The organism is Micromonospora sp. NPDC047740 (genome assembly GCF_043204735.1).
GTDB lineage: Bacteria > Actinomycetota > Actinomycetes > Mycobacteriales > Micromonosporaceae > Micromonospora.
The window spans coordinates 1-115,343 of record NZ_JBIDCT010000018.1 but is presented as its reverse complement, the minus strand read 5'-3'; the positions used below and the strand labels follow the sequence as shown (position 1 = coordinate 115,343).

Here is a 115,343-nt window from a genome sequence, read left to right as displayed (position 1 = left end):
GCGTGGCGAAGACCCCGCCGAGGAAGACGGTGAACAGCAGGGCGTTGCCGATCATGCCGATCGGCCAGGCCCATACCAGCCGGCGCAGCCCGAGCAGCGCCGAGGCGAGGCCGAAGACGTTGCCGACGATCTCCCGGACCAGCACCGGCGAACCGGCGACCTGGAGCTGCGCGTCGAGCAGCCAGCCGAGCGGGCCCATCAGCGGTCACCGCCCGGGCCGGGCGCGCCACCGGCGAGCAGCCGCTCGACGTACTTGGCCAGCACGTCCACCTCGAGGTTCACCGGGTCGCCGGGCCGCTTGGCGCCGAGCGTGGTGAGTTTGAGGGTGGTGGGGATCAGCCCGACCGCAAACCAGTCGTCACCGACGTCGGCGACGGTCAGCGAGACGCCGTCGACGGTGATCGAGCCCTTCTCCACCACGTACCGGGAGAGCGCGGCGGGGAGCCGGAAACGGACCGTCTCCCACTGGGCGGCCGGCTCCCGGGAGACGATCTCGCCCACCCCGTCGACGTGCCCCTGCACCAGGTGCCCGCCGAGCCGGCTGCCGAGCGCGGCGGCCCGCTCCAGGTTGACCGGGTCGCCCGGGCGCAACGCGCCGAGCGCGGTGCGTCGCAGGGTCTCCCCCATCACGTCGGCGGTGAAGACGCCGCCGTCGACGTCGACCACGGTCAGACAGACCCCGTTGACGGCGATGGAGTCGCCGTGCCGGGCGTCCGAGGTGACCAGCGGGCCACGGATGGCGACCAGCGCGGAGTCGCCTCCGGTCTCGGTGGTCCGGACCACCTCACCCAGCTCCTCGACGATGCCGGTGAACATTCAGCCCTCCCTCTTCCGGGGCAGCGCGGTAATCCGCAGGTCGGGGCCGACCTGCGTAACGTCGGTGATCTCCAGATCGATGGCGTCGGCGATGGTCGTCACGCCCGCGTCGAGCAGCGCGGTCGGGCCGGCGCCGAGCAGCTTCGGCGCGACGTACCCGACGACCTTGTCGACCAGGCCGGCGGCGAGGAACGCGCCGGCCAGCCGTGGACCGCCCTCCAGCAGGGCGGCCCGCACGCCGCGGTGGTGCAGCTCGGCGAGCAGCGCCGGCAGGTCGACCCGGCCGTCCGGGCCGGCCCCGACCTCCGCGGCGGTGGCGATCCAGGTCCGGGCGGCGCCGTCGCGGACCCGGGCGTCGGCCGGGGTACGCCCGGAGCTGTCCACCACCACGCGCAGCGGCTGCCGGATGGCGAGGGTGCCGTCGCGCAGGTTGCGGGCGGTGAGCCGGGGGTCGTCGGCGAGCACGGTGCCCACTCCGGCGATCACCGCGTCGACGGTGCCGCGCAGCGCGTGCACGTCGATCCGGGCCGCCTCCGAGGTGATCCACATGCTGGTGCCGTCGGCCGCCGCCGAGCGCCCGTCCAACGTGGCCGCGTACTTCCAGATCAGGTACGGCCAGCCGCGGCGCATCGAGGTGAGCCAGGCGACGTTGCCGTCCTCGGCCTCCTCGGCGCGTACCCCCGTCTCGACCTGGATCCCGGCGGCGCGCAGGGTGGCCGCGCCGCCGGAGGCGACCGGGTTGGGGTCCGGGACGGCGACCACCACCCGGGCGACCCCGGCGGCGATGAGCGCGTGGCTGCAGGGGCCGGTGCGGCCGGTGTGGTCGCAGGGTTCCAGGGTGACCACGGCGGTGCCGCCGCGGGCCCGCGTGCCGGCCTGGGCGAGGGCGACGATCTCGGCGTGCGGGCCGCCCGCGTACGCGTGGAATCCCTCGCCGACGATCTCACCGGCCGAGTCGAGGAGCACGCAGCCGACCACCGGGTTGGGGCTGGTGGTGCCGAGACCGCGGGCGGCCAGCACGATCGCACGACGCATCGCCTCGTCGACGGAGACGCTCGCCATCGCCTGCCCCTGCCCTCTCGCTCGCCGGTCGCGCGGGCGGGGCTGGGAGTCGGCACGGATGCCGCGGACACGCGGCGGCGGAGATCCGGGGACGGCAGCGCCGACCCCGAGAAGCCCACGCGGCGGCTGAGGGTGTCAGCGGCCGGCAGGGGCCTCCCCGTCCCGCGCGCTGTCTCCCATCCGGACTGTCTGGGGGCGGACGAGCCGCGCCCCAACCGTCGGCCCCGGATTCTCACCAGGTCCACCGGGCGGCAGAGCCGTCCGGGTCGCGGGCTTACCACGGTCGGACCGTGGATCACCGCCGGTTCGGAATTTCACCGAGCCCCGCCAGCGCGTGGTGGGTACATCGGAAGTCTTACACGCCGGGTGGGGGGCCGCGCCACATAGGCGAGGTACCTCACAGGGAAGACCGCACGATCACGTAACGCCGCGCCTGCGGTCGACCGCGACGTACGACCCGGGTTGGCTCTTGGCGACCGTCTTCATCTCGGAGGCGACGGCGATCGCCTCCAGGGGGTTGGTGAAGCGCTTCCCGGGATCGGAGAGGGAGACCCCGATGGAGAGGGTGACCAGGGCGGCCCGGCGGATGTTGCCCCGCCGGTCCTTCAGCTCGACGAAGCCGCGCTCCCGGTCGATCGGGTCGTAGAGGGCGTCGGCGGCCTTCTCGAAGTCCTCCACCGCCCGGAAGGTCAGCGGGCGGACCTGCTCGGGGGTGCAGACGATGACGAAGTCGTCACCGCCGACGTGGCCGAGGAAGGCCGGCGGCAGGCCGATCGACACCACCGCCCGATGCAGGCTGCGGGCCAGCGCCGAGATGAACTCGTCGCCGCGGACGAAGCCGTACCGGTCGTTGACGCTCTTGAACCGGTCGATGTCGATGTACCCGACGGCGTAGTCGGCGCCGTTGCGCACCCGGTCGCTGATCTCCCGCCGGATCCGGCTGTTGCCGGGCAGCCCGGTCAGCGGGGAGACCTCGCGGAACTCCTTGTTGCGACGCAGCGTGGAGCTCACCCGGGCGACCAGCTCGGCGGTGTCGAAGGGTTTGACCAGGTAGTCGTCGGCGCCCGCGCTGAGGCCGTTGACCTTGTCGGAGGTCATCCCCTTGGCGGTCAGCATGATCACCGGGAGGGCCGAGGTCATCGGGTCGGCGCGTAGTCGCCGGGTCAGCTCCAGGCCGTCGATCCGGGGCATCATGAGATCCACCACGGCCAGGTCCGGCCGCTGCTGCTCGATAACGTCCAGGGCCTCCTGGCCGTCACTGGCGTGCAGCACCTCGAAACCGTGCAGGCGCAGGTTGAACTCGACGAAACGGGCAATGTCCTCGTCGTCGTCGACGACCAGGATGACGTCGGGTCGCTCGCCGGCCGGGTCCACGTCAGGCCCCGTGGGCCGCGCGTTCCGCCAGGGCGCGCAGGCGGCGTACCGCCTCCGCGGGATCGTCGGCGCCGTAGACCGCGGTGCCCGCGACGAAGGCGTCGGCACCCGCCGCGGCGGCCTGCTCGATGGTGTCGGCGGCGATCCCGCCGTCAACCTCGATCCGCAGCTCCAGGTGGCCGCTGTCGACGTGCTCCCGGGCGGTACGCACCTTGTCGAGCAGTTGCGGGATGAACCGCTGGCCGCCGAAGCCGGCCTTGATCGTCATGATCAGCAACGTGTCGAAGCTGGGCAGCAGCTCCAGGTACGGCTCGATCGGGGTGTCCCGGTCGATGGCCAGCCCCGCCTTCGCGCCGGCCGAGCGGAGGTCCTTGGCCAGCGCCACCGGGTCGTCGCACGCCTCGGCGTGGAAGGTGACGTTGTACGCGCCGGCGTCGGCGTACCCGGGGGCCCAGCGACGCGGGTCCTCGATCATCAGGTGCACGTCGAAGGGCAGCTGGGTCACCGCGCGCAGGCTCTGCACCACCGGCAACCCGATGGTCAGGTTCGGCACGAAGTGGTTGTCCATCACGTCCACGTGCAACCAGTCGGCGGCGTGCTCGACGGCGCGGACCTCGTCGGCGAGGCGGGCGAAATCGGCGGCCAGGATGCTGGGCGCGACGATCGGCGGCGGTACGGTCACCGGGCCAGTGTACGAACGCGGTCACCCGCCGTCCGCAGCGCGGCACCGACGGAGACTCGCTGTGATCCAGACGTGACCCCCGGTGCGGCACCAACCCGTCGAATGCGGGAACTCGGCACGAAAGGCCGTCCGCCACCGGCCGAACGACCGGAAGCCGGCGACACTCCAACAGGGACGGTCACGACAGTCGGTGCCGGAGGGACTCCCCGTAATCTGAGCGCCGGTGCCGTATGCTGCACCGCCGTGGCAGTCGACCGTTCCGGGGGTCGCGGCGCGGCGCGCGCCGAGCCGGAAACGGTCGAAGCAGGCGGTCGGCGACGGGGAGGTCGGTGCGCGATGCGGCGATGGGGGACGGCGCTAGCCGTCGGCATGACGGTGGCACTGGCGCTCGCCGGATGCGGCGCGCCGGCGGGGGTGGACCGGGACCTGACCGACGACTGGCCCGTCGTTCCGGCGGCCAAGGCCTTCCTGCCGGAGGCCGGGGTCTGCCATCCCACGATCCAGGACATCGGCTACCTCAGCGGCTACAACCCGGTCGACTGCGCCGCGTCGCACCGCAGCGAGACGCTGCACGTGGGCACGCTGTCCGGCCCGGACGCCGACCGGGGAGCACCCCCGCGCGCCGGGTCCACGGGGATGCGGACCGCGCACGCGGAGTGTGACGGGCGGGTCAGCAAGGCGGTCGGGGCCGACTGGCGGTCGGGACGGCTGCAACTCTCCGTCGTCTTCCCGTCGCCGGCGGCCTGGGCCGGTGGGGCCCGCTGGTTCCGCTGCGACCTCTCCGAGGTGGCCAGCCTGGACGACCGCAGCGTGACCGCCCGCTCCGCCAGCCTGCGCGGCGCCCTGGCGCCGGGATCCCCGCTGACCCTTGGCTGCTACAACCCGAAGCTCAAGAAGGACGACATCGAGCAGATGCAGCCGGTCGCTTGCACGGCCAAGCACCACGCCGAGTTCGTCGGGGTCTACCAGTTCCCCGACATCACGTACGCCGAGTTCAAGCGCACCTCGCTGCGGGCACACAAGGCGTGCCAGGGGCTGATCGCGAAGTACGTCAAGGTGCCGAACAACAGCGACATGCAGTACCGGTCCGGCACGATCATCTACCACCCCTTCGAGGAGGAGTGGACGAACGGCGACCGGGGCGTGCAGTGCTTCCTCTGGGTGTCGGAGCGCACGCTGACGAAATCGCTGAAGGGCGCCGGCAGCAAGGCCCTGCCGGTCCGGTGAGCCGCGCGGGGGCGGGGCCGACCCCGGTCGGTCCCGCCCCGTCGACCGGTCAGCCGACCTGCAGCGTCACGTCGTCCACGACGAAGCTGGTCTGCAGGGAGGCGTCCTCCACGCCGGTCCACTTCAGCGTCACCGTCTGCCCGGCGTACCCGGCCAGGTTGAAGGTCCGCTGCTGGTAGCCGCCGGCGGCGTTCAGGTTCGAGTACGTCGCCAACGTGGTCGTGCCGACCTGCACGGTCAGCTTGTCGTACGCCGTGGTCGTGGTGGTCTCGGCGGTGTCGATGTGCAGCCAGAAGGCCAGCGTGTAGCTGGCGCAGCCGGTCGGGAGGGTCACCGACTGCGAGAGCGTGTCGGTGTGGCTGGTGCCGTACCCGTCCAGCCACGCCTTGTACGACCCGGTGCGGGCCGGCTGGCTCGACGAGCTGGTGATCACGCCCGAGCTGGCGGTCCACGGGGTGGTGCCCGATTCGAAGCTGCTGTTGCCGATGAGCTGCCCGCCGGCGCAGCCGCCCGTGCCGGTCACGGTGAGGGTGTAGCTGGTGCTGTGGGTGACCGAGCCGGTGCCGGTCACCGTGATGGTCCAGGTGCCGGTGGCGGCGGTCGACGAGGCGGAGACGGTCATCGTGGCCGAGCCGCCCGAGGTGACCGAGGACGGGCTGAACGAGACGGTCACCCCGCTCGGCGCGCCGGTGGCGGAGAGGCTGACCGTCTGGGCGCTCCCGCTGGTGGTGGCGGTGCTGACGGTCGCGGTGGTGGTACCGCCCCGGGCCACGCTGCCCGAGGTCGGGCTCACCGCGACGGAGAAGTCGTTGGTCGGGGTGCCGCCTACCGCGAGCTGCCAGATCGCGTACGCGATCCCGTCCGCGGCGCGGTTGAGGATGGTCGCGTTGATGTTGCTCGTGGTGTCGCAGGAGCGGTGGTAGCAGCCGTCGTACGCCGCCCCCGCGGTGCCGCCCCACTTGCTGGCCTGCGCCGCGGTCTTGGTGTAGCTGGCGCCCGCCGCGTAGCCGGAGGTGGGGATGCCGGCGTTGGCGAACGAGTAGTCGTCGGACCGGCCCTGTCCTTCGGTGTTCTCCTCCGGCTGGAGATTGAGCGAGTCCCAGTACGCCTTCAGCGGGGCGGCCGTGGTGGAGGTGACCCGGTTGATGAAGTAGCCGCCGTTGGGCGAGGCGACCATATCGAAGTTGTAGTAGCCCTTGATGTAGCCCCGCTGGGTGGTGGTCAGCTGGTTGACGTAGTGCTTCGAGCCCTGAAGGCCCTGCTCCTCGCCGTTCCACCAGGCGAACCGGACCCGCTTGGTCATGGTCGGGTTCTGCGCGGCGAGCACCAGCGCGTTCTCCAGCAGGGTCGCCGAGCCGGAGCCGTTGTCGTTGATCCCCGGGCCGGCGGAGACGCCGTCCAGGTGGGCGCCGAACATGACCACCTGGTCGGCGGGGCCCTGCGGCCACTCGGCGATCAGGTTGCTGCCGGGGTAGGTGCAGGTGGTGCAGGTCTGCTCGGTGACGGTGTAGCCGGCGGCCTGGAGCTTGCCCTTCACGTAGGCGACCGAGGCGGTGTAGCCGGCCGAGCCCGCCCGCCGGTTGCCCCCGCTGCTGGTGGCGATGGTGTTGAACTGGGTGAGGTGGGCCTGCACGTTGGTCACCGAGATGTCCGGCGCCGCGAGGGCGAGGGCCGGCGCGGCGGCCACCGGCGCAGCGGCCACCGGCGCGGGGACGGCAGAGGCGGGGGCACCGGCCAGGGTCGCCGTCACGGCGGCGAAGAGGGCGAGCGTGAGGCCCGCGGTCGGGGTGCGGTGTCTCATGTGGACTCCTCGTGGGGTCGGCGGGGCGGGGTGGGCGCGACGCGTGGGCTCCGGCGCGGCCCTCGGTGTCGACGGACCGGCGATCGGAACAGTTACATGCGTCGATCGAATAGTCAACGGGGTGTCACATCCCGCATGCCCACTCCCCCAGCCGAGATGCCCCACCCCGCGCGTGTGTGCGCCCGCGCCGACGGACGACAACCGCAGTCCGCCTTTGGAGCTGACATCACAAACGACTCACCGGCCAGGCCCCTTCCCGGGCACACCACCTGACGAACCGGCTGAGCCGTTGACGACATCAACTCCCAAAGCCCGTCAAGGACTGCCGCCCGGCACGGCCAGATGGCTTCGCCGTGCGTACGACCTTGATGGCGCAGATGACTCACGTCAGCCGCCAGCCCGCGTCACACCGCCCTGGATCGTTCACGCCACCAAGTTCGTAGCGCGCAAAAGAGACACGCGACCCGCCGGGCCGCGGAGGCCCGGCGGGTGGCAGGCACGGGGCAAAAGGCCGGTCAGGGTCTGCTCCAGGCGGCACCGGACGTGGCTGCTCAGCCCCGCCGCAGCACCGCCAGGAACATCGCGTCGGTGCCGTGCCGCTGCGGCCACAGCTGCACGGTCGGCCCGTCCCCGAGCCCCGGCATACCCGCTGGCAGCAGCGGCCGGGCGTCGACGAAGTCGACCGGGAACCCCGCCCGGCGGGACGCCTCGGTCACCGTCACGTGCGTCTCCACGATGTGCGGCGAGCAGGTCACGTACGCGACCAGCCCGCCCGGACGGACCGCGCGCAGCGCCGCGGTGAGCAGTTCCCGCTGCAGGCGGGCCAGCGGCGGCAGATCGGACGGCTGCCGGCGCCAGCGGGACTCGGGCCGCCGGCGCAGCGAACCGAGCCCGGTGCACGGGGCGTCGACCAGCACCCGGTCGAAGTGGTCCTCGGGCAGCTTCGGATCCGAGCCGACCGTACGCCCGTCGGTGTTCAGCACGTTCACCGGCAGGCCCCGGGTGGCCTGCGCGACCAGCCGCGCCCGGTGCTCGGCCACCTCGACCGCGGTGAGCCGGGCGCCGCGCTGCGCGGCGAGGGCGCCGAGCAGGCCGGCCTTGCCGCCGGGCCCGGCGCACAGGTCCAGCCAGCGACCGTCCGGGCCGTCCAGCGGCGCGACCGCCAGGGCGTTCGCCACCAGCTGGGAGCCCTCGTCCTGGACGTGGGCGCGTCCCTCGGCCACCGCCGGCAGCTCCCCCGGCGCCCCGCCGGGCAGATAGACGGCGTACGGCGAGAAGGCACCCGGCGCCCCGCCGACCTCGTCGGCCAGCTCGATCGGGTCGACCAGGCCGGGCCGGGCGCACAAATGCACCGGGGGGCGCTCGTTGTCCTCGATGAGCAGCCGCCTCGTCTCACCCAGGTCACCGCCGAGCGCCTCGGCGAAGGCCCGGACGATCCACTGCGGATGGCTGTACGCCAGTGCCAGGTGCCCGATCGGGTCGGTCTGCTCCGACGGGGCGAGCTTCGCCACCCAGCCGTCGAGGTCGCGGGTGGCCACCTCTCGGAGCACCGCGTTGGCGAAGCCGGTGGCGCCCGGGCCGACCGCCCGGACCAGGTCCACGGTCGAGGAGACCGCCGCGTGCGCCGGGACCCGGGTGTGCAGCAGCTGGTATGCCCCGAGCCGCAGCGCGTCCCGCACCGGCGGGTCGATCCGCTGCACGTCCCGGCCGGCGGCGTCGGTGATGATCGCGTCCAGGGTGCCGGTGTGCCGCAGCGTGCCGTAGGTCAACTCGGTGGCGAAGGCGGCGTCCCGTCCGGCCATCCCCTCGTCGCGCAGCATGGCCGGCAGCACCAGGTTGGCGTACGCGTCGTCCCGGTGCACCGCCGCGATCGCCTGGTACGCCACGTGCCGCGGCAGGTCGACGGTCGGCCGGCCGGGCCGGCGGCCGGCGCCGAAGCGCCCCTCGCGAGGCGACCGCTCCCCCGGCCGGGCCGGGCGCTCGGCCCGCTCCCCGCCGACGGGCCGGCGGCCCTCTCGGGAGCGCTCGGGACCGGCGTACCGTCCCGCGCCGCGCCCACCGCCGGAGCGGCCGGCGTCGTCGGACGCGTACCGCGGACCGCGCTCGCCACCACCGGAGCGCTCGCCGTCGCGGGGCCGTCCCGCGCGGTCACCGGCGGGCGGCCGGGCCGACCCGCCGCGCGGCCCGCCGGCGGAGAAGCGCTCGTCCCGGGGCTCGGCCGGCCCCGTCACGCGAACTCCTCGCCGGCGACGACCCGGGCGCCGCGCGCCCAGTCGCTCGCCGACATGGCCTTCTTGCCGGCCGCCCGCACCTCATCGAGCCGCACCGGGACGGTGGCCGTGCCGGCCAGCACGTGGGACTTCTCGACCAGCAGTTCGCCGGGCTTCAGCTCCGGGCCACCGGCCACCGGGGTGACCGGGCCGAGCTTCACCCGGTCGCCGCGGAAGGTCGTCCACGGGCCGGGGGCCGGCGTGCACGCGCGGATCCGCCGGTCCACGGCGAACGCCGGGTCGGTCCAGCGGACCCGGGCGTCCTCGACGGTCAGCTTCGGCGCGAGGGACACCCCGTCGGCGGGCTGCGGCTCGGCCCGGGCGGTCCCGTCCTCGAGCGCGTCGAGGACGGCCACCAGCAGACCCGCGCCCGCGTGGGCGAGCCGCTCCAGCAGATCCCCGGAGGTGTCGGTGGGGCGGATCTCGTCGGTGAGCGTGCCGTACACCGGGCCGGTGTCCAGCCCCGCCTCCAACTGGAAGACGCTGGCGCCGGTCACCTCGTCGCCGTGCAGCACCGCGTGCTGCACGGGAGCCGCGCCCCGCCAGGCGGGGAGCAGCGAGAAGTGCAGGTTGATCCAGCCGTGCCGGGGGATCTCCAGCGCCACCGGCGGCACCAGCGCGCCGTACGCGACCACCGGCACGCAGTCCGGGGCCAGCTCGCGGAGCCGGTCCAGGAACTCGGGCTCGCGCGGCTTCGCCGGGGTGAGCACCTCGACGCCGTGCGCGTCGGCCCAGGCGCCGACCGGCGAGCGGACCAGGCCGCGGCCACGGCCGGCGGGCGCGTCGGGACGGGTCACCACGGCCAGCAGCTCGTGACGGGACGCGGCGACGGCGTCCAGGGCGGGGACGGCGACGGCCGGCGTGCCGGCGAAGATCAGACGCACCCGGTCACCGCCCCAGCCCGAACGGGTTGCCGGCGGCGTGCGGGCTGAGCTTGACGGTCGGCGGGGCACCCGCGTCGTACCACTCGGCCTGGCGGATCGCCTTCATGGCCGCCTTCCGGCCGGCCGGGTCGAGGCGGTCGACGAAGAGCACCCCGTCGAGGTGGTCGGTCTCGTGCTGCACGCACCGGGCCATCAGGCCGGTGCCGACGATCTGCAGCGGATCCCCGTAGCCGTTGAAGCCCTTGGCGATGACGTTCTGCCGGCGCTTGGTGTCGAAGTAGAGCCCGGGGATGGACAGGCAGCCCTCCGGGCCGTCCTGCTCCTCCTCGTCGGGGAACTCCAGCACCGGGTTCACCAGGTGCCCGAGGACGTCGTCGACGTCGAAGGTGAACACCCGCAGGCCCACCCCGAGCTGCGGCGCGGCCAGGCCGGCACCGTTCTGCTCGCGCATCGTGTCGGTCAGGTCGGCGATCAGCTTGCGCAGCTCGGCGTCGAAGTCGACGACCCGGTCGGCCGGCGTGCGCAGCACCGGATCCCCGAACAGACGGATGGGCTGAACGGTCACGCGGAGTGGCTCCTTGTCTGAAACGAGTGGTGCCGTACCAGTCTACGGAGTCATCCCTGCGGCCCCCGCCGGCGTACCGCGATCGGCGCCCGGCGGCCCGTCACCCTCGGTGACGGGCAGGGTGGCGTAGCCACGCAGGTGAGCCGGACCCGGCGCCCGGGCGGCCCGGCCAGGACGCCGCCCCCTGCTCAGGCGCCGGCGCCCGGCTCCCCGGCCAGCACCGCGTCCCCGCCGAGCAGGGCGTGCTCGGGCAGCGGCAGCGCGATCCCGTGGGCGGCCGCCCAGTCGTGGATCAGGCTGGGGTTGACCTGGGCGGCGAAGTAGTCGACCGCGCTCATCCCGCCGACGACCGGCTCGTCGACCTCGGCGACCAGCTTGGCGGGCACCAGCGGAAAGCCGTTCTGCAGGGCGGCGCTGAGCCGGCGGTGTCCGTCGACCACGAAGAAGTACTCCCCGGTGTAGCCGATGGTGAGCGGCTCCAGGGCCTCGTCGCCGGCCTCGGCCACGTCACCGACGAACTCGGAGTCCCAGAGGCCCCGCAGCGTGGCGATGTCCTCGGTCGGGTAGACCCGGGCCGGGTCCAGCAGCAGCAACGGCTGGCCCTCACGCAGCACGTCCTCGCCGAGCCGCCCCTCGAACACGTCGATGACGTGCTGGATCACCTGCTCCGGGGTGGCCCGGGTGGTGTCGCAGATCAGGTCGTAGTTACGCAGCCGCGCCTTGTCGACGCCGTACCGGACCAGGAACCGGCCGCGCTCGCTCTCGCTGCGCTCCCGGAGCTTGGCCCGGGCCTCCTCCAGCGAGGTGTAGCTCTCGGCCGGGCCGGACGGGCGGGCCAGCACCCGCCGGGCCGCCTCGGTCGGCTCGGTGATCATGTGCACCTTGAGCGCGTCGGTGAAGAAGTGCCAGGCCAGCCGGGAGTCCATCACCAGGCGCTCGCCGGAGGCGGCGATGTCCCGCTGGAGCTGGTCGACGTACCCGTCGACGGCCTGGTCCAGCTCGGCGTGCAGGTTGAGCTGGAGGGCGGTCATCTGCCGCTCCTGGGCCATCTGCCGGTAGAGGTCACCGACGCTGACCCGGCGCAGCCCCAGCCGCTTGGCGATCTCGACGGAGACGGTGCTCTTGCCGCTGCCGAGGTCACCGTTGAAGACGATCGATTGACGGACGGTCACGACTGGTCCACCCCTGCTCACCGGCTGATTGACATCATCGATTTGGCGTCGCCCCCGACAACCCCAGCTCGGCGCGCCTGACGCCGCGCCACGACCTGGCGCCGTCGTCACCGCGCTCTCGCCTGCGTCGCACCCCCGGGCATGACGGGCGATGCTATCACGCAGTCTCTACCCATTTGCCGGACGAGGTGTGCGGCACGCCTCTGCGGACCTGCCGAAACACCCGAAGATTCCCGGAAAGCGTGGCCATCCGACGCCGGACGGCCACGCTGCCCGGGCGTACCTCGGTCTGCCCCTCGTGGCGAGCGGCGCGGCCGGCGGAGCGCGGGGCGGTGGGAGGCGGGGTGATCAGAAGAGGCTCAGCGGGTCGACCTGGAGGCGGACCGGGTCGGCGGCCTTACGGGCGCTGCGTTGTCCGGCCGCCTCGTGCAGCGCCTCGGCGAGCGCGGCCGCCCGGGCCCGGGGCACCCGGACCAGCATCCGCTCCCGCCCCTCGTCGGCGGGGACCGGACCGAGCACCTCCGCGCCGTCCGGCAGCCGGGCCCCGGCGAGCAGGTCCGCCACCGCGTCCGCCACACCGGTGACGCTGGCCATCCGTACCGCCGGGGGGAAACCCAGCTCACGGCGCTCGGCCAGTTCCCGGACGGCGAACCAGGCCGCGTCCCAGCGCAGCAGGGCCTGCACCGGGGCGAGGGCGCCGTCGGCGACCACCACCACCCGGCCACCCGTCACGCCCGGGCGGGCCAGCGCGGCCGCGGCCAGCCAGCGGCGCAGCGCCTCCTCGCCGGCCCGCAGGTCGGCCCGGGTGAGCAGCGCCCACGAGTCGAGCAGCAGCACCGCCCCGTAGCCACCCTCGGCGACCGGCTCCGCGCCCGGCGTGGCGACCACCAGGCCCGCCCCGCCCGGCACCGTGCTCAGCACCTCCTCCCGCCCGGAGGTGCGGACCGGCACCCCCGGGAAGGCGCGCCCCAACTCCTCGGCGGTCCGCCGGGCGCCGGTGACCGCGGCGCGCAGCCGCCGTCCACCGCACTCCGGGCAGGCGTACGCGGCGGCGACCCGGCCGCACCAGCGGCAGGCGGGCACCCGGTCGGCGGCCGGCAACGCGAGCGGCCCGGCGCAGTGCGGGCAGCGGGCCGGCGTCCGGCAGTCGGCACAGGCGACCGAGGGCAGGTAGCCCCGGCGGGGCACCTGGACCAGCACCGGCAGGTCGGCGCGGAGCGCGTCCCGGGCGGTGGTCCAGGCCAGGCTGGGCAGCCGGGCGGAGGCCGCGCCGGGGTCCCGGGCCAGCTGCGGGTCGTCCCCGGTCGGCGCGATCGCCGGCACCCGGGCCCGTACGGTCGCCCGGTCGGCGACCACCTCACGGGCCCAGCCGGTCTCCACCAGCAGCTGGGCCTCCGCGGTGCGCGCGTACCCGCCGACCAGTGCCGCCGCCGCGTCGAGCTGGGCCCGGGTGAGCAGCACCTCCCGGGCGTGCGGGTACGGCGCCCGGGGCTCGGCGTGCAGGTCGTCGCCGTCGTCCCAGATCGCCACGAGGCCGAGCCGCCCGGCCGGGGCGAACATCGCCGCCCGGGTGCCGATCACCACGGGCACGTCGCCCCGCAGGGCGGCGAGGAAGGCACGGTAGCGCCGGGCCGGGCCGAGCGCGGCGGAGAGGCAGACGTGCCGGCCCGGCCCGAGGGTGCCGGTCAGGGCGGCGTCGAGGCGGTCCAGGTCCCGGGCGTCGGCCACCACGACCAGCGCGCCCCGGCCACCGGCCACGGTGGCGGCGACCGCGTCCGCGTACCGGGCCGCCCAGTCCTCCCCGGGCAGCGCGGACCAGACCGCGCGCGGCGCCCGCCCGTCGGTGAGCGCCCGCAGGAAGGCCGGCCCGGCCGGGTAGTCCCGCCACCCGCGCGGGTCCACGCTGGTCCGGTCGCCGCCGGCCGGCGCGGACGGTCGGGCGACCGCCTGCGGCGACGGCCCGGCGACCATCTCGGCGGCCGACGGGTCGGCCCCGGCGGTGGCGCCTTCCCCGCCCGGACCGTCGGCGTCGCCGGTCGTCGCCGCGGCGGCCGAGTTGTCGGCGCCGCCGGTCGTCGCCGCTGCGGCCGAGTTGTCGGCGCCGCCGGTCGTCGCAGCCGCGGCGGCCGGGTGTCCGGCGTCGCCGGGCGGCGCGGCTGCGGTGACGTCCTTCTCGACCCGGGCGTGCCGGGGCGGCACGGCGAGCCGGAGCACGTCGGCGAGGCTGCCGGCGTACCGGTCGGCGACCGCGCGGGCCAGCCGGGCGACCTCCGGCGCCAGCACCGGCACCGGCGAGACCACCTTCTCCAGGTACGCCAGCCGGGGGTGGTCGGACTCCGCCACCCGGTCCAGCAGCCAGCCGTCGACGAGCTGGCCGGCGAAGCGCACCTTCACCCGCACCCCGGGCCGCGCCTGGGCGTCCAGCTCGGCGGGGACCAGGTAGTCGAACGGCCGGTCGAGGTGGGCCAGGGGCAGGTCCACGCAGACGCGAGCGACCGGCGACCCGTCGGCGGGTCGCCGGTCGCTGCGCCTGGTCGCGGTCAGGCTCCCGCAGCCGACTTGAGGTCGGCGGCCCGGTCGGTGCTCTCCCAGGTCAGGTCCGGCAGCTCCCGGCCGAAGTGGCCGTACGCGGCGGTCTGCTGGTAGATCGGGCGGAGCAGGTTGAGGTCCCGGATGATCGCGGCCGGGCGCAGGTCGAACACCTCGGCGACGGCCTTCTCGATCGAGGCGACCGGCACGGTCTCGGTGCCGAAGGTCTCGATGAAGAGGCTGACCGGGTGGGCCTTGCCGATCGCGTACGCGACCTGCGCCTCGCAGCGCTCGGCGAGGCCGGCGGCGACCACGTTCTTGGCCACCCAGCGCATCGCGTACGCGGCCGAGCGGTCCACCTTGGACGGGTCCTTGCCGGAGAAGGCGCCGCCACCGTGCCGGGCGTAGCCGCCGTACGTGTCGACAATGATCTTGCGGCCGGTGAGGCCGGCATCACCCATCGGGCCGCCGATCTCGAAGCGTCCGGTCGGGTTGACCAGCAGCCGGTAGCCGTCGATGTCGAGACCGAGGCCCTCCAGCTCGGGAGTGATCACGTGGTCCCGGATGTCCGGGGTGAGCAGCGAGTCGAGCGAGATGTCGGCCGCGTGCTGGCTGGAGACCACGACGGTGTCGAGCCGGACCGGGCGCAGCCCGTCGTACTCGATGGTCACCTGGGTCTTGCCGTCCGGCCGCAGGTACGGGATGGTGCCGTCCTTGCGCACGGCGGCGAGGCGGCGGGCCAGCCGGTGGGCGAGCGCGATCGGCAGCGGCATCAGCTCGGGCGTCTCCGAGCAGGCGAAGCCGAACATCATGCCCTGGTCGCCGGCGCCCTGCGCGTCGAGCGCGCTCTCCGACGAGCCGGTACGCAGCTCGAACGCGTTGTCCACGCCCTGCGCGATGTCCGGCGACTGGGCGCCGATGGAGACGCTGACACCGCAGGAGGCGCCGTCGAAGCCCTTCTTCGACGAGTCGTACCCGATCTCCAGGATGGTGTCCCGGACGATGGTCGGGATGTCCGCGTACGCCTTGGTGGTCACCTCACCGGCGACGTGGACCTGGCCCGTGGTGATCAGGGTCTCGACCGCGACCCGGCTGTGCGGGTCCTGGGCGAGCAGCGCGTCGAGGATGCCGTCACTGATCTGGTCGGCGATCTTGTCCGGGTGGCCTTCCGTGACCGATTCGGACGTGAAGAGACGTGTCACGGCACTCCTAAGCATGTGAAAACTCTTTGAAAAGGTCGCTCGGCGGCAGTTTAGTCACCTGTCTCCCAGGGTGACCCCTGGAATGCGCGGTGACCAACCGTCAGGATTGCTCAATCAGCCGGGCGACCACGAGGTCCCAGACCGCGTCGGCCAGGTCCTCCTTGGGCTGCTCGGGCAGTCGGTGCACCGCACCGTCCGCCCCGATCACCGTGGCGGCGTTGGTCTCGGCGCCGAAGACCTTGTCCACGCCCACCTCGTTGATGACGATCAGGTCGGCCCGCTTACGGGCGAGCTTGGCCCGGCCGTTCGCCTCGGCGTCGCCGGTCTCGGCGGCGAAGACGACCAGCACCTGCTCCGGCCGGCGGCGCCGGCCCAGCTCCGCCGCGATGTCGGGGTTGGTGACCAGCTCGATGGTGGGGGCGCTGCCGTCGTCCGCCTTCTTGATCTTTCCGGGCGCGTAGGCCGCCGGCCGGAAGTCGGCGGGGGCGGCGGCCATCACCACGGCGTCCGCGTCCGCGGCCGCCTCGAGGGTCGCCTTGCGCAGCTCCTCGGTGGTGCCGACCCGGACCAGGTCCACGCCGGCCGGCTCGGCGAGCGTGACGTTGGCGGAGACCAGGGTGACCCGGGCGCCCCGGGCGACGGCGGCGCGGGCGAACGCGTAGCCCTGCTTGCCGGAGGAGCGGTTGCCGAGGAAGCGGACCGGGTCGAGCGGCTCGCGGGTGCCGCCGGCGGTGACCACCACGTGCCGGCCGGCGAGGTCGGCCGGGGCGGCGACGCCCCGGGCGAGCGCCCGCCGGGCGACCGCGAAGATCTCCGCCGGGTCGGGCAGCCGGCCCTTGCCGGTGTCCTTGCCGGTCAGCCGGCCGACCGCCGGCTCGATCACCCGCACGCCCCGCGACCGCAGGGTCGCCACGTTGGCGACGGTGGCCGGGTGCTCCCACATCTCGGTGTGCATGGCCGGGGCGAGCACCACCGGGCAACGGGCGGTCAGCAGGGTGTTGGTGAGCAGGTCGTCGGCGAGCCCGTGGGCGGCCTTGGCGAGCAGGTCGGCGGTGGCGGGAGCCACCACGACCAGATCGGCGTGCTGACCGAGGCGCACGTGCGGCACCTCGTGCACGTCCGACCAGACGTCGTCGGCGACCGGCTGGCCGGAGAGCGCGGCCCAGGTCGGCGCCCCGACGAACCGGAGCGCCGACGCGGTCGGCACGACGCGGACCCGGTGACCCGACTCGGTGAAGAGCCGGAGCAGCTCACACGCCTTGTAGGCGGCGATGCCGCCGCCGACCCCGAGGACGATCTCGGCGGACATCGACGCGGGCGGGTGCTACGGCTGGTCGGTCGGCTCGGCGGTGAGCAGACCCGCGTTGATCTCGCGCATGGCGATGGAGAGCGGCTTCTCCTGGGGGGTGGTCTCCACGAGCGGGCCGACGTACTCCAGCAGGCCCTCACCGAGCTGGCTGTAGTAGGCGTTGACCTGGCGCGCGCGCTTGGCGGCGAAGATCACCAGCGCGTACTTCGAGGTCGTCTTCTCGAGGAGCTCGTCGATCGGCGGGTTGGTGATGCCCTCGGGGTTGGTGGCGATGGATCCCACGAATAAACCTCTGCGTCTTGATGCACCGCCCGGAGGCGGTGGCCTCTCAACCGCTCGGGCGCGGTTGGGCCGGAGCCAGGAAGGAAGAACCGAGCAAGCCTACCAGCTCGTCCGCCGCACGCTCGGTCCGGTCGTGCGCCACGGCGTGTGTGAGGGCGGCGGCCACGGCCGGGTCCGGCCGGTGTCCGGGCGGGGCGAGGAGCACCAGCTGCGGGCCCGGCACGGCGGCCCGGACGGCGAGCGCACCGGGCAGGTCCAGCGGGAGCAGCACCGGCCGGCCCTCGGCGAGCCGGGACCGGACGCCCTCCCGCGGCACGCCCCGCCGGTACGGCCCGATCCGGCTCCACTCCAGCAGCTCGTCCGCGGCGATCATCCGGTCGAAACGGGCGGGGTCGAGGAAGAGCCGGTCGACGCCGTCCACCTCACCGGGGCACGGGGGTCGGGTGGTGGCGACCACCGGCACCCACACCAACGGAAAGCGCGCCCGGACCTGCTCGACGACACTGCACCGCCCGGCCCCCGAAGGTCCGGTCAGGACAGTGAGCCGAGCCGCCGGGCGCGCCTCGTCATCCGTGCTCACCGCTTGTTTCTACACGCCTACGGCGTTCAGTTGGCGGCGAACTCTCCAAGCAGAGCCTTGCGCTGCTGCTCGCCGAGGCCGCGCAGGCGACGGCTGTCGGCGATCTTGAGCTTCTCCATGATCTGGGTGGCCCGGATCTTGCCGATGCCCGGCATCGCCTGGAGGACGGCCGACACCTTCAGCTTGCCGACGACGTCGTCAGCCTCGGCCTGCTCGAGGACGGTGGCGAGGCTGGTCTTGCCCTGCTTGAGGTCCTCCTTCAGCTTCGCACGGGCCTTGCGGATCTCCGCGGCCTTCTCCAGCGCGGCAGCGCGCTGCTCGGGGGTCAGTGACGGGAGCGGCACCAGTTCTCCTCAGGTCCCTAGCGCGACGGGCGGAGCGCACCGTCGCTTCTGTGAAACGTGGTGTCGCTGGCAACCAAAGGGGTCCGTGGTTCCCAGCGCGGGGAAAACTAGCGGGCAACGGAGTTTTCGGCAACGTGGGCGCGCGAAGATCAACGTAAAGTGACCGAGCCGTCAGTCAGTCATGAGGTGGCGAGGGTCCTCCGGCACTCCGCCAGCACCCGCTCGGCGGCGGCCCGCAGGGCGGCCACCTCGGGCCCGGCGTGCAGCACCTCGCGGGAGTACGACGGCAGCACCGACGGCAGGCTGGACCCGAACACGGTGCGCAGGTCGGCCGCCGTGGCACCTTGCGCGCCGAGCCCCGGGGCGAGTAGCGGACCGTGTACGGCGGAGAGGTCGTGACCGGTGTCCCCGATGGTCGCGCCGACCACCAGACCGAGGCTACCGAGCGGCTCGGCACCCCGGTTGAGCTGGGAAATCTCGTCGATCACGGTCTGCGCCACGGTCCGCCCGTCGGCCGCGACGGCCCGCTGCACGGCGGCGCCCTCGGGATTCGAGGTGAGCGCCAGGACGAAGACGCCGCCACCGTGCGCGGCGGCCAGCTCGAACATCGGCGCGAGTGACCCCACCCCCAGGTACGGGCTCGCCGTGACCGCATCGACATACATCGGGCTGGATGGATCGAGGTACGCCGCGGCGTACGCGCTGACCGTGGAACCGATGTCGCCGCGCTTGACGTCGAGGAGAACGAGCGCGCCCGCCTCCCGCAACTGTCGGATAGTTGACTCAAGAACGGCGATCCCGCGGGACCCGAAACGCTCGAAGAAGGCCGACTGCGGCTTAACCACCGCGACCCGGTCACCGATCGCCTCCACCACCGTCCGGCTGAACCGGTCGAGGCCCGCGACGTCGTCAGACAGCCCCCAGCGGGCCAGCAGCCCGGGGTGCGGGTCGATACCCACGCAGAGCGGTCCCCGCTCCGCCACGGCCCGGTACAGGCGGGCGCCGAAGGTCTCCATCGCGTCTCTCCCTCTCCGTCGCGCGGCGTCGCGCCGCGGCGTACGTCGGTGTCACCCTGTCGCCGCCCGTCCCCGGGTCGGCCGTCCGTGCTGTGCGCCGCCGCGGGCCGTCCACGCGTCCCGTCGAGGGCCGCCGCCGAGGTGTGCGACGCGTGTCCCCGGCGGGCCGCCGGGGGCGGCCAGCGGGCCGGCTCAGCCCGCCTTGACCGCCGCCTCGATGCCGGCCACGATCCGCGCCACGTCCGCGTCGTCGGTGACGTACGGCGGCATGGTGTAGACGAGGTCCCGGAACGGCCGCAGCCACACGCCCTGCGCCACCGCGGCGGCGGTCGCCCGGGGAATGTCCACCTCGTGGTCGAGCTGGACCACGCCGATCGCGCCGAGCACCCGGACGTCGGCCACGCCGGGGGCGTCGCGCAGCGGCGCCAGGCCGGCCCGCAGCCCGGCGGAGATCCTCGCCACCTGCCCGGCCCAGTCCCCGGCCGCCAGCAGGCCCAGGGAGGCGTTGGCGACCGCGCAGGCGAGCGGGTTGCCCATGAAGGTCGGACCGTGCGCCAGCACCCCGTCGGCCGAGATGCCGTGGGCCACCTCGGGGGTGCAGAGCGCGGCGGCCAGGGTGAGGTAGCCGCCGGTGAGCGCCTTGCCGACGCAGAGCACGTCCGGAGCGACCCCGGCGTGCTCGGCGGCGAACATCGCCCCGGTCCGGCCGAAGCCGGTGGCGATCTCGTCGAAGACCAGCAGGATGCCGTGCGCCCGGGTCACCTCGCGCAGCACCCGCAGGTAGTGCGGGTGGTGGAACCGCATCCCGCCGGCCCCCTGCACCACCGGCTCCACGATCACCGCGGCCAGCTCGTCGGCGTGCCGTTCCACCGCGTCCACCAGGGCCGCCTCGTACGCCGGGTCGGGCGGGGTGTCGAAGCCGTCCGGCGGCACCGGCGCGAAGACCTGCCGGGGCAGCACGTCCCCCCAGAGGTGGTGCATGCCGCCCTCCGGGTCGCAGACACTCATCGGGTGGAACGTGTCGCCGTGATAGCCGCCCCGCCAGGTGCCCAGCCGGCGGCGCTGCGGCCGCCCGGTGGCCCGCTGCCACTGGAGGCACATCTTCACCGCCACCTCCACGCTGACCGAGCCGGAATCGGCCAGGAAGACGTGCTCCAGGCCGTCCGGGGCCAGCTCGACCAGGGTCCGCGCGAGGCGCACCGCGGGCTCGTGGGTGAGGCCGCCGAACATCACGTGGCTCATCCGGCCGAGCTGGTCGGTGACGGCCGCGTCCAGCACCGGGTGCCGGTAGCCGTGGATCGCCGCCCACCAGGACGACATCCCGTCCACCAGCTCCGGGCCGTCGGCCAGCCGCAGCCGTACGCCCCGGGCGCTCTCCACCACGTAGGGCGGGCTGGCCGGCGGCAGCGCCGCATACGGGTGCCAGACGTGCCGGCGGTCGGTGGCGAGGATCTCCTCGGGCGTCATCAGGCTCTCCTTCGTCTCCTCGCGGCCGGGCCGCGCGTCGGGCCCGGCGCAGCTTCCCCGCCCGGCCCTCGCCTCACCGGTGGCCGGCCGGCACCGTCGCCGGCGCGGCTGCCCGGGCGACCGACCGGACCAGGGCCGGGCCCCGGTAGATGAAACCGGTGTAGAGCTGGACCAGGCTCGCGCCGGCGTCGAACATCCGGGTCGCGTCGTCCGGGTCGAGGATGCCGCCGACCCCGACCACCGGCAGCCGGCCGCCGGTCTCCCGGTGCACGAAGGCGACCACCTCGCGGGCCCGCGCGGCCAGTGGCCGGCCGGACAGGCCGCCGGTCTCCGCACCCCGCGTCCGGTCGGCCGGGGCGAGCCCGTCGCGGGCCAGGGTGGTGTTGGTGGCGATCACCCCGGCCGCGCCCCGGTCGAGACAGACCGCCAGCAACTCGGCGATGGCCGGCTCGGTCAGGTCGGGGGCGATCTTCACCAGCACCGGCTTCTCCCCCACCAGCGCCGCCAGCAGCGCGTCCAGGTGGGACCGGTCCTGCAGGGACCGCAGGCCGGGGGTGTTCGGCGAGGACACGTTGACCGCGAAGTAGTCGCCGTGCTCCCGCAGCGCCCGGTAGGACGCCAGGTAGTCCTCGACCGCCTCGCCCAGCGGGGTCACCTTGGACTTACCGAGCGAGATCCCCAGGGGTACGCCGATCGGGCGCGGCAGCGCCGCCAGCCGGGCCGCGAGGGCCTCCGCGCCGGCGTTGTTGAAGCCCATCCGGTTGACCACGGCCTCGCTGTCCCGCAGCCGGAACAGCCGGGGCCGGGGGTTGCCCGGCTGGGCGTGCGCGGTGACCGTGCCGACCTCGACGAAGCCGAAGCCGAGCGCCGGCCAGGCCGGCAACGCGACCCCGTTCTTGTCCATACCGGCCGCCAGCCCGACCGGGTTCGGGAAGTCCACCCCGAACACGGTGCGCGGCGCGGACCGGAGGTAGCGGGCGCGCAGCGCCGCCAGCACGGCCGGCCGCCGCGACACCGAGGCCAGCCGGTCCAACGTCCACTCGTGCGCCCGCTCGGCGTCCCCGCCCCCGATCCGAAACAACTGCGGCCGCACCACCCGCTCGAAGATCACCCCGCGCCTCCCCGGCCCCGGGCCCCGTCGATCATGAGGTTGACGGCGATGTCGATCTCCTCGACCGCCGCCAACCTCATGATCACCGCGAGGGTGCCGGCGGTCACTGGGCGGCTCGCAGGGTGGCGTGGAGGTCCTGCAGGGGGCGGACGCGCATGTCGCCCCGGATGCGGGCCTCGATGCCCATGACTGCGGCGGCGGCGCCGGGGACCGTGGTGATGCAGGGGATGTCCGCGGTCACCGCGGCGCTGCGGATCTCGTACCCGTCGGAGCGGGCGCTCGCGCCCGAGCCCTGCGGGGTGTTCACCACCAGAGCCACGTCGCCGCCGAGGATCAGCGACACCGCGTCCTCGCCCGCACCGGCCTCGAAATGCTTGCGGATCTGCTCGCAGGCGATCCCGTGCCGGCGCAGCACCTCGGCGGTGCCGGTGGTGGCGACGATCTCGAAGCCCAGGTCGGCCAGGCGCTTGATCGGGAAGACCATCCCGCGCTTGTCCCGGTTCGCCACCGAGACGAAGATCTTGCCGGCGGTCGGCAGCGACCCGTACGCGGCGGACTGCGACTTGGCGAAGGCGTGCCCGAAGTTGGTGTCGATGCCCATCACCTCGCCGGTGGACTTCATCTCCGGGCCGAGCAGCACGTCGATCCCCTTGCCGGCCGGCGTACGGAACCGCTTGAACGGCAGCACCGCCTCCTTGACCGCGATCGGGGCGTCGGCCGGCATGGTGCCGCCGTCCCCAGTCGGCGGGAGCATCCCCTCGGCGCGCAGCTCGGCGATGGTGGCGCCGAGCGCGATCCGGGCCGCCGCCTTGGCCAGCGGCACCGCGGTCGCCTTGGAGACGAACGGGACCGTCCGGGACGCCCGCGGGTTCGCCTCCAGCACGTAGAGCATGTCGCCCTGCAGGGCGTACTGGACGTTCAGCAGGCCGCGCACGCCGACCCCGCGGGCGATCGCCTCGGTGTAGCGGCGTACCTGGGCCAGGTGCGAGCCGGCCAGGGTGATCGGCGGCAGCGCGCAGGACGAGTCGCCGGAGTGGATGCCGGCCTCCTCGATGTGCTCCATCACGCCGCCCAGGTAGACCTCGCCGTCGGCGTCGCAGAGCGCGTCCACGTCGATCTCGATGGCGTCGTCGAGGAAGCGGTCCACCAGCACCGGGTGGTCGGGCGAGATGTCGGTGGCTCGGCCGATGTAGTCGCGCAGGGTGGCGTCGTCGTAGACGATCTCCATGCCCCGCCCGCCGAGCACGTACGACGGGCGGACCAGCACCGGATAGCCGATCTCGTCGGCGATCGCCTTCGCCTCGTCGTAGGAGGTGGCCGTGCCGTGCGCCGGAGCGCGCAGCCCGGCCCGGGCCAGCACCGCGCCGAACGCGCCCCGCTCCTCGGCCAGGTGGATCGACTCCGGCGAGGTGCCGACCACCGGGACCCCGGCGTTCTTGAGCCGCCGGGCCAGGCCGAGCGGGGTCTGCCCGCCGAGCTGCACGATCACGCCGACCACGCCCGGGCCGCCGGCCGCCCGGCCGGAGGAGTCCTCGGCGTGCCAGACCTCCAGGACGTCCTCGAAGGTCAGCGGCTCGAAGTAGAGCCGGTCGGCGGTGTCGTAGTCGGTGGAGACGGTCTCCGGGTTGCAGTTGACCATCACGGTCTCGTAGCCGGCGCCTTCGACGCCGGAACCGAAACCGGCGCCTTCGACGCCGGAACCGGACGCAGCGGCTGAGCCGATGGGCGCGCTGCGCAGCGCCTGGACGGCGTGCACGCACGAGTAGTCGAACTCGATGCCCTGCCCGATCCGGTTCGGCCCGGAGCCCAGGATGATCACCTTGGGCCGGTCCGAGGGCGCGACCTCGGTCTCCTGGTCGTACGTCGAGTAGTGGTAGGGCGTGGTCGCCTCGAACTCGGCGGCGCAGGTGTCGACCGTCTTGTAGACCGGGCGTACCCCCAGCCGGTGGCGCAGGGCCCGGACGCCGTCCTCGCCGGCCAGCTCGGGGCGGAGCGCGGCGAGCTGCCGGTCGGACAGCCCGGCCCGCTTGGCCCGGCGCAGCAGGTCGGCGTCGAGCACCGGGGTGTCGACGATCTCGGCGCGCAGCTCGACCAGCGCCGCGATCTGGTCCAGGAACCAGGGGTCCATCCCGCCGGACGCCTCGGCGACCTCCGCGATCGAGGCGCCGAGCCGCAGCGCCCGCTCCACCGTGTAGAGCCGGCCGTCGTGCGGCATGCGCAGCGCGGCGAGGGTGTTCTCCTTCGTCGCGTCGGCCGGGTCCGGCCGGGTCCAGAACCCGCCGGCCTTGGTCTCCATCGAGCGCATCGCCTTGTTCAGCGCCTCGGTGAAGTTGCGGCCGAGGCTCATCGCCTCGCCGACCGACTTCATGGTGGTGGTCAGCTCCTGGTCCGCGCCGGGGAACTTCTCGAACGCGAACCGGGGGATCTTCACCACCACGTAGTCCAGCGTCGGCTCGAACGCCGCCGGGGTCTTCAGGGTGATGTCGTTGGGGATCTCGTCCAGGGTGTAGCCGATGGCCAGCTTCGCCGCGATCTTGGCGATCGGGAAGCCGGTGGCCTTCGAGGCCAGCGCCGAGGAGCGGGACACCCGGGGATTCATCTCGATCACGACAATCCGGCCGTCGGCCGGGTTCACCGCGAACTGGATGTTGCAGCCGCCGGTGTCCACCCCGACCTCGCGCAGCACCGCGATGCCGAGGTCGCGCAGCCGCTGGTACTCCCGGTCGGTCAGGGTCATCGCCGGGGCCACGGTGACGCTGTCGCCGGTGTGCACACCCATCGGGTCGAGGTTCTCGATCGAGCAGACCACCACCACGTTGTCGTGGCGGTCGCGCATCAGCTCAAGCTCGTACTCCTTCCAGCCGAGCACGCTCTCCTCGATGAGCACCTCGTGCACCGGGCTGGCGGCCAGGCCGGCCCCGGCGATCCGCCGCAGGTCCTCGTCGTTGTGGGCCATGCCGGAGCCGAGGCCGCCCATGGTGAACGACGGCCGGATCACCACCGGCAGGCCCAGCTCGGCGACGGTCTCCTCGACCTCGGCCATCGAGTGGCAGACCCGGGAACGGGGCACCAGCGAGGACGGGTCGTCGAGGCCGATCCGGACGCCGGCCTTGGCGACGATGTCCTTGAACAACTGCCGGTCCTCACCGCGCCGGATCGCCTCGATGTCGGCGCCGATCAGCTCGACGCCGTACTTCTCCAGGATCCCGGCCTCGTGCAGGGCGACCGCGGTGTTCAGCGCGGTCTGGCCGCCCAGGGTGGGCAGCAGCGCGTCGGGACGCTCCTTGGCGATGACCAGCTCGACGAACTCCGGGGTGATCGGCTCGACGTACGTGGCGTCGGCGAACTCGGGGTCCGTCATGATCGTCGCCGGATTGGAGTTGACCAGGCTGACCCGGATCCCCTCGCTGCGCAGCACCCGGCAGGCCTGGGTGCCGGAGTAGTCGAACTCGCAGGCCTGCCCGATCACGATCGGCCCGGAGCCGATCACCAGGACGTGCTTGAGGTCGGTCCGCTTAGGCATTCTTTCCGCCTTCACTGTGATTCAGGTCGAGGCCGCGGCCCTCGCTCTGCTTCCGGTCGAGGGCGACACCGCCCTCGATCAGCTCGGCGAAGCGGTCGAAGAGGTAGTCCGCGTCGTGCGGGCCGGCCGCCGCCTCCGGGTGGTACTGGACGGTGAAGGCGGGCACATCCTTGGCCCGCAGCCCCTCGACCACGTTGTCATTGAGGCAGACGTGCGACACCTGGACGCCGCCGAACGCGGTGTCGATCACCTGGTCGGGGACCACCGCCCCGGCCTGCGCACCGGGCACCTCCACGGCGAAGCCGTGGTTGTGGCTGGTCACCTCGACCTTGCCGGTGGCCCGGTCGAGCACCGGCTGGTTGATGCCGCGGTGCCCGTAGCCCAGCTTGTAGGTGCCGAAGCCGAGTGCCCGACCCAGGATCTGGCTGCCGAAGCAGATGCCGAAGAGCGGGATCCGCCGGGTCAGCACCTCCCGGGCCAGGGCCACCGGACCGTCGGCGGTGGCCGGATCGCCCGGGCCCGGGGAGAAGAACACCGCGTCCGCCCCGGTGGCGAGCAGGTCCTCGATGCTGGCGGTGGCGGGCAGCACGTGGGTGGTCACTCCGCGCGCCGCCAGCCGGCGGGGCACGTTGCGCTTGATGCCCAGGTCCAGCGCCGCGACGGTGAACCGGTGCGGGCCCTGCGCCTCGACCACGTACGGCTCGGCGGTGGTCACCTCGGCGGAGAGGTCCGCGCCGACCATCTGCGGCGACCGGCGTACCCGGTCGAGGAGGGCGGCCGGGTCGTCGTCGACGCTGGAGATGCCCACCCGCATGGCGCCCCGCTCGCGCAGGTGCCGGGTGAGCGCCCGGGTGTCCACCCCGCTGATGCCGACCACGCCCTCGGCGGCGAGCCGGTCCTCCAAGCCGCCGGTGGCCCGCCAGTTGGAGCCGATCCGGGCCGGGTCCCGCACCACGTACCCGGCGACCCAGATCCGGCCGGACTCGTCGTCCTCGTCGTTGACGCCGGTGTTACCGATGTGCGGCGCGGTCTGCACCACCACCTGCCGGTGGTACGAGGGGTCGGTCAGGGTCTCCTGATAGCCGGTCATGCCGGTGTTGAAGACCGCCTCACCGAAGGTCTCCCCGACGCTGCCGTACGCCTCGCCGTGGAAGGTGCGCCCGTCCTCGAGGACGAGGATCGCGGGCCTGCGCTTGGTCACTGTGCCGGCCTTTCGTTCGCGACTGCGGGACTCCGCTTCGCTGCATTCCTCGCGCTCACTTGACTGCCTTTCCGTCCAGGACCGTCGGCTCGCCGCGCAGGAAGGTCGCCACGATGCGACCTGGCAGCGTCATGCGGGCGTACGGGGTGTTGCGACTGCGACTGGCCAGCTCCGCCGGTTCGATGACGCGGCGGACGGCCGGGTCGACCAGGGTCAGGTTGGCCGGCACGCCGGGGGCCGGGTCGAGGCCGTGCCCGTCCAGCCCGGCGATCCGGGCCGGGGCGCGGGACATCCGCTCGGCGATCAGGTCCCACTGCGGGCCGACCACGTCGAGGGCGATCGACAGCGCCGTCTCCAGGCCGAGCATGCCCGGCCGGGCGTACGCCCACTCGCACTCCTTGTCCTCCACCGCGTGCGGGGCGTGGTCGGTGGCGATGATGTCGATCACGCCCTCGGCCAGCGCGGCCCGCAGCGCGGCGACGTCGGCCGCGGTCCGCAGCGGCGGGTTGACCTTGTAGACCGGGTCGTAGGGAGCCACCGGGCTCCAGTTGTTCGCGAGTGCGGGGCTCGCCAGCTCACTCCGCCCGCTCACGACCTCGTCGGTGAGCAGCAGGTGGTGCGGGGTCACCTCGGCGGTCACCTTCACCCCGCGCGCCTTGGCGTGCCGCAGCACCTCCACGCTGCCGGCCGTGGAGACGTGGCAGACGTGCAGCCGGCTGCCGACGTGCTCGGCCAGCAGCACGTCCCGGGCGATGATCGCCTCCTCGGCGACCGCCGGCCAGCCGGTCAGCCCGAGCCGGGTGGAGACCTCGCCCTCGTGCATCTGCGCGCCCTCGGTGAGCCGCGGCTCCTCGGCGTGCTGGGCGATCACCCCGTCGAACGCCTTAACGTACTCCAGGGCCCGGCGCATCAGCTTCGGGTCGGCGACGCAGTGCCCGTCGTCGGAGAAGATCCGCACCCGGGCCGCCGAGTCGGCCATCGCGCCCAGCTCGGCCAGGCGCTCGCCGGCCAGGCCGACGGTGACCGCGCCGATCGGCTGCACGTCGACCAGCCCGGCCTCCCGGCCGAGCCGCCAGACCTGCTCGACCACGCCGGCCGTGTCGGCGACCGGCGAGGTGTTGGCCATCGCGCAGACCGCGGTGTAGCCGCCGAGGGCCGCGGCCCGGGAGCCGGACTCGACGGTCTCGGCGTCCTCCCGGCCGGGCTCGCGCAGGTGGGTGTGCAGGTCGACCAGGCCGGGCAGGGCGACCAGGCCGGTGGCGTCGACCACCGTGGCGTCCGGCGCGGTCAGCCCCGCGCCGGTCTCCGCCACAACGCCGTCGCGGATCAGCAGGTCGGTCGGCGCGCCGCCGACCACACTCACGTTCCGGATCAGGTACGCGGTCACCGGTTGTTCCCTCCGAGCAGCAGGTAGAGGACGGCCATCCGCACGGAGACCCCGTTGGCGACCTGTTCGACGATGGTGGAGCGGGGTGAGTCGGCGACCTCGGGCGTGATCTCCATGCCCCGGTTCATCGGGCCGGGGTGCATGACGATCGCGTGCTCGGGCAGCCGGCGCAGGCGCGGCCCGTCGAGCCCGTAACGGCGGGCGTACTCGCGGGCCGAGGGGAAGTAGGAGTCGTTCATCCGCTCCCGCTGCACCCGCAGCATCATCACCACGTCCACACCGGGTAGAACGGCGTCGAGGTCGTAGGAGACGTCGGTGCCCGGCGCGAGTGCCGGCGAGATGTCGACCGGGATGAGGGTGGGCGGGCCGACCAGGGTGACCTTGGCACCGAGGGTGGAGAGCAGCAGCACGTTGGAGCGGGCCACCCGGGAGTGCAGCACGTCGCCGACGATCGCCACGTGCAGGCCGGCGAGCCGGCCCAGCCGGGCGCGCATCGTGTACGCGTCGAGCAGCGCCTGGGTGGGGTGCTCGTGGGTGCCGTCGCCGGCGTTGACCACCGACCCGTCCACCCAGTTCGCCAGCCGGTGCGGGGCGCCGGAGGCCGGGTGCCGGACGACCACCGCGTCGGCCCCCATGGCCTGCAGGGTGAGGGCGGTGTCCTTCAGGCTCTCGCCCTTGGTGACGCTGGAACCCTTCGCGGAAAAGTTGATCACATCGGCGCTGAGCCGCTTGGCGGCCGCCTCGAACGAGATCCGGGTCCGGGTGGAGTCCTCGTAGAAGAGGTTCACCACGGTCCGGCCGCGCAGCGCGGGCAGCTTCTTGACCTCGCGACCGGCGACGGTGGCCATCTCGGCCGCGGTGTCCAGGATCTGGGTGGCGGTGGCCGCGTCCAGGTCGCCGCCGGAGAGCAGGTGCCTGATCATGACGGGCTACCCCCGTAGAGCTTGACCTCGTCGGCGCCGTCGGTCTCGGCGAGGGTGACCTTGACGCTCTCGGCGAGCGCGGTCGGGATGTTCTTGCCGACGTAGTCGGCCCGGATCGGCAACTGCCGGTGGCCGCGGTCGACCAGGACGGCGAGCTGCACGGAGGCCGGGCGGCCGACGTCGCTCAGCGCGTCGAGGGCGGCCCGCACGGTACGGCCGGAGAAGAGCACGTCGTCGACGAGGATCACCCGCCTGCCGTCGATCCCGCCCGCGGGCAGGTCGGTCGGGCCGACCGCGCGGGTGGCATGCCGGCGCAGGTCGTCGCGGTAGAGCGTGATGTCGAGCACGCCGACCGGGACGGTCACGTCCTCGAAGGTGCTGATCCGGGCGGCGAGGCGCCTCGCCAGCGGGACGCCGCGGGTGGGAATGCCCAGCAGCACGGTCTCGGCGGCGCCCTGGGTCTTCTCCAGGATCTGGTGGGCGATGCGGTCGACCACCCGCGACACGTCGGCGGCGGTGAGGATGACCTTCACCGAGGGTTGTCGTGGCGGCGACGTACGGGCAGCCGGTGGGTAGGCCACGGCGGACCTCCTTCCCCGCCTCACGGGACGGGTCGTTAAAGGATGTCTGGTCTTCCGGCGGGCCGCAGGCGGCCCGGACCGGGGCTTCACGCCACGTTACCAGCGGTCACCGGGCCGACCGTCGGCGGTACTGACCCCCGGGTCAGGCCGGCGAAACCGGGACAAGTCCCCCGCCTGCCCCAACGGTAACGTCACGAGCACTTGACCCGGTGTCCCAATCCCCGTACCGTCACGCTCCGTAGCGATAGCTGGGAGAACCCCGAGCAGCACTGGGAGTGTCCGAATGCCCTCTGAATACGCCAAGTCGCTGGGCGCCCGCCTGCGCTCCATCCGCCAGCAGCAGGGCCTGTCCCTGCAGGGGGTGGAGGAGAAGTCGAACGGGCGGTGGAAGGCTGTGGTGGTCGGCTCGTACGAGCGTGGCGACCGGGCCGTCACCGTGTCCCGCCTGGCGGAGCTGGCCGACTTCTACCGCGTTCCCGTCTCGGAGCTGCTGCCCGACGGCAGCGGGGTGCGCCACGAACCCACCAGCAAGATCGTCCTGGACCTGGAGCGGCTCTACGACGAGGCCTCCGAGGACCTCGCGTACGTCGCCCGGTACGCCCGCGCCATCCAGCAGCAGCGCGGCGACTACAACGGCCGGGTGCTCTCCATCCGCGCCGACGACCTGCGGGCCCTCGCGATCGTCTACGACGCCTCGCCGTCGGGTCTGATCGAGCGGCTCACCGAGCACGGCGTGCTGGTCGCCGACCCGCGCGCGTTCTTCGCGTCCTGACCCGCTGTCGCCACGACGAGGGCCCGTGCCGGACGGCACGGGCCCTTCGTCGTTCGTGGTGACGCCGCCGGTCAGCGGGTGGCGTACTCGGCGATCCGGCCGAGGATGCCGTTGAGGAAGCGCGGCGAGTCGTCGGTCGACATCTGCCGGGCCAGCTCGACGGCCTCGCTGATCGCCACCGCGTCGTCGATCTCGTCGACGTAGAGCAGCTCGTAGACCGCGATCCGGGCCAGGTTACGGTCGACCACCGGCATCCGGTCGAGCGTCCAGCCCTCGGCGTAGCTGGCGATCAGCTCGTCGATCCGGTCGAGGTGCGCCGCGACGCCCTCGACCAGGCCCACCGCGTAGCCCAGGTGCTCGGGGCGCGGCTTCTCGATCCGCTCGAGGTACCCGGCCAGCACCTCGACCGGCGGGCGGTCCCGCAGGTCGGCCTCGAAGAGCACGTCCAGCGCCCGCTTGCGCGCCTTGCGGCGCGCCGGCATCTGCTGCTTGGGAGCCTCGGCCATCAGGCGCGGCCGAGGTAACGGCCGTCGCGGGTGTCGACCTTGATCTTCTCGCCGGTGGTGATGAAGAGCGGCACCTGGACGGTCGCGCCGGTCTCGACGGTGGCCGGCTTGTTGCCGCCGGTCGACCGGTCGCCCTGCAGACCCGGCTCGGTGTAGGTGACCTCGAGCACGACCGAGGTCGGCAGCTCGATGTACAGCGGCACACCCTCGTGGGTGGCGACGGTCGCCTCGGCCTCGGGGAGGAGGTAGTTGGCGGCCTCGCCGACGGTGCCGCCGGGGACGCTGATCTGGTCGAACGTCTCCAGGTCCATGAAGACGTAGTCCTCGCCGTCGGCGTACAGGTACTGCATGTTGCGCTTGTCGACGGTCGCGGTGTCGACCTTGGTGCCCGCGTTGAAGGTCTTGTCGACCACCTTGCCGGACAGCACGTTCTTCAGCGTGGTACGCACGAACGCACCGCCCTTACCGGGCTTGACGTGCTGGAACTCGACGACGGCCCACAGCTCGCCGTCGAGGTTGAGTACCAGGCCGTTCTTGAGGTCGTTGGTGGTGGCCATTTCCTGCCTTGATCATCAATTGGCGGACAGACCCAAGAAGTCTACAAGCTGTGTCGAACCGGGTCCGCCGCGCTGCGCGCGGGGCCGGCCGGGTGCCCGCCGGGCGAGCGGCCGAACGTGCCGGACATCACCCAGAGCGACAGTCATGGCCACCGGAGGCACCGACCGCACCCGCCTTTGCTCTGCAGCCATCGGCGCAACACGCACGCTCCGTGACGAAGCCGGGCGACGATCCGGGCGGGGGCGGAGCCGGTCGTTGCAGCTCAACCGGGTGATGCGTGGATGGCTGCAGAGCAAAGGGCAGTGACCACCCCACGCCGGGGCGGCAGACCCGGCAACGGAACGTGACGAAGATGACGAACACGGAGAGCCACAGCCGGCGGCACGGGCGCGGGCCGATCGTGCTCGGGGCGGGCGGACCGCGCGGAGGGTGCGCCGGCGCGGGCGGCAGGGGGCGAGCCGCCGGGACGGGTCAGGCGTCGCCGGCCAGCCGGGCGGCCAGGTGGCGCAGGGCGAGCCGGTAGCCGTCCACGCCCAGGCCGCAGATCACCCCGGTCGCCACCGCGGAGACCACCGAGTGGTGCCGGAACTCCTCGCGGGCGTGGATGTTGGAGATGTGCACCTCGACCAGGGGGCCGCGGAGCATGGCGCAGGCATCCCGGACCGCGATGGAGTAGTGCGACCAGGCGGCCGGGTTGAGCACCACCGCTGCCCCCTCGTCGGCCGCCGCGTGCAGCCAACCCAGCAGCTCGTGCTCGGCGTCGGTCTGCCGGACGACCACGTCCAGCCCCAGCTCCCGGCCGGTGTCCACGCACAGGGTCACCAGGTCGGCGTAGCTGGTGACGCCGTACACGTCGACCTGGCGGGTGCCGAGCCGCCCCAGGTTAGGCCCGTTGAGCACGTACACCCTCATGAGCTGATCTCCCGGTAGGCGTCGTGCAGCAGCTCGTCGTCCGGGCCCTCCAGGATCGCCGGGCGGGCCGGCCCGTCCAGCACCACGAAGCGCAGCGTGTTCCCGCGGGCCTTCTTGTCCACCCGCATGGTGGCCAGCAGGCGCTGCCAGGCGTCGGCCCGGTAGGTGGTGGGCAGACCGAGCAGGCCCAGCACCGCGCGGTGCCGCTCGGCGGTGGCCGGGTCCAGCCGGCCGGCGAGCCGGGCCAGGGTGGCCGCGTAGACCAGGCCCACCGCAACGGCGTGACCGTGCCGCCAGCGGTAGCCCTCGACCTTCTCGATCGCGTGGGCCAGGGTGTGCCCGTAGTTGAGCACCTCGCGTACCCCGGACTCGCGCAGGTCCCCGGAGACCACGTCGGCCTTGACCCGAATCGCCCGTTCGATCAGCTCACGGGCCACCGATCCGGCCGGGTCGACGGCGGCTGCCGGGTCCCGCTCGACCAGGTCGAGGATCACCGGGTCGGCGATGAAACCACACTTGACCACCTCGGCCATCCCGGCGGCCACGTCGACCGGGGGCAGGGTGTCCAGGGTCGCCAGATCGCAGATCACCCCGGCGGGCGGATGGAAGGCGCCGACCAGATTCTTGCCGACCGCGGTGTTGATCCCGGTCTTGCCGCCCACCGCGGCGTCGACCATGCCCAGCAGCGAGGTCGCCACGGGCACCCAGCGCACCCCGCGCAGCCAGCAGGCCGCCACGAAACCGGCCAGGTCGGTGACGGCGCCGCCGCCCACCCCCACCACGGCGTCGGTACGGGTGAAGCCGGCCTCGCCGAGCCGGTCCCAGCAGGCGGCGGCCACGTCGATGTGCTTGCCCGCCTCGGCGTCCGGCACCTCGATCAGCAGCGGCGCGACACCGGCCGCCCGCACCTGTTCGGCGATCCCCTCGGCCAGGCCCTTCAACGCCGGCGCGTGCAGGAAGGCCACCCGTTCCGCGCCGGGCAGCAGCCGCGGCGGCGGGGTGAGCAGGTCACGACCCACGAGCACCTCGTACGGCCGCTCGCCGCCGACCGGGATCCGCGTCACCTCGTCGGTCATCGCGCCGCCCGCCCGTCGGCCGTGAGCAGGGCGGCGAGTTCGACGGCGAGCTCCTCCGGGGTACGCCCGTCGGTGACCACGGTGGCAGTCGCCACCTCCGCGTAAAGCGGCCGACGCTGCTCCATCAGGTGTTTCAGTGTGGCCCGGGGGTTGAGCGCCAGCAGTGGCCGGCCGGCGCCCAGGCCGACCCGCTTCACCGCGTCGGGCAGCTCCACCGACAGGTGCACGACGGTGTGCCCGATCAGCGCGGCGCGGTTCTCCTCGGCGAGGACCGCGCCCCCGCCGAGGGCGAGCACCCCGGGGTGCGAGGCCAGCGCCGCCGCCACCGCCGCCCGTTCGAGGGTACGGAAGTGGTCCTCCCCCTCGTCGACGAAGATCTCCGGGATCGGCTTTCCGGCGAGCTGCTCGATGTCGGTGTCGGTGTCCCGGAACGCCACGCCGAGCGCGGCGGCGAGCGCCAGCCCCACCGTGGTCTTGCCGGACCCGGGCGCCCCGACCAGCACGCAGACCGGCCGGATCACCGGATCACCAGGGCGTCGAGGTAGCCGGCCAGGTTGCGGCGCATCTCGGCGACCGAGTCGCCGCCGAACTTCTCCACCGCGGCCTCGGCGAGCACCAGGGCCACCATCGCCTCGGCCACCACCGCCGCGGCCGGCACCGCGCAGACGTCGGAGCGCTGGTTGATCGCGGTGGCCGGCTCCCCGGTGGCGACGTCGACCGTGGACAGGGCCCGGTTCAGCGAGGAGATCGGCTTCATCGCGGCCTTCACCCGCAGCGGTTCACCGGTGGTGATGCCGCCCTCCAGGCCGCCGGCCCGGTCGGTCACCCGGCGTACCCCGGCGGCCGTGGGCAGGATCTCGTCGTGCGCCTCCGAGCCGCGCGAGCGGGCCTGCTGCCAGCCGTCGCCGATCTCCACGCCCTTGATGGCCTGGATGGACATCAGCGCGGTGGCCAGCCGGGCGTCGAGCTTCCGGTCCCACTGCACGTGGCTGCCCAGGCCCGGCGGCACCCCGTACGCGAGCACCTCGACCACGCCGCCCAGGGTGTCGGCGTCCTTCTTCGCGGCGTCGACCTCGGCGACCATCCGGGCGCTGGCCTCCGGATCGAGGCAGCGCAGCGGGTCGGCGTCGATCCGCGCGGCATCCTCCGGGGTCGGACGCAGGCCGGGCTTCACAGCGACCGGGCCGAGCTCCACCACGTGGGAGACGATCTCCACGCCGAGCGCCTGCTTCACCAGAGCCTTGGCGACCGTGCCCACGGCGACCCGGGCGGCGGTCTCCCGGGCGCTGGCCCGCTCCAGGATCGGCCGGGCGTCGACGTGGCCGTACTTCTGCATCCCGGCCAGGTCGGCGTGGCCCGGGCGGGGACGGGTGAGCGGGGCGTTGCGGGCCTGCCCGGCCAGCTCCACCGGGTCGACCGGGTCGGCGGCCATCACGGTGCGCCATTTCGGCCACTCCGAGTTGCCGACCCGGATCGCCACCGGGCTACCCAGCGTCACGCCGTGCCGCAGGCCGCCGATGATCTCGACCTCGTCCTGCTCGAACGACATCCGCGCGCCCCGGCCATAGCCGAGCCGGCGGCGGGCCAGCTCACCGGAGATCTCCGCGGTGGTCAGCTCGACGCCGGCGGGCACCCCGTCCAGCATCGCGACGAGGGCGGGTCCGTGCGATTCACCTGCAGTCAGCCAGCGCAACACAGCGGTCAGTCTGTCACGCCCGGTGTCCGCCCCGATGCTCCGCCCACCGCGTCCCGCCCTGCGGACGGGCTGAGCACCCGGGGCTGAACCTGGTCGGACCCCGCGCAGCTCGTGGTTTCCAGTTAGCCGGCCAGCGGACGTCGGCGCACCGCTCTAGGTACGGCCGCCAGGAGAAGTCCGAGAACGACGGCGATCCCGCCGAGATACGCCAGCGGCCGCAGCCCGAAGAAGGTATAACCGAGCCAACCGGGGGTCGGACCTGTCGGGTCGAGGTAGGCCGTGAGGATCGCTGCCCCGCTGAGCAGCGTCGCGGGGAGCACCGCCAGGAGGCCACCGCCGCACAGCAATGCGACAACCTTCCGCCGGCCGGGGTGCAACCGGTGCGCCCGCTGAAATACGTAGGCGGCCAGCAGCCAGCCGGCCGGTCCACCGACAACGAGTCCGACACCGGTCAGCGAAAGAGCGTCGGCGGGCGTCGTACGAGTGAGGGCGACCTGCAGCCCGTAATGAGACTCGTCCAGGTCCCCCTCGGAAAAGATCTCGACCAACCAGCCTTCCTTGATGGCCGCTACCTCCGGGCAGCATCCGCTCAGGTCGCTGCTCCGCAGTTTCCAGCCGGCCTCCTGCATACGACGGCCAGCCGCCTCAACCATGTCCCGCCGAGGCTGGTCGTCCGAATACGTGAACTGGAAGAAGACCTTTCCTGCCCGATATTCGTCCGTCCCTCCCAACAAATAGAACCAGCGCGGATCGAGATACTCCGGATTCTGATCGAAGGTGAAGTCCCACCGTTGCGGCTCTACCGGCGCTCCTGGCGGTAGTGCCCGGCCGACCAGTTGACGCACTTCGACGTCTCGGGGCAAGGGTGGGGCGCTGCGCCAGCCAAGAAAGTTGCCGAAAGCTCCCAACGCCACCGCGGCGGTCACGGCCGCACTCACGGCGAGGGTGACGCCGAGAGCCCCCCAGACACGGAAGCGGTATTGAATAGCTCCTAGAAGAAGGCTCGGAGCCTTCATCGTCTGTGGCATTGGTTCTCCTTGTCTGGTTCCCGCATGGCCACGACAGATGTAGCCATGAACGACACATTGCCCTGCCCGGAGAGGGCCGCAGCGTGCTCGCTGCGGCCCTCTCCGCCGGCATCGCCGGAGCGGTCAACTGCCGGTCAGGACCACCACACGCTCACCGTGAGCCGTTCCCAGCCGTAGATGGGGCGCCACCATCCGTACAGCCGGACTGCGTCGGTGTCCTTCCAGTAGCGACGAGAGGAGTTCCACGGGTAGAGCCACTGCAGCGGAGTCCTCGAGCAGAGCTTGTACGCCCCACAGCGGTCACGTGCGATCCGCACCTTCGCCGGACCGAGGTTGTAGACCGCGCCGCAGAACCAGGTGCAGTCGGTGGACCCCTCACCGCTGGCGTCGTAGCAGGTCAGCGGATCGGCAGAGCAGTACTCGTAAATGTTGGCGCTGCCCTGATAGACGGGATCGACCTGGAGGAAGCGACCCGTCGCGGGGTTGTAGAGCCGTACACCCATCAGGATCAGACCTGCCGGCGTATCGCTGGCGCGGAGCTCGGAGCCCAACCACCCGTATCTCCGCGCACCTGCGTCAGCACTGTTGCGAGGCAGCCCGTACTCGGTCTGTTCGCTCGTGAAGGACAGCCCGGACCCGCTGCCCGACATCCCGGCGACCACGTCACCATGCAGGTTCAGCAGGGTCCACGTGGTGCCACTGGCGCTGCTGACGGTACCGGCCACACCGGTCAGGCTGATGACCGGACGGGACACGTTTGTGCCACCCTCGTCGGTCCAGGCCGGATTGTCGCCGTCTCCGCTGTAGTGATGCTTCTTCGTCTCACCGGAGGCGGTGTCGGTCCATGACCGGAGCCTGGTCGCCATGACGTCCAGGTCGTAGCTTGCCGTACGGGTGCCCTGGGTGATCGTTCTCACCATGTCGTTGACGTGGTACGTGAGCTGTGCGGCGCCTCCGGCTACCGCAGAGTCCCCGGCCGGCTGGCTGAGGACCCGCCCGAGAGCGTCGTACGTGTAGCCAGCGCCATCAGTCCGGGCAGCGCTGTCGTACGTCCACGAGCGCGTCGTGGTCGCAGTCGCGGTTTGACAGGCACCGCTCGCGTCCGGGCCGTACTCTACAAGGCCGGTCCGGTTGGTTCCCTCGTCAAGGTCGTACGCACGAACGACGCACCGACCACCGGCCGTGTCGCTGACCTTGACCAGTCGGCCGGCCCCGTCGTACGTGTTGGCCTGCGCGGAAAGGGTCCCGGCCCGCTTGAGCCAGTCACCGTGAGCGCCGCGCTGCACGCTCTCGGTGTAGAGGGTGCAGGTGGTCTGACCACACCCGGGCAGCGTGTAGGTGATGCTGCTGGGATCTCCGGTCTCATTGATCACGTAGTCGACCACGACCCCGTTCGGCCAGCTCTGGCTGACGACCTTGCCGTCGGCGTCGTACGCGGCGTTGAAGGTGCCGGCCTGGCTGTCCACAACCGTCCCCGGCAGCCCTCGGCGCTCGCTACCGACGTCGTATGTATAGGTCCGGGTGGCCTTGCCGTCGTCGACCGTCGCCGGCCTGCTGGCGATGTCGTACGTATTCACCGTGGTGTTGCCGTCTGCGTCAGTGTAGGAGGTGGCGCGACCCAGCGAATCGAAACCACGGGCGACCTCTGCCGTCACCGCTCCCGAGCCGTTGATCGACTGAGTGCGCAGAAGATGGCCGGTGGCAACGTCGTACACGCTGCGACGCTTCTCCACGGGCTCACCGAGGCCGGACGCCGAGACCGTCTCCTCGTACCGGCGACCGGCTGAGTCGTAAGTCGCCTCCCGGCTCCTGACCTGGCCCGACGAGGTCTTCTCGATCGTCAACCGGACCTGGCCGTACATGTCGTACGTGGTTTCCGTGGCGGGAATCTCCTGGCCGGACTCGGGCTGGCCACCGACCTGAACCCGGCAGACCAGGCCTGCCCACTCGGGTCGCCCACCACACCCTGGGTAGGTGCCGTTGGCCGCCGAGGTGTAGTAGATCGTCAACCGGGTGGCCGGGGTGGTCTCGACACTGCCGCCAGCCGCCGTGGTGTTGCTCGTCACCCGCCCGGCGGCGTCGTAGCCGGTCCGGGTCGTGAGATCGAGTCCACCCGGGTCGACCGTGATCTTCGTCGGCTCCCGCAGCGTCCAGTCGTACTGGGTAGTGGTGGTACGGGTGTCGGCGTCAGCGGTGGTGCCTGCGTTCACGTAGCTGATCGAGACCCGCTCCGTGGTCGGCAGGTTGAACGGCCCGCCGGTTGCCGGGGCCCCCTCGTCGTAGATCCAGCGGGTGTGCGTCCGGCCCCGGATGACTACGCCGCTAGTCAGCACGGCCTCATGCTCAGGCCCGAAGCTCTCCAGCAACTCATGGCCATCCGTGGCGTACACCTTGGTCGTGGCCAGCCCGGCCGCGAGTGACGCTTCGGCTGCCGCGTCATCGCTCCCGGACTGGTCGAGTGCCCGCTTTCGGTTTCCCGGCGTCAGCTCACGAACGACGTTGCCGAACGCGTCGTACCAGGTGGCGGCGAGTGCGCCGCCGGGTACTGCGGTGTTGACCGCACGAGCATTGGCATCCAGGTAGGTGACCGTGGCCCGCTCGTAGGACGCGGGCAGGATACCGGCCGCCTGATCGCCGGTCGGCACCTGCGTCACCGGAAAGACCGCCGTGGCATCCGTCGGCGGCTCGTCCTGCCCCCAGCGCCTGGTCTGCGTAGCGGAGAGGTCATATGGAGCGCCGCTGCCGGAGGTGGGAACCCGGTAGACGACGGTCTGTACGGCGGTCCCCGCCGTCAGGGCCGTACGGGTCACTGCGGACAGCCGCCCCTTGCCTGGGTCGGTGGGCAACGTCGTGTACGAGAATTGCCACGGCTGCAGGCCAGGAGGGGTCATCGACACGATGACTCCAGCGGTGTCGTAGGAGTACACCGTCCGGACCGAACGCACACCGTTGTCGTCGGTGTAGTCCAGGCGAGGATCCCACACAGCTCTCAGCCGCCCGGTGTTGTCGTAGGAGTAGCGGGCCACGACGACGCTCCGCATGGCAGGCGTGACGAGGTCCGGGTCCCAGGCGGTGTACGACACCTCGTCGAGTCGCCCTGTGTAGCTGCCCCAGGTCCCGTCGGCGACGCCGGTCGCGGTCGTCGAGGTAGCGTAGGAGAAGGTCAAGGCCCGGCAACCGCGCACCAACGTCGTGCAGGACACCCCCGCCGCCACCGGCGCCAGCATTCTGGTCGGCCGCATGACGTCGGACGACCCGAGCGTCACCTTCTGCCAGGAGTAGGTCGACGTGTTCTCGGACCCAGGCGAGCTCACCGAGGTCGGGGTGTAGACGCCGGCAGGGTCGGTCGACGTACGGGTGAAGCTGGTCGCCTGGCCATCACTGTCGGTCAAGACGAAGGTGTCGCTGGTCGCCTGGTATGTCAACTTCTGCGACTCCGCGCCAACCTGCGACTGATAGTCCACCCCGGTGCTGTCGGCCTTCGTAAAGCCGAGCACCGACCCGTCAGGCAACTTCACCTGTACGAGGCTGCCGTAAGTCGTGAGCTCGTTGTAGGACCCCGTCGACTCCGTCGCGGCGAAACCCGATACCCAGCCCGATCCGAACAGCGGATCCACGGCGTCGGGCTGCCGGCTGTTGAAGGCCCGGGACAGGGACAACCCCGACACTGCCACATCGGACTGGTTCAGCTGCAGATTGCCGGTGATGAGGTTGACCGAGCCGGGACCGATGTCCGCGCTCTCGGCGCTGGCGCGGTTGCGGTCGAACGTGATCCGGATGGGCGGCTCGCCCACATTGTCGAACTGACCCCGGAACTCCAGCGGGCCATCCCGCGGAATGCCCTGGGCATCTGCGGCGGCGAGGGTGGCCTCCACGTTCCAGATGACCTTTGGGATGGCGCCGTTCGATGCCTTGAGCGGCCATCCGGCCACCGTGCCACTACCGTCCGCGTAGGCCACATCTGCCTTCGGCAGGACGGTCCAGGTGTCGGCACCGGCCCGGCGCCATTGGTAGCGCACGCCGGTGATGGTCGACGAGATCACCGAGGTGATCTCGACCTTGGCGGCGGTGACGTCACCGACCTCCGGCGACGTCACCGCCGCCGAACCCACCTTGAACGGGTACCCGCGCACGTTGGACAGGTTGCCCGCCGAGTCCCGGCTGCGGACGTAGATGGTGTGGAAGCCGGCGGTGGGCGGGGTCAGCGTCACCGACGCCTGCGCCCCGAGGCTGGGGGCGTTGACCACCTTGTCCGGCGGGTTGACGTCCATCGCGTACACGTAGGCGGCCACATCACTGGCGCCGTTGGGGTCGAAAGTGAACACACCGGGGACTCCGGCGTCGCCGCCCCACTCGTTCTTCGGGTAGGTGGTGGAGCTGGTCCACGGCGGGCTGGCGTGCGTGGTGTCCACGGAGAACTCGCAGAACGACGACCAGGTGCCGTCGACCGCGCCGTCGTTGCCGCGCACCCGCCACTTGTAGGAGGAGCCGTTGGCCAACACGCCGGACGGGATCGTGGCGCTCAACGTGGAACCGGAAGCCGCGGTGCCGGTGACCGTGCTGCCGAGCTTGGTGGAGCCGGTCAAGCTCCACCACTCGAACTCCGCCTTGACCGGCGACGCCTCACCGTCGGAGATCACAGCCCGCAGCTGTGGGGTCAAGCTGTTGATCTGCGGACGGCCGCTGCCGGTCGCGCAAGCCGACTCAGGCACCGTCGAACGCGTGCCGACGGTCGGGTACGAGTTGTAGCTCACCACCGCGTACGGCACCTGAGAGCTGTCGACCGCGTTGCGGGAACGGAACTGCTTGAAACTGTTGCCGGTCGTCTCGTCCGTGCCCCGCACACCCATATACGCGGTGGACTGCCCGGCCGTGGCGGCCCGCTGGAAGAAGCTGGTGCCACTGATGCTCACCCAGCCGTCGTCGCAAGCCGACGAGTAGCCCTTGGTCTGAGTCGAGGTCGCCTCCTTCTGGATCCAGGCCGGCTGCGTGCCCCACCGGGTCGCCGAGGAAGCCTGGCCAGTGGTCCAGATCTCCCAGGAGTTCGCGGTGCAGGTGTTCGACCAGAAGTTCCAGAAATAGACCGTCGCCGACGTGACCTGCTTACCGGCCAGCGCGGAGGTAGGCCAGTGCACGAAGGCGCGTGCCTTGACGCTCGGCGAGCCGGCCAGCAGGCCCAGCTGCAGGTCATTCATCCCGCTGCGGTCGACCGCGTCACCCTCCTTCACGTACGTGTCGAAGGACGTGTATAGCGGGTTGATCTGCGGATCGATGGTCACCGGGTACTGGGTGGCGGGATCCTTCAGCCACTTCAGGTCCGGGGTGAGCCGCATGGTCAGGCCGCCGCCGGCAGCCTTGGCGTTCTTGGCGGGCCGCTCGGCCCGGGTGGGGATGACCGCCCGACGGGTCGGCTCCTCGGAGCCCGGCGCCCGCTGCGCGTCCCACATCTCCGGTGCCGGGATGCCCGCGATCGGCCTGCCCTTGGCGTTCGTGAGAATGAGCCCACCGGTGGGGTCCTGGGTGAAGGAGGAAAGCCCCTTGCCGGTGACCGGCAGCGCCAGCGACGGGATCCGGTCGACGGCCGATCGGTCCTTGACCGTCAGGTATTCGGAGAAGCCGGTCCGGGTGGCCTCGACGACCAGGTCGATGCCCGGCACGACGTTCCGGTAGGTGGCCCGGTTCTCCTCGAGGGCCGGCGCCGGCAGGGCGCCCGGCCAGCCGAGGGCGAGCCGCCCGTCACCCTTGCCGACCGCCGCCAACTCCCCGGCGGCCGACCGGGCTCCCGAGATCCACAGGTCGAGTGGGTGCGCGGCAGCGCGCACCGAGCCGTCGGCTTCCGGCCGAAGGGTGAGGTCGATAGGCACCCAGCGGTTGTCCCGCCGCACTCGCACCGGACCGGCGTGGACAGTCGCCTCGACCTGCCCGTCGGGATGGGCGATGTACTCGGTCGAATCACTGGTCATGCCCGTGATCCGGACCCGCTTGCCGGTCATCCGGGCGGTGATCAGGGCGGCGATCTCGTCCGGCCGCTCCAGCACCTGATCCGGTACCGTCTGCGGTGCCGCCTGCGCCTTCTGCGCCGGAATCTCGTTGGCGACGGTCACCGCCAATACCGCCGCCATCCCAGCGGTGAGCAGTCTGCCCCACCGGGCGGTCGTCAGCCTCGCACAGCCGATGATCGAGCCGGCTGTTCGTACCCGTGCAGGAGCCATTAATGGCCCTCCCCCGTGTCGTTGGACCAAAACGAGGCACAGGCTACGATGCGACGAGATCGAAGGTCAACGATAACTCTGGGTTGCCGAAATGGGCCTCCGCCCGGAAGAGAATCCGCAGCCTGTAACACCACCTTCGGCGGAGCGGCTACCCACCGTCACAGCCGGACCGACCACTGGAGACGCTCCACAAAGGACCGGAGGACGGGAGATGATCGACTTGCCCTTTCCACTCAAGGTCCCCAGTGGAAGGCCATGCCAAGCCGGTCGGCGAGGGCCGCGTTGTACGGCGCGTAGTACCGGGTCAGTTCGTCGCGCACCGCGGCGTCCATGGCGCTGCTGCGCCGGTCGTTGAACACCTCGTACCGGTCGAGCTGGTACGGCGGCAGCCCGAGGAAGTCCAGCACCCGCGCGTACGCGGCGGCCGGCTCCCGGTAGAACGTCTCGCTGGGCAGGATGAGCAACTGCTCCCGGTCGAACCGGTCCAGCCACGGCTCCAGGTGCTCCAGGTACCGGCCCCGGGCCCGATAGCTGTACCAGTCGTAGGCGTTGCTGACGTACGTCGGGTCGGCGATCAGCTTCTCCCGCTCCCCCGCCGTGCGCTCCTCCTCGGCCGCGAGGGCCGCGGCGAAGCCGAGCGGCTCCACGCCCTCGGTGCGCCGCTCCTTCCAGTGCGAGTACGCCCGCTCCACCGGGTCACGCAGGAGCACGATGAGCTTCACCGCCGGGATCAGCTCGGCCACCCGGGCCGGAGCGAGGGGGTGGAACATGTACAGCGGCGCGGCCTCCCCCACCCGGGTCGGCCCGCCGTGCCGGCGTTCCAGGGCCCGTCGCTGCCGCTCGGTCGGGAAGTGCGAGCGGTACCAGGCCTCGCCCCGGGAGTAGGTGTCCTCGAAGTAGTGCGAGGTCTTGGTGTTCCAGGCCGGGAAGAGGCGCGGCACCAGGGGGTGCTCCAGCAGGTACCGCCAGAGCGACGTCGTCCCGCCGCGCTTGGTGCCGATGACCAGGAAGTCCGGCAGCGGCCTCCGGTCGCTGGTCCGTTCCCCGTAGCGCACCAGCGAGCTGCGCACCCCGCTCAGCACCGGGGCGGGCACCAGCGTCTTCACCCGGTCCCGCAGCGTCGTCATCCTGTCCTCCTCGTCATCGGGGTGGCCGCCCCAACAGGGTGGGCACGGTGGTGCGCATCCGCCGGCGTACCTTGGGGTGCAGCAGCAGCGCGACCGCGAGCAGCGCCACCACCCCGAGGGTGAGGAACAGGCCGGCCACGCCCCGACCGGCGACCGCCGCCCCCGTCCCGGCCACGACGGCGGTGCCCGGCGCGGCGACGACCGCCGCGCGCAGCACCTCCCGCGTGATCAGCGGCTCACCGACGACCCGGCGGGCGGCCGCCGTGGCGATCACGTTCTCCACCACGATGCCGGCCGTCCAGGCCGCCGCCGCGCCAAGCGCACCGTGGGGCGGAATCAGCACCAGGGCCAGCCCGACGTTGAACACCAGGCCGGCTGCAGCGGCGAGCAGGTGCCGCCGGCTGCTGCCGCTCATCAGCAGCAGGGTCTGCACGATGCCGGTGCCGGAGTTGACCATCATGGCGCCCGCGAGGACCGCCATGGCGGACGCGCCGGCGGTGAACTCCGCGCCGAACAGCCACAGGAAACCCGGGGCGAATATCGCCAGCAGCAGGTACCCCGGCCAGGACAGCGCGATGATCCAGCTGGTGATCCGCCGGTAGACCAGGACCGCCTCGACCCGGCGGCCCTGCCCGAGCAACCGGGACAGCTGCGGCGCGACGGCCACCCGCAGGCCCTGCATGACGAGCAGCCCGGCGAGGGCGTACCGGCCGACCGCGCCGATCACGCCGGCCTCGGCCTGGTCGGCGAGGGCGGCGGTGAGCAGCACGGTGAGCCACATGCTGCTGGCGTCGATGGCCGCCGACGCAGCCCGGGGCAGGGCGAATCCCCAGAGCGTGCGCCAGTCCTCGCCGACCGGGCGCAGCGCAGCACCGGCAGCGAGGCCGAGCGGGCGGACCAGCAGCGCCGCGCCGACCAGCCCGGCCAGCAGCACCGGGGCGAGCCAGCCGGCGAAGACGGCGGTCACCCCCGCCCCGGCGGCGACCGCGGCGAGCACCAGCGCGGGACGGGCGGCGGGCAGCAGGACGTACTGCACGGCGACCAGGGCCGCGACCGGGCGGACCGCGCGGACGGCGGCGAGCAGCAGGGTCATCGCCACCACGAACGGCAGGCCGGCGAAGGCCAGCCGGAGCAACTCCTCGCCCCCGGTCGTGCCGGGATCGAAGAACACCGGCGCGAGCAGCCCGGACAGGGCGACGCCGGCCGCCGCCACACCGACGGTGAACAGCAGCGCCGGCGACAGCGCGACCGGCAACAGGCGGGCCGCGTCGCCGGTTCGGCCCGCCGTGCGCCGGGGCAGGGCCCAGACCAGCGCCGTGTCCGCGCCCGCACAGCAGAGCGCACCCAGGACGGTGACGATGCCGATCGCGGTGAACATCGCACCGGAGCCGGCGGGTCCGAGTCCGCGGACGATCACCACGGTCAGCACGAAACCGAGCAGGCCGTTGACGGCGGCCCCGGCCAGTCCGACCATCCCGCTGCGCGTGCCGCGGCGGACCTCCCGCTCGCCGACGGTCGCGGGCGCGCCCGGCACGGCCGTCGTACCGGTCACGGCGTCCCTCCCTGCCGTGGCGCCTCGGGCGCCGGACGATCCGCGACGGTGGTGGGCGGTGGCGAAACGACCGGGTCGGCCGGCGCCCGGGGCTCTGGCACGACCGGCGCCGGCGCGTGTTCGGCCACCGGGTCGGGCGCGCCGGTTGCCGGGCCGGGCACCGAGGCGGCGGTACGCAGCGGCACGGTGGCCACCCCGGCCCGTGCGGACGGCTTCCGCCGGCCTGGCACCGCCGCCCGGCCGAAGCCCCTGGTCCGCCACGACCGCAACGGCACCGGGCGGGACATGGCGGACGGGCCGAGCGCGGCCCGGTTGACCGGCCCGGCGACCGCGGCCAGCCCGGCGCCGACGGCGAAGAAGATCACAGACAGGTTCGGGTCGATGTACGCGTACACCGGAATGACCACCAGGGCGATTACCGGGACCGTGCTCAGCCAGAAGCCGGCCGGCGACACCGCAGCGGCCAGCCGCCGGGCGGCCAGCAGCAGCCAGGACAGGAAGACGAACAGCGCCGGGATGCCGTGGCTGTAGAGGATCTGCCAGATCAGCCCCTGGGTGCCGAGTGGCTCCTCGGCCAGCGTGGTGTCGACGCTCTTCGGCGCGCCGTAGCCGAGCAGCGGCGAACGCTCGACCGCCTGCCAGGTACGCAGGTACAGGTCCATCCGGTCGACGTTGGTGTCGGTGGTGCTGACCCGTGCGTTGATCATGTCCTGGACCGGGACCACGAGGCTGACGATCCAGACCAGCAACACCAGCCCGGCGATGGAGAGGATGAGGCGGGCGTTGCCCCGGAGCAGCGCACGCAGGGCGAGGTAGAGCAGGCCGGCGCCGAGGCCGAGGAACATGCCGCGGTTGAGCGTCAGGAACGCCGGCACCACCGACAGCGGCAGCGAGAGCCAGAGCGCCCGCCGGAACCGGCCGGTGCGCACCGAGGTCAGGTACGCCAGCACGCACGGCACCAGCAGGGCGTACGCGGTGCCCCAGTTGTTCGTGTACGGGTACGGCGCGGCCGTGCGGTAGATCGGTGCCCGGGAGACCGGGTTGAACTCGTTGAGCCGCACGTGGGTCAGCGCCTGGATGTACCGCTGCCCGCTGACGGCGTGCGGCAGCGCCAGCTCCACCGGGGTGGTCAGCGCGAAGGTGGGGGCCAGCACGGCCAGCCAGCCCAGCGCCACGATGCCGAGCCAGTACCAGCCCAGCGGGCGCAGCACCCGCTCCCAGGCGGCGCCCTCCCGCACCAGGGTGTGCACGTACACGCCGACGATCAGGGCGGTCACCAGGAAGCCGAAGCGCAGCCCGAAGGTGAGGTAGGCGGTGGCCCGGTCCAGCCGGCTGGCGCTGAGCAGCACCAGGGCGAGGAACAGCAGCCAGCAGGCGGTGCCGGCGGGCAGCGGGACGCGACCGCGCGCGACGAGCAGGGCGAGCAGCACCACGCCGAGCACCGACCAGCCGAGATAGAACGCGCCGAGCGCCCACCACAGCGGCATCAGGGCGAACATCAGGGTCAGCGGCCAGACCGGCAGCGGCGCGGCAGGCATAAGCCGCGACCCGGACGCGCCGCCGCCCGCCGGTCGCGAGGCGCTCACCGGCGGGAGGGTCCCGGCCGCCCGGTCAGACACCCCGTCCCGTCCGCTGGGCCAGCCGGAGGACCCGCTCGCCGGACAGCAGGCCGAGCACCACGGGGACGGTCACCAGGACTCGCTTCTCGCGCGGGTTGAGCCGGAGCACCCGGCCCAACTCCCGGACCGCCTCCCGGCGGCACCGCCCGGAGGCGAGGGCGAAGGCGATCTGCCCGTGCAGCCGGGCCAGCCCGGTCCGGCTGCGGGCCAGTTCGGGGTGCTTGTCGATGAGGTATCGGGTCGCCTCGACGATCATCGCCCAGCGGCCGAAGAAGAACGAACCCCCATGCCAGTCCACCACCACCAGGACCTCAGGCACGATGACCACCGGACCGTGCGCGGCGATCCGCAACAGCCACTCGTAGTCCTCGCCGTAGCCGCCGGGCAGGTCCTCGTCGACCGGGCCGACGGCGTCCCAGGTGGAGCGCGGCAGCAGGATGGTGCTGGAGTGCACCTCCATGATCCGGTCCTCGACGAAGTCGGACAGGGTCACCTCGGTGGCGTCGAGCCGCCGTTCCTTGGCGATGCCCGGGCCGTCCAGCCGGATGCCGCAGCTGATCGCGGCGGCGTCCGGCCGGACGGCCAGCAGCTCCGCCTGGCGGCGCAGCTTGCCCGGCAGCCAGTGGTCGTCGTCGTCGCAGAAGGCCAGCAGGTCGTGGGCCGCCTCCTCCGCGCCGGTGTTGCGGCCACCCGGCAGGCCCCGCGAGTGGGTGTTGTTGACGTAGCGAAGTGCCCGGCCGCCCGGCACCGGCAGGTCCAGCGGGCGGATGTCGGTGTGGTCGTAGACGACCAGGCATTCCACCGGCCCGGGATAGTCCTGTTCGAGCACCGCACGGACGGCTCGCTCCAACAGCCCCGGGCGGTCCCGGGTGGCCACCACCACGGTCACCGGCGGGTACACCCCGCCCGCCCGGACGGCCGGCTGGTCGTGGTCAGTCACGCCCATCTCCCGTCAGTACGAATCCGAACGGCTCCACGCCCACCGCACGCAGCCGCTCGACCAGGCGGACCAGCTCGGCGATGCGGGTCCGGTCCCGGGCCGCCACCACCACCGCGCGGCCCTCCCGGGCGGCCCGCACGCCCCGCTCGTCGTGCAGCGCGGGCGGTGCGTCGAGCACCGTGAGGCCGTCCCCGGGCAGGGCGTGCAACTCGACCAGCCGGACCGTGCCGGAGCCGATCCGCAGCTCCTGCCCGTCGTTCCGGCTGCCCGCGCCGGCCGCCGCGGGCCGGCTGGCGGGGATGGCCTGGGTCTTCTCCTCGTTGGTGGCGGACCTGTACACCCCGCTGTTCGGCCCGTCCGCGGTCGGGTAGGGGCGCGGCTTCCGCACGGCGGGGATGACGGCCGTGTCGTCGGGTCCGGCGGTGCCGCCGGCAGCCGCCGCCGGTGCGGTCGCCGGCTGCCGCTGCCGGATGACGCGCGCCGGCTCCACCGGCGGATTGCGGCGCTGTGCGTCCAGCATCAACGGCCGGATCCGGTCCAGGCTCTCCGGCGTGACGCCGAGCTGCACCTCGTGTCCGGCGCCGGCGAGCGTGGCGGCCAGCCCACCGGTCACCTGCTCGCGTCCGTCGTTCGCCGACGAGGACAGCAGCACCAGCGGGCCGCGGTGCGGGCCGTCCACCCAGCGGGCCAGCGCGAGCGCGAGGTACCGCAGGTCCGACTCGTCGGGCTGCCCGCCGCGGTTGCGGCGGACCGTGCCCAGCAGCGGCGCACCGATCGCCGCCACCGCCTCGGCCGTGGTGCGCAGCCGTCGGTCCAGGGATTCCCGCGCGAAGGCCACCAGCGCGCCGAGCAGCAAGCCGCCGAGCAGGCCCGCGACGAGGATCACCGGCGCGGCGTCCCGGCTGGACGGGATCGGCTCGCGGGCCGCGCTCGTGATCGACCCGGGGCTGAGGTCCGCAGAGGCGATCTTGGACCGCTGCTCGGCGAGCGTGGCGAGCTGGTCGTTCAGCGCCCGCAGCTGGTCCAGCAGGGCGCTGGTGCGCGGCGACGGGCTGTCCGCGGCCTGGCTCGGCAGGGATCGCTGCGTGGTGGTGCGCTGCGCCGTGACCACCGCGATCGTGTCGTCGTACGACTTCAGCACCGCCGCGCGCTGGTTCTCGTAGATGCCCCGGCGCAGGTCCAGGTACGCCTGGCCCGCCCCATTGGCACCCTGGACCGCCTCCCGCTCGCTGTGCGCGGCGTAGTTGAAGCGCATCACCTGGCCGCCGACCGGGGTCTCCACCTCCAGCGCATCGGCCACCTCCTTGGTGTCCCGGCCGGTGATGGCGGCGACCTTGTCGATGACGTCGTTGCTGGTCGCGATGCCGCTCTCGGCCGTCATGTTCACCGCGCGATCGGCGCCACCGGAGGGCACCGAGAACGGGTCGGTGACCACCGGGCGGATCACCACGGCCGTCGTCGCGGTGTACGTCGCCGGCAGCACGAACAGGTAGAGCAGCACGGCCAGCTGCACCGCCGCCGCCACGCCGAGCATGGTCCGCCACCGCCGGAGCGGAACCCGGGCCAGCTCGACGAGGCCGACCGGGTTCTGTCGGGCGGGAGCGACGTCGGTCACGTCCATCAGTCAGGTCCTTGCGCGATGAGGAATGGGTAACCGCCTCGGGCCGGAGCGGGACCACCCGGGTGACCGTCTCATTGTCACCGGCCGGGTGCCGGTTGCGGCAGTGCGGCCCGAGCCGCCCCGGGCGGTCCGCCATCCCACGAGGGTGGCGGGACCGCCCGGTCGGATCGGACCGTCAGGAGGTGGCGAAAAAGAGCGTCCTGCTCGACCAGTTCACGCCGCCGCCCGCCGCCGCGAGCTGGACCGAGGCGGCGCCGTCGACGGCCGTCCCGTCGAACGGCACCGCGCGCAGCGAGCCGTCCTGATTGCCGTAGACGAGCTTGCCGCTGACCCAGGCCAGGCCGCGCACCCCACCCCAGGACAGGCCGGTGCTGGGCAGGGTGAACTCGGTGCAGCCGACGATGTAGCCGTCCGGCTCCAGATACCGGTAGAACAGCCGGTTCGTACCGGACTTGGTGTAGTACATCCGGCCGTCGAGATAGAACGCCCCGGTCATCGCCGCCGCGTTGAACCAGTCGTTGTATCCGCTGCTCACCCAAGGCGCGCCCACCGCACCGCCCGAGAAGATCGACACCTCGAGGTAGCTGCCGCTCGGCGCGCTCGCATCGGTCTTCGACCAGTAGACCTTGTTGCCGATCGAGAAGGACGCGCCGGCAGCGGTGAGGTTCGGCTGGCTGGCGCTGACCGGGGTGCCGAGCGTGGTGCCGTCGAACGGGACCTTGGTCGCCTGCCCGTTGGCGGAGGAGACGTAGAGGAAGCCCGACGCGGCGGACGGGGCGTTGACCGCCGCCACCGTACGCCCGCCGGCCAGCGGGAACAGGCCCATCCGGCCGTGGTACTCGTTGCCGACGCCGTCGGAGTCGAAGCCGGCGTACAGGCCGGTGCTGCCGCGCCACAGCTCCCACATGATCGGGCCCCAGGTGGTGGTGCCCGCCGGGGCGCCCGAGCGGCCCGGGTTCCAGACCAGCGGCATGCCGTTGATCGGGTCCAGCGCGCCCAGGCCGAACCGGTTGATCGCGCCGGCACCGGCCGAGTCGTTGCCGTTGGCGTTGTTCAGCCAGCGGAAGTGCCCGCCCACGTAGACCACGTTGTCGGTGACCTCGACCGAGGTCACCGAGTCGGTGCCGGTGTAGTTGACCCAGGTGGCGTCGATGCCGGCGCCCCGATCCACGGTCTCGAACCGGGCGATCGCGTCGCAGTACGCCCCGTCGCCCCGTCCGCCGTCGGCGATGATGACGAAGTACGTGCCGTCGTCGGAGAAGTCGACGTCCCGGGCGTAGAACGGGAACGACCAGTCGTAGCAGGGCGCCACGTACCGCTGGGTGCTCCAGTTCGCCACGGCCGGGGTGCCGGCCAGGTCGACCACCACGACCTGGTTACGGGCCTGCCCGTTGACCTGGGTGAAGTTGCCGACCGCCACCAGGGTCCGGCCGTCCGGCGACACCGCCAGGCCCCAGACCAGCTCGCTGCTGGCCCGGGCCACGCTGGCGTCGATCTGGAAGGTCGGGTCGATCGCGCCGGTGGTGGCGTCCAGTCGGGCGAGCAGCGAGTGCTGGGTGCCGTTGACCCAGTGGAACGCGCCGGCGATGTAGAGCTTGGTGCCGACCACAATGGTGCGCCGGACGAGACCGCCGTCGCTGCGCCCGGCCCAGCTGGCCACGGTCGCGCCGCTGGTCGGGTCCAGCTCGACCAGGTTCTTGCGGCTGACCCCGTTCACGTTCACGAAGGCGCCGCCGACGATGAGCTTGCCGTCGGGGCTGACCGCCAGGGCGTGCACGGCGCCGTCCAGCACCGGGTTGAAGCCGGTCTTCAGCGCGCCCGTGGTGCGGTCGTACGCGAAGAGGTAGTTGCGGGTGGTCCATGCGCCGCCCGCCGCCTTCACGGAGGTGAACGATCCGCCGACGTACACGGTGGTGCCGATCTCGGCGAACGCCTTGGTGTCGCCGTTCTGGGCGTGCGGGGTTTCGTCCGCCGGATTCGCCGACGTGAGCGTGCTGGTGACCGGCGTGAGGCCCGCCGCGCGGGCTGGCGCGGCGAGCAGCCCGACGGCGAGCACCGGCGCGGCGAGCACGGCGAGCCACCGCCACACCGGTCGAGACGTTCTGTGAAGCACTGGCGCCCCCAATGAGGTAGTGAGAACACGACTAGCTTGCTGGAAACGGACATTCGGCACCATCAACCGACCGGTCCGCCCGGTCACCGGCTCGGTCCGGTTCCGACGTACGAGTCGCGTCCCGGATCTCCGGTGTGGACGTGGCTCGGTTGTCGACCGGCGGAGGCGGACACGAGGTGGTCCGGCCAAAGTGGCCTCACGCCGGGTCCGTCCACTGAAACGGCGCGACGGCACCGCTCGCCTCGACCGTCCACGATGCCGCCTCCGTCAGGTCCTCGAACGTCACGGCGTCGGCTTCCCGGGCCAGGACCAGGCCGCGGCGGTCCAGATCCCAGGCCAGCTCGACCTGATGGTCGTCGACGTGCTCGTCGTGGCAGCGCCGGCGCGGCACGTAGACGGCCCGGCGGCCGGCCCGCATCGCGGCCAGCGCCGAGCCCACCCCAGCGTGGGTCACCACCACGTCGGCCTCCCGCATCGCCTGCTGCATCTCCGCGTACGGGACCTGCGGGCGCGCACCGGCCGGCAGCTGGGGGATCCGGGTGGACCCGACCTGCCACAGCACCTCCACCTCCGGCGGCAGCACCTCGACCAGTCGGGCCAGTAGCCGGGGGAAGCCGAAGTGCTGGTGAGTGCCGAGGGCGACGACCACCCGGGACACCGGCCGCGGGGTGGCGAGGCGACTGGTGCGGTAGCCGTCGAAGACGGTGCCGCCGTACCGCCACCGCTCGTCCGCCCAGCCCGGGTACTGGGTGTAGAGCCGGGTGCGGGGCACCCAGGCGACCAACTGGCCGGTGAGCGAGGGGCCTTCCGTGCGGGTCGCGCTCTCGATGTAGTGGCAGGCGAGCCCGCGCCGGCTGGCGGGCACGAAGAAGGACATGGCCACGCTGGCGCCGGTGCTGACCACCCGGGTGAACCGGCCGCCGCGCAGCACCCGTCGGGCGGCCAGCAGGTTGCGCGCCGCTCCCATGGCGTCCCGGGTGGTCGCGGGCGGGATGTGGATGACCTCCTGATCCTCCAGGAGGGAACGGCTCTGCGGCGAGTCGAAGGTCGCCCAGACGCAGTCCTCCCGCAGGCCCAGCCTCGGCCGCAGGTCGTACAGCTCGGCGAGATGCCCACCGGTGGAGGCGACGAGAAGGGTGGTCACGTCTTGCCCAACTTCCGTTCGAAGGGTCGCGGCAGGGCGGTTCCGGGCCACCGCGGGAGGAGGTCACGGGCGGCCCGGGCTCGGGTCAGGTGCCGATCGTGACGTCGTGGCGCGGGGCCGGGGCGGTGGACCGCTCCGGGGACCGGAACCGCCCTTCCGCCACCAGGACGGCGAGCACCATCACGCCGGTGAGCAGAGAGCCGAAGATCCAGCCGCCGACGACGTCCGTGAGCCAGTGCTTCTCGGCGTAGACGCGGGTGTAGCCCTCCACGGTGACCAGCATCGCCAGCGCGGTGGCCAGGGTGACGCGGACCCGGCGGGGCATCCGCCAGGTGAGCGCGGCCAGCACCAGGATCGTGCCGAAGGTCATCAGCACCCGCGCGCAACCGCCGGACGGATAGGTGCCCAGGTCGGTCGGCGGGTGGCCCCGGTCGACCACCAGCTTGAGGATCTCCTGGGTGTACTGCTCCACGACGAACTGCAGCGGCAGCGCGACAAGCGGGATCCACCAGCGCCGACGCCGCCAGGCGACGGCGAGGACGAGGGCGGCGACCACGGTGACCCACTTGAGCGGGTACCGGTCACCGATCGCGGTGACGAACGAGTTGACCTCGGCCCACCCGTCGACCCGCCGCGCGTGCACGTACTCGAACACCGGATGGTCGACGTGGGGTTCGAGCCGGGACAGGGCCTCGCCCAGCGGCCAGCAGACGGCGACGACCGCGGCCGAGCCGGCGAGCAGCACGACCACGGCGGCGCCGAGCCGGCCGAAGGCGGCGGTGAGACCGGCGACGGCGACGCGCAGCCGCCCGGCCGCCCGGCTTCCCGCCACGGCCGGGGCCCAGCGGCTGGCCAGCCACGGAACGAGGATCGCCGGCACGAGTACGGCAAGCACCCCGCAGACGTAGATCAGGATCACCGGCGGTCACCGCCGTCGGGCCGCCGGGCGGGCGAATCGGCGCCCGTCCCGGGCCGCGCGACGCGTGCCCGCCGCCGCACGCCCTCTGCCATGCCAGCCACCGGCCGGACCTCCCCGTGCCCACGGCCCAGGGGCGCCCCACGCCACCCGGGCCGGATCGAACCCGCCACCAAGTGACACGTGGTGATCGAGTGCTGACACCCTAGTGGAGCTTCCTCGCCGGCGGTAGCGAGGGCGACGGCTCTGTGGTGTTTTTTCCCGTATTCCAGTCGCCTCCCCGACAACGGGCACCGACCGGCTCAGTCTCGCGGCAGCCCCAACCGGTCGGCGAGCAGGTGCAGCAGGGTGGGGTGCAGTTTGCTGCTCCAGCCGCCGCCCCCGGCGGCGAGTTCCGCGGTGCGCAGCCACAACTCGACGAGGTAGACGTCGGCGACCAGGCGACGGCGCGCCGGGTCGAGACCAAAGACGGCGCCGTACCGTTCCAGCACCGCTGTCATCTCGCCCGCCGCCTCGGCGACCGGCCGGCCACGCAGCGACAGTGCACTCTGGAACGCCTGGTGGGCGAGGTCGAAGCCGACCGGCCGCCCGGTGCCGCTGTTCTCCCAGTCCCAGGCGAAGAGGCGGCCCCGGTGGGTGCCGAGGTTCCAGGGCACCCAGTCGCCGTGCCAGTGGCCGAACTCCAATGTGGTCGTCCCGTCCCGGTCGGCGAGGGCCGCCAGCGCCGGGACGACCGGCCCGCCGGCGCGTCCGGCACGTGCGGTGAGGTCGGCCAGGAACGGCGAGTCGGCCAGCGGCCGGGGCGCGGCCGGCGGGCCGCCGCGCCGGGCGACCGCGAGCATCGCGGCCACCTCCGGCCGTTCCGGGCGGGCCAGCCGGCGCACGCCGGCGGGCATCGGCTCGACCAGGGTCACCGCCAGGTCACCCCAGGCGAGCTCCCGCAGCAGCCGGGGCACCTCGGGAAACTCACCCGCGCCCCGCGGCAACTCCCGCAGCGCGTCGGCCTCCGCGCGGACCATCGCCCGGGTCGCCTCGTTCCAGCCGACCTTCGCGTACGCCCGCGCGGCGCCCCGGCCGTCGAAGAGCTGCAGCGTCGGCTTGTGGTGCGGATCGGGTGGGCGGATGCCGATCGCGGCGTGCAGGGGGCGGCCCTCGATCCGGGCGAGGTACGCGGTGAGCAGCAGCTCGGCGGGATCGGCGGTGGCCGGGACGGCGACGGTCAGCACCGGCATCCGAGCCAGCTGGGTGGCCCCGAGACCGGCCAGCACGCCGACGGCGAACCGGTTGACGCGGACCCGGGGCGGCCGCAGCGCGTTGTACGCCAGCGTCGACGCCGCCCCGACCCGGCGGGACGGCAACGGCAGCAGGAACTTGGCCCGCTCCATCGAGGGCACCACGGCGTACCGGGCGACGACCCGGTGTCCCGGGGGCGGCACCGCGGAGCCGGGGCCGACCCCGAGCCACAGCCGCGCCTCCCCGAAGATCGCCCGGCTCACCCAGCCGAGGCCGTCCTGGCGGATCCGTGGGTCCTCCACCACGTCATGTCCTCCCCTGTGCCAGCCCTGCGCCCCGGCACGCTGGCGGTCACGATATTGGCGACGGGCAACGGTCCGGCCGACGGGCGGGGCGGCCGGTGTTGACGGTCAGCGCTGCCAGACGCGCACGTAGTCGACCCGGAAGTCGGCCGGAAAACGGGTGGCCGCGTCGGGACGGCCCAGCCAGCCCCCGACCTGGAAGTTCAGCCGCAGGTTGAACGGCTTGTCGAAGGCCTCGTCGAACCACGGCGTGGTGCCGCGGTCCCGCTGCCAGACCTGCCGGCCGTCGATGTACCAGCGGATCACCCCGGGCTCCCACTCGGTGGTGTAGGTGTGGAAGCCATCGCCCGGGTGCCCGCTCGGGAACTCCCAGCGCTGGTCCTGCTTGACCGGGGTGTAGTCGTAGAAGATGGCCTGGGTGGCGGCCCGGTGGTACGCCGCACCGCCGGGCAGCTCGACCACGTCGATCTCACCCTTGCCGCCGTCGTCCGGCCGCAGCCAGAACGCCGGCCACAGCCCCTGCGAGTCGCTCGGCCCGTTCGGGGACTCGGCGCGCACCTCGAAGCGTCCGTAGCGGAACGAGGCCTTGCCGATGGTGTCCAGGTAGCTCTCGGTGTACTGCCGGAGCTGCGAGCCGCACGCCGTGGTCTTCCGCTGCGCCCGGAGGGTCAGCACGCCGCCCGAGACGATCACGTTCTCCGCGTCGTCGACGTTGCAGCCGAGGTCGATGTCGCGCGCCTCGCCGTTCCGGACGTTCCACCTGGCCCGGTCGACCGTCGAACCGTCGAACTCGTCCGACCAGACCAGCCGCCAGCCCGGTACGTCCGTAACGTGGCGGTCAGCCGAGGCCGGCGCGGACGGACGGGCCGCCGGCATCACCTCGGCGGCGACCCGGGGCAGCGCCAGGGCGACGAGGCCAGCGACCAGGGCGGCACCGAGGACGCCGAGCACCACGGGTCGGCGGGATCCGCGGACGGCCGGACGGTCGTGCTGGGGCGGGTGCCCGGTCACAAGCACTCCCTGGTTCGGCGAAGGGTTGCCGCAGCAGCGTATCGACCTGTCGCACTCCGGTCGTGCCGGTCGGGCGCCCGGCCGGAATCAGACGCGTGCCGCAGCCAGCGCCGCACGCATCGCGTCTACCGGCGCTTCGACGCCGGTGAACTGCACGAACTGGTCGACCGCCTGGGCCAGCAACAGGTCCAGCCCGGAGACCACCCGGCAGCCGGCGGCGAGCGCGGCCGTGGCGAGCGGGGTGGGCCAGGGATCGTAGAGCGCGTCGAAGAAGACGGACCCCGGCCGCCAGTCGAAGTGCCCGGCGAGCGGGTCGGCCACCCCCTTCGGCACGGTCGAGATCACCAGATCGGCGCGGGCGTGCGCCGGGGCGCCGTCCCAGTCGGCGCCGGCCAGGGGCACCCCGACCGCGCGGGCCACCGGGCGCAACTCGTCGATCGCCTCCGGCCGGCGGGCCACCACGGTCACGTCGGCCGCGCCGATCCGGGCCGCCGCCGCGATCGCCGCCCGGGCGGTGCCGCCCGCGCCGAGCACGGTCACCGTGGCGCCGGCCGCGCAGCCGGCCGTGGTCAGCACGTCGACCATGCCGGTGACGTCGGTGTTGTCCGCGTACCAGGTGCCGTCGGGGCGGCGTACCAGGGTGTTGGCGGCACCCACGGCGGCGGCGACCGGAGAGGCTTCGTCGGCCACCGCGAGCGCCGCCTCCTTGCCCGGCATGGTCACCGACAGCCCGGCCCACTCCGGGCCCAGGCCCGCGACCAGGCCGGCCAGCTCGTCGGCCGCGCACTCGATCCGGGTGTACGACCACCCGGTCAGCCCGGCCGCCGCGTACCCGGCCTCGTGGATCACCGGGGAGAGCGAATGGGCGATCGGCTTACCGACGACGGCTGCCCTCAAAATCGGCAGTTCTCCCCGGTCAGCACCTTGTTCTGGCACATCGTCTTCTTGAGCTGCACATATTCAGCGTCGTTGGAGCCGTAGCCCATCGTGCCCTCTTTGTCGACGGTCATGAAGTAGATCCAGTCACCCGGCGGCGGGTCCAGCGCGCCCTTGAGCGCCTCCTCGCCGGGGTTGCCGATCGGAGTGATCGTGAGGCCGTCCACGCCGTGGGTGCGGTACGGGTTCTTCGGGTCGTTGATCTCCGACCGCTTGAGGATGTCGGAGTCCTTCGGGTCCTTGCCCTGCAGCCGCAGCCAGTAGTTGATCGCGCTGTCGATTTCCAGGCAGTGGCAGTGGTACTTGTCGGTGTAGACCCGGTTGTAGATCACCCGGGCCACCTTCGGCAGGTCCTTGTTGTGCACCGACTCGGCCTGGGCGATCGAGGCGGTGATCAGCGCCTCGTACGGGGAGATCTGCCGCTCCTTCTGCACCCGATCGACGAAGTCGAGCTTTTGGGTGACGGTGAGGAACTGCTCCACCATCATCGACAGGATCTGCTCGGCGGTGGCCTTCGGCGGGATCTCGTAGGTGGACGGGTAGAGGAAGCCCTCGATGCTCTTCGTACCCTTCTTGCCGTCGCCGCGCTTGAACCAGAAGTCCGGCACGCCCAGCTTGGCCGGGTCCGCCGCGGCCTTCTTGAACTCGGCGACCGGGATCTTGGTCTGCTTCGAGAGCAGGTCGTAGATTGCCAGGCTGATCATGCCCTCGGGGATGGTCACCCCGTTGACCACCCGGCTCTTCGGGTCGAGCAGCAGGGTGACCACGTCGGCGGCCTTCATCTGCTTGCGGACCTTGTAGCTGCCGACCTGGATGTTCTTGCTGCGCGAGTTCGCCTCGGCGGCCTCGATGAACGCCTTGGTGCTCTTCACGACCCCGGCGTCGTAGAGGGTGTTGCCGATGTCGGTGAGCGTGTCGCCGGCCTTGACCTGCACCAGCACCTCGCCGGAGCCCGGGCCGTCGTAGTCGGGGGTGACGAGGTAGCTGCGGATCCGGTCGAAACCGACGTAGGCGCCGCCGCCGATGCCGCCCAGCAGCACGAGCGCCATCAGGAGGGCGAAGACCGTCTTGCCCCGGCCGCCGCGCGAGCCGCCGTTGCGCTTCCGTACCGCGCTGCGCCGGTGCCGGCCCTTCTCCCCCCTCTCCTGCTCGTCGAACACCACGTCAAGGTCGTCGATCATTGCGTCCGCCTCCGCTGTGCGTCCAGCCAGCTCTGCAGAATCTCCACCGCGGCGGCCTGATCGACCACCGCCCGTTGGCGCTTTCCCCGGACGCCCCGTTCGGCCAGCCTACGACTCGCGACCACGGTCGACATCCTCTCGTCCGTCAGCGTCACCGGAATCGGCCCCATTACATCAGCCAAACGGGCAGCGTACGCCGATACGTTCAGCGCCGCCGGGCCATGCTTTCCGGCGAGGTTGACCGGCAGCCCGACGACGATCTCGACCGCCTCGTGCTCCGCGGCGAGCCGGACCAGCTCGGCCATGTCGGTCGGTACCGCGTCCGGCGCCGCGGTCAGGTCACGGGCGAGGGTGACCAGCGGGGTGGCCAGGATGCCGTGCGGATCCGACCGGGCCACCCCCACCCGGACCTGCCCGACATCCACCCCAAGTCGAACCCCCCGGGTCGGTTCAGCCATCTACCGGACACCTTCCCGCCGGTACGGGTCAGGGCGGACCGTTCGGTCCGCCCTGACCTCGATCGATGCGACCATCACGCCTCGGCGATCGCCTTCTCCACCGTCTGGAGCAGGTTCGGCGCCTCCGCGGCGGGCAGGCCACCGCCCTGGGCCAGCTCGTCGCTGCCGCCGCCCCGACCGGAGAAGGCCGCCTTCACCAGGTCCTTCGCGCTCAGGCCCCGAGCCCGGGCGGCCTGGTTGACTGCCACCACCAGGGACGCCTTGCCGTTCGCCCGGGCGGCCACGGCGACCACCGCCGGCCGGGCCGGGTCGATCCGGCCCCGGACCTCCTGGGCCAGGGTCCGCACGTCGTTGGCCGCCGCGCCCTCGGGCGCCTCGGTCCCGACGTACGCGACGCCCCGCACGTCCCGGGCCTGTGCGGCCAGTGCCGCCGCCCCGCCCAGCACCAGCTGGGCGCGGAGCTTCTCCAGCTCCTTCTCCGCGTCGCGGAGCTGCGTGACGGTCTGTTCCACCCGGTCGGCGACCTGGTCGCCCGGGACCCGGAACAGCTCGGCCAGCCGGGAGACCAGCAGGTGCTCGCGAGCCAGGAAGCCGAACGCGTCCATGCCCACCAGGGCCTCGATCCGGCGCACACCGGAACCGACCGACGCCTCGGAGAGGATCTTGACCAGGCCGAGCTGGGCCGAGCGGGCCACGTGGGTGCCGCCGCACAGTTCCCGGGCGTAGTCGCCCACCTCGACGACCCGGACCCGCTCGCCGTACTTCTCGCCGAACAGCGCCATCGCGCCGATCCGGCGCGCCTCCTCCTGGGTGGTGATGAAGGCGTGCACCTCCAGGTCGGCCAGGAGCACCTCGTTGACCTGCTGCTCGACGTCGTGCAGCACGCTCGGCGCCACCCCGGTCGGGGTGTTGAAGTCGAACCGCAGCCGGCCCGGCGCGTTCAGCGAACCCGCCTGGGTGGCCGACTCGCCGAGGAAGTTACGCATGGTCTGGTGCACCAGGTGGGTGGCCGTGTGCGAGCGGGAGATCGCCCGCCGGCGGGACACGTCGATCTCGGCGTACCCGGTCTCCCCGGCGCGCACCTCGCCGCGGACCACCTTGGCCCGGTGCACGATCAACCCCGGCACCGGCTGCTGCACGTCGAAGACCTCGAGCTGGCCGCCGCCGACCGTGATGAGACCCTGGTCGGGCTGCTGGCCGCCGCCCTCGGCGTAGAACGGGGTGGTGTCGAGCACCAGCTCGACGGTGTCCCCCTCGACCGCCGCCGCCACCTCGGCACCGCCGGCGAGCACGGCTCGTACCCGGGACTCCCGGTTCAGCTCGGTGTAGCCGGTGAACTCCACCGGGCCACCACCGTCGAGCACCGACCGGTACGCCGACACGTCGGTGTGGCCGGTCTTTCGCGCCTGCGCGTCCGCCTTGGCCCGGTTGCGCTGGTCGGCCATCAGCCGGCGGAAGCCGTCCGCGTCGACCTGCAGGCCCTGCTCGGCCGCGATCTCCAGGGTCAGGTCGATCGGGAAGCCGTACGTGTCGTGCAGCTGGAACGCCTTGTCACCGGAGATCGAGGTCTGCCCGGCGGACTTGGTGTCCGCGATCGCGGTGTCCAGGATCGTGGTGCCGGCGCGCAGCGTGGCGAGGAAGGCGTCCTCCTCCGCGTACGCGTACTGGGAGATCCGGCCGAACTCCGCGGTCAGCTCCGGGTACGACGGGGCCATGCAGTCCCGGGCCACCGGCAGCAGCTCCGGCAGCGCCCGGTCCTGGTAGCCGAGGAGGCGGACGGCGCGGATGGCGCGGCGCATGATCCGCCGCAGCACGTAGCCGCGCCCCTCGTTGGACGGGGTCACCCCGTCGCCGATCAGCATCAGCGCGGTGCGCACGTGGTCGGCGATCACCCGCAGCCGGACGTCGTCCGGGTGCGACTCGCTGGCCGCGTGGCCGGAGCGGGCGCCGTACCGCTTGCCGGTCAGCTCGGCGGCCTTGTCCAGGATCGGCTTGACCTCGTCGATCTCGTAGAGGTTGTCCACGCCCTGGAGAATGGACGACATCCGCTCCAGGCCCATGCCGGTGTCGATGTTCTTCGCCGGCAGGTCGCCCAGGATCGGGAAGTCCTCCTTGCCGACGCCGGGACCCCGCTCGAACTGCATGAAGACGAGGTTCCAGAACTCCAGGTAGCGGTCCTCGTCGACCTCCGGGCCGCCCTCCCGCCCGTAGGCGGGGCCCCGGTCGTAGTAGAGCTCCGAGCAGGGGCCGCACGGGCCGGGGATGCCCATCGACCAGAAGTTGTCCGCCTTGCCGCGCCGCACGATCCGCTCGACCGGCACGCCGGTCCGCCGCCAGATCTCGTACGCCTCGTCGTCGTCCAGGTAGACCGTGGCCCAGATCCGCTCGGGGTCGAGCCCGAAGCCGCCCTGGTCGACCGGCTTGGTGGCCAGGTCCCAGGCGAACGGGATCGCCCCCTCCTTGAAGTAGTCACCGAACGAGAAGTTGCCGTTCATCTGGAAGAACGTGCCGTGCCGGCTGGTCTTGCCGACCTCGTCGATGTCCGGCGTACGGATGCACTTCTGGACGCTGACCGCGCGGGAGTACGGCGGGGTCTGCTGGCCCAGGAAGTAGGGGACGAACTGCACCATGCCGGCGTTGACGAACAGCAGGTTCGGGTCGCTGATGGCGGGCAGCGGAGCGGACGGCACCACGGCATGGCCGTTCGCCTCGAAGTGGGCGAGGTACCGCCGCTTGATCTCCGCCGTCTTCATCGCTGGTGCTCCTCCGGGAAAATCTCTCGGTCGCCGATCCGCGGGTCCTCCCGCAACTCGGCGAACTGGTCGTCGTACACCTCGCCGCGGGCGAAGGCCTCGTGGATCTCCTGCTCGCGCTCGGCCATCCCGATCCGGACGTCCTCGACGAAGCCGCGGACCGACTCGACGAGGCTGCCGGCGGATTCGGACAGGCCGCTGGCGATGCCGGCCGGCGTGTACGCCTGCGCGGTGCGGGTCGCCTTGCGGACCACCAGCACCCCCACGGCCAGCCCGATGCCGAGCCAGAACAACCGCTTCATGTCACAGCCCTCCCGCTCGCCGGGTCACCGGTTGGCGCGCTTCTCAGCGCGGCGCCGCTGCTTGATGATGTCCCGGGCCTCCCGCTCGTTCTCCGCGTGCCGGCGGGCGGCCGCGGCCCGGCGCACGCCGTAGCCGAAGGCGGCCACCTTGACCAGCGGGTTCGCGGCGGCGGCGGAGACCACGGCGGCGAGGTTCGCCACGTTGGCGGTGACGTTCTGCGCGTGGCTGGTCATGGTGTCCACCTTGGCGAGCTGGAGGTTGACCCCGTCGAGGGAGGTCTGCACCTGCTCGAGGGCGGTGTTGACGTTCTTCACCGTGGTGTTGACGTCACCGAGCAGCGGTGCGGAACGGTCGTTGAGGTCGTTGATCATCCGGGTGGCGGCGTCCACGGTGTGCCGCAGCCGCAGGATGGGCAGCGTCAGGATCAACACGAGCATCGCGAATGCGATTGCCGCGACCAGCGCCGCGACCTCCATAGGTTCCACGCCTGTCCTCCTCGACCAGGGTCCCGGGGCCCGACGCCCCGAGACGCGCGACCGTCCTGTCCACTCCGCCTCGGCCCGGCCCGTCATGACCGACCGCACCGCCGGACCCGCCAGCCCCAGACCCTACCGTCCGTGATGGAGAGGTGCTCACGACGGTGAGGGTGTCAACTCGCCGAGTGGATCGTCGGTGAGCGTCGGGAAGGGATCCTCACCGGTGAGTGACGGATCAGTGCTCGGCTGCGGCCCGGTCCGCTCGTCGTCGATCGCGTTGCGGACCTTCACCGACACCAACGACCCGGTGCACGTCTGCGCTGCGGGCGAGGGGGCCGGAGACGGCGCGGGCGCCCCGTCCACCGGCGGCGGCACACAGGCCGGCTCGCGTACCCAGAGGTCGAGGGTGAGCTCGTCCCGGCGCCAGCAGGTGTAGCTGCCCTTGGCCGGCTGGTCCGGGATCTGCTCCGGGCAACGGGCGACCTTCCAGCGCTGCCAGCCGTCCTTGGCGAGGGCCTGCTCGTACGCCTGCGCGGTCTCCTTCGGCCCCTGCTGCGACTCGATGGTCCGTTCCCGCAGCCGGCAGTCCTGCAGGCACCAACGGCTGCCGCTGACGTTGTCGACGGTCTTCACCGCCGCCCACGAGGGCACGTCCAGCCCGTCAAGGGTGTCGAAGACCGGGTCGTGACTGAGCGTGCGCACCCCGAAGTAGAGCGGGACCGCACCGAGCAGCACCAGGCTGACCAGGACGAGGATGCCCAACCGCAGGCGCCGCCGTTCGCGCATCTGCCGGCGCAGTTCGGAGCGGGCGCCGCGCAGGCCACCGGCGGCGGTGGCCGCCTCGACCGGCTCCGCCTCGCCTCGCCGCAGCGCCGGTCCAGCCCCGTCTCCCGGTCCCGGTCGCGCGGGCTCCTGCGTCGGTACGACCGCGGCCGCCCGGGCCACCGCCGGCTCGCCGGTCCGCCCCGGCGGGGGCACGGCCGGACCGGGCCGGTGCGGCTCGGCCGAGGGCGGGGTCGCCCGCCCGGCCGGGCCCCCGTCCGGGTCGGCGGGCCGGGCCACGGACGCGGCTGCCCGGGCCACCGCCGGACCGCCGGCCGGGCCGGTACGCGGACCGGGCTCGCCGCCCGGCTGCGGCGCGCGCCCGTCATCGCCGGGCGTACGCGGCGGGACGGGACCGTCCGGCCCCGGTCGGGCCGCGCCCCGGGCCGGGCCGGCGGTCCGGGCATCACCGGCGGCCGGCCCTGCTCCGGGCCGCCCGGCCTGGGTAGATACCGGGCCGGGCCGCCGCTCCGGATCGCCACCCGAGGGAATCCCACCGGTCCGCGCCGGGTCACCGGCGACGGGAAAACCGCCGGTCCGACCGGGATCGTTGGTCGGCAGGCCGCCGGTGCGGTCGGGGTCCGGGGTGCGGCCGGCGTCCGGGCCGGCGGGTCGGCCGGCCGGCGCGGCGGGACGCGCGGATCCCCGGGCGGCCCCGGACCGGTCCGGCTTGACCGGAGGCACGGCAGCCGCGCCGGCCCGTCCGGTCGCAGCACGGTCGGGGCCGGCGGAGGTGATCCCCCGGCCCGCCGTCGGCTCGCCCATCGGGGCAGCGGGTCGGCCCGCCGCCGGCATGGCGGCGTCGCTGTGCTGGCCGCGGCCAGCCTGCCGGAGCCAGTCGGCGGATCGGTCGGGACGCTGCGGCCGCGGTTCGTCGGTGTCCTCCCGGGCCGCACGGCGTGGACCCGTCCGCGGTCCGTCCACGGCGGACCGGCGTCCGCCCGGCGTCTCGGGAGCGGCCCGGCGACCGGTCGAGGTCGGCTCGTCGTCCGGCACGGCCCGATGCCCCGACGGCGGCACCCCCTCGTCAAAGGGAGCCGCCCGGCGGCCGGCGGCCGACCCCGCGTCCCCGGGAGCAGCGCGGCGCGCGGTCGGCGTCGACGGATCCACGGCAGCCGCGCGGCGACCGGTCGAGGTCACGGCATCGTCGGGCGCGGCCCGCCGTCCGGCCGGCATGGCTGCGTCATCGGACGCGGCGCGGCGACCCGCCGACGGGACGGCGCTCTCGGGCGCGGCGCGGCGACCGGCCGGCATCGCTCCGTCGTCGGGCGCGGCGCGGCGACCGGTCGGGGCGCTCGGGTCCTCCGGCCGCCGCCCGGCGGGGGGCACGTCGGACGGGACGTTCGGTACCGGCGGGGCGTTCCCGCTGCGCGGTACCACCACCGGCTGGTCCGGTTCGGCGCGGCGCCGGCCGCCAGCCCGCCCGTCACCCGGCTCGGTGGGGGCGTCCACCCGCGACGTGCCGGCGGTCGGGTCGAGCGCCGCCGGGCCCCGGCGGCGCCGCGGCTCGGGGGCGCCCGGCAGCGGAGCGCCGGTCACCGGGTCGACGGCGGGGCGGCCGGCACCGGGGGCAGCCGTGGCACGGGCCGAGCCCACACCGGGCCGCCCGGCGTCGGGCTCGGCGCCCTCGGGCAGGGCGCGACGGCCCCCGCCGGACACCGGTCGGACCGCCGGATCAACGCCACCCGCCCGGCCGGGGGACGGGGCACTCGGTCCGCCGGACCCGTCGGACCCGTGCCGGCCACGCGGCGTGGGTGGGACGGTGGCCCGTGCCCCCTCCGCTGCCGGGGGCTGCCAGCCGGGACCCGGGGGCGGGGCGGCAGGGGTCCGATCCGGGCCGGGTCCCTGGCCGGCCCGGTTCGGGACGGACCCGCCCGCCGGCGCCGTGCGCTGGCCGGGCGGGCCGCTCATCCGGCCAGGCGCCGGGGGCACCGGTCCCTGCTGGCCGGTCGGCTCGTCCCCGCCACGGCGCGGCGGCCGGGACGGCTCGGCCGGGTGCCGGGTGGGCTCCGGCGCGCCGGGCCAGGGGCCCTCGACGGGGCGGCGTCCGGCGGCGGGGCCGCCGGGGCGGACCGGGGGCGTGGCGGGTCCGGCGCCGGCCGCGCCATGCCGGGCGGGCGGGCCGTCGGGCCCGGGCCGGCCGGCGCCGGGCGGCGGCACCGCACCGGGACGGGGACCGTGGGTCGGCTCGGGCGACGGCCCGCCGGGCCGGGGGCCGGTGGCCGCTGGCGGCATCCCGCCGCGCGGGGGCGGCGCCGCGCCGGGGCGGGCACCGGGATCGTCCCCGTCCGGGCCGAGGTCGGCCCGCTGCTGCTTCGCCGTACGCAGGTCGTCGATCCAGCCGAACTCCTCGCCAGCGGTCGCCGCGTCCGGCTCGGCGTCGGCCTTGCCGCGCCCCCACCGGCGGCCCTTGGCACGAGGGTCGCGCCGCTCGTCGGGGCCGTCCTCCGGCCGCTCCGGACCACGCGCCATCACTGCTGACCCTCTCCGACGGCGTCACTGCCGCCCTCATTCGCCACGTTGACCTGCTCGGCGCCGGGCGGGCGACCACCGTTGACGGCGGCCTCCACCCGCGCCGCCGGCGCCGGCAGCCCGCGGACGATCCGGCGGAGCAGCGGCAGCCGACCGGCCACCGCGCGCTCCGCACCGTGCCCGCTGGGCCGGTAGTAGTCGGTCCCGACGAGATCGTCCGGAGCGTACTGCTGGGTGACCACCCCGCGGTGGTCGTCGTGCGGATAGCGGTAGCCGGCGCCGTGCCCGAGCCCCCGGGCACCGGAGTAGTGGGCGTCGCGCAGCCCGCGGGGCACCGGTCCACCACGGCCGGCGCGGACGTCGGCGATGGCCGCGCCGATCGCCGTGGTGGCCGAGTTGGACTTCGGTGCGGTGGCCAGATGGATCACCGCCTGAGCCAGGTTGAGCTGCGCCTCGGGCAGCCCGACGTACTCAACGGCGTGCGCCGCGGCGGTGGCGACGGTCAGCGCCGTGGGGTCGGCCATGCCGACGTCCTCGCTGGCGAAGATGACCATCCGCCGGGCGATGAACCGGGCGTCCTCGCCGGCCACCAGCATCCGGGCCAGCCAGTGCAGCGCCGCGTCCACGTCCGAGCCGCGCATGCTCTTGATGAACGCGCTGGTCACGTCGTAGTGGGCGTCGCCGTCGCGGTCGTACCGGACGGCGGCGACGTCGACGGCCTGCTCGGCGGTGGCCAGGTCGATCCGCCCGGCGCCGAGCGCGGTGGCGGTGGCGGCCGCCGCCTCCAGCGCGGTGAGCGCCTTGCGTACGTCGCCGCCGGCGAGGCGGACCAGATGGTCCTCGGCCTCGGTCTCCAGGGTGAGCGCGCCGGCCAGGCCGCGCTCGTCGGCGACCGCGCGGCGCAGCAGGCCACGCACGGCGTCGTCGTCCAACGGCTGCAGGGTCAGCAGGACGCAGCGGGACAGCAGCGGTGAGATGACCGAGAAGTACGGGTTCTCCGTGGTCGCCGCGAGCAGGGTGACCGTCCGGTCCTCCACCGCGGCGAGCAGCGAGTCCTGCTGGGTCTTGCTGAACCGGTGCACCTCGTCGATGAAGAGCACCGTCTGCGGCCCGCCGGAGCGGCGCTGCCGGCGGGCGGCCTCGATCACCGCGCGGACGTCCTTCACGCCGGCCGTCAGCGCGGACATGGCGACGAAGCGCCGGTCGGTGGCCCGGGCCACCAGATGGGCGATCGTGGTCTTGCCGCTACCGGGCGGCCCCCAGAGGATCACCGACATCGGCGCCGCGCCCTCGACCAACTGGCGCAGCGGCGCGCCCGGGGCGAGCAGGTGGTCCTGCCCGACGAGCTCGTCGATGCTGGCCGGCCGCATCCGAACGGGCAGGGGGGAGTCCGCCCCGACGGTGATGAACCCGTCGATGCCGCCGGAGCCCGCGGGGGCGCTGGGCGCTCCGGCGGGTTCGCCGAGGGTGAAGAGGGCGTCGGACTCCATCACGAGAACAGTACCGGGCCGGCCCGACGACGCTGGAATCGCGCCGCTGGCCCGGCCCGGGTTGATCGGTTCCGGTCAGCCGCGACCCGGGCGCCGGCCCCGGTACCAACGGCCGCCGCGCGCGCCGGAGCCCACCCCGGCCAGGTAGAGGGAGAGCAGCAGGAAGCCGATCAGGCTGAGGGTCTGCGCGTTGAACAGGTCGGGCGCGCCGAGGTTGGTGTTCAGGAAGTCGAGCAGCAACGCGAAGCCGAACACGATGGCCGCGATTATGGCGAGCATGGTCGTTCCTCCGGTGGGGGTCCCAGTAGGTCGGTGACGATGTACCCGATCGGTCGGTTCGCCAATCTCCACCCTGGACGGGGCTCCGTTCAGCCGGCCGACCACGGGTCGGTGGCGAGGACGGCGTAGCGCACGGAGTCCCACCAGGCGCCCCGGACGAAGAAGTGGTCGCGACTGATCCCCTCCTGCCGCATCCCGACCTTCTCCAGCACCCGCCAGGAGGCGGCGTGGTCCGGACGGGTGGTGGCCTCCACCCGGTGCAGGCCCACCTGCTCGAACGCGAGGCGCAGCAGCAGGCCGGCGACCTCGGTGCCGAGGCCCCGGCCCCAGTGATCCGGGTGGATCACGTATCCGATCTCCCCGCGCCGGTGCTCGGGGCTGGTGACGGTGAGGGTGCCGAGACCGACCAGCCGGTCGCCCGAGGCGGCGGCCAGCCGGTACGACAGGCGCGGCGAATCCTGCGCGGCCCGGCGCCACGCCGGCATGGCTGCCCGGATCTCGGCCACCGACGGCGGCGACTCGTCCAGCACCCGCTCGACGACCCGCGGGTCGCCGTACAGCGCGTGCATGGCGACCAGATCGTCGTCGTCCCACTCACGCAGCAGGCAACGGCGGCCGGGCAGGCGTACCGGGTGTACGGAGCGGATGCCGGGCATGAGGTCTCCTCTCGTAGGCTGGGCGCATGATCACTGCCGACCAGGTCCTGGTGGGTCGGGATGCCCTGCTCGCCGCCGCCGGTCACCACCCGTACGCCCGGCACGCCCTGTGCCGGGACCATGAGGCGCGCGGTTGGCGGCGGGACGGTGCGGTGGGCTGGCTGCTGCCGCCGGGCCGGGGCCCGGTCGCTGAGGCGCTCGGGGCGTTGGGTCCGGCGCTGGACGCCTGCACCGGCCTGATGGCGGACGGGACGCTGCGGGCCGGGCAGTGGCTGCACCTGCCCCGCACGTCACCGGAGGAGCTGGCCGGCCGGCTGTCCGTGGCCCGCCTCCACGACTGGGACTTCCTCTGGACCGCCACCCCGCCGCCCCGGCAGGCGGAGGAGGAACGGGTCGTTCGCCTCACCGAGGCCGACCACCCGGCCCTGGCCGCGCTGATCGAGGTGTCCTTCCCCACCACCACCACCCGTCCCGGCGACCCGCGGGTCGTCGACTGGTACGGCATCCGTGACGGTGACCGCCTGGTGGCCTGCGGTGCCGACCGCAGCCGGGGCGACATCGGTTTCCTGGCCGGGCTGACCGTGGCTCCCGACCGCCGGGGCCGTGGCCTCGGCGCGGCGCTCACCGCCGGGATGACCCGCGCCCTCTTCGCCCGGTACGACCACGTGGCGCTCGGCGTCTACCCGGACAACGTCGGGGCGATCCGGCTCTACCGTCGCCTCGGCTACACCGGCACCGAGCCCCGAAGCTCCGTCCAGCTCGGCTGAGGCCGGCCGCACGACCTGCCTGCGCGAGCGCCGCCACGCGCCGTCCCGGCCCCCGGGCACCGCCAGGTTGCCGACCCGGGGGCATCCCCACCGACTCGACACCGCCACCTCGCCGACCTGGCGTCCCGGCCCGCCCGACGCCGGCAGTTCGGCGAGGTGGCGGCGGTCGGGTATGCCGGACACCGCCAGGTCAGCGACCTGGCGGTGTCCCGACCGGGCGGCCTCGGGCACGTCAGCCCGCCCGGACCGGGCCAGCCGTCGGGGCGACCGGCGCGCCGCCGACGGGCGCCGCCGGCACCGGGCCGGCGCCCGGAAGGTCCGGGCCGGTGGCGGGATCGCCCGGGCCGGAGGCGGGATCGTCCGCGCCAGAGGCGGTCTTCTCCGCCAGGGTGCGGGCGGAGCGGCTGGCACGCCAGGCCGGCAGGTAGAGCGGGGCGGCCAGCGCCAGCACCACCGCGCCGACCAGCATGGCGAGGCTGACGCTGCTGCGGTCGGCCAGCGCGGTCAGGATGACCGCGCCGAGCGCGAAGCCCGGTTGGCCCATCATCGAGTTCAGCGAGATGACGCTGGTCCGGTACGGCCCGTCGACCTGGCGGTGCAGCAGGCCCATGTGCAGCGGGTTGGACGCCCCGTGCACGGTGTAGCAGGCCAGGTAGGCGACGAGCACCCCGACCGGGCCGGCGAGCAGGCCCATCCCGACCACGGTCGCGCCCTGGAGCACCCGCATGAGGGCGGCAGCGGGGGCGGCGCCCAGCCGGCGCAGCAGGAACGGGGTGAGCGCGGCGCCGGCCGCGTTGGCCAGCCAGGCCGCCGAGCTGGCCGGGCCGAGCAGGACGGCCGCCCGGTCGGCGTTCCCGACCACCTCGGCGAGGCGGACCGGCAGCAGCGACTCGAAGGTGACCATGCCGAAGCTCCAGAACAGCTCGACGGCGACCAGGGCGAGCAGCACCCGGGACCGGCGCAGCAGGCCGATCGCCTGCCCGACCATCCGGGGCGCCTCGACCACCGAGGCGCGGAGCGCGGCAGCGCCCTTGGCCGGCCGGGTCTCCACCAGCAGGACCAGCAGCGCGACCAGCGACACGGCCTGCAGGACGAGGGCCACCAGCACGGGCAGGGTCAGCGCGCTGACCGGTCCGACCGGGCCAAGGGCGATCAGGCCACCACTGAGCAGCGCGCCGGCGCCGATGGCCAGGCCGCTGACGGTGCCGGCGTGGCCGAGGCCGCGCTCGTACTCGGCGTCCGGGTCGGCGGCCAGGGCGGCGTCGACGTACCAGGACTCCAGGGGGCCGCTGTCCAGCGCCCGGTAGACGCCCTGCAACGCGCAGACCAGGAAGAGGAGCCAGAACGAGTCGGCCACCGCGAAGAGGGCCAGCGAGATCAGGCTGATCACCCAGGCGGTGACGAGCACCGGCTTACGGCCGAGCGCGTCGGCGAACCCGCCGGTGGGCAGCTCCAGCGCGAGGACGACCAGGCCCTGCGCGGTGGCCGCCAGGCCGATCTGGGCGAGCGACAGGCCGCGCTCCTGCATCAGCAGGATCATCACGGGGATCAGCAGGCCGCTGGGCAGCCAGCGCAGCCCGTAGAGAGTGAGGTAGCGGAACCGGACCTGGCGTACGGACAGCGTGCTCATCGCTCCTCCTCGGACGGCGGGTCGGCGAGCCGCAGGTCCGCCAGCAGCGGCAGCGCGGCGAGGAAGATCTGCACCTGCTCGGCACCGGGCTCCGTGGGGTCGGCCTCCGCGCGGTAGCGGTCGAGGATCTGCCACACCTCGGCCTGCAGCGCCGCAAGTCGGGTCGACGGGATGGTCATGAAGATGTCACCCATGCCGAACGCGTCCCGCCAGGCCGGGGACCACTCGTGCTGGACGGCGAGCCACTTCTCGGCGTGCTCGACGAAGTGCCGCACCTGGTTCCCCTGGATCCAGTCGATCGCGGCGCGGGCGTCCGGGTCGTCGTCGAAGTCGGTCGGCTCCCAGTTGGTGACGTCGTGCGCGGCCCGCCAGAACCGCTGCCGGCCGGTGCCGAGATCCGGGTCCTCGGCGACCAGCTCAACCTCGGCGAGCTGGCGCAGGTGGTAGCTGGTCGCCCCGGTGTTGGTGCCGAGCAACTCGGCGAGGCGCGTGGCGGTGGCGGGTCCCTTCACCCGCAGCGCCCCGAGCAGTCGGGTGCGCAGCGGGTGCGCCAGGGCGCGTACCTGCCGGTGATCGAGCCGCACCTCGCGCGGTGCCGGCTTCCTGTCGTTCCCCATGGATGCACAATATCTGTGCACACTTTCTATGCACAAGAGTTGTGCATAGAAAGTGTGCATGATCCGGCAGGTGTCCGGGGACAGGCGTCAGGCGAAGAGTTCGGTGACGCCGCGCAGGCGGGTACCGAGCAGGCCGGCGGCGCGGGAGGAGTCGAGGCGTACCTCGGTGGGGTGCTGCCGGCCGGTGGCGACGCTGGTCGTGGTCTTCAGGCCGGCCGGGTCGAGGCCGAGGTGCCGGGCGACCAGGAGGCCCAGCTCGGCGCGGCTGACCGGGTCCGGCCCGGCCACGTTGAGCAGGCCGGCGTACCCGGAGGGCACCAGCTCCAGCACGGCGGCGGCGAGGTCGACCACGTCCACCGGGCAGCGGAGCTCGTCGGTGAAGAGGGCCGCCCGGCCGGCGAGCGCGTCCCGGCAGAGCTGGATCTGCTTGCTCCCCTCCCCCACGATCAGTGAGGTACGCACCAGCACCGCGCCCGGATCGAGCGCCCGCACCGCAGTCTCCGCGGCCGCCTTCGCGGCCCCGTACGCGTTCACCGGGGTGGGCACGTCGTCGTCCCGGTACGGGGCCGGGCGCCCGCCGTGCAGCGCGTCGCTGGACAGGTGCACGAGCCGGGCGCCCACCTCGGCAGCCGCGGCCGCGACGTGGGCCGCCCCGTCGGCGGTGACCGTCCAGTCGTCGTAGCGGTAGGGGGTGGCGACGACGGCGTCGGGACGTACCTCGGTCAGCAGCGCGCGGACGGCGGACCGGTCGGTGACGTCGAGCCGGCGGGCGGCCACGCCCGGCACCGCGACGGCGGCCGAGTGCCAGGTGCCGACCACCCGCTGTCCCGCCGCCACCGCCTGCCGGCACACCTCGGCGCCGAGGAAGCCGCTGGCCCCCACCACGAGCAGCGTCACGCCGTCCACCTCTCCGACTCGTCGATCATGAGGTTAGCGGGGCGACACGCCGAAGCGGTGCCCCGCCAACCTCATGATCAACGGCCAGGAGCACCGGATCAGGTCGGGTCGGCGACCGGTGCCACCGGGCCGGCGGTGCCGGCGTGCGCACCGGTGGCGGCCTTCGGCTTGGCGTCGACGCCCGCCTCGGCGCGCTGCTGCGCGGTGATCGGCGTGGGTGCGCCGGTCAGCGGGTCGAAGCCACCCCGGGTCTTCGGGAAGGCGATGACCTCGCGGATCGAGTCGGCGCCGGCCAGCAGCATGCAGATCCGGTCCCAACCGAAGGCGATGCCGCCGTGCGGCGGCGGGCCGTACTTGAACGCCTCCAGCAGGAAGCCGAACTTGTCCTGCGCCTCCTCTGGGGTGATGCCGAGCAGGTCGAAGACCCGCTGCTGCACGTCGCCCCGGTGGATACGGACGGAGCCGCCGCCGATCTCGTTGCCGTTGCAGACGATGTCGTACGCGTAGGCCAGGGCCCGGTCGGGGGCCTCCTCGAACCGGTCCACCCAGTCGGCGTTCGGCGAGGTGAACGGGTGGTGCACGGCCGTCCAGCCGCCCTCGTCGGTGCGCTCGAACATCGGCGCGTCGACCACCCAGCAGAACGCCCAGGCGGTCTCGTCGATCAGGTTGGCCCGCTTGGCGATCTCGATCCGGGCGGCGCCCAGCAGCTCCTGCGCCTCGCGGGTGTTGGTGCTGGCGGCGAAGAAGACGGCGTCGCCGGGCTTGGCGCCGACCGCGTCGGCCAGCCCGGCCAGGTGCGCCTCGGAGAGGTTCTTGGCCACCGGGCCGCGCGCCTCGCCGGTCTCCGCGTCGAGCACCACGTACGCGAGGCCGCGGGCGCCGCGCGCCTTGGCCCAGTCCTGCCAGCCGTCCAGCTCCTTGCGGCTCTGCGCCGCGCCACCCGGCATCACCACCGCGCCGACGTAGCCGCCCGCGTCGATGGCGCCGGCGAACACCCGGAACTCGGTGCCGCGCAGGTAGTCGGTCAGCTCGGTCAGCTCGACGCCGTAGCGTAGGTCCGGCTTGTCCGAGCCGTAGCGGGACATGGCGTCGTGCCAGGTGATCCGGGGGATGGGCCGGGGGATCTCGTGGCTGGCCAGGTCCGACCAGAGCGCCGAGACGATCGCCTCGCCGAGCTCGATGACGTCGTCCTCGGTGACGAAGGACATCTCGATGTCGAGCTGGGTGAACTCCGGCTGCCGGTCGGCGCGGAAGTCCTCGTCCCGGTAGCAGCGGGCGATCTGGTAGTACCGCTCCATCCCGCCGACCATGAGCAGCTGCTTGAACAGCTGCGGCGACTGCGGCAGCGCGTACCAGCTGCCGGGCTGGAGGCGGACGGGGACCAGGAAGTCGCGGGCGCCCTCGGGGGTGGAGCGGGTCAGGGTGGGGGTCTCGATCTCCAGGAAGTCCCGCTCGTTCAGCACGGTGCGGGCGAGCTGGTTGGCCCGCGAGCGCAGCCGCATCGCCTTGGCCGGGCCGCTGCGGCGCAGGTCCAGGTAGCGGTACTTGAGCCGGATGTCGTCGCCGGCCTCGATCTGGTCGTCCACCGGCAGCGGCAGCGGGGCGGCCTCGGAGAGCACCTCCAGCTCGCTCGCGGTCACCTCGACCTCGCCGGTGGGCAGGTCCGGGTTCTCGTTGCCCGCGGGGCGGCGGGTCACCTCGCCGGTGACCTTCACGCAGAACTCGTTGCGCAGCGCGTGCGCGTCCTCCTCCCGGAAGACCACCTGGACCACGCCGGAGCCGTCGCGCAGGTCGACGAAGATGACACCGCCGTGGTCGCGCCGGCGGGCCACCCACCCGGCGAGCGTCACCGTCGAGCCGGCGTCCGCGGCACGCAGGCTTCCGGCGTTGTGGGTACGGATCACGGCTTGCGTCTCCTCATCTGCGGTACACGTCTGCTCCCCGCATTCTGTCAGGGTGCCCCGGCCCCCACCGCCACCGGGCGCGGTTGCGGACCGGGGCAGGGCCCTTCCTGACGCGGGTGCCCGGCCCCGCACGTCCGACCGCAGACGCGGAGAGCGGGCCGCCGGAGGCCGGCGACCCGCTCTGCGCGGTGTCGGTCAGGGTCAGATGATGCTGACGCCGTAGACGCTCATCGGCTCGGTGACCGGCTGGAAGTAGGTCGTGCCGCCGGTGCGGCAGTTGCCGCTGCCACCGGAGGTGAGGCCGACGGCGCTGCTGCCGCTGAACAGCGAGCCGCCGCTGTCGCCGGGCTCGGCGCAGACGTTGGTGCGGATCAGGCCGGAGACGCTGCCCTCGGCGTAGTTGACCGTGGCGTTCGTCGCCTGGACGCTGCCGCCCCACAGGCCGGTGGTGCTGCCGGAGCGGGTCACGCTCATGCCGACGTACGCGTTGGCGGCGCCGGTGACGTCCCGGTAGGTGCCGTTCCACAGGTAGACGTTGCCGGCCGCGTTGGCGGAGTTGCTGTGCCGGACGATGCCGTAGTCGTTGCCCGGGAAGCTGGTGCCCGCGCGGGTGCCGAGGACGCTGGTCTGGCCGGAGTTCGAGTACCAGGTCGAGGCGATGTTGGTGCAGTGGCCGGCGGTCAGGAAGTAGGTGGTGCCGGAGCTGCTGCGGACGTTGAAGCCGAGCGAGCAGCGGCCGCCGCCGGCGGCGTAGATCGCCTGGCCGCCGGAGATCCGGGTGCTCAGCACGCCGGGCTCGGCCTCGATCCGGACCGTCCCGCCGGTGCGCGCGGCGGCGGCCTTGACCCGCTCCAGCTTCGCGCCGGTGACGGTGCTGTCCACCGAGACCACGACCTGGTTGGTGGCCGGGTCGACCCACCAGGCGGTGCCCGGGATCTTGGCGGACCGCTCCAGCTCGGCGGTGGCGGCCTTGAGCTTGTCGGCGCCCCGGGTGACGAGCTTCGGGGTGGCGCCGGCGGCGCGGACCTGGCGCGCGGCCGCGGCGTCGGTCACCGCGATGACCATCTTGCCGCTGCCGTCGGCGTACGCGCCGGCGGCGCGGTCACCGAGCTTCTCGGCCAGGGTGGCGGCGGCGTCGGGGGACGCGGGCGATGCGGGGGCCGCCTGGGCGGGTGCGCCGAGCAGCGAGCCCGTGACCAGGGTGCCGGCCACGGCGACGGCAGCGGCGCGAAGGAGCGAGGACCTCGTGGGTCGCATGTAACAACCTCCAAGGAGGGGGTGACGGACGCCGTCATACGGACGCGCCCGAGGACAACCCGGCCGACCTGGGGGAACCGGCCGAGTGACCAAAGTATTCACATATTTAAGATCCTGCGCAAGGCGGCACTTTGCCCGAATTGGCCTCGCCCGAAAAGCAATCAGTACGCAACATTGTGGACACAGAGCGTCATCTATACCATCAGGCCACCGCAGCACGCCGGCACCCGTGATCCGGAGGCCACCATGACCCTCGTCCGACGCGCGCTGGCCACCCTCGCCAGCGCCACCGCCCTCGTCCTGCTCGCCGCCACCCCCGCGGTCGCCGCCGGCCCACCGCCCAACTCGATGGCCAGCCTGGGCGACTCGATCACCCGTGGCTTCAACGCCTGCGGCTGGTACGTCGACTGCACCGCACGGTCGTTCAGCACCGGCACCGACACCGGGGTGAACAGCCACTACCTGCGGATCCGCGCGGTCAACCCGGGCATCCAGGGCCGCAACTACAACGACGCGAAGACGGGCGCCAAGTCCGCCGACATGGACGGCCAGGCGGGCACCGCGGTCAGCCAGGGCGTCGAGTACGTGACCATGCTCATCGGCGCCAACGACGCCTGCACCAGCTCGGAGTCCACCATGACTCCGGTGGCCACCTTCCGGGCCAACATCGACAGCGCCCTCACCCGGATCAAGGCCGGCCTGCCGAACGCCCGGGTCGCCGTGCTCAGCATCCCGGACATCCACCGGCTCTGGTACGTCGGCAAGGACAGCTCCAGCGCCCGTAGCGCTTGGTCGGCCTTCGGCATCTGCCAGTCCATGCTGGCCAACCCGACCTCGACCGCGCAGGCCGACGTGGACCGGCGGGCCCGGGTCCGGCAGCGGGTGATCGACTACAACACCCAGCTCGCCCAGGCCTGCGCCGCGTACGGGGCGAACTGCGACTTCGACGACAACGCGGTGTTCAACTACCCGTTCGTGTTGAGCCAGGTCTCCGGCTGGGACTACTTCCACCCGAACACGAGCGGCCAGGCGGTGCTCGCCAGCGTCTCGTACGCCAACGGCTTCGGCTGGTAGTCCCTCCCCCGGCCCGGCGCGCGGCCCCGTCCGGTGGTCCGCGCGCCGGGTCAGGCCTCAACTCCGGCGGCACGCCCCCGGCCCGGGGCGGGGTAGCACGTCACGCGGTTCGGTCACCTCGTGCCCCTCGGCGCAACGCAGCGCGACCCGGACCTCGGCCCCGCAGTCCCGGTGGGTGACGGTCAGCGGCGAACCGTCCGGATCGGCCAGGTAGCGGTCGCCCCAACCGAGCACCGCCACCAGCACCGGCCACAGGTCGAGCCCCTTGTCGGTAAGCCGGTACTCGTGCCGCATCCGGCTGCCCGGCTCCCGGTACGGCACCCGGCGCAGCACACCCTGCTCGACCAGCATGGCGAGCCGGTTGGTGAGCACCTGCCGGGGAATGCCGGTGCGGACCCGCATGTCGTCGAAGCGGCGTACGCCGTTGAAGACCTCGCGGAGCACGACCAGCGTCCACCGCTCGCCGAGGATGGCCATCGCGCGGGCGATGGTGCAGTTCTCCACCGACCAGTCCAGTGCCGTGGGTCTCATGCCGACCAGGCTAGGTCTGATTGACAGACTCAGCAACGCGCTGCGAGGCTGGGTCCATGACACAGACGCAGGACCGCAGCCGCACCTTCTCCTGGTCCGACCCGCTGGCCGGAGCTGCGCACGTCGGTCGGCGCAGCGGCCTGGAACTGCTGCGCGCGATGATCGCCGGGGAGCTGGCCGCGCCGCCGATCATGCACCTGATCGACATGGCCCGGATGGCGGCGGACGAGGGCCTGGTCACCGTCGAGCTGGTGCCGCAGGAGTTCCACTACAACCCGCTCGGCACGGTGCACGGTGGAGTCATCTCCACCCTCCTCGACACCGCCGCCGGGTGCGCCGTGCACAGCACGCTGCCGGCCGGCGTCGGCTACACCTCGCTCGACCTGAACGTGAAGTTCCTCCGGCCGGTCACGGTCGACAGCGGCCGGCTGCGCTGCGCGGGCACCGTGCTCCAGCGCGGCCGGCGTACCGCCCTGGCCGAGGCGCGCCTGACCGACACGAAGGACCGCCTCATCGCCCACGCCACGTCGTCCTGCCTGCTCTTCCCGCTCGACGCCCCCGCCTGACCCGGCGGACACACCGATGCGCGCCGCCTCGCCCCGCCGCCATGGCCACTCTTTCCCGGAAAGGGTGGCCATGGCCCTCGGCATGAGCCCTCTTCCCCGGAAACTGCGCCCTCGTCGAGGCGAGGCGAGGCGGGTGCGGCAGGGCGAGGCGAGGCGGGCGGGGAAGGGGCAGCGGGCGGGAGTGGGGTCAGCGGGCGAGGGTGAGACGGGCGGCGCGGGCGGCGCGCTTCTCCTCGAAGCGGGCCGCCTGGACCTCCAGGGTGTCGAGGTGGGCGGCGATCTGGTCGCGGGCGGCCTCGCCGTCGGCGTCCAGCCCGGTCGCCTCGAAGAGGTTCCACTGCCGCAGCACCGGAACGACCACCTCGTCCCGGTGCTGGCGCAGGTCGTAGATGCCGGCCAGGGCGATGGCCACTGACTTGCGGGCGAAGCCCTCGATGCCGACGCCCGGCATCTGGAAGTCGGCCAGCACGTCGGCGACCGCCCGCATGGCCTGGCTCGGCGCCAACTCGAAGGCCGCCCCGAGCAGGTTGCGGTAGAAGACCATGTGCAGGTTCTCGTCGGCCGCCACCCGGGCCAGCAGCGCCTCGCAGGTCGGGTCCCCGGTGGCCCGACCGGTGTTGCGGTGCGAGATGCGGGTGGCCAACTCCTGGAACGAGACGTACGCCAGCGAGTGCAGCACCTCGTCGCCGTGCGTGTTGTGGTAGCCCGCCGACATGTGCACCATCCGGGCCCGCTCCAGCGCCACCGGGTCGACCGCCCGGGTCACGGTGAGGTAGTCCCGGATGGCGGTGCCGTGCCGCCCCTCCTCGGCGGTCCACCGGTGCACCCAGGTGCCCCACGCCCCGTCCCGACCGAAGAGGGTGGCGATCTCGTGGTGGTAGGAGGGCAGGTTGTCCTCGGTGAGCAGGTTGACGATCAGCGCGGTCCGCGCCACCTCAGGCAGCGTGGAGTCCGTCTCCGCCCACGGTTCCCCGCCGAGCGGGCCGTCGAAGGTACGCCCCTCGCTCCACGGCACGTACTCGTGCGGGAACCACTCCTTCGCCAGCGACAGGTGGCGGTCGAGGTTCTTCTCGACCACGGGTTCGAGTTCGTGGAGGAGGGCGGTCTGGCTGAGCACGGTCACGACGTTCTCCCTACGGTGGCGTAACTTACGCCACCGTAGGTCCAAACGTCGTCAGGCGCCAGTCGAGGCGGGTCCCACCAGCGGCTTCAGGTCCGCCCGCGGCGGCATCCACTCGCCCGCCGCCGCGGCCACCTGCTCGCCCGAGCGAATGTCCTTCACCTCGTCGCCCTCGGCGCCGGGGAACCAGACGTACGGAATGCCGCGCCGCTCGGCGTACCGGATCTGCTTGCCGAACTTGGCGGCGCTGGGCGACACCTCGGTGGGGACGCCTCGGGAGCGCAGCGCCTCGGCGACCTGGTTGCTCGCTGGCCGCTCCTCCTCGGTGGTGACCGCGACCAGCACGCAGGTCGGCACGCTGCGGGAGACCGACAGCGCCTCGGCGCCGAAGAGCAGGCCGAGCAGCCGGGTCACCCCGATGGAGATGCCCACCCCCGGGAAGCGGACATTGCCGGAGCTGGCCAGGTTGTCGTACCGGCCGCCGGAGCAGACCGAGCCGAACCGCTCGTAGCCGATCATCTGCGTCTCGTAGACCGTGCCGGTGTAGTAGTCCAGGCCGCGGGCGATGCGCAGGTCGGCGACGCAGAGGTCGGGCGAGTGCGCGGCGGCGGTCTCCACCACCGCGACCAGTTCCGCGATGCCCTCGTCCAGCAGCGGGTCGCTCACCCCGAGGGCGCGCACCGCGTCGGCGAAGGAGGCGTCCGGCGCGGAGATCTCGGCCAGGGCCAGGCACGCCTTGGCCTGCGCCTCGCTCGCCCCGGCGGTCTGCGCCAGCAGCTCGGCCACCCGGGTCGGGCCGATCTTGTCGAGCTTGTCGACCGCGCGCAGCGCCGCCTCCGGGTCGGTCAGCCCGATGCCCCGGTAGAAGCCCTCGCAGATCTTGCGGTTGTTGACCTGGATCCGCACCGGCGGGATCGGCAGCGAGCGCAGCGCGTCACCGATCACCAGCGGCATCTCGGCCTCGTAGTGGGCCGGCAGGGTGTCCCGGTCGACGATGTCGATGTCGGCCTGGAGGAACTCGCGGTAGCGCCCCTCCTGCGGCCGCTCCCCCCGCCACACCTTCTGGATCTGGTAGCGGCGGAACGGGAACTGCAGCTTGCCGGCGTTCTCCAGCACGTAGCGGGCGAACGGCACGGTCAGGTCGAAGTGCAGGCCGAGCGCGTCGTCGCCGGTCGCCCCCTCCGGGTCGGCCTGGAGCCGGCGCAGCACGTAGACCTCCTTGGAGGTCTCCCCCTTGCGCAGGAGCTGGTCCAGCGGCTCGACCGAGCGGGTCTCCAGCGGGGCGAAGCCGTACAGCTCGAAGGTGGCCCGGATCCGGTCGAGGACGAACTGCTCGATCATCCGCTGGGCGGGCGTCCACTCCGGGAAGCCGGAGATGGGCGTGGGCTTGCTCATGGCGTACTCCTTGAATCCGCGCCGACGGCGCGGTGCGGGCGTGGGCCGCGGCGGATCTACAGGCCGCGGGTGGGCGCGGCCGGGCGCGCGCCGCCGGTCCCCGCCACCTCGATGAGGTACGGGTTGGTCGCGCGCTCGCGGCCGATGGTGGTCGCGGGGCCGTGGCCGGGCAGGACGACCGTGTCGTCGGCCAGCGGGAGGACCTTCTCCCGGAGGCTGGCCAGCATGCGGGGCATGCTGCCGCCCGGCAGGTCGGTGCGGCCGATCGAGCCGGCGAAGAGCACGTCACCGGAGAGGCAGATCTGCTCGGCCTCCCAGGGCGAGCCGGCGCCGGGCAGCCGGAACAGCACCGACCCGCCGGTATGGCCGGGCGCGTGGTCGACGGTGATCTCCAGGCCGGCGAGGCTGAGCGTGGCGCCGTCGGTCAGCTCGGCCACGTCCTCCGGCTCGGCGTACGGCAGCCGGCCGCCGAAGAGCTGGGTGAGGTCCATGGAGAGCGCCTTGGCCGGGTCGGCGAGCAACTCCCGGTCGTCCGGGTGGACGTAGGCGGGGATGCCCCGCGCGCCGCAGACCGGCGCCACGGAGAAGGTGTGGTCGAGGTGGCCGTGGGTGAGCAGCACGGCGGCCGGGTGCAGGCGGTGCTCGGCGAGCACGGCGTCGAGCCGGTCGAGCACCCCGATGCCGGGGTCGACCACCACGCACTGCTCCCCCGGCGCGGTCGCCACCACGTAGCAGTTGGTGCCGAAGGCGTCCGCGGGAAAGCCGGCCACGAGCACGTCCGCTCCCCTTCCGTTCGAGTCGTCGTCCCCGTCAGCAGCCTAGTCGCCCCGGCCACCTGGTTCCGTCGACCCACTCGTCCCACCGACCCCGCCGGCCCCACCGACAAACGTCCGATAGACCCCTGCCCCGACCTCGTACACCACTTTCCCAGCCGGTACCCGTACACTCTGGCGGGCGTGTGGCGTGGCGCACCTTCCGCCGGACGGCCGGACGGCGCCCCCGCGGGCGAGGACCAGGGTAGAGGAAGGGGAGCACGGGTGGCTTCCAGCAGGGACCGGCAGCGCAAACTGGCGCGGGCCAAGCTCGACCGGCAGCTCGCCCGGCGGGCCGCCGCCGCGAAGCGCCGCCGGCAGATCCAGGCCGGCGTCGGCACCGCGATCGTGCTCGCGCTGATCGTGGTCGGTTCGGCCTGGGCGCTCGGCGCGTTCGACTCGAAGCCGGAGCCGAAGGCCGCCGAGGACGTCTGCGTCTGGACCCCGCAGGACGCCGGTGCCAACACCAACCTGAAGGACGTCGGCACGCCGGCCACCACCGGGCTGCCGACCGCCGGCACGCGGAGCATGACGGTCACCACCAACCAGGGTGCCCCGATCACCGCCGAGCTCGACCTCACCGCGGCGCCGTGCGCGGCGGCGAGCATCTCGTTCCTGGCCGGCAAGGCGTTCTACGACAACACCAAGTGCCACGAGATCACCGCCGAGGGCGCGCTGCGCTGCGGCGACCCGAGCGGCACCGGCATCGGCGGCCCGGCGTACTCGTTCTACGACGAGAACGTCCCGGCCGCCCCGGAGCCGAGCCCGTCCGCCTCGCCGGCCCCGAACGAGCCGCCGGCATACCCGAAGGGCACGGTCGCCATGATCGCCAGCCCGCCGGGCGCCAACGGCAGCCAGTTCCTGATCTTCTTCAAGGACTTCAACCCGGACAAGCCGGCCTACCCGGTCATCGGCAAGGTCACCGGTGGGCTCGACGTGGTGGAGAAGATCGGTGCCCTGCAGACCGTGGACAATGGGAGTGGGGCCAAGGTCAAGCCCAAGACGGACGTGGTGATCCAGAGCCTCGCCGTCGGCGAGCCGAACGCCGCGCCGGTGGCGAGCCCCAGCGCCGGCTGACCCGGCGCCCCACCCGAACAGCAGCGGCAGCGCCGCACGAAGAGCACCGAAGGAGTGACCGTGACGTCCACGAGGGAGCGGCAGCGCGCGGCGGCGCGGGCCCGACTCGAGCGGGAGATGGCCGAACGCGCCGGCAGGGCCCGCAAGCGCCGGCAGACGCAGGCCATCGTCGGCGCCGCGGCCGTGCTGGTGCTCGTGGTCGCCGGCACCGTCTGGCTGGCCACCTCGCTCGGCGGCGACAAGAAGCAGAACACGGCCGCCAACACCGAGGGCTACGCCCAGTGCGCCTACACCGAGGTGCCCAAGGATGCCCGGTCCAAGCAGATCAAGGATGTCGGGCTGCCCGCGAACCAGCAGGACAACAAGGGCACCCAGACGATGACGATCGACACCAACCAGGGTGCGATCACCGCCAAGATCGACCGGAGCAAGGTGCCCTGCACCGCCGGCAGCTTCACCCACCTGGCCAGCAAGGGCTTCTTCGACAACACCAAGTGCCACCGGCTGGTGACCCAGGGCATCCAGGTGCTGCAGTGCGGCGATCCGAGCGCGACCGGCAACGGCTGGCGGGAGACCGACGGCACCGGCGGCCCGAGCTACAACCTGGCCGAGGAGAACCTGCCCACCGACAAGCGGCCGCCGTACCCGGAGGGCGTCATCGCGATGGCCAACTCGGGCCAGCCCGGCAGCACCGGCAGCCAGTTCTTCATCGTCTACGGCGACTCCCAGCTCGACCCGAACTACACGGTGCTGGGCACCATCACCGGCGGCATGGACGTGGTCAAGCAGGTCGCGGCGGCCGGCGACGACGGCGCCTTCGCCCAGCAGGCCGGTGGCGGCCACCCCAAGAAGGAGGTCGTCATCAACAAGCTGGCGATGAGCGACATCCAGGGCGGCTGACCCCGTACGACGCACACGAAAGCGCCCGCCGGCTGACGCCGGCGGGCGCTTTCGTGTGTCGGTGTCTCAGGCCCCCGACGTCACCCGGTAGGCGTCGAAGACCCCGTCGACCTTGCGGACCGCGGCCAACAGGTGCCCCAGGTGCTTCGGGTCGGCCATCTCGAAGCTGAACCGGCTCACCGCCACCCGGTCCCGGGTGGTGGTGACGGTGGCGGAGAGGATGTTGACCCGCTCGTCGGAGAGCACCCGGGTGACGTCGGCAAGCAGCTTGTGCCGGTCCAGCGCCTCCACCTGGATGGCGACCAGGAACGTCGAGGCGGAGGTGAGCTTCCAGTTCACCTCGACCACCCGCTCGCTCTGGGCCTTGAGGTCCTCGGCGTTGGCGCAGTCGTCGCGGTGCACGCTCACCCCGCCGGAGCGGGTGACGAAGCCGAACACGGCGTCCGGCGGCACCGGCGTGCAGCAACGGGCCAGCTTGATCCATACGTCGCTGACGCCCCGGACCACCACGCCCGGGTCGTGGCTGCTGGATCGGCTGCGCGGCGGCCGGGTGGCGACCGCCGTCTCGGCGATGTCCTCGGCCGCGCCCTCCTCGCCGCCGTACGTGGCCATCAGCTTCTGCACCACCGACTGGGCGGAAACCTGGCTGTCGCCGACCGCGGCATAGAGCGAGGCGACGTCGGCCAGGTGCAGGTCCCGGGCGATCGCCATCAGGTTGTCGGAGGTGAGCATCCGCTGCAACGGCATGCCCTGCTTGCGCATCGCCTTGACGATCGAGTCCTTGCCGGCCTCGATCGCCTCCTCGCGCCGCTCCTTGTTGAAGTACTGGCGGATCTTGGTGCGGGCGCGCGGGCTCTTGACGAAGCCGAGCCAGTCCTGGGTCGGGCCGGCCGTGTCGGACTTCGAGGTGAAGATCTCGATCACGTCGCCGTTGGACAGCGTCGACTCCAGCGGCACCAGCTTGCCGTTGACCCGGGCGCCGATGCACTTGTGCCCGACCTCGGTGTGCACCGCGTACGCGAAGTCCACCGGCGTCGACCCGGTCGGCAGCGGGATGACGTCACCCTTCGGGGTGAAGACGTACACCTCCTGGCTGGACAGGTCGAACCGGAGCGCGTCGAGGAACTCGCTCGGGTCGGCCGCCTCCCGCTGCCAGTCGAGCAGCTGGCGCAGCCAGGTCATCTCGTCGATGTGCGCCGGCGGGCCGACGATCTGGGTGCCCTTGTGCTCCTTGTACTTCCAGTGCGCGGCGATGCCGAACTCGGCGGTGCGGTGCATCGCGTACGTGCGGATCTGCATCTCCACCGGCTTGCCGGTGGGCCCGATGACCGTCGTGTGCAACGACTGGTACATGTTGAACTTGGGCATGGCGATGTAGTCCTTGAACCGGCCCGGCACCGGCTGCCAGTTGGCGTGGATGACCCCCAGCGCCGCGTAGCAGTCCCGCACCGTGTCGACCAGGATCCGCACGCCGACCAGGTCGTAGATGTCGTTGAAGTCGCGACCCCGCACGATCATCTTCTGGTAGATCGAGTAGAGGTGCTTCGGCCGCCCGGTGACCTCCGCCTTGATCTTGGCGGCCTTCAGGTCGGTGCCGACCTTCTGGGTCACCTGGCGCAGCAGCGCCTCCCGCTGCGGCTGGTGCTCCCCGATCAGACGGTTGATCTCCTCGTACCGCTTCGGGAACAGCGTGCCGAAGGCGAGGTCCTCCAGCTCCCACTTGATGGTGTTCATACCGAGGCGGTGCGCCAGGGGGGCCAGGATCTCCAGCGTCTCCTTCGCCTTCTGCTCCTGCTTGGGCCGGGGCAGGAAGGTGAGGGTACGCATGTTGTGCAGCCGGTCGGCCAGCTTGATCACCAGGACCCGGGGGTCCTTGGCCATGGCGACGACCATCTTGCGGATCGTCTCCGCCTTGGCCGCGTCGCCGAGCTTGACCTTGTCGAGCTTGGTCACGCCGTCGACCAGCAGGGTGACCTCGGGACCGAAGTCGGCCCGCATCTGGTCGAGGGTGTATTCCGTGTCCTCGATCGTGTCGTGCAGCAGTGCCGCCACCAGGGTGGTGGTGTCCATCCCGAGGTTGGCCAGGATGGTCGCCACCGCCAGGGGATGGGTGATGTACGGGTCGCCGGACTTGCGGTACTGACCCGAGTGCCAGCGCGCGGCGGTGTCGAACGCCCGTTGGAGCAGCCGAGCGTCGGCCTTCGGGTGATTCTCCCGGTGCGTGGCGATCAGCGGCTCGAGCACCTCGCTGACCTGCGAGGTCTGCCATGGCGCGTTGAACCGGGCCAGCCGGGCGCGCACCCGGCGGCCGGTCGGGGCGTTGGAGAGCGCGAAGCCACCGCCGGGGGACGGTTCACCCGCGTCGGTCCGCAACGGCACCACGACCGCCCCGGACGACGCACCGCCGTCCGTCCTGGCGTCGGGCCCGCCGCTGGAGCCGGTCACCCGGGCCGGCGGGTTGCCGCTCCGCTCGGTCACCGAGCCGTCCGCGTCGCCTGTCGGGTGCACCGTGCCCTCCACCGGAGGGACGACATCGTGGGACACCGGCCTCCTCACCGCTCGCCGGGATGCGCCGACCGTCCGGCCGACGTCCTGTACAACCGGCCCGGGGGCCGGCGTTGTTCCGCGCCGGCCTGCCACCCCGCCCGGTCGGCAAAGGGCAATGCTACCCGTACGCAGGGTCCCCCGCCCCTCCGCCGGACGGACCGCGCCGGGGTGGCCCGGCCGGTCCAGGGGGTCAAACGGTCAGCAGGGCATGGACCGGACGCGGGGCGAGCCGCTCCCGGCCCTTGAGAAAACCCAGCTCCAGCAGCACGGTGAAGCCGGCGACCGTGCCGCCGGCCCGCTCGACCAGGTCGAGGGTGGCCTCGGCGGTCCCGCCGGTGGCGAGCACGTCGTCCACCACCAGGACCCGGTGGCCGGCGGTGAAGGCGTCCTGGTGCACCTCCAGGGTCGCCTCGCCGTACTCCAGCGCGTACGAGGCGGCGTGCGTCGCGCGGGGCAGCTTGCCGGCCTTGCGCACCGGCACCACGCCCACCCCGGACGCGTACGCGATGGCCGCGGCGAGCACGAACCCACGCGCCTCGATGCCGGCCACGGAGTCAAACGAGTCCCGCCCGTGGTACGCGATGATCCCGTCGATCACCTCGCGGAAGACGGCACCGTCGGCGAACAGCGGCATCAGGTCCTTGAACATGACCCCGGGCTGGGGGAAGTCCGGCACGTCCAGCACCCGGCTGGCGACCAGCTGGGCGACCTCGGGGCCGCTGTCTCCCCGTACCCCGGTGGTGTGGGTCTCCGTCACGGTACGTCCCATGTCCCTTCGAAACGACGACGGCGTCCGTCATGCTGCTCGCACAGCATGACGGACGCCGTCCGGTCGATTCCTACCGGGTGTCCCCGGGCAGGCCGGCGACGCTGGCGCGCCGCCGGAAGGTTGCCCCGGTCAGCGGCGCTTGGCGCCGCCCGGCCGGTTGCCTCCGCCGCCGGAGCGGCCGCCGCGGGCACCGGTGGGACGCTTGCCCGCCGGCCGGGCGCCCACCTTCGGCGCGGCGCCGGCGAGGGCCGCCGCCTCCGGGTCGATGGCGTCGCCGTCGCCGGCCGCCACGGCCCGCGGCGCGCCCTTCGGGGCGACCTCGCCCCGGGCGATCGCGCCGCGCCGAGCCAGCACCCGCTTGTTGTGCGCGCTGATCCGCGGATCCTGGTTCTTCATCAGCACCAGCAGCGGGGTGGCCAGCAGGATCGAGGTCAGGAAGGCGACGGCCATACCGACGAAGAGCACCAGACCGAGGTCCTTGAGCGTGCCGGCGCCGAGCAGACCCGCCCCGATGAACAGCAGACCACCGACCGGCAGCAGGGCGACCACCGAGGTGTTCAGCGACCGCATGAGGCTCTGGTTGAGCGCCAGGTTGGACGCCTCGCCGTAGGTCATGTTGTTGTTCGCGGTGATGCCGCGGGTGTTCTCCTGGACCTTGTCGAAGACCACCACCACGTCGTAGAGCGCGAAGCCCAGGATGGTGAGGAAACCGATGATCGTCGACGGGGTGACCTCGAAGCCGACCAGCGAGTAGATGCCGGCGGTGAGGACCAGGTTGGTCAGCAGCGAGGCGATCGCCGCGGCCGCCATCCGCCACTCGAAACGCAGGACCAGGTAGACCGCCACCACCGCGATGAAGATCAGCAGACCGAGCAGCGCCCGGGAGGTGACCTGGCTGCCCCAGGCCTCGGAGACCTGGCTGCCGCTGATCTGGTCGGCGTTGATGCCGAACTCCTGGGCCATCTCGGTCTTGACCGCGTTGGCCTGGTCGGCGCTGAGCTGCGAAGTACGCATCTCGTAGTACTCGCCGCTGGTGCTGCCGACCTTCTGCGCGGTGACCACCTCGACGCCGCCGCCCTTGGCCGCCAGCGCCGCGTTGACCTTCTCCTCGGCCTGGTCCAGGGTGCCGACGCTCGCCGGCACCTGGAAGGAGTTGCCACCGGCGAACTCGATGCCGAGTTTGAAGCCCTGGATGGCGAAGCTGAGCACGGCGACCAGCACCAGCACACCGGCGACGCCGAACCACAGCTTGCGCCGGCCGACGATGTTGAGATCGGCCTCGCCCCGGTAGAGCCGGGACGCCAGACCAGTCTTAGCCATCTCAGGCCTCCTTGACGCGCGGGTTGCGGGCGGTGGCCTGCTCGGCCGACCGGGCCGGCAGGGCCCGGCCGAGACCGCTGACCCGCGGGGACAGGAACGCCCGGGTCCGGGCGAACATCGTCATGATCGGGTGACGGAAGAGGAAGACGACGACCAGGTCGAGGACGGTCGCCAGGCCGAGCGCGAAGGCGAAGCCCTTCACCGCGCCGACCGAGACGAGGTAGAGCACCACGGCCGACATCAGGGTGATGGCGTTCGCCGAGATGATCGTCCGACGGGCCCGGATCCACGCCCGCGGCACCGCGCTGCGTGGGCTACGTCCCTCCCGGATCTCGTCCTTGAGCCGCTCGAAGTAGATGACGAACGAGTCCGCCGCCACACCGAGCGAGACGATCATGCCGGCGATGCCGGCGAGGGTGAGGGTGAACCCGATCGACCGGCCGAGCACCACCAGCGCGCCGAAGACCAGCAGCGCCGAGAGCACCAGGCTCAGGAAGATGACCGAGCCGAGCAGCCGGTAGTAGAAGAACGAGTAGATGATGACCAGCAGCATGCCGATGCCGGCCGCGAGTAGGCCCGCCTTGAGGTGGCTGTCGCCCAGGGTCGCGGTGACGTTCTGCGCTTCAGCCTGGTTGAAGGTCACCGGCAGCGCGCCGTAGCGCAGCTGGCTGGCCAGCTGGTTGGCGGTCTTGCTGTCGAAGCTGCCGCTGATCTGGGAGTCGCCGGTCAGCACGCCCTGGATCTCCGGGGACGAGATGATCTCGTTGTCCAGCACCACGGCGACCCGGCACTTGCCGTCCTGGCCGAGCGCGGTCTGGTCGCAGGCCTGGCCCTCGTTGTTGAACGACTCACGGGTCAGCGCGGTCCACTTCTCCTGGCCCTTGCCGGTGAAGTTCAGGCTCACCACCCAGGAGCTGGTCTGGTCGAGCTGCGCGGACGCGTTTTTGACGTCGGTGCCGACCACCTTGGCCTTGTCCAGCAGGTACTTGGCGCCGGACTCGCAGGCGACCGCCTGCTGGTTCTCGTCCTTGATCGACGCCGGCGGCCGCTTGTCGAGCTGGGCGCAGGTGATGGTCGGGACGTTGTACTGCATGTCGACCGGCAGCACCGCGATCTCCTGCGGGGCGAGGGTGCCGAACGGCTTGAGCTTCTCGGCGAGCGACGGATCCGCCGTGACATCGGCCGGGGCCTTCAGGCCGGTGGCGGCGGACCACGCGGCGGCGCCGACCTTCTGCTCGACGGCCTTGCGCTGCTCCTCGATGCTCTGCGGCACCGGGGCGGCGCTGCCGGACGGCGCGGCGGCGCTCGGCGAGGCCGACGGGGTCGGCGCGGCGGCGCTGGCGCTCGGCGTCGGGACCATGCCGCCCTGCCCACCGGCGCTCGGCGACGCGGTCGCCTGCGGCGCGGCGCTGCCGGACGGTGCCGGGGCGGCGCTGCCCGACGGGGCGGGGGTGGCGCTGCCCGACGGGGCCGGGGTGGCGCTGGCGCTCGGGGCCGGGGCGATGGTGGCGCCGCTGCCGTCGGTGGCCTTGAGGACCTTGCGGAAGCGCAGCTCGGCGGCGCTGCCGACATCGGTCAGATCCCGGTTCTGACCGGGCAGGGAGATGACGATGTTGCGGTTGCCCTCGGTGACCACCTCGGCCTCGGCCACGCCGTACGCGTTGACCCGGTTCTCGATGATCTGGCGCGCCTCCTCGAGGTTGGCGGCCGTCGGGGGCTTGCCGTCCACGCTGTTGGTGGCCTCCAGCGTCACCCGGGTGCCGCCGATCAGGTCCAAGCCGAGCCGAGGCTCCAGCCGGTCCTTCCAGCCACCGCTGGCGCCGCCCGAGAAGAACACCAAAAGATAGAGGACGACGAAGACGAGCCCGAGCACGGCGAGCTGCCGTCCGGGGCGCATCTGTCCCTGAGGTGGTGCCACGGCTGTCCTGTCTCCCTGTACGGTCGCGCCGCTGAGCAGCGGCGACGAATGTCGGGCCGGGGTGTCCGCCCGACGGCTCTGACGGGTCGACGCCGCCGGCCGACACGCCTCCCGGTTACGACGCGGCGGCGCCGGCCGGAATTCCCGTGCGTGTCGGCGCCGGACGCCGACCCAACTATCCACTTGTGCGGGTGAATCCGCTGCCCCGTCCGGGGCCGGCGGTCACTCCTTGACGGTCTCCACGTCCTCGGCGGCCGGCTCGATCGTCTCGGGGCGCTCGGCCTGCTTGACCACCCGGGCGACGGCCGGGCGCGCGTACCGGGTCTGCACGCCCGGGGCGATCTCCAGCAGGACCGTCTCGTCCTCGACGGCGGTGACCGTGCCGTGGAGCCCACCGATGGTGACGACCTCGTCGCCCGGGCCGAGCGCGGACTGCATCTGCTCAGCCTCGCGACGCCGCTTCTGCTGGGGGCGGATCATCATGAAGTACATGACCCCGAAAAGCAGAGCGATCATGAGGATCGGCGTCAGACTGCCGGCTCCCCCGCCACTCGCTGCTGCGTAAAGCACGGTTGTTGACCTTCCCATTGGCCTCCCGACCGGCACGAGGGGCGCCGGAGCGGAGGCGGATTCTCACGTCCTGTAGACCGCGCGAAGTCTAGTCCCTGCACCTGGGAACACCGAATGCGACCCAGATCACGTTCGGATCACGGCGTTTCAGGCTGCGCGGAGAACAGATCGGGCACGGGAGGGGCGTCGGTGCCAAATGTACCATTCGGCGGCGTACGCCCCAGATGCTGCCAGGCAGCCTCGGTGGCGACCCGACCCCGGGGCGTACGCGCCAGCAGCCCCGCCCGCACCAGGAACGGCTCGCAGACCTCCTCGACCGTGTCGGGCTGCTCCCCCACCGCCACGGCGAGGGTGGAGAGCCCCACCGGGCCGCCCCGGAACGAGTCGACCAGCGCGATGAGCACCGCCCGGTCCAGCCGGTCCAGCCCGAGCGCGTCGACGTCGTACACGGTCAGGGCGGCCTGAGCGGTCTCCCGGGTAACCACGCCGTCGGCCCGGACCTCGGCGAAGTCGCGGACCCGGCGCAGCAGCCGGTTGGCGATCCGGGGCGTCCCCCGCGACCGGCCGGCGATCTCGGCGGCGCCGTCGTCGGTGATCGGCACGCCGAGAATCCGCGCCGAACGGCGCAGCAGCGACTCCAGGTCGGCCGGGGCGTAGAAGTCGAGGTGGGCGACGAAGCCGAACCGGTCCCGCATCGGCCCAGTGAGCAGGCCGGAGCGGGTGGTCGCGCCGACCAGGGTGAACGGCTCCACGTCCAGCGGGATCGCGGTCGCGCCGGGGCCCTTGCCCACCACCACGTCGACCCGGAAGTCCTCCATCGCGCTGTAGAGCAGCTCCTCGGCCGGCTTGGCGATCCGGTGGATCTCGTCGATGAACAGCACGTCGCCCTCGGCGAGGCTGGTCAGGATGGCGGCCAGGTCACCGGAGCGCTCGATGGCCGGCCCGCTGGTCACCCGGATCCCCGAACCCAGCTCGGCCGCCACGATGTTGGCCAGGGTGGTCTTACCCAAGCCGGGCGGCCCCGACAAGAGGATGTGGTCGGGCGGGGAGCCGCGCCGCATCGCCCCCTTGAGCAGCAGGTCGAGCTGGTCGCGGACCCGGTGCTGGGCGATGAACTCCTCCAGGCGCTTCGGCCGGACGCTGGCCTCCGCGTCCCGTTCCGCGTCGCTGACGAAGGCCGAGACCAGGTTCTCCCCCGTCATGAGTTGATCTTCATTCGCGACTGCGGGGCTCGCAACCCCGGCTCACTCCTCGCGCTCATCATCGGGTGCGGCCCAGGAGGCGGATGGCCTGCTTGAGCAGGACCGGCACCGGCGGGGTCGCCCCGTCGACGGTCTCGGCGACCGCGGCGACGGCCTGCTCAGCCTGGGCGGCCGTCCAACCGAGCCCGACCAGGGCCTGGCGCACCTGCTCCGGCCAGGCGCCCGCGGTCACCCCGGCCGCGCCGTCCGGACCGACCGGCACCGGGCCGATCCGGTCGCGCAGTTCGAGGACGAGGCGCTCCGCGCCCTTCTTGCCGATGCCCGGCACCCGGGTCAGCGCGGCGGTGTCGGCGTTGGCGATGGCCTTGCGGACCGCGTCCGGGGTGTGCACGGCGAGCACCGCCTGGGCCAGCCGGGGGCCCACCCCGCTGGCGGTCTGCAGCAGCTCGAAGAGCTGCTTGGCGTCGTCGTCGGCGAAGCCGTAGAGGGTGAGCGAGTCCTCCCGGACGACCAGGCTGGTGGCGAGCCGGGCCGGCTGGCCGACCCGCAGCTCGGCGAGGGTACCGGGGGCGCACTGCACCGCCAGGCCGATGCCGCCCACCTCCACCACCGCGTGGTCCGGACCCGTCGCGGTCACCGTGCCGCGCACGCTGGCGATCATCGCGCTCCTCCTCGTCGTGCCCGCTCGGCCGCGGCGGCCAGCTTGGATCGGGTCCCGCCGCGCCAGACGTGGCAGATGGCCAGAGCCAGGGCGTCGGCGGCGTCGGCGGGCCGGGGCGGCTCGGGCAGCCGCAGCAGCCGGGTGACCATCGCGGTCATCTGTGCCTTGTCGGCCTGACCGGAACCGGTCACCGCCGCCTTGACCTCACTGGGGGTGTAGGTCTGCACGGGCAGCCCGACGCGCGCGCCGGCGAGCACGGCGATCCCGCTGGCCTGGGCGGTGCCCATCACGGTGCGGACGTTGTGCTGGCTGAACACCCGCTCGACGGCGACCGCGTCCGGTCGGTGTTCGGCGATCAGGTCGGCGAGCGAGCGGTCCAGGTGCAGCAGGCGCAGCGGCAGCTCGTCCTCCGGATCGGTGTGGACGACGTAGTAGGCGATCAGCGTGCAGGGCCGCCCCGGCACGCCCTCGACCACGCCGACCCCGCACCGGGTCAGCCCCGGGTCGACGCCGAGCACCCGCACGCCGCCTCCTCCCCGACCGCCAGCAGTACGTGTGTTCGACACCCTACCGATCCACTCCGACGCCCGCCGGGGCGGACACGCCGTCGGGGGCGAACCGCCGGGCGACGCACCACCCGCTACATCCGCGCGTGGTCGATCGCGACGGACACCCGGACCACGTCGCCGTCGTCCTTGCCGGCCCGGATCCGCGCCGGCACGGGCAGCAGCCAGCCGTGCCGCCGATCCCGCCAGACGCTGGTCGACCAGGTGCGGCCGTCCACGGTGGCGACGACCGGCACCCGGCCGAACGGCCCGGCCGCGGACGGGGCGTACGCGTCCGGCACCGGCGCGAAAACCCACCCGCCCGCGCCCGACCACCGGAACAGGCTGGCCGGGAAGCTGGCCGCCGGCTCGGAACTGCCCGCCCGTCCGGGGCCTGCCCGGGTCTCCGTCACGTCCCACCCTCCGTCGCGCTCCGCCACCCGCTGCCGATGCCTGCGACCGGTCACTCTGCCAGGCACCTCCGACACAGCCGGCGGGCGAGCCGGGCGACGGCACCGACCGCCAGGGCCAGCCGGGGCGGCGCGGGTCGCGTCCACCCACACAGCCCTCGGGCGGAGTATGTGTCCGCACGCCATGTGCGCCCGGCCACACAGCTCGTAACTTCTTGCGCCATGACGGCAGAACCCGTGGCGGTCCCCCACGTCGTACGCGTCGACCTCTCCGGTCGCAGCGCCCTGGTGACCGGTGGTGGCAGCGGCATCGGACGGGCCTGCGCCCTGCGCCTGGCGGCGGCCGGCGCGGCGGTGCTGGTGGTCGACCGCAACGTGGAGGCGGCCAAGGCGGTGGCCGCCGAGGCCGGCGGCCGCGCCGAGGGGATCGACCTGGCCGACCCGGCCGCGGTGGACCGGCTGGACGTCGACGTGGACATCGTGGTCAACAACGCCGGCCTTCAGCACGTCGCGCCGGTGCAAGACTTCCCCGTCGAACGCTTCGAGTACATCCAGCGGGTGATGGTGGAGGCGCCGTTCCAGCTGATCCGGCGGGCGCTGCCGCACATGTACGCCAACGGCTGGGGGCGGATCGTCAACATCTCCTCGGTGCACGGGCTGCGCGCCTCGCCGTACAAGGCGGCGTACGTCTCGGCCAAGCACGCCCTGGAGGGGTTGTCGAAGGTGGTCGCCCTGGAGGGCGCCGCACACGGGGTGACCGCCAACTGCATCAACCCGGCCTACGTGCGGACGGCGCTGGTGGAGAGCCAGATCGCCGACCAGGCGGCCACCCACGGCATCGGCGAGGACGAGGTGGTCGAGAAGATCATGCTGGCCCGGGCGGCGATCAAGCGGCTGATCGAGCCGGAGGAGGTGGCGGAACTGGTGGCGTACCTGTGCTCCCCGCCGGCCTCGTTCATCACCGGCGCCTCGATCGCCCTCGACGGGGGCTGGACGGCGAACTAGTGGCGCCCCGCACAATGTCGGTCATGTCGTCGCCGGTTGAGTTTCTCGAGCTGCTGGCCCGGGAGGCCGCCGCGGTGGAGTTCGAAGGGCCGCTGGTCGCGGCCCGGGCCGCCGGCCTGCCGGCCGAGCGGCTCGCCGAGTTGGAGCAGGCGAAGGTGGTGGCGCTGCGGGTCCGCGCGCTGCTGGAGCGCCGGCGCCGTCGGGAGATCGAGCTCTCCGGCCTGTATGACACGGCCAGCGACCTGGCCGGGCTGCGCGATCTGGACGACGTCCTGCGGGCGATCGTGCACCGGGCCCGGAACCTGCTCGGCACCGACGTGGCGTACATGACGCTCAACGACGAGGAGCGCGGCGACACGTACATGCGGGTCACCGACGGCTCGATCTCGGCCCGGTTCCAGCGGCTGCGGCTGCCGATGGGGGCCGGCCTGGGCGGGCTGGTGGCGCAGACCGGCACGCCGTACGTGACGGCCAACTATCCGGAGGACGAGCGGTTCCACCACACCGGAGAGATCGACGCCGGGGTCGGCGAGGAGGGCCTGGTGGCGATCCTCGGCGTGCCGCTGCGGCTCGGGTCGAGCGTGATCGGCGTGCTGTACGCGGCCAACCGGTCGGCCCGGCCGTTCGCCCGGGAGGAGGTGTCGCTGCTGGTCTCCCTCGCGGCGCACGCGGCGGTGGCGATCGACACCGCCCGGCTGCTCGCGGAGACCCGCTCGGCGCTGGAGGAACTGTCGGCGGCGAACAGCACCATCCGGGCGCACAGCAGCTCGGTGGAGCGGGCCGCGGCCGCACACGACCGGATGACCGCCCTGGTGGTACGCGGCGGCGGGATCGAGGACGTGGCGGCGGCGGTCGCCGAGGTGCTCGGCGGGGCGCTGCTGGCGCTGGACGCCGAGGGACGGCGGTTGGCCCGGGTGGGCGAGATCGACGAGCCGGACCGGGCCGACATCGTGGAGGCGGTGGCCGCGTCCCGGACCGAGGGGCGCAGCGTACGCCGGGGCCCGCTCTGGTACGCCGCGGTGGTGGCCGGCGCGGAGAACCTGGGCGCGCTGGTGCTGCGCCCGGACGAGGAGCTGGTCGACGCGGACCAGCGGATCCTGGAGCGGGCGGCGCTGGTGACCGCGCTGCTGCTGCTGTTCCGGCGGACCGTGGCCGAGGCCGAGGGCCGGGTCCGGGGCGAACTGCTGGACGACCTGATCGCCCGGCCGCTGCGGGACACCGACGCGCTGCGCAGCCGGGCCCGCCGCCTCGGGGTGGACCTGGACGCCCCGCACGTGCTGGTGGCCGTGGGCGACGACGCGATCGCCGCGACCGGCTCGGCCCGGCAGCGGGTGCTCTCCTGGGCCACCACGTACGCCTCGACCCGGGGCGGGCTGGCCGCGGCGCGGGACGGCCGGGTGGTGCTGATGCTGCCCGGCAAGGACGCCGGCGGCGCGGCGCGCGCGGTGGCCCGGGACCTGTCCCGGGTGACCGGCCGGCCGGTGACCGCCGGGGCGAGCGGGCCGTCCACCGGGCCGGCGTCGCTGGCCACGACGTTCGCCGAGGCGGCACGGTGCCTGACCGCGCTGGGCGCGCTGGGCCGCGCCGGGCAGGGCGCGAGCACGGCCGAGCTGGGCTTCGTCGGGCTGCTGCTGGGCGCGGTCGGGGACTCCGGCGACCGGGACGTGGCCCGGTTCCTGACCGCGACCGTGGGGCCCGTGGTGGACTACGACGCCCGGCGGGGCACCGCGCTGGTCAAGACGCTGGAGGCGTACTTCGGGGTGGGCGGCAGCCTGGCCCGGGCGGCGGAGCTGCTGCACGTGCACGTCAACACGGTCACCCAGCGGTTGGAGCGGGTGGGGCAGCTGCTCGGCGCGGACTGGCAGAAGCCGGAGCGCGCCCTGGAGGTGCAGTTGGCGCTCCGCCTGCACCGGCTGCGTACCCCCGCCGGCTGAGCCACCGGGCGAGCCGGTGCGGCGGTTGCCCCACCGGCTCGCCGATCCGGCGGTGTCCGGGTGGCCCGGACACCGCCACATCGCCGATCCCGGTGTCAGGCGGCGAACGGGGACCCGGTCAGCGGGCGCGGAGGCCGTCCAGGACGGCGTCGACGATCCGCTCCGGCAGGATCCGGTCGTCCAGTTCGGGCTGCCAGCGCAGCATCCGCTGCATCAGCATCGGCCCGCTCAGCAACGCCATCGCCAACTCGACGTCCAGGTCGGCGCGGAGCTCCCCGCTGCGTACGCCGCGCTCGAGCACCTGCCGCATCAGCTTCCGGCGCGGCTCGACCATGGTCTGGTAGAGCCGGTAGTGGGCCGGGCTGCGGTTCACCTCGGGCACCAGGCAAGGCATGATCTTCGCGGCCCGGGGGTCGACGTTGTGCCCGATCGCGCCGACCAGGAGCACCAGGTCGTCCCGGACGGAATGGCCGGCCGGCTGGGGCGGGGTGCCCTTGAGGGTGCGCAGCGCGTCGAGCAGCAGGGCATCCTTGCCTGGCCACCGGCGGTAGATGGTGGCCTTGCCGACCCCGGCGCGGGCGGCGATCGCCTCGATGGAGAGCGCCTCGATCGTGTTGCCCTCGGCGAGCAGGTCCAGGGTCGCCTGCACGATCGCCTCGTCCGCGCGGATGCTCCGCGGTCGCCCGGGCGACCGCGGAGCATCGGCGGTGGAACTCATGTCAGACATTGTCGCCGAACCTACGCGGTCCCAGCCAACTCCGGTTCGGCGGCCGCTCGGGCGTCGGCCGGAGCGAGCACCGGGCGGCCCGGCATCCAGCGGAGCACGATGACGATGCCGAGCGCGGCCACCAGCGCGGAGAACCCCGCCGCCCAGTGCATCGCCGACACGAACGAGTCGTTGGCCGCCGCGATCAGCCGCGGCGCGGCCGGCCCGAGCTGCGCCGCCGCCGCGTACGCGCCGGAGATGGACTCCTCGGCGGCCGCCCGGGCCGGGGCGGGCAGGCCGTCGAGCGCCGTGGCGACGTCGCCCCGGTAGACCGCGGAGAGCACCGAGCCGAGCACCGCCACGCCGAGCGCACCGGCCACCTGGCGAATCGTGTTGCTGACCGCGGAACCGACGCCGGCCTTCTCCCGGGGCAGCGCCGACATGATCGACTCCGTGGCCGGCGGCATGATGTTGGCCATGCCGGTGCCCTGGACGAAGGTCAGGACCAGGATGACCCAGATCGGCGTGACCGCGTCGACGAAGACGAAGGCGCCGAGCGCCACCGCGGTCAACGCGAGGCCGACCAGCGCGACGGCCCGACCACCGAAGCGGCGGACCATCGCCGCGCTGCGCGGCGCGAAGAACAGCTGCGCCGCGGCGAACGGCAGGAAGAGCAGACCGGTCTCCAGCGGGCTGTACCCGCGGACCAGCTGGAGGTAGAACGCGTTGAAGAACATCACGCCCATCGCGGCGAAGAACACCAGCCCGACCAGCGCCACCGGGGCGGCGAACCGGGGCACCCGGAACAGCCGGACGTCCAGCGACGGGTGGTCGCTGCGCAGCTCGTGGGCGACGAACCAGGCCAGCACGGCCAGCCCGCCGACGATGGCGGCCCAGACCGGCAGTCGGTCGAAGCCGTGCTCGCCGCCGTCGATGATGCCGTAGGTGAGCGCGACCAGGCCGACCACGGACAGCAGCACGCCGAACAGGTCCACCCGGCCCGGGTTCGGGTCGCGCGACTCCGGCACCAGCAACGCGACCAGCACCACGCCGAGCACCACCACCGGCACGTTGATCAGGAAGACCGAGCCCCACCAGTAGTGCTCCAGCAGGACGCCGCCGAGGACCGGACCGATCGCCACGGCGAGGCCGACCGCGCCGGCCCAGACACCGATCGCCCGGGCCCGCTCCCGGGGGTCGAAGACGTTGGAGATGATCGACAGCGTCACCGGCATGATGGCCGCGCCACCGACACCCATCAGGGCGCGGGCGCCGATCAGCTGCGCCGGGTCCTGGGCGTACGCCGACAGCAGCGACGCCAGTCCGAACAGCGCCAGGCCGACCAGCAGGAAACGCTTGCGGCCGAGGCGGTCGCCCAGGACGCCGAAGGTGAAGAGCAGACCGGCGAACACCAGCGTGTAGGAGTTGATGGCCCACTCCAGCTCGCCCTGGCTGGCGCCGAGGCCGTGCACCGGGTCGGCCAGGGTACGCAGGGCGACGTTGAGAATTGTGTTGTCGAGGACGACCACGAGGAGGCTGATCACCAGCACCCCCAGGATCGCCCACCTCCTCGGGTGTCCAGTGTTCTCGTGCGGTTCCATCCCGGTTCTCCCCCCGGTTCACCCGCGTCGAAATACGATACGGGGCAGACTCGTAACGGCCCGAGCGTAAGCGAGCGAGTTTCGATACGGAACCGGTTCGTATCGTTTGTGCGCCAGGTCACGTGCCCGGTCAGGCTCGAGTCCAGCCGGCCATGGCGGGCCACACCCCCGTCGTGGTCCAGCGCCATCCGAATGGCCACCCTCCGCGGTTCGCGCCCCGCGTACGGGGGCCGGAACCGCGGGTGGTCAACAAGCAGGTGCAGCGCCGGCGTCGCGCCCTGACTAGCTAGCCCGCCCTCGTCCCGCACCCGTGCGCCCAGTGGCGCACTTTCGTCGAAAGTGAGGCCTTCCGGCGGTCCGAGGGGCCACTTTCCCCGAAAGTGTCCCCTCGTTCGTTGCGCCCGGGCGGTAATCCACTCCGTGTGCGGTATGTGGGGGTGTCGTGGGTGCCGGATACCACCTCCTGCTGCACCTGGAGTGGATCTACGGGGGTTGGCGGCCGCCGCCCGGGCGTTGTGGTCGGCGATGTCCGGTTTGCGGGTGACGGCCGGCATCCTGGGCCTGGAATCTCTGGCGGCCGGGGGTCGTTGAACACTGGTGCTCGGCCGAGGAAGGCACGCCACGAGCCGGGGCCGCCAGGACCCGGGTCGGAATGACGATGGGCCGCCGGTCGTTGCACATGAACCCCGCGACCGATGCCCCGTGAGGCGGGGTCGGCCAGGCCGGAATGTTGGTGGGCCACCGGTCGTTGCACATGACTCGCGACCGAGGAAGCTGCCCTCGTGTGGTGGGTGGTCGGGCCCGGAATGATGGCAGGCCGCCGGTCGTTGGATATGGTCCCGGCGCCGCGAAGAGGCGAACCCCTAGCCCCGCAGCCCGCTGGTCGAAGACTTTCCCCCTCTTGTTTGAGCGCCTGACGGTGCTTGCGCGCCCTGCCCACCCCCATGGGCGGTGGTGCGCCGACCCCCGAATGGAGCTTTGATCATGAACTCGATGCTGCGTAAGAGCATTCTTGGTGTTGCTGGTCTGGCTTTCACCGGTGGTGTGTTCGCCGGTCCGATCGCTGCTCACGCCGATGCCCCGGCCACCGCTGCTGGGAAGCCGGTGGCGGCGGTGCAGGCCGACAAGCCGGACATGGGCAAGCTGATCCCGCATGGTGTGCAGGGCGCCCAGTCGAAGATCACCCTGAACGACGAGCAGACCGCGAACGCGAAGGCGATCATCGCCGCGACGAAGAAGGCCGGCCTGCCGGAACGGGCCGCGGTGATCTCGATCGCCACGAGTCTGCAGGAGTCGAAGCTGGAGAACCTGGGCCACCTGGGTGACGCCAATGACCATGACTCGCTGGGCCTGTTCCAGCAGCGCCCCTCCAGTGGTTGGGGCACGCCGGAGCAGATCACCAACCCCGAGTACGCCACCCTGGCGTTCGAGAAGGGTCTGAAGCAGATCGACGGCTGGCAGGACATGCCGCTGACCAAGGCCGCCCAGACCGTGCAGGTGTCGGCCTACCCGGACGCCTACGCCCAGTGGGAACAGCAGGCCGCCGACCTCGTCGCCCAGCACTGGAACAGCTGATAACACAGCCGAGCACCACAGCTGACAACCGAACAACCACCCAACGCTGCTGGCCGGCACCCCAAGACGGGTGCCGGCCAGCAGCGCCTCTGCACACTGGCGTCTCCAGATCTTGGACAGTTCCCGTCAGCAGCAGAACAGAACACGGTCCAAGATCAGCAGCTCACTGCGGTACGTACCAGAGGAAGACCGCAACGCACGGGCGGCGAAGGCGCACGACGGGGCTGGGGGCGACCGTGACCGGCGCAGGGATCAAGCCTGACCGCCCGGAGCCGGGCACGGTCGCCCCCAGCCCCCAACAGCAACCACCTCACAAGAGCAACCAGCGCAAGTCAGCTCCGACGACGCCAGCGCAACGCCAGGGCCGCGACACTCCCCCAGATCCCTCGCCGGAACAACAGCACGACGAGTACGAAGATCCCCCCGGTGACCAGCCCGATCGCCTCGAACCCGGAGAACGACAGCCAGTCCTCTAGGCGGACCACCAGCGCCGCCCCGAGCACGCCGCCCCAGAGGGTGCCGATGCCGCCGAGCACCACCACGATGACCGCCTTGCCGGAGGTGGTCCAGTGCAGCACGTCGAGGGAGACGAACCGGTGGCCGACGGCGAAGAGTCCGCCACCGAGCCCGGCGAGGAACCCGGAGAGGACGAACGCGGTCAGCTTGTACCGGTGCACCGGGTAGCCCAGCGCGCGGGCCCGGGCCGGGTTGTCCCGGATGCCGACCAGCACCCGGCCGAAGGGCGAGTGGACGATCCGCCAGGCGGCGAGCAGGCCGAGCAGCACGATCGGCAGGATGGCGTAGTAGAAGTAGTAGTCGTCGGAGAGGTCGACGCCGAAGAAGGAGCGGGGCACGCCCTGGAGGCCGTTCTCGCCCTGGGTGACCGAGCGCCATTCGTTGGCCACGTAGTAGACCATCTGCGCGAAGGCCAGGGTGACCATCGCGAAGTAGATCCCGGCGCGCTTCACTGCGAGGTAGCCGATCGGCAGCGCGAGCAGCGCCGCAGCGAGCGCCCCGACCAGCACCGCCGCCGGGAAGGGCAGGCCGGCGTGGATCGCCACCAGACCGGTGACGTACGCCGAGGTGCCCCAGAAGGCGGCGTGCCCGAAGGACATCAGCCCGGTGAAGCCGAGCAGCAGGTCCACCGAGACGGCGAAGAGCGCCCAGCAGAGGATGTCCACGGCCACCGCCGGGTAGAGCCCGTTGGGCAGCCAGAACGCCACGAGCAGGCCGACGGCGAGCAGCGCGTACCGGACCCAGCCGGGGGCGCGGGCGACCGCGACCAGGCCGGACGGGGGTGCCGGGCGGGCCGCGTCGGCGGGGGTGTCGACGGCGCTGGTCATGCCGTCACCTCGCTGCGCTCGGCGCCCTCATGACCTGTGGCACTGAGCTGATGATTCGCTCGCTGACGCTCGCTCATGCCGGTACTCCGCTTCGCTTCGTGCCGCCATGAGGCACCTTCGCACTGAGCTGATGATTCGCTCGCTGACGCTCGCTCATGCCGGTGCCTCCTCACGGCCGAACAGGCCGGCCGGGCGCCAGAGCAGCACCGCGGCCATCACCACGAACACGACGGTCTGCGACACGATCGGGAACTCCGACAGGTATGCCTCGCCCCAGGCCTGGATCAGGCCGATGCCGAAGCCGGCGGCGACCGAGCCGAAGATCGAGCCGAGGCCACCGATCACCACCACCGCGAAGACCACGATGATCAGGTCGGCGCCCATCAGCGGGTTGACCGCGCGCATCGGGGCGGCGAGCACCCCGGCGAGCCCGGCCAGGGCGATGCCGAAGCCGAAGACCGGAGTGACCCACTTTCCCACGTCGATGCCGAAGGCCCGGGTCAGTTCGGGCCGCTCGGTGGCCGCGCGGACCACCATGCCGATCCGGGTCCGCCCGAGTACCCACCACACGGCCCCGCAGAGCAGCACGGTGAAGCCGAGGATGAAGACCCGGTAGGTCGGGAAGTCGAAGAGCCCGAAGTCGACTGACCCGCTCAGCTCGGTCGGGGTGGCGTACGGGCTGGACTGCACGCCGTACCGCGACTTCACCAGGTCCTGGAGGATCAGCGTCAGGCCGAAGGTGAGCAGGAAGTTGTAGAGCGGGTCGAGCCGGGTCAGCCGGTGGATGACCGCCCGCTCCAGCACCATGCCGAGCAGGCCGAGGGCCAGCGGCATGATCACCAGCGCGGCCCAGAACGGTACGCCCGCCTCGGCGAGCAGCACGTACGCCCCGAACGCGCCGAGCATGTAGAAGGCGCCGTGGGCGAAGTTCACCACCCGGAGCATGCCGAAGATGACCGCGAGCCCGAGGGCGAGCAGGGCGTAGAACGCCCCGCCCACCAGCCCGTTGAACGTGTTCTGCAGGAAGCCCGACATCAGCTCGTCACCTCGCCACCTTCGTTCGCGACCGCGAGGCTCGCAGGACCGGCTCGCTCCTCGCGCTCACAGCTTGCAGTCGGCCGACGGGGCGCGGAACGCCTCGGCCGCCGGGATGGTCTTGAGGATCTTCACGTAGTCCCACGGCTCGGTCACCTCGGCCTGCGGCTTCACCTGGGCCAGGTAGGCGTCGTGGATGACCCGGTGGTCCTCGGCGCGGATCTTGCCGTTGCGCAGGAAGACGTCGTTGATCTCCTTGCCCTCGAGGCCCTTGACCACGGCGTCGGCGTCGTCGGTGCCGGCGGCCTGCACCGCCTCCAGGTACTGCATGGCGGCGGAGTAGTTGGCTGCGTGCGCGAAGGACGGCCGGGTGCCGGTCTCCTTCTGGAACTTGTCGGCCCACTCCCGGTTCTGCTGGTCGAAGTTCCAGTACCAGGCGTCGGTGTAGGTGGTGCCGGCGAGGGCGGCCGGGGTGAGCGAGTGGATGTCGGTGATGAACATCAGGCCCACGGCCAGCCCGATGCCCTTGTCCCGCAGCTTGAACTCGTTGTACTGCTTGACCACGTTGACCAGCTCGGCGCCGGCCTGCATGGTGCCGAGGACCTGCGGCTTCGGGTTCAGCGTCGGGGCCTTGAGCAGGAACGACGAGTAGTCGCCGCTGGTGTTCGGGAACGGGGCGCCGTCCTTGCCGACCACGGTGCCGCCGGCCGCGCCGATCGCCGTGGAGAAGCTCTTCTCCATGTCCTGCCCGAAGGCGTAGTTCGGGTAGAGGATGTACCAGTTCTTGCCGACCTGCTGGGTGGTCACCGTGCCGGTGCCGTGGGCCAGCATGTACGTGTCGTACGCGTAGTGGAACGTGTACTTGTTGCAGCTCTTGCCGGTCAGCTCGGTGGTGGCCGCGCCGATGTTGAAGTAGAGCTTCTTCTTCTCCTTGGCCACGTCGGCGACCTTCAGGGCGGCCGAGGAGGTCGGCACGTCGAGGATCGCGTCGACGCCCTTGCGGTCGTACATCTCCTGGGCCTTGCTGTTGGCCACGTCGGGCTTGTTCTGGTGGTCGGCCGTCTCCACCGAGATGTTCTTGGTGATCGCCTTGTCGCCGTACTTGGCCTTGAAGTCGGCGATGGCCATCTCCACGGCCTTGACCGAGTTCTTCCCGGACAGCTCCGAGTAGGCCCCCGACTGGTCGTTGAGGACACCAAGCACGATCTTGTCGCCGGTCAGCTTCTGGTCGCCGCCGGACTGCGGACCACCGCCGCCGCAGCCGGTGACCAGCGCCGCCACCGCCGCCGAGGCGGCGGCCACACCCACGCTCCTGCGCATCTCAATCCCTTCCGTACCGCGCGGTCCGCGCGGGTCAGCCGTCGTTTCAGATCCCGAGGTACGCCAACAGCTCGCGCTCCCGCGAGCGCACCTCGGAGTTGTCCATCGCCTCCGCGATGCGTCCCTCGGCCAGCAGGTAGTGCCGGTCGGCGACGCCGGTGGCGAAGTGCAGGTTCTGTTCGACCAGCAGCACGGTCACGCCGTGCTTCTTGGCCTCCCGCAGCAGGTCACCGACCTGCTGCACGAGCAGCGGCGACAGCCCCTCGGTGGGCTCGTCGCAAAGCAGCAGCCGGGCGCCCATGCGCAGCACCCGGGCCAGGGCGAGCATCTGCTGCTCGCCGCCGGAGAGCATGGTGGCCGCCGAGTCGCGCCGGCTGTAGAGGGCGGGGAACGCCTCGTACACCCGCTCCAGCGGCCACGGGTCGGGGCCGACCCGGGGCGGCAGGGTCAGGTTCTCGGTGACGCTGAGGGTGGCGTACGCGCCGCGGTCGTCGGGGACCCAGCCGAGCCCGAGCCGGGCCCGCTTGTAGGCCGGCAGCCGGGTGAGCTCCGTGCCGTCCAGGGTGACCGTGCCGCGCTGGCCGGGGTGCAGCCCCATCACGCAGCGCAGCAGGGTGGACTTGCCGGCTCCGTTGCGACCGACCAGGGTGACCACCTCGCCGGCGGCCACGTCCAGGCTCACCTCCCGCAGCACCTGCGCCTCGCCGTACCAGGCGGAGAGGTTCTCAATGCGCAGCATCGGCAGCTCCCAGGTAGGCGGTGATGACCCGCTCGTCGGCGCGGACCTGCTCGTACGGCCCCTCGACCAGGACCTTGCCGGCCTGCAGGACGGTGACGGTGTCGGCGAGCCGGCCGACGACGCTCATGTTGTGCTCGACCATGACGACGGTGCGGCCGGCCCGCACCCGCCCGATCAGGTCGACGGTGCGGTCGACGTCCTCCAGCCCCATGCCGGCGGTGGGCTCGTCGAGCAGCAGCACCTTCGGGTCGAGGGCGAGCGCGATGGCCAGCTCCAGGGCCCGTTTGCGCCCGTACGCGAGGGCCTCGGCCGGCGCCTCGGCCAGCTCGGCGAGGCCGACCATGGCCAGCAGCTCGTCGGCCCGGTCGCGGTAGCGGTGCATCAGCTTGGCCGAGCGCCAGAACCGCCAGCCCAGCCCGCTCGGCGACTGGAGCGCCAACGCCACGTGCTCCCGCGCGGAGAGTTGGGGAAAGAGGCTGGTGATCTGGAAGGAGCGGGCCACACCGAGCCGGGCGACCCGCTCCGGGGGCAGCCCGGTGACGTCCCGACCGGCCAGCTCGATCCGCCCGGCGGTGGGCGGCAGGAAGCCGGTGAGCAGGTTGAACAGCGTGGTCTTGCCGGCGCCGTTGGGCCCCACCAGGGCATGCACGGTCTCCGGCGCCACGTCGAGGTCGACGCGGTCGACCGCCCGGAAGCCCCGGAAGTCCCGGGTCAGCCCGCGGGCCGACAGGAGCGCTTGCCCGGCCATCGCCACACCCTCCACAGGTCGCGAGGCGACGACCAGGTCGGTGACGGGGGTCACAGGGCCGTCGCGTTCAGGAAACCTACGGTGCTCCACAGGAGTCGAACCATGTCGATTCTCCACACATTCGACCCGGGTCGGACGGCTCCGCTCGCCATAGGGAGGGTCCCCTCCGGCCCCTCCCCCGACCCGACACACCGATCGGCGGGTGTCGACATGTGGCGGCGCCACCTCACCCGGTGACGGCGTACTCCGGCAGGTGCAGACCGTCGGCCCGGCCGAGGAACAGCCGTTTGGTGAGCCCGCGCAGCGGGCGGGAGGTCATCGCCCGCATGGACGCGTTGCGCAGCCGGATCGCCGCCCGGCTGGCCGGCAGCCGGTGCGGGCCGTCCGCCCGTCAGTCCGGGAAGGTGACCACCCAGCGGGCGCCCTCGCCCCGGGCGAGCCGGTCGAACGCCGCCGGCGCCTCGTCCAGCCCGACCGTCCCGCTGATCAGCGGACGCAGGTCCAGGCTGCCGTCGGCGAGCGCGGCGGCCAGCTCCGGCACCTCGCGGTCCGGGTCGGACGAGCCGTACACCGAGGAGCGCAGGGTGCGGGCGGAGTGGAAGATGTCCAGCGCGGCGAGGCTGACCAGGTCATCCCTCCCGCCCATGCCGACCACGGTCACCGCTCCCCCGCGCCGGGTCAGCCGCCAGGCGGCGTGGATGGTCGCGGCGCTCCCGACGCACTCGAAGGCGTGGTCGACACCCCGCCCCTCGGTGCGCTCCCGGACCTTCTTGGCCAGCGTGTTCCCGGCGCGCAAAAATTCGGTGGCCCCGGCGGCGACCGCGAGGTCCCGTTTGGCCTCGACCACGTCGACGGCGACGATCGGCGCGGCGCCGGCCCGGCGGGCGGCGGTCAGCACGGCCAGCCCGACCCCGCCGAGCCCGATCACGGCGACCGACTCGCCGGCGGCCACCCGGGCGGTGTTCCGGACCGCGCCGCTGCCGGTGAGCACCGCGCAGCCAAGCAGCGCGGCCCGCTCCGGCGGCAGGCCGGCGGGCACCGACACGGCGGCGTGCTCGGGCACCACCACCTCCTCGGCCAGCGCGCCGAGGCCGAGGGTGACGTGCAGCCGGCTACCGTCGGCGGTCTCGCCCCGGGCCACCACCGGGGCGGTGTTGGCGGCGCAGAGCCAGGGTTCGCCGTGCCGGCAGTGCCAGCAGGCGCGGCAGGCGGGGGCCCAGTTGAGCACCACCGGCGTGCCGACGGCCAGCCGGGCCCCGGGGCCGGTCTCGGCGACCACGCCGGCCGCCTCGTGCCCCAGCACCAGCGGGTACGCGGGCGCGAGCGTGCCGTTGACCATGGCCAGGTCGGAGTGGCAGATTCCGGCGGCGCGGATGCGTACCCGCAGCTCGCCGGCGCCGGGGGCGGGCAGGCGTACCTCCTCGACGGCGGGCGTGGCGTCCCGGCCGCGGACGACCAGGGCCCTCACCGCTGGATCGCCTTGAGCTCGGTGAACTCCTCCACGCCGGCCGGGCCCAGCTCGCGGCCGAGGCCGGACTGCTTGTACCCGCCGAACGGCGCGAGCGGGTTGAACGCGCCGCCGTTGATGTCGACCTGGCCGGTGCGCAGCCGCCGGGCGACGGCGAGGGCCTGGTTTTCGTCGGCGGACCAGACGGCGCCGGCCAGCCCGTACCGCGAGTTGTTGGCGATGGCGACGGCCTCGTCGGTGTCGTCGAACGGGATGACCGCGAGCACCGGGCCGAAGACCTCCTCCTGGGCGAGCGCGCTGTCCGGGTGCACGTCGGCGAAGACGGTGGGCGCGACGAAGTGCCCGCGCGGCGGCAGCGACACGTCCGGGCCGCCGGCGACGAGTCGGGCTCCGTCGGCCAGGGCCCGCTCGACGTGGCCGCGGACCCGTTCGGCCTGGGCGGCGGAGACCAGCGGGCCGAGCCGGGTCGCCGGATCGAACGGGTCACCCGTCCGGTAGCCCGCGACGGCCGTCGCGATCAGGTCGAGCGCCTCGGCGTAGCGGTCCCGATGGACCAGCATCCGGGTCCAGGCGGTGCAGGTCTGCCCGGAGTTGAGGAAGGCGTTGCCGACCCCGACCTTGACCGCGGTGGGCAGGTCGGCGTCGGCGAGGATCAGGTTGGCGGACTTGCCGCCGAGTTCCAGGGCGACCCGGGCGATCCGGTCGGCGACGAGGTGAGCGACCCGGCGGCCGGTGGCGGTGGAGCCGGTGAACGAGACCAGGTCGACGTCGGGGTGGGCGGCCAGGGCCTCGCCGACGACCGGCCCGGTGCCGGGCACCAGGTTGACCACCCCGGCCGGCAGCCCGGCCTCGATGACCGCGTCGAAGAGCAGGTACGCGGTGAGCGGGGTGAGTTCGCTGGGCTTGACCACCACGGTGCAGCCGGCCGCCAGCGCCGGGGCCACCTTGGCGACGACCTGGTGCAGCGGGTAGTTCCACGGCGTGATCGCGCCGACCACGCCGACGGGTTCGCGGACCACGAGCGAGTTGCCGACGGTCTGCTCGGCCGGCGGGCGGGCGGCGAGCTCGACCATGCTGCGCAGCACGGTGAGCGGGAGGCCGGCCTGCACCCGGGTGGCGAGCTTGAGCGGGGTGCCCAACTCCAGCGCGACGGTGTGCGCGATCGCCTCGGCGCGGGCGGCGAGCGCGGCGTGCAGCCGGTCGAGGTGGGCGGCCCGCTCGGCGGGGGCGGTGGCCGCCCAGCCGGGAAAGGCGGCGCGGGCGGCGGCGACGGCCCGGTCGACGTCGGCCGGGGTGCCGGCCGGCACCTGCCCGACGATCTCCCCGGTGGCCGGGTTCTCGACCGGGATCGCCTCCCCGTCGGCGGGGTCGACCCACGCGCCGGCGACGTGCACGTGCCGGCGGACCAGGAGGGCGGGCGGCGCGGCGGCGAGATCCATGTCGTCCTTCCCGGGAGGAAACTAGCGCTGGAAGTTTGACGCTACTCCGGAGCGGCGGCCCGCTCCAGGGGCGCCACGGTCCGCTCGTACTCGGTGTGCAGGCCGTGCAGCAGCGCGTCCAGGCCGAGGGTGAAGGCACCCTCGTCGACGCTGTGCTGGTGGCCGGCGAGCCGGTGCGCCTGGCTCAGGTGCGGGTGTCCGGTGTAGAGCGCCGGATCCTCGACGAAGCCCCGCGCGAACGAGCCGAGCGCGGAGCCGGCAACGAAGTAGCGCAGCGCGGCGCCGATGTGGGTGGCCCGGGCGGGCGGCCACCCCGCCCCGACCAGGCCGCCGTAGACCGCGTCGGCCATGGCGAGCGCGGCCGGCCGCCGGCCCGGCCCCTGGGCCAGGTACGGGACGATGTTCGGGTGCGCGGCCAGCGCCGCCCGGTAGGACCGGGCCCAGCGTCGCAGCGCCTCGTACCAGTCGCAGCGGCCGAAGGCGCTGACATCCACGGTGGCGGTGACGCTGTCCGCCACCGCGTCGAGGATGGCGCCCTTGGTGGCGAAATGGTTGTAGAGCGAGGGGCCCTGCACGCCGAGCGCCGTGGCCAGCCGCCGGGTGGAGAGCGCGCCGAGCCCGTCGGCGTCGATCAGCGCCAGCGCCGTGGTGACGATCCGGTCCCGGGTGAGCAGCGCCTGTCGGGGTCGCGGCACGTCAAACCACCCGTGCCGGGTCGCCGCTGCCCTGCGCCCACCCTCGGCCGATTTCCGCCACACCACTCTCCCCGTCGGCACCGCCTGCTCACGCACCCTAGTCAAGCCCGCCGGGGCGCGCCTCACCTCGACGGTGGAAGGAGCGGGCTGGACGGATGAAAACTTACGCCGCTAGTTTGAGGGGAAGCCGCCGCACCGACGCCGAGGGAGCACGGTGGACTTCGCACTGTCCGACGAGGAACGGGCCGTCCGGGACACGGCCCGCGCGTTCATCACCCGCGAGGTGCTGCCGCTGGAGCAGGAGGTGCTGCGCCGCGAGCGCGCCCACCGCCCCGGCCTGGAGCGGTCCGAGCTGCGCGAGTTGCAGCTCAAGGCGAAGCGGTTCGGCTTCTGGGGACTGGCCACCCCGGAGCAGTACGGCGGGATGGACCTGCCGGCCGTCATGCAGTCGCTGATCTGGACCGAACTCGGCCGCACCTTCGTGCCGTTCCGGTTCGGCGGCGAGGCGGACAACATCCTGTTCCACGCCACCGAGGAGCAGCGGCGAGAGTTCCTTCTGCCCACCATCGAGGGGGAACGGATCTCCTGCTTCGCGATCACCGAGCCGGGCGCCGGCTCGGACGCGGCGAACATCCGGCTGCGCGCCCGGCGGGACGGCGACGACTGGATCCTCGACGGCGAGAAGACCTTCATCACCAACGGCGACGACGCCGACTTCGCCATCGTGATCGCGGTGACCGACCCCGAGCAGGGCGTCCGCAACGGCGGTGCCACCGCGTTCCTGGTGGACCGGGCGATGGGATGGCGGTCGGAGTTCATCCAGACGATGGGCGAGGGCGGTCCGGCATCGCTGATCTTCGACCACGTACGCGTGCCGCACCGCAACATCCTCGGCGAGGTCGGGCAGGGCTTCGCGCTGGGCATGCAGTGGATCGGCAAGGGGCGCTACACCATCCCCTCCCACGCCCTCGGCATCGCCGAGCGGGCGTTGCAGATGGCGATCGACCAGGCCAACACCCGGGAGACCTTCGGCGCCAAGATCGGCACCAACCAGGCGATCCAGTGGATGATCGCCGACTCGGAGACCGAGCTGGAAGCGGCCCGTTGGCTGGTGCTGCGCGCCGCGTGGACGGTCGACCAGGGCCTGGATCCCCGGCACGCCTCGTCGATGGCCAAGCTCTACGGCGCCGGCATGGTCAACCGGGTGGTGGACCGGGTGCTGCAGATCCACGGCGGCATGGGCTACACCCGCGAGCTGCCGATCGAACGCTGGTACCGGCAGGTCCGGCTGTACCGGATCTTCGAGGGCACCGACGAGATGCAGCGCCTGATCATCGCCCGGGACCTGCTGCGCGGGTACACGAAGATCGGCGCCCACCTGGTCTGAGCCGCGACGGCTCCCGCTCAGTCCGTCAACGCTTCCAGCGCCCGGTCGACGTCCTCCTTGGTGCTGTAGAGGTGGAAGGAGGCGCGCACCCGGCCGGCGCGGACCGCCGCGCGCACCCCGGCCCGGGCCAGCTTCTCCGCCGCGCCGGGCACGGCGACCGTCACGATCGCGCTGTCGCCGGGCGGCCGGCCCAGCCCGACCAGGAACCGGTTGGCCAGCGCCACGTCGTGATCGCGCACGGCGGGCAGCCCGATCTCGGCGAGCAGCTCCAGGGCGGGCGCCGCCCCCACATAGCTGAACCACGCCGGGGAGATGTCGAAGCGCCGGGCGTCGTCGGCCAGCCGCAGCGGCGGGCCGTAGTAGGAGGCGTGCACGTCCTGGCCCGCGTACCAGCCGGCGGCGTCGGGGCGCAACCGCTCGCGCAGCGCCGGGGCCAGGTAGGCGAAGGCGGTGCCGCGCGGCGCCATCAGCCACTTGTACGCCGACACCACCACCACGTCGGCGAGAGCCGCGTCGAAGGGCAGCCAGCCGCATGCCTGGGTGGCGTCCACCGCGACGAGGGCGCCGTGCGCCCGGGCCGCCGCGACGATCTCGTCGTACGGGGCGACGGTGCCGTCGGACGACTGCACCAGGCTGAACGCGACCAGATCGGTGCCGGCGTCGATCGAGTCGACCAGGCCGGCCAGCGGCACCGTGCGGACCCGGACGCCCCGCTCCTGCTGCACCAGCCACGGGAACAGGTTCGAGGTGAACTCCACCTCGGGGACGACCACGGTCGCGCCGGGCGGCAGCCCGGCTGCCACCGGGGCGAGCAGCTGCGACGCCGTGCTGCCGATCGCCACGTCCGCCGACGCCACCCCGACCAGCCGGGCGAACCCGGCGCGGGCCTGCTCGGCGGCCTCGCCCCAGCCCTCCCAGGAGATCCGTCCCACCCGCCAGTCCGCCAGGGCGTCCTGCAACGCCACCCAGGCCGGCTCGGGCGGCAGCCCGTAGCTGGCGGTGTTCAGCCAGCCGGGCTGCGGCTGCCACAACTTCTGTGCGTCGTCGAGCTTCACCCCGCCGACGCTAGTGACGACGCCGACGCCCGGGCACGGCCAATTCGGGCGTCGTGGTTTGCGACGGCGCACCCGGCCGCAGATGCGCCCGCCCCGCCCCGGGCCGCCGGGCTTCTTGTCCCGGGCGACTACCTTGCTGATCAAGTCAGCAAGCCACCCCCGTGAGAGGTACCGCGCACATGCCGTTCGGCTTCACCCTCGCGATCGTCGCCGCCCTCGCTGCGGCCATCGCCATCGCCGTCGCACTATTTGGCCCAGGCAGGAGCGTACGGCAGCGCGCCATGCTGGCGGCGGCGGCCGCCCTGGTCGCCACACTCGTTCTCACCCTCTTGTCGAGTGCCCACTCGGTACCCATCCGCTCGGTCGGGATCGTCACCAGCTTCGGCAAGCCGACCGGCGAGGTCACCGGCTCCGGCCTGAAGTGGGTCGCGCCATGGCAGCGGGTCGGCGAGTGGGACGCCGGGCGGCAGAAGTACGACCACATCGGCAGCGACCACTGCGTCCGGGTACGCACCGGCACCCTCGCAGACGCGTGCGTCGAGGTGCTGGTCGAGTGGCAGGTCCGACCCGAGAACGCGCCGAAGCAGTTCATGGACTACAAGGGCGACTTCGACAGTTTCCGTGGGCAGCGGGTCGGTGTCCAGCTCGACAGCGCCGTCAACGACGCCTTCTCCACCTACAACCCACTGGAGCGGATCGACGCGAAGACCGGCAGTTTGAACGTCGACCTCAAGCCGTTCGCGGAGAGCATCAAGAGCAACGCCGAAGGCCGGCTGGCCGAGGACGTCGACATCCTGTCGGTCACCATTACCCGCGTCAACCACGACGACAAGACCGAGGGCAACATCAAGGCATTCCAGGACAAGCTCGCCCAGACCCGCAACCTCGAACAGGACCGCCGCAACGCCGAGATCCAGAAGCAGATCACCGAGACCAACGCCAAAGTGGACAAGGTGACCCGCTGCCTGGAGATTGCCGAGAAGAACGGCAGCACGCCGGGCCTCTGCATCAACCCGGGCATCGTCACCGGCACCGCCAAGTGAACACCCCAGCCACGCCGAATGATCGGCGTCCGGTAGCCGGGCCAGCGCGACCAGACCCTACCGCCCCTGATCCGCAAGCGTCCTCGCGAGATCGTGCTCAAACATGGAAACAGTGGCTTCGCTCAGGCGGCGAGGCCACTGTTTCCTGGATCGAGCGCGATCTTGACGGGGGCGACAGGCCACCGGCGCCCGTGGCTGGATCAGGCGGGCACGTCGACCGGCGACGTGCGGCGCGACGCCGGGACCGCCTCCTCCGGCACCCCGTGCGCGTCGTCCTCGTCGAGCATGGTCGCCTCGTCGAACGGACGTCCGCCGCCGAGCACGGCTTGGGCCTGCTCCCGGTCGAACTGGCCGGTCCAGGTGCCGACCAGCACGGTGGCGACCGCGTTTCCGGCGAAGTTGGTCAGCGCCCGGGCCTCGGACATGAACCGATCGATGCCGACGATCAACCCGACGCCGTCGACCAGGTCCGGCCGGTGCGACTGCAGCCCGCCGGCCAGGGTCGCCAGGCCCGCGCCGGTCACCCCGGCCGCACCCTTGGAGGCGATGATCATGAACACCAGCAGCGACACCTGCTCGCCCAGCGACAGCGGCTTGCCCAGCGCGTCGGCGACGAACAGTGACGCCATGGTCAGGTAGATCGCCGTGCCGTCGAGGTTGAACGAGTACCCGGTCGGCACGGTGATCCCGACGACCGGCTTGCTCACCCCGAAGTGCTCCATCTTGGCGATCAGCCGGGGCAGCGCCGACTCGGACGACGAGGTCGACAGGATCAGCAGGAACTCCCGGCCCAGGTAGGCGAGGAGCTTGAAGATCGAGATCCGGGCGACGAACCACAGCAGGGCGCCCAGCACCAGGAACACGAAGAGCGCACAGGTGACGTAGAAGCCGAGCATGATCTGCGCCAGGCTCTTGAGTGCGTCCACGCCGGTCGCGCCGACCACCGCGGCCATCGCGCCGAACGCGCCGATCGGCGCCACCCACATGATCATCGCCAGCACCTTGAAGACGAGGCGCTGGATCACGCCGACGGCGCGCAGCACCGGCTCGCCCCGCGTACCCATGGCCTGCACGGCGAAGCCGACCAGCAGCGCGACCAGCAACGTCTGGAGCACCTCGCCCTCGGTCAGCGCGGAGAGCAGCGAGGTCGGGATGACGCCGAGCAGGAAGTCGACCGTGCCGCCGCTCTCGCCACCGGCGGCGGCCTTGCCCGCCTCGGCCACCTCCGGGCCGAGGTTCAGGCCGGTGCCGGGCTGGATGATGTTGCCGACCACCAGGCCGATCGCCAGCGCCACGGTCGACATGACCAGGAAGTAGCCGAGGGCCAGACCGCCGACCTTGCCGACCTTGGCCGCCTGGCGGACGGAGCCGACGCCCAGCACGATCGTGCAGAAGATGACCGGGCTGATCATCATCTTGATCAGGTTCACGAAGCCGGTGCCGAGCGGCTTCAACTCCTTGCCGACCTCGGGGGCGGCGAGACCGACCGCGATGCCGGCCAGCACGGCCACGATGACCGCGAGGTAGAGGTAGCGGGTCCGGTCCCGGCGGGCGGGCCGGGCGGCCGTGGGGGTGGGTGAGGTGGTGTCCATTCCCACAATGTGAAGCGTGTCTCAGCACAGGGCATCCTTGCGTTCATTCTGTTCACCCCTGTGACTCGCGGCCGAAACGGGCCGCTGACCGGTGCGCCACACTTGCGGACGGCGCGCGGCGGAAGGAGGGTGACGTGGCCCGACGGCAATGGAGCATCGCAGGGCAGTTGTTCGCCCTCCAGGCGCTGGTGGTGACGCTGCTGGTGCTCGCCGGCGCCGGGGGTGCCGTCTGGCTGGCCCGCAGCGACTCCCACCAGGCGGCGGAGGACGAGGTCCTGGCGGTGGCGCAGACCGTCGCCCGGTCCCCCGACGTCCCCGCGGCGCTCACCACCGCCGACCCGGTGGCCACCCTGCAGCCGTACGCCGAAGCCACCCGGGTGGCCACCGGAACGGACTTCGTGGTCGTGATGGCCCCGGACCGGACCCGGTACTCCCACCCCAACCCGGACCTCATCGGGCAGCCGTTCATCGGCGACATCGGCCCCGCCCTGGCCGGCGAGCCGTTCACCACCACCAACGTCGGCACCCTCGGCGAGTCGGTGCGCGCGGTCGTTCCGGTGTACGGCGACGACCAGCGGATCGTCGGGCTGGTCTCGGTCGGCATCACCACCCAGGCGATCAACCGGAAGCTGCTCGGCCAGATCCCGGTGCTGCTGGGCGCCGCCGTCCCGGCGCTGGCCCTCGCGGCCACCGGCGCCTGGCTGCTCAGCCGGCGGCTGCGCCGGCAGACCCACGGCCTCGGCCCGACCCAGATGACCCGGATGTACGAGTACTACGACGCCGTCCTGCACTCCGTGCGCGAGGGGCTGCTGGTGCTGACCCGGGACGGCCGGGTGGCGCTGGTCAACGACGAGGGCCGCCGGCTGCTCGGGCTGGCCGAGGACGCGGCGGTGACGGACCGGCCGGTGGCCGGCATCGACCTGCCGCCCGCGGTGGCCGAGCTGCTCGGCTCCGGGCGGGACGCGCACGACGAGCCGGTCCTCGCCGGTGACCGGGTGCTGGTGGCAAACCAGCGGACCACCCGCTTCGAGGGGGCCGTGCTCGGCACCGTGCTGACCCTGCGTGACCAGACCGAGCTGCGCAACCTGGCCAGCGAGCTGGACTCGGTACGTGCGCTCACCGAGGCGTTGCAGGCCCAGACGCACGAGTCGGCCAACCGGCTGCACACCGTGCTGACGCTGGTGGAGCTGGGCCGTACCGACGAGGCCGTCCAGCTCGCCACCCGCGATCTGGAGCTGGCCCAACAGCTCACCGACCGGGTCGTCGGGGCGGTGACCGAGCCGGCGCTGGCCGCCCTGCTGCTCGGCAAGTCGGCCCGGGCCGGCGAGCGCGGCGTGGACCTGGTGATCGAGCCCGACTGCCGGCTCGACGACAGCCCGCTGCCCCCCACCGACCTGCTCACGGTCGTCGGGAATCTGGTCGACAACGCCCTCGAGGCGGTGGCCGGCACGCCGCCGCCGCGCCGGGTCCGGGTCTTCGTCGGCGCCGCCGACGACGAGATCGTGGTCCGGGTCGGCGACAGCGGCCCCGGGCTGGACCCGGACCGGGTGGCGGACGCGTTCCGGCGCGGCTGGTCCACCAAGAGCGCCGGCCGGGGGCTCGGCCTGGCGCTGGTCGGCCAGGTGGTCCACCGGCACGGCGGCCGGACCGACGTGGCCCGCGCCGAGGACGGCGGCACCCTGTTCACCGTCCGCCTGCCGATCCCGCGGGAGGCCCGATGAGCGAGCGCAGCGAGCGAATCATCAGGCACAGCGCGGTAGAGCCTCATGCGGCCGCGGAGCGAAGCGGAGCGGCGGCATGAGCGAGCGCAGCGAGGCGGACGCATGAGCGACATCCGGGTGCTGGTGGTGGAGGACGAGCCGCTGCTGGCCGAGGCGCACAAGGCGTACACCGAGCGGGTGCCCGGCTTCGTGGTGGTCGGGGTGGCGCACACCGCGCGGGAGGCGATGGCGGCGCTGCGGCAGCGGGGTGGCGCGGACATCGACCTGGTGCTGCTCGACTTCCGCCTGCCCGATCTGCACGGCCTGGACGTGTGCCGGGCCCTGCGGGCGGCGGGCAGCAGCGTCGACGTGCTGGCGGTGACCTCGGCGCGGGACCTGGCGGTGGTCCGCACCGCGGTCTCCCTGGGAGTGACCCACTACCTGCTCAAGCCGTTCACCTTCGCCGCGTTCCGCGACAAGCTGGAACGGTACGCCGACTACCGGCGACAGGCTCTCGCGGAGGGCGAGGTGGTCGCCCAGCACGAGGTGGACCAGATGTTCGCCACCCTGCGCGGCGCGGCCCGGCACACCCTACCCAAGGGGCTGGACGAGCAGACCTTGCACCGGGTGCTCTCGGCACTTGGCGAGGGCACCGGGCGGTCCGCGGCCGAGGTCGGTCGGGAGACCGGGATCTCCCGGGTCACCGCCCGGCGCTACCTGGAATACCTGGTGACCAGTGATCGCGTCGTGCGCGCTCCGCGTTACGGCACCCCCGGCCGCCCAGAGTTCGAGTACCGGCCGAGATGAGCTGACGGGGTCGTTCGACGCGGCCGGGAGCTGACGGACCGCCGGACGGACGGACCCGGCCGGCTGCCGTCGGCGGGCCGGTCGGCCTATCGGACGTTTCCGGTGTGGCCGAGGGAGTAGCGGCCGGGTTGGGGCCAGATGGTGAGGCCGTGTGGGCCGCGGCCGACGGGGATTCGGGCTAGTAGTTTGC

Annotated in this window: 96 protein-coding genes and 1 riboswitch (1 of these 97 running past the window's edge); of the genes, 14 read left to right on the top strand and 82 right to left on the bottom strand. The window is 72.8% G+C overall.

Going from position 1 to position 115,343, the window contains the following annotated elements:
- The 5 genes from pnuC to rpe all read right to left on the bottom strand — a co-directional run.
- Nucleotides 1–199 carry the 5' end (the start) of a nicotinamide riboside transporter PnuC gene (pnuC, locus tag ACGF4F_RS28800; protein ID WP_357442687.1) on the bottom strand. The gene continues 497 nt to the left of window position 1, outside the view, so the window shows 199 of its 696 coding nt (coding positions 1–199); it begins with the start codon at nucleotides 197–199; its stop codon lies off the left edge, out of view.
- Nucleotides 199–816, bottom strand: a complete 618-nt coding sequence (locus tag ACGF4F_RS28795) for a riboflavin synthase (protein ID WP_357442685.1) — start codon at nucleotides 814–816, stop codon at nucleotides 199–201. Before ACGF4F_RS28795 ends, pnuC begins: the two co-directional genes overlap by 1 nt.
- A complete protein-coding gene (ribD, locus tag ACGF4F_RS28790; RefSeq protein WP_357442683.1) occupies nucleotides 817–1,878 on the bottom strand; it encodes a bifunctional diaminohydroxyphosphoribosylaminopyrimidine deaminase/5-amino-6-(5-phosphoribosylamino)uracil reductase RibD in 1,062 nt (353 codons plus the stop codon). It lies immediately after the preceding gene.
- A gap of 164 nt (nucleotides 1,879–2,042) precedes the next feature.
- Nucleotides 2,043–2,214, bottom strand: a riboswitch (FMN riboswitch).
- Nucleotides 2,215–2,295: 81 nt separating this feature from the next.
- Nucleotides 2,296–3,252, bottom strand: coding sequence for a response regulator (locus tag ACGF4F_RS28785; RefSeq protein ID WP_387280644.1), 957 nt, complete (start codon nucleotides 3,250–3,252; stop codon nucleotides 2,296–2,298).
- Between the two features lies 1 nt (nucleotide 3,253).
- The gene (rpe, locus tag ACGF4F_RS28780; protein WP_357442679.1) at nucleotides 3,254–3,934 is read right to left on the bottom strand and encodes a ribulose-phosphate 3-epimerase; all 681 of its coding nucleotides are present in this window, start codon (nucleotides 3,932–3,934) and stop codon (nucleotides 3,254–3,256) included.
- A 336-nt stretch (nucleotides 3,935–4,270) separates the two neighbouring features.
- On the opposite strand from rpe, the gene ACGF4F_RS28775 reads away from it, so the two are divergent.
- Nucleotides 4,271–5,161 carry a septum formation family protein gene (locus tag ACGF4F_RS28775; RefSeq protein ID WP_357442677.1) on the top strand — a complete coding sequence of 297 codons (891 nt, stop codon included), beginning with the start codon at nucleotides 4,271–4,273 and terminating at the stop codon, nucleotides 5,159–5,161.
- 49 nt (nucleotides 5,162–5,210) lie between these two features.
- On the opposite strand, the gene ACGF4F_RS28770 is transcribed toward ACGF4F_RS28775, so the two are convergent.
- The 19 genes from ACGF4F_RS28770 to pyrR all read right to left on the bottom strand — a co-directional run bounded on the left by ACGF4F_RS28770 (nucleotide 5,211) and on the right by pyrR (nucleotide 29,308).
- On the bottom strand, nucleotides 5,211–6,962 hold the full coding sequence (locus ACGF4F_RS28770) for a M28 family metallopeptidase (RefSeq protein ID WP_357442675.1): 1,752 nt from the start codon (nucleotides 6,960–6,962) through the stop codon (nucleotides 5,211–5,213).
- Nucleotides 6,963–7,513: 551 nt separating this feature from the next.
- Nucleotides 7,514–9,193 (bottom strand): RsmB/NOP family class I SAM-dependent RNA methyltransferase, encoded by a 1,680-nt coding sequence (locus tag ACGF4F_RS28765; protein ID WP_393082067.1) that lies wholly within the window; start codon nucleotides 9,191–9,193, stop codon nucleotides 7,514–7,516.
- Nucleotides 9,190–10,116 carry a methionyl-tRNA formyltransferase gene (gene fmt / locus ACGF4F_RS28760; RefSeq protein ID WP_357442673.1) on the bottom strand — a complete coding sequence of 309 codons (927 nt, stop codon included), beginning with the start codon at nucleotides 10,114–10,116 and terminating at the stop codon, nucleotides 9,190–9,192. Before fmt ends, ACGF4F_RS28765 begins: the two co-directional genes overlap by 4 nt.
- A gap of 4 nt (nucleotides 10,117–10,120) precedes the next feature.
- Nucleotides 10,121–10,681, bottom strand: a complete 561-nt coding sequence (def, locus tag ACGF4F_RS28755; RefSeq protein WP_073835274.1) for a peptide deformylase — start codon at nucleotides 10,679–10,681, stop codon at nucleotides 10,121–10,123.
- Between the two features lie 188 nt (nucleotides 10,682–10,869).
- Nucleotides 10,870–11,853: an AAA family ATPase gene (locus tag ACGF4F_RS28750; protein ID WP_357442671.1), complete on the bottom strand. Its 984-nt coding sequence runs from the start codon at nucleotides 11,851–11,853 to the stop codon at nucleotides 10,870–10,872.
- A gap of 348 nt (nucleotides 11,854–12,201) precedes the next feature.
- Nucleotides 12,202–14,334 (bottom strand): primosomal protein N', encoded by a 2,133-nt coding sequence (locus ACGF4F_RS28745; protein WP_357442669.1) that lies wholly within the window; start codon nucleotides 14,332–14,334, stop codon nucleotides 12,202–12,204.
- A 59-nt stretch (nucleotides 14,335–14,393) separates the two neighbouring features.
- Complete coding sequence (gene metK / locus ACGF4F_RS28740; protein WP_357442667.1) at nucleotides 14,394–15,599, bottom strand: methionine adenosyltransferase; 1,206 nt, start codon at nucleotides 15,597–15,599, stop codon at nucleotides 14,394–14,396.
- 85 nt (nucleotides 15,600–15,684) lie between these two features.
- Nucleotides 15,685–16,893 (bottom strand): bifunctional phosphopantothenoylcysteine decarboxylase/phosphopantothenate--cysteine ligase CoaBC, encoded by a 1,209-nt coding sequence (coaBC, locus tag ACGF4F_RS28735; RefSeq protein ID WP_357442665.1) that lies wholly within the window; start codon nucleotides 16,891–16,893, stop codon nucleotides 15,685–15,687.
- A gap of 15 nt (nucleotides 16,894–16,908) precedes the next feature.
- Entirely contained in the window at nucleotides 16,909–17,175 is a 267-nt protein-coding gene (gene rpoZ / locus ACGF4F_RS28730) for a DNA-directed RNA polymerase subunit omega (RefSeq protein WP_013285517.1), read from the bottom strand.
- 46 nt (nucleotides 17,176–17,221) lie between these two features.
- Entirely contained in the window at nucleotides 17,222–17,755 is a 534-nt protein-coding gene (locus ACGF4F_RS28725; RefSeq protein WP_357442663.1) for a guanylate kinase, read from the bottom strand.
- A 26-nt stretch (nucleotides 17,756–17,781) separates the two neighbouring features.
- Nucleotides 17,782–18,099, bottom strand: coding sequence for an integration host factor, actinobacterial type (mihF, locus tag ACGF4F_RS28720; RefSeq protein WP_357442661.1), 318 nt, complete (start codon nucleotides 18,097–18,099; stop codon nucleotides 17,782–17,784).
- 179 nt (nucleotides 18,100–18,278) lie between these two features.
- Entirely contained in the window at nucleotides 18,279–19,115 is an 837-nt protein-coding gene (gene pyrF, locus ACGF4F_RS28715; RefSeq protein WP_357442659.1) for an orotidine-5'-phosphate decarboxylase, read from the bottom strand.
- A gap of 192 nt (nucleotides 19,116–19,307) precedes the next feature.
- The gene (locus tag ACGF4F_RS28710) at nucleotides 19,308–20,582 is read right to left on the bottom strand and encodes an adenosylmethionine--8-amino-7-oxononanoate transaminase (protein WP_357442657.1); all 1,275 of its coding nucleotides are present in this window, start codon (nucleotides 20,580–20,582) and stop codon (nucleotides 19,308–19,310) included.
- Nucleotides 20,583–20,655: 73 nt separating this feature from the next.
- Nucleotides 20,656–21,693, bottom strand: a complete 1,038-nt coding sequence (locus ACGF4F_RS28705; protein WP_357442655.1) for a quinone-dependent dihydroorotate dehydrogenase — start codon at nucleotides 21,691–21,693, stop codon at nucleotides 20,656–20,658.
- A gap of 103 nt (nucleotides 21,694–21,796) precedes the next feature.
- A complete protein-coding gene (gene carB, locus ACGF4F_RS28700; RefSeq protein WP_357442653.1) occupies nucleotides 21,797–25,216 on the bottom strand; it encodes a carbamoyl-phosphate synthase large subunit in 3,420 nt (1,139 codons plus the stop codon).
- Nucleotides 25,209–26,417, bottom strand: coding sequence for a glutamine-hydrolyzing carbamoyl-phosphate synthase small subunit (gene carA / locus ACGF4F_RS28695; protein WP_357442651.1), 1,209 nt, complete (start codon nucleotides 26,415–26,417; stop codon nucleotides 25,209–25,211). Before carA ends, carB begins: the two co-directional genes overlap by 8 nt.
- A gap of 55 nt (nucleotides 26,418–26,472) precedes the next feature.
- A complete protein-coding gene (locus ACGF4F_RS28690) occupies nucleotides 26,473–27,804 on the bottom strand; it encodes a dihydroorotase (protein WP_357442649.1) in 1,332 nt (443 codons plus the stop codon).
- On the bottom strand, nucleotides 27,801–28,727 hold the full coding sequence (locus ACGF4F_RS28685; RefSeq protein ID WP_357442647.1) for an aspartate carbamoyltransferase catalytic subunit: 927 nt from the start codon (nucleotides 28,725–28,727) through the stop codon (nucleotides 27,801–27,803). The genes ACGF4F_RS28690 and ACGF4F_RS28685 overlap by 4 nt, the downstream gene beginning before the upstream one ends.
- On the bottom strand, nucleotides 28,724–29,308 hold the full coding sequence (gene pyrR, locus ACGF4F_RS28680) for a bifunctional pyr operon transcriptional regulator/uracil phosphoribosyltransferase PyrR (RefSeq protein ID WP_357442645.1): 585 nt from the start codon (nucleotides 29,306–29,308) through the stop codon (nucleotides 28,724–28,726). The genes ACGF4F_RS28685 and pyrR overlap by 4 nt, the downstream gene beginning before the upstream one ends.
- A gap of 283 nt (nucleotides 29,309–29,591) precedes the next feature.
- On the opposite strand from pyrR, the gene ACGF4F_RS28675 reads away from it, so the two are divergent.
- Nucleotides 29,592–30,080, top strand: a complete 489-nt coding sequence (locus tag ACGF4F_RS28675; RefSeq protein WP_013285505.1) for a transcriptional regulator — start codon at nucleotides 29,592–29,594, stop codon at nucleotides 30,078–30,080.
- 71 nt (nucleotides 30,081–30,151) lie between these two features.
- Here ACGF4F_RS28675 and nusB read toward each other — a convergent pair whose 3' ends face one another.
- The 28 genes from nusB to ACGF4F_RS28535 form a co-directional block, all read right to left on the bottom strand.
- A complete protein-coding gene (nusB, locus tag ACGF4F_RS28670; protein WP_357442783.1) occupies nucleotides 30,152–30,562 on the bottom strand; it encodes a transcription antitermination factor NusB in 411 nt (136 codons plus the stop codon).
- A 23-nt stretch (nucleotides 30,563–30,585) separates the two neighbouring features.
- On the bottom strand, nucleotides 30,586–31,143 hold the full coding sequence (gene efp, locus ACGF4F_RS28665; protein WP_357442643.1) for an elongation factor P: 558 nt from the start codon (nucleotides 31,141–31,143) through the stop codon (nucleotides 30,586–30,588).
- A 472-nt stretch (nucleotides 31,144–31,615) separates the two neighbouring features.
- Nucleotides 31,616–32,056, bottom strand: coding sequence for a type II 3-dehydroquinate dehydratase (gene aroQ, locus ACGF4F_RS28660; RefSeq protein ID WP_357442641.1), 441 nt, complete (start codon nucleotides 32,054–32,056; stop codon nucleotides 31,616–31,618).
- Nucleotides 32,053–33,132 (bottom strand): 3-dehydroquinate synthase, encoded by a 1,080-nt coding sequence (gene aroB, locus ACGF4F_RS28655; protein ID WP_357442639.1) that lies wholly within the window; start codon nucleotides 33,130–33,132, stop codon nucleotides 32,053–32,055. Before aroB ends, aroQ begins: the two co-directional genes overlap by 4 nt.
- The gene (locus ACGF4F_RS28650; RefSeq protein ID WP_073835332.1) at nucleotides 33,129–33,650 is read right to left on the bottom strand and encodes a shikimate kinase; all 522 of its coding nucleotides are present in this window, start codon (nucleotides 33,648–33,650) and stop codon (nucleotides 33,129–33,131) included. The genes aroB and ACGF4F_RS28650 overlap by 4 nt, the downstream gene beginning before the upstream one ends.
- Nucleotides 33,650–34,828 carry a chorismate synthase gene (gene aroC, locus ACGF4F_RS28645; protein ID WP_357442637.1) on the bottom strand — a complete coding sequence of 393 codons (1,179 nt, stop codon included), beginning with the start codon at nucleotides 34,826–34,828 and terminating at the stop codon, nucleotides 33,650–33,652. The genes ACGF4F_RS28650 and aroC overlap by 1 nt, the downstream gene beginning before the upstream one ends.
- Nucleotides 34,829–34,950: 122 nt before the next feature.
- Complete coding sequence (locus ACGF4F_RS28640; RefSeq protein WP_357442635.1) at nucleotides 34,951–35,856, bottom strand: hypothetical protein; 906 nt, start codon at nucleotides 35,854–35,856, stop codon at nucleotides 34,951–34,953.
- Between the two features lie 134 nt (nucleotides 35,857–35,990).
- Nucleotides 35,991–41,960: an RHS repeat-associated core domain-containing protein gene (locus ACGF4F_RS28635; RefSeq protein WP_357442633.1), complete on the bottom strand. Its 5,970-nt coding sequence runs from the start codon at nucleotides 41,958–41,960 to the stop codon at nucleotides 35,991–35,993.
- 341 nt (nucleotides 41,961–42,301) lie between these two features.
- On the bottom strand, nucleotides 42,302–43,195 hold the full coding sequence (locus ACGF4F_RS28630; RefSeq protein WP_357442631.1) for a sulfotransferase domain-containing protein: 894 nt from the start codon (nucleotides 43,193–43,195) through the stop codon (nucleotides 42,302–42,304).
- Nucleotides 43,196–43,208: 13 nt separating this feature from the next.
- On the bottom strand, nucleotides 43,209–44,747 hold the full coding sequence (locus tag ACGF4F_RS28625; protein ID WP_357442629.1) for a polysaccharide biosynthesis C-terminal domain-containing protein: 1,539 nt from the start codon (nucleotides 44,745–44,747) through the stop codon (nucleotides 43,209–43,211).
- Nucleotides 44,744–46,333, bottom strand: coding sequence for an O-antigen ligase family protein (locus tag ACGF4F_RS28620; RefSeq protein ID WP_393082047.1), 1,590 nt, complete (start codon nucleotides 46,331–46,333; stop codon nucleotides 44,744–44,746). The genes ACGF4F_RS28625 and ACGF4F_RS28620 overlap by 4 nt, the downstream gene beginning before the upstream one ends.
- 25 nt (nucleotides 46,334–46,358) lie before the next feature.
- Entirely contained in the window at nucleotides 46,359–47,306 is a 948-nt protein-coding gene (locus ACGF4F_RS28615) for a glycosyltransferase family A protein (protein ID WP_357442625.1), read from the bottom strand.
- Nucleotides 47,299–48,927, bottom strand: coding sequence for a lipopolysaccharide biosynthesis protein (locus ACGF4F_RS28610; protein ID WP_357442623.1), 1,629 nt, complete (start codon nucleotides 48,925–48,927; stop codon nucleotides 47,299–47,301). The genes ACGF4F_RS28615 and ACGF4F_RS28610 overlap by 8 nt, the downstream gene beginning before the upstream one ends.
- A gap of 175 nt (nucleotides 48,928–49,102) precedes the next feature.
- Nucleotides 49,103–50,998, bottom strand: a complete 1,896-nt coding sequence (locus tag ACGF4F_RS28605) for a delta-60 repeat domain-containing protein (protein WP_393082111.1) — start codon at nucleotides 50,996–50,998, stop codon at nucleotides 49,103–49,105.
- Between the two features lie 238 nt (nucleotides 50,999–51,236).
- Nucleotides 51,237–52,184 carry a glycosyltransferase gene (locus ACGF4F_RS28600; RefSeq protein WP_357442619.1) on the bottom strand — a complete coding sequence of 316 codons (948 nt, stop codon included), beginning with the start codon at nucleotides 52,182–52,184 and terminating at the stop codon, nucleotides 51,237–51,239.
- Between the two features lie 85 nt (nucleotides 52,185–52,269).
- Nucleotides 52,270–53,103 (bottom strand): phosphatase PAP2 family protein, encoded by an 834-nt coding sequence (locus ACGF4F_RS28595; RefSeq protein ID WP_357442617.1) that lies wholly within the window; start codon nucleotides 53,101–53,103, stop codon nucleotides 52,270–52,272.
- A 299-nt stretch (nucleotides 53,104–53,402) separates the two neighbouring features.
- Nucleotides 53,403–54,638 carry a hypothetical protein gene (locus ACGF4F_RS28590; RefSeq protein WP_357442615.1) on the bottom strand — a complete coding sequence of 412 codons (1,236 nt, stop codon included), beginning with the start codon at nucleotides 54,636–54,638 and terminating at the stop codon, nucleotides 53,403–53,405.
- A gap of 105 nt (nucleotides 54,639–54,743) precedes the next feature.
- Complete coding sequence (locus ACGF4F_RS28585; RefSeq protein WP_357442613.1) at nucleotides 54,744–55,646, bottom strand: glycoside hydrolase family 16 protein; 903 nt, start codon at nucleotides 55,644–55,646, stop codon at nucleotides 54,744–54,746.
- Between the two features lie 87 nt (nucleotides 55,647–55,733).
- Nucleotides 55,734–56,543, bottom strand: a complete 810-nt coding sequence (locus tag ACGF4F_RS28580) for a shikimate dehydrogenase (RefSeq protein WP_357442611.1) — start codon at nucleotides 56,541–56,543, stop codon at nucleotides 55,734–55,736.
- Nucleotides 56,540–57,763: an endolytic transglycosylase MltG gene (gene mltG / locus ACGF4F_RS28575; RefSeq protein ID WP_357442609.1), complete on the bottom strand. Its 1,224-nt coding sequence runs from the start codon at nucleotides 57,761–57,763 to the stop codon at nucleotides 56,540–56,542. Before mltG ends, ACGF4F_RS28580 begins: the two co-directional genes overlap by 4 nt.
- On the bottom strand, nucleotides 57,760–58,221 hold the full coding sequence (gene ruvX, locus ACGF4F_RS28570; RefSeq protein ID WP_357442607.1) for a Holliday junction resolvase RuvX: 462 nt from the start codon (nucleotides 58,219–58,221) through the stop codon (nucleotides 57,760–57,762). Before ruvX ends, mltG begins: the two co-directional genes overlap by 4 nt.
- Nucleotides 58,222–58,295: 74 nt before the next feature.
- Nucleotides 58,296–60,974 (bottom strand): alanine--tRNA ligase, encoded by a 2,679-nt coding sequence (gene alaS, locus ACGF4F_RS28565; protein WP_393082038.1) that lies wholly within the window; start codon nucleotides 60,972–60,974, stop codon nucleotides 58,296–58,298.
- On the bottom strand, nucleotides 60,971–61,276 hold the full coding sequence (locus tag ACGF4F_RS28560; protein WP_073835241.1) for a hypothetical protein: 306 nt from the start codon (nucleotides 61,274–61,276) through the stop codon (nucleotides 60,971–60,973). Before ACGF4F_RS28560 ends, alaS begins: the two co-directional genes overlap by 4 nt.
- 24 nt (nucleotides 61,277–61,300) lie before the next feature.
- Nucleotides 61,301–61,762, bottom strand: coding sequence for a DUF948 domain-containing protein (locus ACGF4F_RS28555; RefSeq protein WP_073835240.1), 462 nt, complete (start codon nucleotides 61,760–61,762; stop codon nucleotides 61,301–61,303).
- A 147-nt stretch (nucleotides 61,763–61,909) separates the two neighbouring features.
- Entirely contained in the window at nucleotides 61,910–62,539 is a 630-nt protein-coding gene (locus ACGF4F_RS28550) for a hypothetical protein (RefSeq protein WP_357442781.1), read from the bottom strand.
- A 2,507-nt stretch (nucleotides 62,540–65,046) separates the two neighbouring features.
- Complete coding sequence (locus tag ACGF4F_RS28545; RefSeq protein WP_357442603.1) at nucleotides 65,047–66,537, bottom strand: replication-associated recombination protein A; 1,491 nt, start codon at nucleotides 66,535–66,537, stop codon at nucleotides 65,047–65,049.
- 75 nt (nucleotides 66,538–66,612) lie between these two features.
- Entirely contained in the window at nucleotides 66,613–66,816 is a 204-nt protein-coding gene (locus tag ACGF4F_RS28540; protein WP_357442601.1) for a hypothetical protein, read from the bottom strand.
- A gap of 89 nt (nucleotides 66,817–66,905) precedes the next feature.
- A complete protein-coding gene (locus tag ACGF4F_RS28535) occupies nucleotides 66,906–67,472 on the bottom strand; it encodes a GNAT family protein (RefSeq protein WP_357442599.1) in 567 nt (188 codons plus the stop codon).
- Between the two features lie 26 nt (nucleotides 67,473–67,498).
- On the opposite strand from ACGF4F_RS28535, the gene ACGF4F_RS28530 reads away from it, so the two are divergent.
- A complete protein-coding gene (locus tag ACGF4F_RS28530; RefSeq protein WP_357442597.1) occupies nucleotides 67,499–68,239 on the top strand; it encodes a GNAT family N-acetyltransferase in 741 nt (246 codons plus the stop codon).
- Between the two features lie 232 nt (nucleotides 68,240–68,471).
- On the opposite strand, the gene ACGF4F_RS28525 is transcribed toward ACGF4F_RS28530, so the two are convergent.
- From ACGF4F_RS28525 to ACGF4F_RS28505, 5 genes are all read right to left on the bottom strand, one after another.
- Entirely contained in the window at nucleotides 68,472–69,869 is a 1,398-nt protein-coding gene (locus ACGF4F_RS28525; RefSeq protein WP_357442595.1) for an MFS transporter, read from the bottom strand.
- Nucleotides 69,866–70,486 (bottom strand): helix-turn-helix domain-containing protein, encoded by a 621-nt coding sequence (locus tag ACGF4F_RS28520; protein ID WP_357442593.1) that lies wholly within the window; start codon nucleotides 70,484–70,486, stop codon nucleotides 69,866–69,868. Before ACGF4F_RS28520 ends, ACGF4F_RS28525 begins: the two co-directional genes overlap by 4 nt.
- Before the next feature lie 87 nt (nucleotides 70,487–70,573).
- The gene (locus ACGF4F_RS28515; protein WP_357442591.1) at nucleotides 70,574–71,383 is read right to left on the bottom strand and encodes a sugar nucleotide-binding protein; all 810 of its coding nucleotides are present in this window, start codon (nucleotides 71,381–71,383) and stop codon (nucleotides 70,574–70,576) included.
- Between the two features lie 98 nt (nucleotides 71,384–71,481).
- On the bottom strand, nucleotides 71,482–73,287 hold the full coding sequence (gene aspS / locus ACGF4F_RS28510) for an aspartate--tRNA ligase (protein WP_357442589.1): 1,806 nt from the start codon (nucleotides 73,285–73,287) through the stop codon (nucleotides 71,482–71,484).
- Between the two features lie 201 nt (nucleotides 73,288–73,488).
- Complete coding sequence (locus ACGF4F_RS28505; protein ID WP_357442587.1) at nucleotides 73,489–74,544, bottom strand: S1 family peptidase; 1,056 nt, start codon at nucleotides 74,542–74,544, stop codon at nucleotides 73,489–73,491.
- Nucleotides 74,545–74,790: 246 nt separating this feature from the next.
- On the opposite strand from ACGF4F_RS28505, the gene ACGF4F_RS28500 reads away from it, so the two are divergent.
- Nucleotides 74,791–75,618: a GDSL-type esterase/lipase family protein gene (locus ACGF4F_RS28500; RefSeq protein ID WP_357442585.1), complete on the top strand. Its 828-nt coding sequence runs from the start codon at nucleotides 74,791–74,793 to the stop codon at nucleotides 75,616–75,618.
- Nucleotides 75,619–75,675: 57 nt separating this feature from the next.
- Here ACGF4F_RS28500 and ACGF4F_RS28495 read toward each other — a convergent pair whose 3' ends face one another.
- Nucleotides 75,676–76,149, bottom strand: coding sequence for a helix-turn-helix domain-containing protein (locus tag ACGF4F_RS28495; RefSeq protein ID WP_357442583.1), 474 nt, complete (start codon nucleotides 76,147–76,149; stop codon nucleotides 75,676–75,678).
- A gap of 56 nt (nucleotides 76,150–76,205) precedes the next feature.
- On the opposite strand from ACGF4F_RS28495, the gene ACGF4F_RS28490 reads away from it, so the two are divergent.
- On the top strand, nucleotides 76,206–76,715 hold the full coding sequence (locus ACGF4F_RS28490) for a PaaI family thioesterase (protein ID WP_357442581.1): 510 nt from the start codon (nucleotides 76,206–76,208) through the stop codon (nucleotides 76,713–76,715).
- 187 nt (nucleotides 76,716–76,902) lie between these two features.
- On the opposite strand, the gene ACGF4F_RS28485 is transcribed toward ACGF4F_RS28490, so the two are convergent.
- Genes ACGF4F_RS28485 through ACGF4F_RS28475 form a run of 3 tightly spaced genes read right to left on the bottom strand, consistent with a single transcriptional unit; the run spans nucleotide 76,903 to nucleotide 80,006 of the window.
- A complete protein-coding gene (locus ACGF4F_RS28485) occupies nucleotides 76,903–77,838 on the bottom strand; it encodes an acyl-ACP desaturase (protein ID WP_357442579.1) in 936 nt (311 codons plus the stop codon).
- 51 nt (nucleotides 77,839–77,889) lie between these two features.
- On the bottom strand, nucleotides 77,890–79,230 hold the full coding sequence (hisS, locus tag ACGF4F_RS28480) for a histidine--tRNA ligase (RefSeq protein WP_393082027.1): 1,341 nt from the start codon (nucleotides 79,228–79,230) through the stop codon (nucleotides 77,890–77,892).
- A gap of 56 nt (nucleotides 79,231–79,286) precedes the next feature.
- Complete coding sequence (locus ACGF4F_RS28475) at nucleotides 79,287–80,006, bottom strand: MBL fold metallo-hydrolase (RefSeq protein ID WP_357442575.1); 720 nt, start codon at nucleotides 80,004–80,006, stop codon at nucleotides 79,287–79,289.
- A 261-nt stretch (nucleotides 80,007–80,267) separates the two neighbouring features.
- On the opposite strand from ACGF4F_RS28475, the gene ACGF4F_RS28470 reads away from it, so the two are divergent.
- Both ACGF4F_RS28470 and ACGF4F_RS28465 read left to right on the top strand, forming a co-directional pair.
- The gene (locus ACGF4F_RS28470) at nucleotides 80,268–81,119 is read left to right on the top strand and encodes a peptidylprolyl isomerase (protein ID WP_357442573.1); all 852 of its coding nucleotides are present in this window, start codon (nucleotides 80,268–80,270) and stop codon (nucleotides 81,117–81,119) included.
- A 60-nt stretch (nucleotides 81,120–81,179) separates the two neighbouring features.
- Nucleotides 81,180–82,019: a peptidylprolyl isomerase gene (locus ACGF4F_RS28465; protein WP_357442571.1), complete on the top strand. Its 840-nt coding sequence runs from the start codon at nucleotides 81,180–81,182 to the stop codon at nucleotides 82,017–82,019.
- Nucleotides 82,020–82,085: 66 nt separating this feature from the next.
- Here the strand turns inward: ACGF4F_RS28465 and ACGF4F_RS28460 are convergent, their stop codons facing one another.
- From ACGF4F_RS28460 to ACGF4F_RS28420, 9 genes are all read right to left on the bottom strand, one after another.
- Nucleotides 82,086–84,563 (bottom strand): RelA/SpoT family protein, encoded by a 2,478-nt coding sequence (locus tag ACGF4F_RS28460; protein WP_393082022.1) that lies wholly within the window; start codon nucleotides 84,561–84,563, stop codon nucleotides 82,086–82,088.
- Nucleotides 84,564–84,756: 193 nt separating this feature from the next.
- Nucleotides 84,757–85,323 (bottom strand): adenine phosphoribosyltransferase, encoded by a 567-nt coding sequence (locus tag ACGF4F_RS28455; protein ID WP_073835843.1) that lies wholly within the window; start codon nucleotides 85,321–85,323, stop codon nucleotides 84,757–84,759.
- Between the two features lie 141 nt (nucleotides 85,324–85,464).
- Complete coding sequence (gene secF / locus ACGF4F_RS28450) at nucleotides 85,465–86,655, bottom strand: protein translocase subunit SecF (protein WP_357447679.1); 1,191 nt, start codon at nucleotides 86,653–86,655, stop codon at nucleotides 85,465–85,467.
- Nucleotide 86,656: 1 nt separating this feature from the next.
- Nucleotides 86,657–88,573, bottom strand: a complete 1,917-nt coding sequence (secD, locus tag ACGF4F_RS28445; protein WP_357447682.1) for a protein translocase subunit SecD — start codon at nucleotides 88,571–88,573, stop codon at nucleotides 86,657–86,659.
- A gap of 222 nt (nucleotides 88,574–88,795) precedes the next feature.
- Nucleotides 88,796–89,143, bottom strand: a complete 348-nt coding sequence (gene yajC, locus ACGF4F_RS28440; protein WP_357447685.1) for a preprotein translocase subunit YajC — start codon at nucleotides 89,141–89,143, stop codon at nucleotides 88,796–88,798.
- A 137-nt stretch (nucleotides 89,144–89,280) separates the two neighbouring features.
- Nucleotides 89,281–90,345 carry a Holliday junction branch migration DNA helicase RuvB gene (gene ruvB / locus ACGF4F_RS28435; protein ID WP_393082017.1) on the bottom strand — a complete coding sequence of 355 codons (1,065 nt, stop codon included), beginning with the start codon at nucleotides 90,343–90,345 and terminating at the stop codon, nucleotides 89,281–89,283.
- Nucleotides 90,346–90,403: 58 nt separating this feature from the next.
- Nucleotides 90,404–91,006 (bottom strand): Holliday junction branch migration protein RuvA, encoded by a 603-nt coding sequence (gene ruvA, locus ACGF4F_RS28430; RefSeq protein ID WP_073835740.1) that lies wholly within the window; start codon nucleotides 91,004–91,006, stop codon nucleotides 90,404–90,406.
- Nucleotides 91,003–91,530: a crossover junction endodeoxyribonuclease RuvC gene (ruvC, locus tag ACGF4F_RS28425; RefSeq protein WP_357447692.1), complete on the bottom strand. Its 528-nt coding sequence runs from the start codon at nucleotides 91,528–91,530 to the stop codon at nucleotides 91,003–91,005. The genes ruvA and ruvC overlap by 4 nt, the downstream gene beginning before the upstream one ends.
- 116 nt (nucleotides 91,531–91,646) lie before the next feature.
- Complete coding sequence (locus ACGF4F_RS28420; protein WP_357447695.1) at nucleotides 91,647–91,964, bottom strand: DUF1905 domain-containing protein; 318 nt, start codon at nucleotides 91,962–91,964, stop codon at nucleotides 91,647–91,649.
- Nucleotides 91,965–92,183: 219 nt separating this feature from the next.
- On the opposite strand from ACGF4F_RS28420, the gene ACGF4F_RS28415 reads away from it, so the two are divergent.
- The gene (locus tag ACGF4F_RS28415; RefSeq protein WP_357447698.1) at nucleotides 92,184–92,966 is read left to right on the top strand and encodes a 3-hydroxybutyrate dehydrogenase; all 783 of its coding nucleotides are present in this window, start codon (nucleotides 92,184–92,186) and stop codon (nucleotides 92,964–92,966) included.
- Between the two features lie 14 nt (nucleotides 92,967–92,980).
- Entirely contained in the window at nucleotides 92,981–94,900 is a 1,920-nt protein-coding gene (locus ACGF4F_RS28410) for a helix-turn-helix domain-containing protein (RefSeq protein ID WP_357447701.1), read from the top strand.
- Nucleotides 94,901–95,018: 118 nt separating this feature from the next.
- On the opposite strand, the gene ACGF4F_RS28405 is transcribed toward ACGF4F_RS28410, so the two are convergent.
- The gene (locus ACGF4F_RS28405; RefSeq protein WP_357447704.1) at nucleotides 95,019–95,627 is read right to left on the bottom strand and encodes a TetR/AcrR family transcriptional regulator; all 609 of its coding nucleotides are present in this window, start codon (nucleotides 95,625–95,627) and stop codon (nucleotides 95,019–95,021) included.
- Between the two features lie 11 nt (nucleotides 95,628–95,638).
- Nucleotides 95,639–97,207 (bottom strand): MFS transporter, encoded by a 1,569-nt coding sequence (locus tag ACGF4F_RS28400; protein ID WP_393082010.1) that lies wholly within the window; start codon nucleotides 97,205–97,207, stop codon nucleotides 95,639–95,641.
- 984 nt (nucleotides 97,208–98,191) lie between these two features.
- On the opposite strand from ACGF4F_RS28400, the gene ACGF4F_RS28395 reads away from it, so the two are divergent.
- Nucleotides 98,192–98,782, top strand: a complete 591-nt coding sequence (locus ACGF4F_RS28395) for a hypothetical protein (RefSeq protein ID WP_393082007.1) — start codon at nucleotides 98,192–98,194, stop codon at nucleotides 98,780–98,782.
- Nucleotides 98,783–99,114: 332 nt separating this feature from the next.
- Here ACGF4F_RS28395 and ACGF4F_RS28390 read toward each other — a convergent pair whose 3' ends face one another.
- From ACGF4F_RS28390 to ACGF4F_RS28355, 8 genes are all read right to left on the bottom strand, one after another.
- Nucleotides 99,115–100,125, bottom strand: coding sequence for a branched-chain amino acid ABC transporter permease (locus tag ACGF4F_RS28390; protein WP_357447625.1), 1,011 nt, complete (start codon nucleotides 100,123–100,125; stop codon nucleotides 99,115–99,117).
- A 153-nt stretch (nucleotides 100,126–100,278) separates the two neighbouring features.
- The gene (locus ACGF4F_RS28385) at nucleotides 100,279–101,160 is read right to left on the bottom strand and encodes a branched-chain amino acid ABC transporter permease (RefSeq protein ID WP_357447622.1); all 882 of its coding nucleotides are present in this window, start codon (nucleotides 101,158–101,160) and stop codon (nucleotides 100,279–100,281) included.
- 66 nt (nucleotides 101,161–101,226) lie between these two features.
- Nucleotides 101,227–102,480: an ABC transporter substrate-binding protein gene (locus ACGF4F_RS28380; protein WP_357447619.1), complete on the bottom strand. Its 1,254-nt coding sequence runs from the start codon at nucleotides 102,478–102,480 to the stop codon at nucleotides 101,227–101,229.
- A gap of 46 nt (nucleotides 102,481–102,526) precedes the next feature.
- Nucleotides 102,527–103,219, bottom strand: a complete 693-nt coding sequence (locus ACGF4F_RS28375) for an ABC transporter ATP-binding protein (RefSeq protein WP_073835750.1) — start codon at nucleotides 103,217–103,219, stop codon at nucleotides 102,527–102,529.
- Nucleotides 103,206–103,967, bottom strand: a complete 762-nt coding sequence (locus tag ACGF4F_RS28370; protein WP_073835846.1) for an ABC transporter ATP-binding protein — start codon at nucleotides 103,965–103,967, stop codon at nucleotides 103,206–103,208. Before ACGF4F_RS28370 ends, ACGF4F_RS28375 begins: the two co-directional genes overlap by 14 nt.
- A 391-nt stretch (nucleotides 103,968–104,358) precedes the next feature.
- Nucleotides 104,359–105,435: an alcohol dehydrogenase catalytic domain-containing protein gene (locus tag ACGF4F_RS28365; RefSeq protein ID WP_357447614.1), complete on the bottom strand. Its 1,077-nt coding sequence runs from the start codon at nucleotides 105,433–105,435 to the stop codon at nucleotides 104,359–104,361.
- Nucleotides 105,432–106,874 (bottom strand): aldehyde dehydrogenase family protein, encoded by a 1,443-nt coding sequence (locus tag ACGF4F_RS28360; RefSeq protein WP_357447611.1) that lies wholly within the window; start codon nucleotides 106,872–106,874, stop codon nucleotides 105,432–105,434. Before ACGF4F_RS28360 ends, ACGF4F_RS28365 begins: the two co-directional genes overlap by 4 nt.
- Nucleotides 106,875–106,915: 41 nt before the next feature.
- Nucleotides 106,916–107,569 carry a TetR/AcrR family transcriptional regulator C-terminal domain-containing protein gene (locus tag ACGF4F_RS28355; RefSeq protein WP_357447607.1) on the bottom strand — a complete coding sequence of 218 codons (654 nt, stop codon included), beginning with the start codon at nucleotides 107,567–107,569 and terminating at the stop codon, nucleotides 106,916–106,918.
- A gap of 214 nt (nucleotides 107,570–107,783) precedes the next feature.
- Between ACGF4F_RS28355 and ACGF4F_RS28350 the strand changes: the two genes are divergently transcribed.
- A complete protein-coding gene (locus ACGF4F_RS28350; RefSeq protein WP_393081998.1) occupies nucleotides 107,784–108,956 on the top strand; it encodes an acyl-CoA dehydrogenase family protein in 1,173 nt (390 codons plus the stop codon).
- A 17-nt stretch (nucleotides 108,957–108,973) separates the two neighbouring features.
- Here ACGF4F_RS28350 and ACGF4F_RS28345 read toward each other — a convergent pair whose 3' ends face one another.
- On the bottom strand, nucleotides 108,974–110,011 hold the full coding sequence (locus ACGF4F_RS28345; protein WP_357447601.1) for an aminotransferase class V-fold PLP-dependent enzyme: 1,038 nt from the start codon (nucleotides 110,009–110,011) through the stop codon (nucleotides 108,974–108,976).
- Nucleotides 110,012–110,172: 161 nt separating this feature from the next.
- Between ACGF4F_RS28345 and ACGF4F_RS28340 the strand changes: the two genes are divergently transcribed.
- Nucleotides 110,173–111,054 carry an SPFH domain-containing protein gene (locus tag ACGF4F_RS28340; RefSeq protein ID WP_357447598.1) on the top strand — a complete coding sequence of 294 codons (882 nt, stop codon included), beginning with the start codon at nucleotides 110,173–110,175 and terminating at the stop codon, nucleotides 111,052–111,054.
- A gap of 200 nt (nucleotides 111,055–111,254) precedes the next feature.
- Here the strand turns inward: ACGF4F_RS28340 and ACGF4F_RS28335 are convergent, their stop codons facing one another.
- Nucleotides 111,255–112,646, bottom strand: coding sequence for a cation:dicarboxylate symporter family transporter (locus tag ACGF4F_RS28335; RefSeq protein WP_357447595.1), 1,392 nt, complete (start codon nucleotides 112,644–112,646; stop codon nucleotides 111,255–111,257).
- Nucleotides 112,647–112,780: 134 nt separating this feature from the next.
- On the opposite strand from ACGF4F_RS28335, the gene ACGF4F_RS28330 reads away from it, so the two are divergent.
- Both ACGF4F_RS28330 and ACGF4F_RS28325 read left to right on the top strand, forming a co-directional pair.
- Nucleotides 112,781–114,367, top strand: coding sequence for an ATP-binding protein (locus ACGF4F_RS28330; RefSeq protein WP_393081989.1), 1,587 nt, complete (start codon nucleotides 112,781–112,783; stop codon nucleotides 114,365–114,367).
- A 102-nt stretch (nucleotides 114,368–114,469) separates the two neighbouring features.
- Nucleotides 114,470–115,153, top strand: a complete 684-nt coding sequence (locus ACGF4F_RS28325; RefSeq protein ID WP_357447589.1) for a response regulator — start codon at nucleotides 114,470–114,472, stop codon at nucleotides 115,151–115,153.
- The last annotated feature ends 190 nt before the right edge of the window (nucleotides 115,154–115,343 follow it).

What these genes read in the sequence shown, in the direction of transcription:
- ACGF4F_RS28795 (WP_357442685.1), bottom strand. Translation starts at nt 816, where the DNA reads ATGTTCACCGGCATCGTCGAGGAGCTGGGTGAGGTGGTCCGGACCACC.
- ribD (WP_357442683.1), bottom strand. Translation starts at nt 1,878, where the DNA reads ATGGCGAGCGTCTCCGTCGACGAGGCGATGCGTCGTGCGATCGTGCTG.
- ACGF4F_RS28775 (WP_357442677.1), top strand. Translation starts at nt 4,271, where the DNA reads ATGCGGCGATGGGGGACGGCGCTAGCCGTCGGCATGACGGTGGCACTG.
- ACGF4F_RS28770 (WP_357442675.1), bottom strand. Translation starts at nt 6,962, where the DNA reads ATGAGACACCGCACCCCGACCGCGGGCCTCACGCTCGCCCTCTTCGCC.
- metK (WP_357442667.1), bottom strand. Translation starts at nt 15,599, where the DNA reads ATGCTTAGGAGTGCCGTGACACGTCTCTTCACGTCCGAATCGGTCACG.
- coaBC (WP_357442665.1), bottom strand. Translation starts at nt 16,893, where the DNA reads ATGTCCGCCGAGATCGTCCTCGGGGTCGGCGGCGGCATCGCCGCCTAC.
- pyrF (WP_357442659.1), bottom strand. Translation starts at nt 19,115, where the DNA reads ATGGAGACCTTCGGCGCCCGCCTGTACCGGGCCGTGGCGGAGCGGGGA.
- ACGF4F_RS28710 (WP_357442657.1), bottom strand. Translation starts at nt 20,582, where the DNA reads ATGACGCCCGAGGAGATCCTCGCCACCGACCGCCGGCACGTCTGGCAC.
- carB (WP_357442653.1), bottom strand. Translation starts at nt 25,216, where the DNA reads ATGCCTAAGCGGACCGACCTCAAGCACGTCCTGGTGATCGGCTCCGGG.
- ACGF4F_RS28685 (WP_357442647.1), bottom strand. Translation starts at nt 28,727, where the DNA reads ATGATCAGGCACCTGCTCTCCGGCGGCGACCTGGACGCGGCCACCGCC.
- ACGF4F_RS28675 (WP_013285505.1), top strand. Translation starts at nt 29,592, where the DNA reads ATGCCCTCTGAATACGCCAAGTCGCTGGGCGCCCGCCTGCGCTCCATC.
- nusB (WP_357442783.1), bottom strand. Translation starts at nt 30,562, where the DNA reads ATGCCGGCGCGCCGCAAGGCGCGCAAGCGGGCGCTGGACGTGCTCTTC.
- efp (WP_357442643.1), bottom strand. Translation starts at nt 31,143, where the DNA reads ATGGCCACCACCAACGACCTCAAGAACGGCCTGGTACTCAACCTCGAC.
- aroQ (WP_357442641.1), bottom strand. Translation starts at nt 32,056, where the DNA reads ATGAGGGTGTACGTGCTCAACGGGCCTAACCTGGGGCGGCTCGGCACC.
- aroB (WP_357442639.1), bottom strand. Translation starts at nt 33,132, where the DNA reads ATGACCGACGAGGTGACGCGGATCCCGGTCGGCGGCGAGCGGCCGTAC.
- ACGF4F_RS28640 (WP_357442635.1), bottom strand. Translation starts at nt 35,856, where the DNA reads ATGCCACAGACGATGAAGGCTCCGAGCCTTCTTCTAGGAGCTATTCAA.
- ACGF4F_RS28630 (WP_357442631.1), bottom strand. Translation starts at nt 43,195, where the DNA reads ATGACGACGCTGCGGGACCGGGTGAAGACGCTGGTGCCCGCCCCGGTG.
- ACGF4F_RS28610 (WP_357442623.1), bottom strand. Translation starts at nt 48,927, where the DNA reads ATGGACGTGACCGACGTCGCTCCCGCCCGACAGAACCCGGTCGGCCTC.
- mltG (WP_357442609.1), bottom strand. Translation starts at nt 57,763, where the DNA reads ATGATCGACGACCTTGACGTGGTGTTCGACGAGCAGGAGAGGGGGGAG.
- ruvX (WP_357442607.1), bottom strand. Translation starts at nt 58,221, where the DNA reads ATGGCTGAACCGACCCGGGGGGTTCGACTTGGGGTGGATGTCGGGCAG.
- alaS (WP_393082038.1), bottom strand. Translation starts at nt 60,974, where the DNA reads ATGAAGACGGCGGAGATCAAGCGGCGGTACCTCGCCCACTTCGAGGCG.
- ACGF4F_RS28560 (WP_073835241.1), bottom strand. Translation starts at nt 61,276, where the DNA reads ATGAAGCGGTTGTTCTGGCTCGGCATCGGGCTGGCCGTGGGGGTGCTG.
- ACGF4F_RS28550 (WP_357442781.1), bottom strand. Translation starts at nt 62,539, where the DNA reads ATGCGCGAACGGCGGCGCCTGCGGTTGGGCATCCTCGTCCTGGTCAGC.
- ACGF4F_RS28545 (WP_357442603.1), bottom strand. Translation starts at nt 66,537, where the DNA reads ATGGAGTCCGACGCCCTCTTCACCCTCGGCGAACCCGCCGGAGCGCCC.
- ACGF4F_RS28540 (WP_357442601.1), bottom strand. Translation starts at nt 66,816, where the DNA reads ATGCTCGCCATAATCGCGGCCATCGTGTTCGGCTTCGCGTTGCTGCTC.
- ACGF4F_RS28535 (WP_357442599.1), bottom strand. Translation starts at nt 67,472, where the DNA reads ATGCCCGGCATCCGCTCCGTACACCCGGTACGCCTGCCCGGCCGCCGT.
- ACGF4F_RS28530 (WP_357442597.1), top strand. Translation starts at nt 67,499, where the DNA reads ATGATCACTGCCGACCAGGTCCTGGTGGGTCGGGATGCCCTGCTCGCC.
- ACGF4F_RS28525 (WP_357442595.1), bottom strand. Translation starts at nt 69,869, where the DNA reads ATGAGCACGCTGTCCGTACGCCAGGTCCGGTTCCGCTACCTCACTCTC.
- ACGF4F_RS28520 (WP_357442593.1), bottom strand. Translation starts at nt 70,486, where the DNA reads ATGGGGAACGACAGGAAGCCGGCACCGCGCGAGGTGCGGCTCGATCAC.
- ACGF4F_RS28505 (WP_357442587.1), bottom strand. Translation starts at nt 74,544, where the DNA reads ATGCGACCCACGAGGTCCTCGCTCCTTCGCGCCGCTGCCGTCGCCGTG.
- ACGF4F_RS28500 (WP_357442585.1), top strand. Translation starts at nt 74,791, where the DNA reads ATGACCCTCGTCCGACGCGCGCTGGCCACCCTCGCCAGCGCCACCGCC.
- ACGF4F_RS28495 (WP_357442583.1), bottom strand. Translation starts at nt 76,149, where the DNA reads ATGAGACCCACGGCACTGGACTGGTCGGTGGAGAACTGCACCATCGCC.
- ACGF4F_RS28490 (WP_357442581.1), top strand. Translation starts at nt 76,206, where the DNA reads ATGACACAGACGCAGGACCGCAGCCGCACCTTCTCCTGGTCCGACCCG.
- hisS (WP_393082027.1), bottom strand. Translation starts at nt 79,230, where the DNA reads ATGAGCAAGCCCACGCCCATCTCCGGCTTCCCGGAGTGGACGCCCGCC.
- secF (WP_357447679.1), bottom strand. Translation starts at nt 86,655, where the DNA reads ATGGCTAAGACTGGTCTGGCGTCCCGGCTCTACCGGGGCGAGGCCGAT.
- ruvB (WP_393082017.1), bottom strand. Translation starts at nt 90,345, where the DNA reads ATGACGGGGGAGAACCTGGTCTCGGCCTTCGTCAGCGACGCGGAACGG.
- ruvA (WP_073835740.1), bottom strand. Translation starts at nt 91,006, where the DNA reads ATGATCGCCAGCGTGCGCGGCACGGTGACCGCGACGGGTCCGGACCAC.
- ACGF4F_RS28415 (WP_357447698.1), top strand. Translation starts at nt 92,184, where the DNA reads ATGACGGCAGAACCCGTGGCGGTCCCCCACGTCGTACGCGTCGACCTC.
- ACGF4F_RS28410 (WP_357447701.1), top strand. Translation starts at nt 92,981, where the DNA reads ATGTCGGTCATGTCGTCGCCGGTTGAGTTTCTCGAGCTGCTGGCCCGG.
- ACGF4F_RS28405 (WP_357447704.1), bottom strand. Translation starts at nt 95,627, where the DNA reads ATGTCTGACATGAGTTCCACCGCCGATGCTCCGCGGTCGCCCGGGCGA.
- ACGF4F_RS28400 (WP_393082010.1), bottom strand. Translation starts at nt 97,207, where the DNA reads ATGGAACCGCACGAGAACACTGGACACCCGAGGAGGTGGGCGATCCTG.
- ACGF4F_RS28395 (WP_393082007.1), top strand. Translation starts at nt 98,192, where the DNA reads ATGAACTCGATGCTGCGTAAGAGCATTCTTGGTGTTGCTGGTCTGGCT.
- ACGF4F_RS28390 (WP_357447625.1), bottom strand. Translation starts at nt 100,125, where the DNA reads ATGACCAGCGCCGTCGACACCCCCGCCGACGCGGCCCGCCCGGCACCC.
- ACGF4F_RS28385 (WP_357447622.1), bottom strand. Translation starts at nt 101,160, where the DNA reads ATGTCGGGCTTCCTGCAGAACACGTTCAACGGGCTGGTGGGCGGGGCG.
- ACGF4F_RS28380 (WP_357447619.1), bottom strand. Translation starts at nt 102,480, where the DNA reads ATGCGCAGGAGCGTGGGTGTGGCCGCCGCCTCGGCGGCGGTGGCGGCG.
- ACGF4F_RS28375 (WP_073835750.1), bottom strand. Translation starts at nt 103,219, where the DNA reads ATGCTGCGCATTGAGAACCTCTCCGCCTGGTACGGCGAGGCGCAGGTG.
- ACGF4F_RS28370 (WP_073835846.1), bottom strand. Translation starts at nt 103,967, where the DNA reads ATGGCCGGGCAAGCGCTCCTGTCGGCCCGCGGGCTGACCCGGGACTTC.
- ACGF4F_RS28360 (WP_357447611.1), bottom strand. Translation starts at nt 106,874, where the DNA reads ATGGATCTCGCCGCCGCGCCGCCCGCCCTCCTGGTCCGCCGGCACGTG.
- ACGF4F_RS28335 (WP_357447595.1), bottom strand. Translation starts at nt 112,646, where the DNA reads ATGGACACCACCTCACCCACCCCCACGGCCGCCCGGCCCGCCCGCCGG.
- ACGF4F_RS28325 (WP_357447589.1), top strand. Translation starts at nt 114,470, where the DNA reads ATGAGCGACATCCGGGTGCTGGTGGTGGAGGACGAGCCGCTGCTGGCC.